The sequence below is a fragment of the Aliarcobacter cryaerophilus ATCC 43158 genome (assembly GCF_003660105.1).
GTDB classification, from domain to species: domain Bacteria; phylum Campylobacterota; class Campylobacteria; order Campylobacterales; family Arcobacteraceae; genus Aliarcobacter; species Aliarcobacter cryaerophilus.
The window spans coordinates 1326444-1441786 of the sequence record NZ_CP032823.1 but is presented as its reverse complement, the minus strand read 5'-3'; the positions used below and the strand labels follow the sequence as shown (position 1 = coordinate 1441786).

At 26.3% G+C, this 115343-nt stretch carries 113 protein-coding genes, 2 tRNA genes, 1 other RNA gene and 1 pseudogene (1 of these 117 only partly in view); 61 read left to right on the top strand and 56 right to left on the bottom strand.

Features of this window, described 5'->3' with window-relative positions; genetic code table 11:
* From ACRYA_RS07200 to ACRYA_RS07185, 5 genes are all read right to left on the bottom strand, one after another.
* Window positions 1-245: the 5' portion of a nitrite reductase gene (locus tag ACRYA_RS07200; RefSeq protein ID WP_105917992.1), read on the bottom strand. The gene continues 1408 nt to the left of window position 1, outside the view; 245 of the gene's 1653 nt are visible here — the first part of the coding sequence; the start codon lies at window positions 243-245; the stop codon falls past the left edge of the window.
* An 81-nt stretch (window positions 246-326) separates the two neighbouring features.
* Window positions 327-488 carry a hypothetical protein gene (locus ACRYA_RS10765; protein ID WP_164071313.1) on the bottom strand — a complete coding sequence of 54 codons (162 nt, stop codon included), beginning with the start codon at window positions 486-488 and terminating at the stop codon, window positions 327-329.
* Between the two features lie 12 nt (window positions 489-500).
* Entirely contained in the window at window positions 501-1916 is a 1416-nt protein-coding gene (locus ACRYA_RS07195) for a cbb3-type cytochrome c oxidase subunit I (protein WP_105917993.1), read from the bottom strand.
* Entirely contained in the window at window positions 1906-2553 is a 648-nt protein-coding gene (locus ACRYA_RS07190; protein ID WP_105917994.1) for a c-type cytochrome, read from the bottom strand. The genes ACRYA_RS07195 and ACRYA_RS07190 overlap by 11 nt, the downstream gene beginning before the upstream one ends.
* 21 nt (window positions 2554-2574) lie before the next feature.
* Window positions 2575-2904 carry a hypothetical protein gene (locus ACRYA_RS07185; RefSeq protein ID WP_105917995.1) on the bottom strand — a complete coding sequence of 110 codons (330 nt, stop codon included), beginning with the start codon at window positions 2902-2904 and terminating at the stop codon, window positions 2575-2577.
* Between the two features lie 132 nt (window positions 2905-3036).
* On the opposite strand from ACRYA_RS07185, the gene amrA reads away from it, so the two are divergent.
* Genes amrA through ACRYA_RS07170 form a run of 3 tightly spaced genes read left to right on the top strand, consistent with a single transcriptional unit; the run spans window position 3037 to window position 5120 of the window.
* A complete protein-coding gene (amrA, locus tag ACRYA_RS07180; protein WP_105917996.1) occupies window positions 3037-3579 on the top strand; it encodes an AmmeMemoRadiSam system protein A in 543 nt (180 codons plus the stop codon).
* Window positions 3576-4361, top strand: a complete 786-nt coding sequence (amrB, locus tag ACRYA_RS07175) for an AmmeMemoRadiSam system protein B (RefSeq protein WP_105917997.1) — start codon at window positions 3576-3578, stop codon at window positions 4359-4361. Before amrA ends, amrB begins: the two co-directional genes overlap by 4 nt.
* Window positions 4362-5120 (top strand): YdcF family protein, encoded by a 759-nt coding sequence (locus ACRYA_RS07170; RefSeq protein ID WP_105917998.1) that lies wholly within the window; start codon window positions 4362-4364, stop codon window positions 5118-5120.
* Window positions 5121-5154: 34 nt separating this feature from the next.
* Here the strand turns inward: ACRYA_RS07170 and ssrA are convergent.
* Window positions 5155-5551, bottom strand: a transfer-messenger RNA (tmRNA) gene (gene ssrA / locus ACRYA_RS07165).
* Between the two features lie 154 nt (window positions 5552-5705).
* Here ssrA and ACRYA_RS07160 point away from each other — a divergent pair.
* From ACRYA_RS07160 to def, 7 genes are all read left to right on the top strand, one after another.
* Window positions 5706-6908, top strand: coding sequence for a saccharopine dehydrogenase family protein (locus ACRYA_RS07160; protein WP_105917999.1), 1203 nt, complete (start codon window positions 5706-5708; stop codon window positions 6906-6908).
* Window positions 6909-6910: 2 nt separating this feature from the next.
* Window positions 6911-8059 (top strand): carboxynorspermidine decarboxylase, encoded by a 1149-nt coding sequence (gene nspC / locus ACRYA_RS07155; protein ID WP_105918000.1) that lies wholly within the window; start codon window positions 6911-6913, stop codon window positions 8057-8059.
* A gap of 23 nt (window positions 8060-8082) precedes the next feature.
* Window positions 8083-9027, top strand: coding sequence for a polyphosphate kinase 2 (gene ppk2, locus ACRYA_RS07150; RefSeq protein WP_105918001.1), 945 nt, complete (start codon window positions 8083-8085; stop codon window positions 9025-9027).
* Window positions 9024-10166, top strand: a complete 1143-nt coding sequence (ppk2, locus tag ACRYA_RS07145) for a polyphosphate kinase 2 (protein WP_105918002.1) — start codon at window positions 9024-9026, stop codon at window positions 10164-10166. The genes ppk2 (ACRYA_RS07150) and ppk2 (ACRYA_RS07145) overlap by 4 nt, the downstream gene beginning before the upstream one ends.
* A gap of 93 nt (window positions 10167-10259) precedes the next feature.
* Window positions 10260-11561, top strand: a complete 1302-nt coding sequence (tig, locus tag ACRYA_RS07140) for a trigger factor (RefSeq protein WP_105918003.1) — start codon at window positions 10260-10262, stop codon at window positions 11559-11561.
* A gap of 14 nt (window positions 11562-11575) precedes the next feature.
* Entirely contained in the window at window positions 11576-12160 is a 585-nt protein-coding gene (clpP, locus tag ACRYA_RS07135) for an ATP-dependent Clp endopeptidase proteolytic subunit ClpP (protein WP_105918004.1), read from the top strand.
* Between the two features lie 8 nt (window positions 12161-12168).
* Window positions 12169-12684, top strand: coding sequence for a peptide deformylase (gene def / locus ACRYA_RS07130; RefSeq protein WP_105918005.1), 516 nt, complete (start codon window positions 12169-12171; stop codon window positions 12682-12684).
* An 8-nt stretch (window positions 12685-12692) separates the two neighbouring features.
* On the opposite strand, the gene ACRYA_RS07125 is transcribed toward def, so the two are convergent.
* The 3 genes from ACRYA_RS07125 to ACRYA_RS07115 form a co-directional block, all read right to left on the bottom strand.
* Window positions 12693-13067 carry a hypothetical protein gene (locus ACRYA_RS07125; RefSeq protein WP_105918006.1) on the bottom strand — a complete coding sequence of 125 codons (375 nt, stop codon included), beginning with the start codon at window positions 13065-13067 and terminating at the stop codon, window positions 12693-12695.
* A 72-nt stretch (window positions 13068-13139) separates the two neighbouring features.
* A complete protein-coding gene (locus ACRYA_RS07120; protein ID WP_105918007.1) occupies window positions 13140-13541 on the bottom strand; it encodes a PAS domain-containing protein in 402 nt (133 codons plus the stop codon).
* 27 nt (window positions 13542-13568) lie between these two features.
* Entirely contained in the window at window positions 13569-15359 is a 1791-nt protein-coding gene (locus ACRYA_RS07115; protein ID WP_105918008.1) for a methyl-accepting chemotaxis protein, read from the bottom strand.
* Window positions 15360-15470: 111 nt separating this feature from the next.
* On the opposite strand from ACRYA_RS07115, the gene ACRYA_RS07110 reads away from it, so the two are divergent.
* From ACRYA_RS07110 to ACRYA_RS07085, 6 genes are all read left to right on the top strand, one after another.
* Window positions 15471-16352 (top strand): magnesium chelatase domain-containing protein, encoded by an 882-nt coding sequence (locus ACRYA_RS07110; protein ID WP_105918009.1) that lies wholly within the window; start codon window positions 15471-15473, stop codon window positions 16350-16352.
* 389 nt (window positions 16353-16741) lie between these two features.
* Window positions 16742-18298 carry a hypothetical protein gene (locus tag ACRYA_RS07105; protein ID WP_105918010.1) on the top strand — a complete coding sequence of 519 codons (1557 nt, stop codon included), beginning with the start codon at window positions 16742-16744 and terminating at the stop codon, window positions 18296-18298.
* Window positions 18299-18500: 202 nt separating this feature from the next.
* Window positions 18501-19439, top strand: coding sequence for a zinc dependent phospholipase C family protein (locus ACRYA_RS07100; protein ID WP_105918011.1), 939 nt, complete (start codon window positions 18501-18503; stop codon window positions 19437-19439).
* An 11-nt stretch (window positions 19440-19450) separates the two neighbouring features.
* Window positions 19451-19840: a hypothetical protein gene (locus ACRYA_RS07095; protein ID WP_105918012.1), complete on the top strand. Its 390-nt coding sequence runs from the start codon at window positions 19451-19453 to the stop codon at window positions 19838-19840.
* 46 nt (window positions 19841-19886) lie between these two features.
* Complete coding sequence (locus ACRYA_RS07090) at window positions 19887-20111, top strand: excalibur calcium-binding domain-containing protein (RefSeq protein WP_176549263.1); 225 nt, start codon at window positions 19887-19889, stop codon at window positions 20109-20111.
* 70 nt (window positions 20112-20181) lie between these two features.
* The gene (locus tag ACRYA_RS07085) at window positions 20182-20307 is read left to right on the top strand and encodes a YHYH domain-containing protein (RefSeq protein ID WP_105918013.1); all 126 of its coding nucleotides are present in this window, start codon (window positions 20182-20184) and stop codon (window positions 20305-20307) included.
* A 52-nt stretch (window positions 20308-20359) separates the two neighbouring features.
* On the opposite strand, the gene ACRYA_RS07080 is transcribed toward ACRYA_RS07085, so the two are convergent.
* The 9 genes from ACRYA_RS07080 to ACRYA_RS07040 all read right to left on the bottom strand — a co-directional run bounded on the left by ACRYA_RS07080 (window position 20360) and on the right by ACRYA_RS07040 (window position 30921).
* Window positions 20360-21016, bottom strand: a complete 657-nt coding sequence (locus ACRYA_RS07080) for an endonuclease (protein WP_105918014.1) — start codon at window positions 21014-21016, stop codon at window positions 20360-20362.
* Window positions 21017-21618: 602 nt separating this feature from the next.
* Entirely contained in the window at window positions 21619-22698 is a 1080-nt protein-coding gene (locus ACRYA_RS07075) for a restriction endonuclease subunit S (RefSeq protein ID WP_105917899.1), read from the bottom strand.
* Window position 22699: 1 nt separating this feature from the next.
* A complete protein-coding gene (locus tag ACRYA_RS07070; RefSeq protein ID WP_105917900.1) occupies window positions 22700-25567 on the bottom strand; it encodes an HsdM family class I SAM-dependent methyltransferase in 2868 nt (955 codons plus the stop codon).
* 60 nt (window positions 25568-25627) lie between these two features.
* The gene (locus tag ACRYA_RS07065) at window positions 25628-26566 is read right to left on the bottom strand and encodes a tyrosine-type recombinase/integrase (protein WP_105918279.1); all 939 of its coding nucleotides are present in this window, start codon (window positions 26564-26566) and stop codon (window positions 25628-25630) included.
* A gap of 66 nt (window positions 26567-26632) precedes the next feature.
* Entirely contained in the window at window positions 26633-27214 is a 582-nt protein-coding gene (locus ACRYA_RS07060) for a TniQ family protein (RefSeq protein ID WP_105918278.1), read from the bottom strand.
* Window positions 27211-28116, bottom strand: coding sequence for a TniB family NTP-binding protein (locus ACRYA_RS07055; protein WP_105918277.1), 906 nt, complete (start codon window positions 28114-28116; stop codon window positions 27211-27213). The genes ACRYA_RS07060 and ACRYA_RS07055 overlap by 4 nt, the downstream gene beginning before the upstream one ends.
* Entirely contained in the window at window positions 28113-29987 is a 1875-nt protein-coding gene (locus ACRYA_RS07050) for a TnsB C-terminal domain-containing protein (RefSeq protein WP_121443301.1), read from the bottom strand. The genes ACRYA_RS07055 and ACRYA_RS07050 overlap by 4 nt, the downstream gene beginning before the upstream one ends.
* Window positions 29988-30626: a TnsA endonuclease N-terminal domain-containing protein gene (locus ACRYA_RS07045; protein ID WP_121443300.1), complete on the bottom strand. Its 639-nt coding sequence runs from the start codon at window positions 30624-30626 to the stop codon at window positions 29988-29990.
* 52 nt (window positions 30627-30678) lie between these two features.
* A complete protein-coding gene (locus ACRYA_RS07040) occupies window positions 30679-30921 on the bottom strand; it encodes a hypothetical protein (protein ID WP_105918294.1) in 243 nt (80 codons plus the stop codon).
* 574 nt (window positions 30922-31495) lie between these two features.
* On the opposite strand from ACRYA_RS07040, the gene ACRYA_RS07035 reads away from it, so the two are divergent.
* The 3 genes from ACRYA_RS07035 (at window position 31496) to ACRYA_RS07025 (ending at window position 33953) form a co-directional block, all read left to right on the top strand.
* The gene (locus tag ACRYA_RS07035; protein ID WP_228199734.1) at window positions 31496-32116 is read left to right on the top strand and encodes an ATP-binding protein; all 621 of its coding nucleotides are present in this window, start codon (window positions 31496-31498) and stop codon (window positions 32114-32116) included.
* 76 nt (window positions 32117-32192) lie between these two features.
* Window positions 32193-33452 (top strand): putative Na+/H+ antiporter, encoded by a 1260-nt coding sequence (locus ACRYA_RS07030; protein WP_105918295.1) that lies wholly within the window; start codon window positions 32193-32195, stop codon window positions 33450-33452.
* 12 nt (window positions 33453-33464) lie between these two features.
* A complete protein-coding gene (locus tag ACRYA_RS07025; protein WP_105918296.1) occupies window positions 33465-33953 on the top strand; it encodes a hypothetical protein in 489 nt (162 codons plus the stop codon).
* Here ACRYA_RS07025 and ACRYA_RS07020 read toward each other — a convergent pair.
* The gene (locus ACRYA_RS07020; RefSeq protein ID WP_105918297.1) at window positions 33950-34207 is read right to left on the bottom strand and encodes a hypothetical protein; all 258 of its coding nucleotides are present in this window, start codon (window positions 34205-34207) and stop codon (window positions 33950-33952) included. The two genes, ACRYA_RS07025 and ACRYA_RS07020, sit on opposite strands and share 4 nt — an antisense overlap.
* Before the next feature lie 84 nt (window positions 34208-34291).
* Between ACRYA_RS07020 and thiI the strand changes: the two genes are divergently transcribed.
* Window positions 34292-35749: a tRNA uracil 4-sulfurtransferase ThiI gene (gene thiI, locus ACRYA_RS07015; protein WP_105918298.1), complete on the top strand. Its 1458-nt coding sequence runs from the start codon at window positions 34292-34294 to the stop codon at window positions 35747-35749.
* A 17-nt stretch (window positions 35750-35766) separates the two neighbouring features.
* On the opposite strand, the gene ACRYA_RS07010 is transcribed toward thiI, so the two are convergent.
* Window positions 35767-36555: an exodeoxyribonuclease III gene (locus ACRYA_RS07010; RefSeq protein ID WP_105918299.1), complete on the bottom strand. Its 789-nt coding sequence runs from the start codon at window positions 36553-36555 to the stop codon at window positions 35767-35769.
* Window positions 36555-36797, bottom strand: coding sequence for a hypothetical protein (locus ACRYA_RS07005; protein WP_105918300.1), 243 nt, complete (start codon window positions 36795-36797; stop codon window positions 36555-36557). Before ACRYA_RS07005 ends, ACRYA_RS07010 begins: the two co-directional genes overlap by 1 nt.
* A gap of 95 nt (window positions 36798-36892) precedes the next feature.
* On the opposite strand from ACRYA_RS07005, the gene ACRYA_RS07000 reads away from it, so the two are divergent.
* From ACRYA_RS07000 to ACRYA_RS06985, 4 genes are all read left to right on the top strand, one after another.
* Entirely contained in the window at window positions 36893-37642 is a 750-nt protein-coding gene (locus ACRYA_RS07000) for a sulfite exporter TauE/SafE family protein (protein ID WP_105918301.1), read from the top strand.
* Window positions 37643-37909: 267 nt separating this feature from the next.
* A complete protein-coding gene (locus ACRYA_RS06995) occupies window positions 37910-39256 on the top strand; it encodes a TolC family protein (protein ID WP_105918302.1) in 1347 nt (448 codons plus the stop codon).
* A gap of 13 nt (window positions 39257-39269) precedes the next feature.
* Window positions 39270-41453 carry a type I secretion system permease/ATPase gene (locus tag ACRYA_RS06990; protein WP_105918303.1) on the top strand — a complete coding sequence of 728 codons (2184 nt, stop codon included), beginning with the start codon at window positions 39270-39272 and terminating at the stop codon, window positions 41451-41453.
* Between the two features lie 100 nt (window positions 41454-41553).
* Window positions 41554-46671 (top strand): midas domain-containing protein, encoded by a 5118-nt coding sequence (locus tag ACRYA_RS06985; RefSeq protein ID WP_121443299.1) that lies wholly within the window; start codon window positions 41554-41556, stop codon window positions 46669-46671.
* A gap of 57 nt (window positions 46672-46728) precedes the next feature.
* On the opposite strand, the gene ACRYA_RS06980 is transcribed toward ACRYA_RS06985, so the two are convergent.
* The 3 genes from ACRYA_RS06980 to ACRYA_RS06970 are packed head-to-tail and all read right to left on the bottom strand — an operon-like array spanning window position 46729 to window position 50219.
* Window positions 46729-47829, bottom strand: coding sequence for a hypothetical protein (locus ACRYA_RS06980; RefSeq protein WP_105918317.1), 1101 nt, complete (start codon window positions 47827-47829; stop codon window positions 46729-46731).
* A 29-nt stretch (window positions 47830-47858) separates the two neighbouring features.
* Window positions 47859-48467, bottom strand: a complete 609-nt coding sequence (locus ACRYA_RS06975; RefSeq protein WP_105918318.1) for a response regulator transcription factor — start codon at window positions 48465-48467, stop codon at window positions 47859-47861.
* A gap of 3 nt (window positions 48468-48470) precedes the next feature.
* Window positions 48471-50219 (bottom strand): HlyD family type I secretion periplasmic adaptor subunit, encoded by a 1749-nt coding sequence (locus tag ACRYA_RS06970; RefSeq protein ID WP_105918319.1) that lies wholly within the window; start codon window positions 50217-50219, stop codon window positions 48471-48473.
* A gap of 674 nt (window positions 50220-50893) precedes the next feature.
* Here ACRYA_RS06970 and ACRYA_RS06960 point away from each other — a divergent pair.
* On the top strand, window positions 50894-52024 hold the full coding sequence (locus ACRYA_RS06960) for a tyrosine-type recombinase/integrase (RefSeq protein WP_105918321.1): 1131 nt from the start codon (window positions 50894-50896) through the stop codon (window positions 52022-52024).
* A 106-nt stretch (window positions 52025-52130) separates the two neighbouring features.
* Here ACRYA_RS06960 and ACRYA_RS06955 read toward each other — a convergent pair whose 3' ends face one another.
* Window positions 52131-53126 (bottom strand): hypothetical protein, encoded by a 996-nt coding sequence (locus ACRYA_RS06955; protein WP_121443298.1) that lies wholly within the window; start codon window positions 53124-53126, stop codon window positions 52131-52133.
* Between the two features lie 205 nt (window positions 53127-53331).
* Here ACRYA_RS06955 and ACRYA_RS06950 point away from each other — a divergent pair, with 205 nt between their 5' ends.
* The 10 genes from ACRYA_RS06950 (at window position 53332) to ACRYA_RS06905 (ending at window position 60599) form a co-directional block, all read left to right on the top strand.
* Window positions 53332-53592, top strand: coding sequence for a hypothetical protein (locus ACRYA_RS06950; RefSeq protein ID WP_105917952.1), 261 nt, complete (start codon window positions 53332-53334; stop codon window positions 53590-53592).
* Window positions 53593-53633: 41 nt separating this feature from the next.
* Window positions 53634-54170, top strand: coding sequence for a phage replisome organizer N-terminal domain-containing protein (locus tag ACRYA_RS06945; protein ID WP_208989767.1), 537 nt, complete (start codon window positions 53634-53636; stop codon window positions 54168-54170).
* A 140-nt stretch (window positions 54171-54310) separates the two neighbouring features.
* Window positions 54311-55105 carry a nucleotide-binding protein gene (locus ACRYA_RS06940; RefSeq protein ID WP_105917953.1) on the top strand — a complete coding sequence of 265 codons (795 nt, stop codon included), beginning with the start codon at window positions 54311-54313 and terminating at the stop codon, window positions 55103-55105.
* Window positions 55106-55113: 8 nt separating this feature from the next.
* A complete protein-coding gene (locus ACRYA_RS06935) occupies window positions 55114-55800 on the top strand; it encodes a hypothetical protein (RefSeq protein ID WP_105917954.1) in 687 nt (228 codons plus the stop codon).
* The gene (locus ACRYA_RS06930) at window positions 55797-56423 is read left to right on the top strand and encodes a hypothetical protein (RefSeq protein ID WP_105917955.1); all 627 of its coding nucleotides are present in this window, start codon (window positions 55797-55799) and stop codon (window positions 56421-56423) included. The genes ACRYA_RS06935 and ACRYA_RS06930 overlap by 4 nt, the downstream gene beginning before the upstream one ends.
* Entirely contained in the window at window positions 56420-58864 is a 2445-nt protein-coding gene (locus tag ACRYA_RS06925) for a glycine zipper family protein (RefSeq protein WP_105917956.1), read from the top strand. The genes ACRYA_RS06930 and ACRYA_RS06925 overlap by 4 nt, the downstream gene beginning before the upstream one ends.
* A 59-nt stretch (window positions 58865-58923) precedes the next feature.
* Entirely contained in the window at window positions 58924-59454 is a 531-nt protein-coding gene (locus tag ACRYA_RS06920) for a hypothetical protein (protein WP_105917957.1), read from the top strand.
* 1 nt (window position 59455) lies between these two features.
* Window positions 59456-59719 (top strand): hypothetical protein, encoded by a 264-nt coding sequence (locus tag ACRYA_RS06915; RefSeq protein ID WP_105917958.1) that lies wholly within the window; start codon window positions 59456-59458, stop codon window positions 59717-59719.
* A gap of 163 nt (window positions 59720-59882) precedes the next feature.
* The gene (locus tag ACRYA_RS06910) at window positions 59883-60362 is read left to right on the top strand and encodes a hypothetical protein (RefSeq protein ID WP_105917959.1); all 480 of its coding nucleotides are present in this window, start codon (window positions 59883-59885) and stop codon (window positions 60360-60362) included.
* 15 nt (window positions 60363-60377) lie between these two features.
* Window positions 60378-60599, top strand: coding sequence for a hypothetical protein (locus ACRYA_RS06905; protein ID WP_105917960.1), 222 nt, complete (start codon window positions 60378-60380; stop codon window positions 60597-60599).
* Window positions 60600-60634: 35 nt separating this feature from the next.
* Here the strand turns inward: ACRYA_RS06905 and ACRYA_RS06900 are convergent, their stop codons facing one another.
* From ACRYA_RS06900 to ACRYA_RS06890, 3 genes are all read right to left on the bottom strand, one after another.
* Complete coding sequence (locus ACRYA_RS06900; RefSeq protein WP_105915894.1) at window positions 60635-60907, bottom strand: type II toxin-antitoxin system YafQ family toxin; 273 nt, start codon at window positions 60905-60907, stop codon at window positions 60635-60637.
* A 3-nt stretch (window positions 60908-60910) separates the two neighbouring features.
* The gene (locus ACRYA_RS06895; RefSeq protein ID WP_207796775.1) at window positions 60911-61144 is read right to left on the bottom strand and encodes a type II toxin-antitoxin system RelB/DinJ family antitoxin; all 234 of its coding nucleotides are present in this window, start codon (window positions 61142-61144) and stop codon (window positions 60911-60913) included.
* A gap of 74 nt (window positions 61145-61218) precedes the next feature.
* Window positions 61219-61551: a hypothetical protein gene (locus tag ACRYA_RS06890; RefSeq protein WP_105917961.1), complete on the bottom strand. Its 333-nt coding sequence runs from the start codon at window positions 61549-61551 to the stop codon at window positions 61219-61221.
* 287 nt (window positions 61552-61838) lie between these two features.
* Here ACRYA_RS06890 and ACRYA_RS06885 point away from each other — a divergent pair, with 287 nt between their 5' ends.
* Together ACRYA_RS06885 and ACRYA_RS06880 are read left to right on the top strand one after the other, a co-directional pair.
* Complete coding sequence (locus tag ACRYA_RS06885; protein ID WP_105917962.1) at window positions 61839-63743, top strand: hypothetical protein; 1905 nt, start codon at window positions 61839-61841, stop codon at window positions 63741-63743.
* A 140-nt stretch (window positions 63744-63883) separates the two neighbouring features.
* Complete coding sequence (locus tag ACRYA_RS06880; RefSeq protein WP_105917963.1) at window positions 63884-64687, top strand: hypothetical protein; 804 nt, start codon at window positions 63884-63886, stop codon at window positions 64685-64687.
* 746 nt (window positions 64688-65433) lie between these two features.
* Here ACRYA_RS06880 and ACRYA_RS06870 read toward each other — a convergent pair.
* From ACRYA_RS06870 to ACRYA_RS06815, 12 genes are all read right to left on the bottom strand, one after another.
* Complete coding sequence (locus ACRYA_RS06870) at window positions 65434-66684, bottom strand: hypothetical protein (protein WP_170144478.1); 1251 nt, start codon at window positions 66682-66684, stop codon at window positions 65434-65436.
* A 5-nt stretch (window positions 66685-66689) separates the two neighbouring features.
* Window positions 66690-67640, bottom strand: a complete 951-nt coding sequence (locus ACRYA_RS06865) for a hypothetical protein (RefSeq protein ID WP_121443296.1) — start codon at window positions 67638-67640, stop codon at window positions 66690-66692.
* 411 nt (window positions 67641-68051) lie between these two features.
* Window positions 68052-69461 (bottom strand): hypothetical protein, encoded by a 1410-nt coding sequence (locus tag ACRYA_RS06860; protein WP_121443295.1) that lies wholly within the window; start codon window positions 69459-69461, stop codon window positions 68052-68054.
* A gap of 243 nt (window positions 69462-69704) precedes the next feature.
* Window positions 69705-69781 (bottom strand) — tRNA-Ile (locus ACRYA_RS06855).
* A 2-nt stretch (window positions 69782-69783) separates the two neighbouring features.
* A tRNA-Ser gene (locus ACRYA_RS06850) sits at window positions 69784-69874 on the bottom strand.
* A gap of 81 nt (window positions 69875-69955) precedes the next feature.
* Entirely contained in the window at window positions 69956-70654 is a 699-nt protein-coding gene (pyrF, locus tag ACRYA_RS06845) for an orotidine-5'-phosphate decarboxylase (protein WP_105917930.1), read from the bottom strand.
* Between the two features lie 12 nt (window positions 70655-70666).
* Entirely contained in the window at window positions 70667-71065 is a 399-nt protein-coding gene (nusB, locus tag ACRYA_RS06840; protein ID WP_105917931.1) for a transcription antitermination factor NusB, read from the bottom strand.
* 1 nt (window position 71066) lies between these two features.
* Window positions 71067-71537, bottom strand: coding sequence for a 6,7-dimethyl-8-ribityllumazine synthase (ribH, locus tag ACRYA_RS06835; RefSeq protein WP_105917932.1), 471 nt, complete (start codon window positions 71535-71537; stop codon window positions 71067-71069).
* 180 nt (window positions 71538-71717) lie between these two features.
* On the bottom strand, window positions 71718-73145 hold the full coding sequence (gene glnA, locus ACRYA_RS06830) for a type I glutamate--ammonia ligase (RefSeq protein ID WP_105917933.1): 1428 nt from the start codon (window positions 73143-73145) through the stop codon (window positions 71718-71720).
* Between the two features lie 37 nt (window positions 73146-73182).
* The gene (gene hisJ / locus ACRYA_RS06825) at window positions 73183-73986 is read right to left on the bottom strand and encodes a histidinol-phosphatase HisJ (RefSeq protein WP_105917934.1); all 804 of its coding nucleotides are present in this window, start codon (window positions 73984-73986) and stop codon (window positions 73183-73185) included.
* Window positions 73983-74432 (bottom strand): molybdopterin synthase catalytic subunit, encoded by a 450-nt coding sequence (locus tag ACRYA_RS06820; protein WP_105917935.1) that lies wholly within the window; start codon window positions 74430-74432, stop codon window positions 73983-73985. Before ACRYA_RS06820 ends, hisJ begins: the two co-directional genes overlap by 4 nt.
* A 1-nt stretch (window position 74433) precedes the next feature.
* Complete coding sequence (locus tag ACRYA_RS06815) at window positions 74434-74655, bottom strand: MoaD/ThiS family protein (protein ID WP_066164942.1); 222 nt, start codon at window positions 74653-74655, stop codon at window positions 74434-74436.
* Window positions 74656-74725: 70 nt separating this feature from the next.
* Here ACRYA_RS06815 and ACRYA_RS06810 point away from each other — a divergent pair, with 70 nt between their 5' ends.
* Together ACRYA_RS06810 and ACRYA_RS06805 are read left to right on the top strand one after the other, a co-directional pair.
* The gene (locus tag ACRYA_RS06810; protein ID WP_105917936.1) at window positions 74726-75391 is read left to right on the top strand and encodes an MqnA/MqnD/SBP family protein; all 666 of its coding nucleotides are present in this window, start codon (window positions 74726-74728) and stop codon (window positions 75389-75391) included.
* Entirely contained in the window at window positions 75388-76155 is a 768-nt protein-coding gene (locus ACRYA_RS06805; RefSeq protein ID WP_105917937.1) for an undecaprenyl-diphosphate phosphatase, read from the top strand. The genes ACRYA_RS06810 and ACRYA_RS06805 overlap by 4 nt, the downstream gene beginning before the upstream one ends.
* On the opposite strand, the gene ACRYA_RS06800 is transcribed toward ACRYA_RS06805, so the two are convergent.
* Both ACRYA_RS06800 and ACRYA_RS06795 read right to left on the bottom strand, forming a co-directional pair.
* The gene (locus ACRYA_RS06800; protein ID WP_105917938.1) at window positions 76152-77177 is read right to left on the bottom strand and encodes a UDP-N-acetylglucosamine--N-acetylmuramyl-(pentapeptide) pyrophosphoryl-undecaprenol N-acetylglucosamine transferase; all 1026 of its coding nucleotides are present in this window, start codon (window positions 77175-77177) and stop codon (window positions 76152-76154) included. The genes ACRYA_RS06805 and ACRYA_RS06800 overlap by 4 nt on opposite strands.
* Window positions 77174-78442, bottom strand: coding sequence for an FtsW/RodA/SpoVE family cell cycle protein (locus ACRYA_RS06795; RefSeq protein ID WP_105917939.1), 1269 nt, complete (start codon window positions 78440-78442; stop codon window positions 77174-77176). The genes ACRYA_RS06800 and ACRYA_RS06795 overlap by 4 nt, the downstream gene beginning before the upstream one ends.
* Window positions 78443-78484: 42 nt before the next feature.
* Between ACRYA_RS06795 and ACRYA_RS06790 the strand changes: the two genes are divergently transcribed.
* Entirely contained in the window at window positions 78485-80338 is a 1854-nt protein-coding gene (locus tag ACRYA_RS06790) for a peptidoglycan D,D-transpeptidase FtsI family protein (protein ID WP_105917940.1), read from the top strand.
* Window positions 80339-80352: 14 nt separating this feature from the next.
* Entirely contained in the window at window positions 80353-80865 is a 513-nt protein-coding gene (locus tag ACRYA_RS06785; protein ID WP_105917941.1) for a peptidylprolyl isomerase, read from the top strand.
* A 44-nt stretch (window positions 80866-80909) separates the two neighbouring features.
* Here the strand turns inward: ACRYA_RS06785 and ACRYA_RS06780 are convergent, their stop codons facing one another.
* The 6 genes from ACRYA_RS06780 to ACRYA_RS06755 all read right to left on the bottom strand — a co-directional run bounded on the left by ACRYA_RS06780 (window position 80910) and on the right by ACRYA_RS06755 (window position 88194).
* The gene (locus ACRYA_RS06780; RefSeq protein ID WP_105917942.1) at window positions 80910-82025 is read right to left on the bottom strand and encodes a cytochrome-c peroxidase; all 1116 of its coding nucleotides are present in this window, start codon (window positions 82023-82025) and stop codon (window positions 80910-80912) included.
* A complete protein-coding gene (locus tag ACRYA_RS06775; RefSeq protein WP_228199733.1) occupies window positions 81970-82926 on the bottom strand; it encodes a sterol desaturase family protein in 957 nt (318 codons plus the stop codon). The genes ACRYA_RS06780 and ACRYA_RS06775 overlap by 56 nt, the downstream gene beginning before the upstream one ends.
* 3 nt (window positions 82927-82929) lie before the next feature.
* Window positions 82930-83871 (bottom strand): imelysin family protein, encoded by a 942-nt coding sequence (locus tag ACRYA_RS06770; RefSeq protein WP_165786104.1) that lies wholly within the window; start codon window positions 83869-83871, stop codon window positions 82930-82932.
* Window positions 83871-85241, bottom strand: a complete 1371-nt coding sequence (locus tag ACRYA_RS06765) for a di-heme oxidoredictase family protein (protein WP_228199732.1) — start codon at window positions 85239-85241, stop codon at window positions 83871-83873. Before ACRYA_RS06765 ends, ACRYA_RS06770 begins: the two co-directional genes overlap by 1 nt.
* Window positions 85242-86591, bottom strand: a complete 1350-nt coding sequence (locus ACRYA_RS06760; RefSeq protein WP_105917945.1) for an imelysin family protein — start codon at window positions 86589-86591, stop codon at window positions 85242-85244.
* Between the two features lie 88 nt (window positions 86592-86679).
* Window positions 86680-88194: a hypothetical protein gene (locus tag ACRYA_RS06755; RefSeq protein ID WP_121443294.1), complete on the bottom strand. Its 1515-nt coding sequence runs from the start codon at window positions 88192-88194 to the stop codon at window positions 86680-86682.
* A gap of 130 nt (window positions 88195-88324) precedes the next feature.
* Between ACRYA_RS06755 and ACRYA_RS06750 the strand changes: the two genes are divergently transcribed.
* Window positions 88325-88639 (top strand): F0F1 ATP synthase subunit C, encoded by a 315-nt coding sequence (locus ACRYA_RS06750; RefSeq protein WP_066156262.1) that lies wholly within the window; start codon window positions 88325-88327, stop codon window positions 88637-88639.
* A 64-nt stretch (window positions 88640-88703) separates the two neighbouring features.
* On the opposite strand, the gene ACRYA_RS06745 is transcribed toward ACRYA_RS06750, so the two are convergent.
* From ACRYA_RS06745 to ACRYA_RS06730, 4 genes are read right to left on the bottom strand one after another with little or no spacing between them, the layout of a single operon-like run.
* On the bottom strand, window positions 88704-89672 hold the full coding sequence (locus ACRYA_RS06745) for an ABC transporter substrate-binding protein (RefSeq protein WP_105918136.1): 969 nt from the start codon (window positions 89670-89672) through the stop codon (window positions 88704-88706).
* A gap of 30 nt (window positions 89673-89702) precedes the next feature.
* Complete coding sequence (locus ACRYA_RS06740; protein WP_105918137.1) at window positions 89703-90914, bottom strand: NnrS family protein; 1212 nt, start codon at window positions 90912-90914, stop codon at window positions 89703-89705.
* Complete coding sequence (locus ACRYA_RS06735) at window positions 90911-91678, bottom strand: ABC transporter ATP-binding protein (RefSeq protein ID WP_105918138.1); 768 nt, start codon at window positions 91676-91678, stop codon at window positions 90911-90913. The genes ACRYA_RS06740 and ACRYA_RS06735 overlap by 4 nt, the downstream gene beginning before the upstream one ends.
* Window positions 91666-92448, bottom strand: coding sequence for an ABC transporter permease (locus ACRYA_RS06730; protein WP_105918139.1), 783 nt, complete (start codon window positions 92446-92448; stop codon window positions 91666-91668). Before ACRYA_RS06730 ends, ACRYA_RS06735 begins: the two co-directional genes overlap by 13 nt.
* A 210-nt stretch (window positions 92449-92658) precedes the next feature.
* Between ACRYA_RS06730 and ACRYA_RS06725 the strand changes: the two genes are divergently transcribed.
* The 3 genes from ACRYA_RS06725 to ACRYA_RS06715 are packed head-to-tail and all read left to right on the top strand — an operon-like array spanning window position 92659 to window position 95496.
* The gene (locus tag ACRYA_RS06725) at window positions 92659-93651 is read left to right on the top strand and encodes a DctP family TRAP transporter solute-binding subunit (RefSeq protein WP_105918140.1); all 993 of its coding nucleotides are present in this window, start codon (window positions 92659-92661) and stop codon (window positions 93649-93651) included.
* A gap of 13 nt (window positions 93652-93664) precedes the next feature.
* Window positions 93665-94213, top strand: coding sequence for a TRAP transporter small permease (locus ACRYA_RS06720; protein ID WP_105918141.1), 549 nt, complete (start codon window positions 93665-93667; stop codon window positions 94211-94213).
* Entirely contained in the window at window positions 94213-95496 is a 1284-nt protein-coding gene (locus ACRYA_RS06715; protein ID WP_105918142.1) for a TRAP transporter large permease, read from the top strand. Before ACRYA_RS06720 ends, ACRYA_RS06715 begins: the two co-directional genes overlap by 1 nt.
* Before the next feature lie 52 nt (window positions 95497-95548).
* Here ACRYA_RS06715 and ACRYA_RS06710 read toward each other — a convergent pair whose 3' ends face one another.
* The gene (locus ACRYA_RS06710) at window positions 95549-97015 is read right to left on the bottom strand and encodes a cache domain-containing protein (RefSeq protein ID WP_105918143.1); all 1467 of its coding nucleotides are present in this window, start codon (window positions 97013-97015) and stop codon (window positions 95549-95551) included.
* A 67-nt stretch (window positions 97016-97082) separates the two neighbouring features.
* On the opposite strand from ACRYA_RS06710, the gene ACRYA_RS06705 reads away from it, so the two are divergent.
* Complete coding sequence (locus ACRYA_RS06705; RefSeq protein ID WP_105918144.1) at window positions 97083-97763, top strand: response regulator transcription factor; 681 nt, start codon at window positions 97083-97085, stop codon at window positions 97761-97763.
* 11 nt (window positions 97764-97774) lie between these two features.
* Here ACRYA_RS06705 and ACRYA_RS06700 read toward each other — a convergent pair whose 3' ends face one another.
* Together ACRYA_RS06700 and ACRYA_RS06695 are read right to left on the bottom strand one after the other, a co-directional pair.
* The gene (locus ACRYA_RS06700) at window positions 97775-98719 is read right to left on the bottom strand and encodes an endonuclease/exonuclease/phosphatase family protein (protein WP_105918145.1); all 945 of its coding nucleotides are present in this window, start codon (window positions 98717-98719) and stop codon (window positions 97775-97777) included.
* Window positions 98720-100477 (bottom strand): sensor domain-containing diguanylate cyclase, encoded by a 1758-nt coding sequence (locus tag ACRYA_RS06695; protein ID WP_121443293.1) that lies wholly within the window; start codon window positions 100475-100477, stop codon window positions 98720-98722.
* Between the two features lie 146 nt (window positions 100478-100623).
* Between ACRYA_RS06695 and ACRYA_RS06690 the strand changes: the two genes are divergently transcribed.
* The 15 genes and pseudogenes from ACRYA_RS06690 (at window position 100624) to ACRYA_RS06625 (ending at window position 114724) form a co-directional block, all read left to right on the top strand.
* Window positions 100624-101073: a Spy/CpxP family protein refolding chaperone gene (locus ACRYA_RS06690; protein ID WP_105918275.1), complete on the top strand. Its 450-nt coding sequence runs from the start codon at window positions 100624-100626 to the stop codon at window positions 101071-101073.
* Window positions 101074-101102: 29 nt separating this feature from the next.
* Window positions 101103-101783 (top strand): response regulator transcription factor, encoded by a 681-nt coding sequence (locus ACRYA_RS06685; protein WP_105918274.1) that lies wholly within the window; start codon window positions 101103-101105, stop codon window positions 101781-101783.
* The gene (locus ACRYA_RS06680; protein ID WP_105918273.1) at window positions 101780-103000 is read left to right on the top strand and encodes an ArsS family sensor histidine kinase; all 1221 of its coding nucleotides are present in this window, start codon (window positions 101780-101782) and stop codon (window positions 102998-103000) included. The genes ACRYA_RS06685 and ACRYA_RS06680 overlap by 4 nt, the downstream gene beginning before the upstream one ends.
* Window positions 103001-103045: 45 nt before the next feature.
* Entirely contained in the window at window positions 103046-104164 is a 1119-nt protein-coding gene (locus tag ACRYA_RS06675; protein ID WP_265936540.1) for a BaiN/RdsA family NAD(P)/FAD-dependent oxidoreductase, read from the top strand.
* A 51-nt stretch (window positions 104165-104215) separates the two neighbouring features.
* Window positions 104216-105154 (top strand): annotated as a pseudogene (locus ACRYA_RS10925) (methyl-accepting chemotaxis protein); the annotation flags it as partial.
* Window positions 105155-105157: 3 nt separating this feature from the next.
* On the top strand, window positions 105158-105619 hold the full coding sequence (locus ACRYA_RS10945) for a CZB domain-containing protein (protein ID WP_265936546.1): 462 nt from the start codon (window positions 105158-105160) through the stop codon (window positions 105617-105619).
* Between the two features lies 1 nt (window position 105620).
* The gene (locus tag ACRYA_RS06665; protein ID WP_105918270.1) at window positions 105621-105998 is read left to right on the top strand and encodes a response regulator; all 378 of its coding nucleotides are present in this window, start codon (window positions 105621-105623) and stop codon (window positions 105996-105998) included.
* 2 nt (window positions 105999-106000) lie between these two features.
* Entirely contained in the window at window positions 106001-107935 is a 1935-nt protein-coding gene (locus ACRYA_RS06660; RefSeq protein WP_121443292.1) for a PAS domain-containing protein, read from the top strand.
* Complete coding sequence (locus ACRYA_RS06655) at window positions 107932-110355, top strand: PAS domain-containing sensor histidine kinase (RefSeq protein ID WP_105918292.1); 2424 nt, start codon at window positions 107932-107934, stop codon at window positions 110353-110355. The genes ACRYA_RS06660 and ACRYA_RS06655 overlap by 4 nt, the downstream gene beginning before the upstream one ends.
* Window positions 110352-111176, top strand: a complete 825-nt coding sequence (locus tag ACRYA_RS06650) for a TIGR00282 family metallophosphoesterase (protein WP_105918291.1) — start codon at window positions 110352-110354, stop codon at window positions 111174-111176. Before ACRYA_RS06655 ends, ACRYA_RS06650 begins: the two co-directional genes overlap by 4 nt.
* 50 nt (window positions 111177-111226) lie before the next feature.
* On the top strand, window positions 111227-112018 hold the full coding sequence (locus tag ACRYA_RS06645) for a P-loop NTPase family protein (protein WP_105918290.1): 792 nt from the start codon (window positions 111227-111229) through the stop codon (window positions 112016-112018).
* On the top strand, window positions 112015-112263 hold the full coding sequence (locus ACRYA_RS06640; RefSeq protein WP_105918289.1) for a hypothetical protein: 249 nt from the start codon (window positions 112015-112017) through the stop codon (window positions 112261-112263). The genes ACRYA_RS06645 and ACRYA_RS06640 overlap by 4 nt, the downstream gene beginning before the upstream one ends.
* A gap of 38 nt (window positions 112264-112301) precedes the next feature.
* Window positions 112302-113012 carry a bifunctional demethylmenaquinone methyltransferase/2-methoxy-6-polyprenyl-1,4-benzoquinol methylase UbiE gene (gene ubiE / locus ACRYA_RS06635; protein ID WP_105918288.1) on the top strand — a complete coding sequence of 237 codons (711 nt, stop codon included), beginning with the start codon at window positions 112302-112304 and terminating at the stop codon, window positions 113010-113012.
* The gene (xseA, locus tag ACRYA_RS06630) at window positions 113013-114206 is read left to right on the top strand and encodes an exodeoxyribonuclease VII large subunit (RefSeq protein WP_105918287.1); all 1194 of its coding nucleotides are present in this window, start codon (window positions 113013-113015) and stop codon (window positions 114204-114206) included.
* Between the two features lie 41 nt (window positions 114207-114247).
* Complete coding sequence (locus tag ACRYA_RS06625) at window positions 114248-114724, top strand: chemotaxis protein CheW (RefSeq protein WP_105918286.1); 477 nt, start codon at window positions 114248-114250, stop codon at window positions 114722-114724.
* 26 nt (window positions 114725-114750) lie between these two features.
* Here the strand turns inward: ACRYA_RS06625 and ACRYA_RS06620 are convergent, their stop codons facing one another.
* Window positions 114751-115299 (bottom strand): peptidylprolyl isomerase, encoded by a 549-nt coding sequence (locus tag ACRYA_RS06620; protein WP_105918285.1) that lies wholly within the window; start codon window positions 115297-115299, stop codon window positions 114751-114753.
* Window positions 115300-115343: the final 44 nt, after the last annotated feature.

The following is a 115343-nucleotide window of genomic DNA, read 5'->3' as shown; positions in this document are numbered from 1 at the left end:
GGAGTTCCTTCATGAATTATTGTTTTTAGATACTCAGTACCTCTAGTTTTCATCTCTTTTGCTTCAAGTGTAGGACCTAAAGCTCCTTTTCTTAGCATTCCATGACAACCAGCACATCTATCAAAATATACTTGATTGGCATCTTTCATCTGCTCTTCAGTTAATTTTATCTCTTCAGCCATAGAAACACTTGTTAAACCCAAGCTAGCAACTGCTACCATACTTAAAACTTTTGTTAATTTCATCTTTTTCTCCCTTTTAATAAAATAGATATACAACCAAACAATAGTTTAGTAAGTTTTATAGTGCTTTACCACTATAAAACTTTACTTGCCTTTATTTTCACTCTCTAGTCTTTTCTTCTCTTGTTTGTATATAAAATACATTGGAAGAACTATTGCACCGTGTAAAAATAGTGTCAAAGTCATAGGACCTTGATTTAACCATCCAAAAAAACTTGGAACAATATCTGTAAATTCTGTAAACATAATTACCTCCTTTTATGATTCTTGATTTATTTTTGCATTTTTTATTGTTAGTAAATCAATTACTAAAAATAAGAAACCTACAAATGTAACAAGACCCATAGCTAATCTCCAACCCATAGCTTGTTTAAACCAAACACTGCTTTGACCAATAAAATATGCTTCCCAAGTCGCACCAAACTGTGCTCTTTCAATCATAACTTGACCATATCCAGCAATAGTTAAAGCTACTGTCATTCCAACAACTCCAATAGTTATTAAAGCAAATCCCCATTTTGTAAGACTTGTCATTTTTAACTCTTTTTTATTCCCTTGAACTCCCATATAAAACATTGCAATCATTGCCATTGCAAATGCTCCAAAGAAAGCTAAGTGACCGTGAGCTGATGTAAATTGTGTACCGTGAGTGTAAATATTCATTTGTGGTAATGTGTGAAAGAATCCCCAAATACCAGCACCTAAAAAGTTACCAAACGCACTTGCACAAAACCATAAAAAAGCTGGTGTATTGTTCATTTGAGCTTTTCCATGTTGAGCTTTTTGTAATCCTTGCTCTTTACCCCAATCGTACATTACGTGTACGAACATTGCAACTAAAGGTACAGGTTCAAGTGCAGAGAAAAGTGCTCCAATTTCCCACCAGTATTCAGGTGTTCCAATCCAGAAATAGTGATGACCGATTCCCAAAATTCCAGAACCAAATAGCATTGATACTTCAATCCATAACCACATTTCAACAATTTGTCTATTTGCACCAATTATTTTAATTAATGCCCAACCAATAACAGATGCAACAAATACTTCCCAAGTAGCTTCAACCCAAAGGTGAATAACCCACCACCACCAGTATTGATCAATTGAAATATTATTTGTATAAAACATTCCAGCTAGATATAATCCAGCAAGAGCAAGTAAATCAGCCATTAAAACTGTAATAATTCCTGTTCTTTCACCTTTTATTGCAGTTAAATAAACATTTGCTAAAAAGATTAAAACAACAACAACTATACCAATATCAGCCCATCTAGGAGCTTCAATATACTCTCTTCCTTCGTGAATTAGCCAAATAGACATCTCATTTGCAGGTCCTACTTGTATTAGAATATATACTAAAACTACAACTGTAACAGCTAAAGTTAATACATAAAATCCTAATTTTCCTAAACCAATTCCAACAGTTTCTATTTTTGTTTCATCAGGAAGTAAATAGTAAACAGAACCAATCATTGCATACAAAAGCCAAACAACTAAAGCATTTATATGTACCATTCTAGCAACATTGAAATCCAATAGTTCAAATAAAAATCCACTATATACAAACTGAGTCCCAGCAATTAGACCAAATAGTATTTGTGCACCAAAAAGTATTGCTGCAACTGTAAAATACATTTTTCCTAATTGTTTAGATTGAGATTTCATATTATCTACCATGAATTCCTCCTTCGATTTTCCCAAAGTTTCTAGGGAAACCATTTGTATCTATTGATGACATATGTTTTAAAAATGCCACTAAACCTTTTGCTTCATCTGCTGTAATACCAAGATTTGGCATCATTCTCTCATTTGATGGATTATCAGATGGATGTTGTAAAAATTCAGCTATAGCCTCTTCTTTTGAAGCTTTACCCATTCTAAGTATATATGAATCCCACATAGGGTCAAGCCAAGCTTTAGTTAAATCAGGAGCATAATATGCACCATTTCCAAGTAAAGTATGACAATTCATACAGTTTTTAGTTTGAGAAGCTAATTTACCCAAGTTTAATAAAGCCATAGCTTCTTCCTCGCTGTAATCATCTCTTCCAAAGAATTTCTCTTTTTCTCCAATTACAGGTACTTCATGACCTCTTTTTTCGCTAAATTCATAAGAAACCTTATAATTTATAACAGTTGGAGATGGAACTCTTTTTGTTATTCCACTACTAAGATCATCTTGTGAACCCATTTTAATTTGACTCATACTGTCAAAAGTTAGCCAAATTAGTAACATGGCAGCTACACCAGTAACCCAAGCAGCTGATCTTTGCCAAAAACGATTATCTGTCCATACAGACACTTTTTTAGACATTGCTACCTTCCCCCTTTTTTATTAATTTTCATACTCTTCTTCTGCTTTGCTGTTCAAATAGTAATAAAGATGAGGTAAAGTAAGATAAGCTATCATAGTGATAAATAAAACTTTCCCAACAAAATCTCCTACTTGAAGCCTTGTAGCCATAAAATACATACAGTAAGCTTGAAGTATCCAAAAAAGATATGCAAGTGGCATATAAAACTTTTTTAAATAACCCATTTTTACTAAAGTATAAATACCTACAAATAAAGCACCAAAAACAAGTACTAAAGACGATGATAAAAATATAGGTAAAAAATCATCCAAGGCAATTTCAGGTCTGTTCCTAACTACTTCACCTAACATTTTCTACTCCTATTACTTCAAATATTTTTATCTAAATGCATTATATACGAGAAAAAATATTGCTATATTGATTATAATCAATCATATTTATACTAAAATTACAAGTGCTTTATAAAAAAATAGGAGATAACAATGGATAAAGATATATTAATAAATATAGCAAAAAAATCAATTGAGAGAAAATTTAATAATAAAGTAAATATTGATAAAAATGAGTTTTTAAAAAATAATAACTTTTTAAATGAAAAGAGGGCAAGCTTTGTAACTCTCACTTTAAATAAAGAGTTAAGAGGTTGTATAGGAAGTTTAGAAGCAAATAGAACTTTGTTTGATGATTTAATAAATAACTCATATATGGCAGCTTTTGAGGATCCAAGATTTTTAGAGTTAAGTCTTGAAGAATTTAAGAAAATAGAGATTGAAATATCTATTTTAACACCTCCTATTCTAGTAGAGTATAAAGATTTTGAAGATTTAAAATCAAAAATAAGACCATATATAGATGGAGTTATTATTGAGCAAGATGGAAAAAGAAGTACTTTTTTGCCACAAGTTTGGGATATGTTACCAAAATTTGATGATTTTTTTGCCCATTTATGTTATAAAGGTGGATTTGAAATAGATGATAATTTTAAACCAAAAGTATATAAATATGAGGTAGAAAAAGTAAAATGAGCATAAGAAAATCTGTTGTAAGTGGTAGCTTTTATCCAGATAATAAAAAAGAGTTATTAGAGTATTTTGAAAAATTTAATAAAATAAAAGATGATAAAAATAGTTTTAAAAGTATAAATGCCATTATTGTTCCTCATGCTGGATATATTTATAGTGGATTTACGGCAAATAAATCTTACAAAATGGCTAGTTTAAATAATTATAAAAGAGTTGTTGTTGTAGGACCTTCACATAAAATTTGGTTTAGAGGAGCTAGTGTTTGTTTTTATAATGAATATGAAACTCCTTTTGGAAATCTAAAAATAGATTTAGAATATTCCAAAGAGTTATTAAATAAATTTGACTTTTTGAGTTTTGAAGATGAGTGTAGCTTTGAACACTCAACAGAAGTTCAAGCTCCTTTTATAAAATACTATTTTGGAAATATTGATTTTGCAGAGATTGTTTATGGGGATATTGATTATTTGAATTTGGAAAAAGTTTTTGATTATATTTTAAAATCTAAAGATACTCTTTTGGTTATAAGCACTGATTTAAGCCATTTTTATTCACAACAAGATGCTATTAAACTAGATTTAATTTGTTTAAATGCAATAATAAATAAAGATTTAAAAGCTTTTGAAGATTGTGAGGCTTGTGGTAAAGTTGGATTAGAAGCTATTATTGAATATTCAATTAAGAATAATCTTCAAACAAAACTTTTGCATTATTGTACAAGTGCTGATATTTCAAATGATAAAACAAGAGTTGTTGGATATACATCAGCAATAATAGGAGAATAGATGTTTGTATTAAAAAAAATTATCGCAGCTTTTTTAATGCCTGTGCCAATAGGACTTTTTTTATTAGTCTTATCTTTGATTTTTTTGCTAAAAAATTCTTATAAAAAAGCAAAAATATTTTTATTTTTAAGTTTTTTGTGGTTTGCATTAATATCAAATCAAACTATATCAAATATTATAATTCAACCTTTGGAAAATGCTCATCAATCTTTAAAACATACACCAAAAGATATAGAGTACATTTTAGTTTTGGGAAATGGTCATAAAACAAATGAAAACTTTGCTATTACATCTGAGTTAAATACTACAGCTATAAATAGATTAATAGAAGGTATAAGACATTACAAAAATCTAAAGAATAATCAAGAAAATACGAAACTTATAGTTAGTGGATATAGTTTTGATGACCCAAACTCTCACGCCCAAATGCAAAAAAGATTGGCTATAGCTTTAGGTGTAAATGAAGCAGATATTATTACACTTGATACTCCAAAAGATACAAAAGAAGAGGCTATAGAGAGTAAAAAAATAGTAGAAAGTGAAAAGCTAATTCTTGTAACAACTGCAAGTCATATGAAAAGAGCATCAATGTTATTTAAAAAAGAGGGTTTAGATATTATAGAAAGTCCAACAAATCATAAATACTTTACAAGCACATATCCATCCTCATATTTTAGTGGAACAAATATAAAAAAAGTCGAGTTAGCATTTCATGAGTATTTAGGTATTTTTTATTCATATTTAAGAGGAGAAATTTAATATTTTAATGTTATGAAATCAAATTTATAATTATTGGTGGAGATGTGCGGGATCGAACCGCAGTCTTAAAACAGATCATATAAGCGTCTACATGCTTAGCAGAGTTGAATAATTTCACTTTACAACAGCTCAACTCCCCAGGCAATCATAAAGCTAAGATTTGGAATTTCTCTTTGAGTTTCAATCAACTCCCCAAAGATAATCTATCTATTGTGAACCAGCATTTACCTACATAGATAGAATCTGTAGTGCCAGTCTCCAAAGACTCAAGCCCGAAGGCGAGTCAGTAAGTTGTTAAACTTACGCAGCTTTTGCGTAAGCTGGAGCGTAATTTGTATTATTTGCGTCTAAAAAAAATGAACCGCGTAACGGCATGTTCAGGCCGACATGCAACTTATACTCACTGCTCTAATCGATACCAAGTCATCCCCATAACTTAAAAAGGAAGTTTACATAAGGAATTATTAAAACTATGTTAATTGTAATCAAATTGTTGCTAAATATAATATTTAATTTATTTCATCAATTCTTTTATTTAAAAATTGTATAATCTAGATATAAAATAATAATATCGGAGTTTTAAAAATGAATAAAAAAGGAATTTTAATAATAGGTGCAGGTGGAGTTAGTCAAGTTGCAACTGTAAAATGTGCAATGAATATTGATACTTTTGAAAAAATTACATTGGCCTCAAGAACTATTAGTAAATGTGATTCTATAGCAGAGTATATTTTAAAAAATCAAGGTGTTAAAATTGATACTGCACAAGTTGATGCTGATAGTGTTGATGAATTAGTAAAATTAATTGAAAAAGTGAATCCAAAGCTAGTGTTAAATGTAGCATTGCCTTATCAAGATTTAACGATTATGGATGCTTGTACAAAATGTAAAGTTGATTATGTAGATACTGCAAATTATGAACATCCTGATGAGGCTAAATTTGAGTATAAACTTCAATGGGAAAGAGATGCTCAATTTAAAGAAGCTGGAATTATGGCACTTTTAGGTTCAGGATTTGACCCAGGTGTTACAGGGGTATTTTGTGCTTATGCTCAACAAAATCTTTTTGATGAGATTAATTATATAGATATTATGGATTGTAATGCAGGTGACCATGGATATAAATTTGCAACAAACTTTAATCCAGAAATAAACTTGCGAGAAGTAAGTGCGAATGGAAGATATTGGGAAAATGGTCAATGGATTGAAACAAAACCTCTTGAAATAAGAGTTGACCATGATTATCCAGAAATTGGAGTAAAGGCTTCATATCTACTTTATCACGAAGAGTTAGAATCTTTAGCTAAAAATATTAATGGATTAAAAAGAATTAGATTTTTTATGACTTTTGGAGACTCTTATATTCAACATATGAATTGTTTACAAAACGTTGGAATGTTAGGAATTGAGCCTGTTAATCACAAAGGCGTTATGATTACTCCAATAGAGTTTTTAACTACACTTTTACCAGATCCTGCATCTTTAGGACCAAGAACAGTTGGGCAAACAAATATTGGTTGTATTATTGAAGGGCTTAAAGATGGAAAACCAAGAAAAGTTTATATCTACAATGTTTGTGACCATCAAGAGTGTTATAAAGAAACTGGAGCACAAGCTGTTAGCTATACAACAGGAGTTCCAGCAATGATTGGTTCAAAATTACTTTATAAAGGTATTTGGAAAAATACAGGAGTATTTAATATAGAAGAGTTTGATGCAAAACCATTTATGGATGAGTTAATGACTCAAGGTCTTCCTTGGAAAATTTTAGAACTTGATGTGAAATAGTTATGAATAAGAATTATGAAATAGTTGAAAGCTTTGAAAGACTTCCAAGTCCAGCATATGTTTGTGAAGAGGAACTTTTAGAAAATAACTTAAAACTTTTAAAAAGAGTTCAAGATGAAACTGGAGTTAAAATTCTTTTAGCTCTAAAAGGTTTTGCTATGTATTCAACTTTTGATTTATGTAAAAAATACCTTAAAGGTTGTTGTGCTTCTGGTCTTCATGAAGCACTTTTAGCAAAAGAGGAGTTTGGGGGAGAAGTTCATACTTATAGTCCAGCATTTAAAGATGAAGAGATTGATGAGATTATATCTATCTCAAATCATCTAGTTTTTAACTCATTTAATCAACTAAAAAGATATAAAGATAAAGCTTTTAAAAAAGTATCTTTGGGAGTTAGATTAAATCCTGAATATTCAAGTGTTGAGGTTGATTTATATAATCCGTGTGCTCCAAATTCAAGACTTGGTATTACAAAAGGAAATTTTGATGAATCACAACTACAATATTTAGAGGGTTTTCATTTTCACGCACTTTGTGAACAAAATGTAGATGCTCTTGAAGGTGCTTTAGCAAATTTTGAAAAAAATTTCTCTCAATATTTTTCTAAATTAAAATGGGTAAATTTTGGTGGTGGACATCATATTACAAGAGCTGATTATGATGTAGAAGGATTGATTAAACTTTTAAAAGATTTTAAAGAAAGATATCCTCATCTTGAAGTTTATATGGAACCTGGTGAAGCTGTTGGTTGGCAAACTGGTTACCTTGTGGCGACTGTACTTGATATCGTTAATAATGGAATGGATTTAGCAATTCTTGATACTAGTGCAGAAGCTCATATGCCTGATACTCTTGCAATGCCGTATCGTGCTATGATAAGAAATAGTGCAGTAGCATTTGAGAAAAAATATACATATAGATTAGGTGGAAATACTTGTTTAGCTGGTGATATTATTGGAGATTACTCTTTTGATGAACCTTTAAAAGTAGGAGATAGAATCATTTTAGAAGATATGATTCATTATACAATGGTAAAAACAACAACTTTTAATGGTATAAAATTACCATCAATTATTATAAAAAATAAGGATAATTCTTTTAAAGTTATAAAAAACTTTTGTTATAATGATTATAAATCAAAATTATCTTGATAAAAATTACATAAGGATAGTATATGGGACATGATAGAAGTTTAGTAAGACACGCTTTTGAAGATGATAATTCAGAGATAGATACACAAGAGGAAATTTCTCATGGTGTTAATAAAAATAGACCTAGAAAAGAGCTAAATGAAAAAGAGGAAGATGGTGAACAAAAAGTTCAAATTTGGGTTAAAAAAGAGACTTTAGAGTATCAAAAAAGACTTACATTACTTCAAATTGAACTTTTGAAACTTCAAAATCATGTAAAAGAGAAGGGTTTGAAAGTTTTGATTATTTTTGAAGGAAGAGATGCAGCTGGTAAAGGTGGAACTATAAAGAGAATTACTGAACATCTAAATCCAAGGGGTGCTAGGATTGTTGCATTGGAAAAACCAAATGAACAAGAAAAAACTCAATGGTACTTTCAAAGATATGTAAGTCATTTTCCTAGTGCAGGTGAGATAGTTATATTTGATAGAAGTTGGTATAATAGGGCTGGAGTTGAGCCTGTTATGGGCTTTTGTACAAAAGAACAACATGAGCAATTTTTAAGAGATGTTCCAGAGTTTGAAAAGATGCTTGTAGAAACTGGTGTTATATTATTTAAATATTATTTTTCTGTATCTAAAAAAGAGCAAGAGAGAAGATTTAAAAAAAGAGAAGATGATCCTTTAAAACAATATAAGTTATCTCCGATAGATAAAGAGGCTCAAAAAGTTTGGGATAAGTATACAAATGCAAAGTTTTCAATGCTTATGGCCTCTCATACTCCAATAGCTCCTTGGACTGTTGTTAAGAGTGATAATAAGAAAAAAGCTAGAATAAATTGTATTAGACATCTTTTAAATGGTATAGATTATGGAAGAAAATCAAAAGATGAGTCAATATTTAAAATTGATAGAAAGATTTTAATTAATGGTGCAGTTGAAATAGAAAATATGCAAGAAGGAAGCGAGAAAATGAGGAGTACAAAATGAATTTAAATGACTTTGACATAACAACTCATAGTGGATTATATATTTCAAAAGATGAGCATCCAATTTTTGGAAAAAAATATATTGCTAGATTTCAGTACGACAAAAAAAGATATGTTAAAGTTTTGGGTTATGAAAAAAGAGATAAAATTACATTAAGTAAGGCAATTAGTTTAATCGAAAAATTTAAATCTTCTATATATAAAAACTCAAATGAGATTGAAATCAAAGATGATAAAAAGATAATTTATAAAGTAACTTCTAAAAGTAGTAATATTGATGTTGATGAGTTAAAAAAACTAAAAGAAGAAAATACTTATTTAAAATCTATTGTTGGTGATTATAAAAAACTTAAACATGAAGATTTAACTGAAGGTATTCAAAAAATATATGATTTGCAATCTTTAAAACCATATCAGATTGAATTAATAAAGCTTCAAAATTGGTTAGAAAAAGAGAATAAAAGAATGATTATTATCTTTGAAGGAAGAGATGCTTCTGGAAAAGGTGGTGCAATAAGAAGAATTACAAGATATATGAATAACAAGCATTATAGAGTTGTAGCTCTTGGTAAACCAACAGAAACACAAAGAAATCAGTGGTTTTTACAAAGATATATTGAGCATTTCCCAACAGGTGGAGAGATAGTTTTGTTTGATAGATCTTGGTATAATCGTGCTATGGTTGAGCCAATTTTTGGATTTTGTACACCTGAAGAGCATGAAATTTTTATGGAAGATATTGTAAATTTTGAGCAAGATTTAGTACGGCAAGGTATGATTTTAATCAAATTATATTTTTCAGTTTCAAAAGAGGAGCAAAAAAGAAGATTTGATAGAAGAATACAAGATCCACTTCGACAGTGGAAGTTTTCTGAAGTTGATATGCAAGCTCAAGATTTGTGGGATGAGTTTAGTGAGAAAAAATATGAGATGTTAAGAAGAACAACTTCTAGAAGTGCACCTTGGCATATAATACGAAGTGATGATAAACAGCTTGCTCGTTTTGAAGCTTTGAAAATAATTTTAAATTCTGTTGATTATGATGGTAGAAACTACTCATTAAATTTTGAAGCAAATGAAGATATAAACATCTCTGTTCAAAGAGAGTTACTTCAAATGAGAAAAACAAAAGATTATTAATCTTTTGTTTTAAAACAAAATACTTACTTAAAGAAAATCCTTATTAAAAATTAGATAAAATATTTGCTAAAATTAAAATTCGGAGTAAATTTGATGGAATTTAAAGCAAATAGAGTTGATGAAGCAAATGTTGAGATTAAAGCAACAATTTCAAAAGAGTTAATAGAAAAAAACTTAGATAAAGTAGCTGCTCAGGCTGCAAAAACTATGAATGTTCAAGGGTTTAGAAAAGGAAAAGTTCCTGTTGCAGTTGTAAAACAAAGATATGCAGATAAACTACTTGAAGATGCACAAGGTGAAGCTATTAGAAAAGTTTTAGATGAAGGTTTAAAGCAACTTGATGTTAAAAATGAAGATTTAATAGGAGAGCCTAGTATCTCTAAATTTGAGAAAAAAGATAATGGAAGTGTTGAGTTAGAGATTTCAGTAGCTTGTAAACCACAAATTAATTTAGGTGACTATAAATCTTTAGTTCCAAAAGTAAAAGCTATTGAAGTTGGAATTGAAAAAATCGATGCTAGACTTACTGAAATTGCAAGTCAATCAGCACCATTAGAAAAAATTACTAGAAAAAGAGCTGCAAAAGATGGTGATTTTGCTGTGATTGATTTTGAAGGTTTTGTTGATGGTGTAGCATTTGAAGGTGGAAAAGCTGAAAAATACCCACTTCAAATAGGTTCAGGTTCATTTATTCCAGGATTTGAAGAGCAAGTTATTGGTATGAAATATGAAGAGCAAAAAGATATTACTGTTCAATTCCCAAAAGATTATCAAGCAAAAGATTTAGCTGGAAAAGATGCTGTATTTAAAGTAACTTTACATGAAATTCAAGAGAGAAAAGCTGGTGAATTAAATGATGAATTTGCAAAACAAATGCTTCCAAATGAAAAAGATGCAACTATTGATACTTTAAGAGAAAAAATAAAAGAACAAATGGTAGCAAATGAAAAAGCAACTTATTATAGAGAAGAACTAAAACCAACATTTTTGGATACATTAGTTGAAAAAATCAATTTTGCTTTACCAAAAACTGTAGTTGAACAAGAGATTAATTTTGCACTAAATGGTAAAATAAGATCTATGAGCGAAGCTGAAATAAATGAATTAAAAGAGAATCCTTCTAAAGTAGAAGAGATTAAAGAAGAGTTAAAAGCAGATGCTACAAACTCTGTAAAAGCTACATTTATTATTGATGCTTTAGCAAAAGCTGAGAGTATTGAAGTTAATGATCAAGAAGTTACTCAACTTTTATATTTTGAAGCACTTCAAATGGGTCAAAATCCGCAAAATGTTATTAAGCAATACCAAGAAGCTGGATATTTACCTGCAATTAAAATGTCAATTATTGAAGAGAAAGTTATCTCTAAACTATTTGATGAGAAATTAGAAAAATAATTTTAGGATAGAAAATGAGTTATATACCATATGTAGTTGAAAAAACAGGTCGAGGAGAGAGAAGTTACGATATTTATTCAAGACTTTTAAAAGATAGAATTATCATGTTAAGTGGTGAAATCAACGATGCAGTTGCTTCAACTGTGGTGGCTCAACTTCTATTTTTAGAAGCTGAAGATCCTGAAAAAGATATCTATTTGTATATAAACTCTCCAGGTGGAGTTGTAACTTCAGGGATGTCAATTTTTGATACTATGAACTATATAAAACCAGATGTTTGTACTATTTGTATTGGTCAAGCTGCATCAATGGGTGCTTTTTTACTTAGTTCAGGTACAAAAGGTAAGAGATATTCTCTTCCAAACTCTAGAATTATGATTCATCAACCTTTAGGCGGTGCTAGAGGTCAAGCAACAGATATTCAAATTCAAGCAAAAGAGATTCAAAGATTAAAAGATACTTTAAATAGTATTTTGGCATCTCAAACTGGACAAGATGCAAAAACTATTGAAAAAGATACTGATAGAGATAACTTTATGAGTGCAGCTGAAGCTTGCAAATATGGTCTTATAGATGAAGTTATTGAAAAACATAAATAAGAAGAACCATGGTTAGAGAGATTATTACATATCCAAACAAATTACTTCGAACAAAATCAAAAGATGTTGAGGAGTTTAATAGCGAACTTCACACTCTTTTGGATGATATGTATGAAACTATGATAGAGGCTTCTGGAGTAGGTCTAGCAGCCATTCAAATAGCAGTGCCACTAAATGTTTTAATTATAAATGCTGTAAATGAAGATGATATTCAAGATAAAAAAGATCTAATAGAAGCAATAAATCCAAAAATTACTCACAAAGATGGAGAACTAGTATATCAAGAAGGATGTCTTAGTTTACCAGGTTTTTATGAAGATATTACAAGAGCAAAACATATTGTTGTAGAGTATTTTAATAGATTCGGAGAAAAACAAACTATGGAATGTGAAGATTTTTTAGCTGTTGCTTGGCAACATGAAATGGAGCATTTAGATGGACATGTTTTTATAGAGAATCTATCTTTTACAAAACGACAAAAGTTTGAAAAAGAGTGGAAAAATAAGAAGAAATCCAAAAAATAGATTTCTTCTTATATACTTTTTGAGATAATATTAAAAATAATTACAGTTAAAAAAATATTTGAAAAAATCCAAATATTCCAAAAAAACAGTCTTTCAAAATTTGTAGCAAAAACAGCCTTGAAATTTATAGGACAAGATTTAATTGCCAAAAAGATTGATAAAAGAATTGCTAAAATAAAACTATAAAAATTAATTTGAGCAAAAACAAGTGTAAAAAATGATAAAAATGGTGAAAACATAGTAAGAGCAAAAAGTCTTCCATACCCTTTTCTTCTTTTCTCTCCATTAAAATAACCAACTGTATAATTACAATTTGGGCAAATTGTACCCATTCTTGATAAAATTTTATTATTACAAGTTGGACAATTAATAAGTTCAGACATAGATATTCCTAAATTTTTGTTGCATTATAGCGTTAATTTTTTAATCAACAAAAGTTTAAGAGAATTAATTTTTTATTTTTTCTCTTCATTTATCCAAACTTCATATAGTTTTGATATTTTTTCAATCTCATCTTTTGATGCTTTTCTTCTACAAGATAAGTATCCATTTGTTCCATCACAAGATGAAAAAGGATAAACAGTTGCAAAAACCCAGTAATATCCACCATTTTTTGTTGCATTTTTTACATATCCCGTCCAAATCTCACCTTTTTTAACAGTTTCCCACAAATCTTTAAAAGCAATTTTTGGCATATCTTTATGTCTTACAACATTATGAGGGTTTCCTATTAATTCTTCCAAGGAGTATTCAGCTATATTACAGAAATCTCTATTTGCAAATCTTATAATACCTTTTTCATCGGTTTCACTAACCAAAAAAGCATAATCATCTAAAATTGTCTCTTTTTCATTCATATATAAATGTCCCTATATTTTTATATTTTAAAACTTTTTATTTTTTGCATCTTCTAAAACTTCTATAGCCATAGATGATACTACATTTGAAATATCATTTATTAAATTCGTCTCTTTTTGATTATCTTTTGAGATTTGATCTAAGCTTACTATTGTTTGGCTTACTTGATTTATTCCAACCATCTGCTCATTTGCTGCATCGCTTACATTTTTGATAATTTGTAAAGTTTGAGTAATATGTGTATGAAGATCTTTGTATCCATTTTGCATCTCATTTGATATATTTTTCCCTTCATGGGCTTTTTGATTTGCTATTTCTACAAGCTTTTTTATATCATTTGCTGCTTCTGCACTTTTGTTTGCAAGGTTTCTAACCTCTCCTGCAACAACAGCAAATCCTTTTCCTGCCTCACCAGCGGTTGCAGCTTCTACAGCTGCATTTAGGCTAAGAATATTTGTCTGAAATGCTATTTGGTCTATTATAGTTATAGCTTCATTTATAGCTATAACTTTTTCATTTATATCATCCATAGATTGAGTTGTTTTGTTTGATAGTTTATAACCATCTTCAACAGCTTGTTTTACTATTTCTGCTAAATTTGACATAGAAGTAGTGTTTTTTGAGTTGTTATTTGTTATTTCAGATATTTTTTCTACAGCCAAAGTTGTCTCTTCAAGACTTTCAATCTGTTTTGTAATTTTTGAAGTAAGATTTTCAATAGAGCTTTTCAAAGTTTTAGAATTAGTCTCCAAAGAACTACCATTTTCCAAACTATTTTTTGCTTGACTTGCCAAAGTATCACCCAAAGAGTTTACACTTTGAATAACTTTTAAAAGTCTTGATGGATTTGCAATTTTATTATTAATATCAATTCTACCTTTATAGTCATTGCTAGTGTAAGATGTAAGAGTTTTTTCTATCTCTCTCATATAATTTTCTAAATCATCTAATGCATCATTTATTGTGTTTTTTAAAGTATTTATCATAGGATTTGAGCTATTTGAGTTTACTCTACATTTGAAAATACCTTTTTTAAGTTTATCAAAAGTTAAAACACTCTCTCCTATTACTCTCATATCATGTTTGAATTTATCATCAAACTCATCAATTGCATTATTTATATCTTTTGTCATTACTGAAAATTCACAATTACCTTCAAGTTTTTTCTTTTCAATTCTATTTTGTTTATATGTAATGAAACTTAAAAATTCACTAAAATGAGAAGAAAACTCTTTTATTCTCTTTGTTATTCCTTTTGTAATTAGGTAAAAAATGATTAGTTGTAAAATAATTATTAATACTCCTAGAAGAACAATTTTGTAGAAGAATTCAACATATATATCTTTTACATAATCTTCTTTATTTATTCCTGGAACAACCCACATTTTCCATTCAGGAATATATTTATAGTATATTATTTTATCTTGATCTGTTACATCGGTGTAGTATTCAATTATTCCACTTTTATCATTGCTTGAGATAATCTTTTGTATAAAATCTAAAGAAGCAAGATTCTTACCCTCTATTGTTGGATGAATTATTATGTTTCCAGATTCATCAACAAAATATATATAACCACTTTTTCCAATTTTAATATCTTTTATTGCATCTTTAAACTCTTTTTCTTCGTATCCCTTAGGATTGCTTTTTGCATAAAAAGAGCTTAAGTTAAATACTGATAAACCTAAGCTTTCTAAATCTTTATTGATTAAAATTTCAATATTTTTTTTAGCAATAAAAAATGATACTAAAATTATAAAGATTAAACTGATAACATTAAAAAACATAGTTAAAAATAATTTTTTGCTTGTAGACATCTATTTCTCCCCCGAATTAAGACATGGTTTAAATTTTATCATAATTATTTTAGTTTTTTGCAATAATATTATAAATTATTGTACTATTTTAAAAAAAGATAAAGAGCGAGTATGAAAGTAATAAAATCTGCCACACTTGATAGTATTGAAGCCACAATTATTGATGTTGAAGCAACATTCACAAAAGGAATGCCAAGTTTTACAATAGTTGGGATGGTTAGTACTAGTATCAATGAATCAAAAGATAGAGTAAAGTCAGCACTACTTTTAAATAATTTTAAATTTCCACCACTAAAAATAACAATAAATCTATCACCTAGTGAATTAAATAAAAAAGGTTCACACTTTGATTTACCAATTGCGCTACAAGTTGCTTTATTTGATGAGAGTAAAATAGGATTTGATGATTTTTTCTTTTTTGGTGAATTGGCTCTTGATGGAACAATAAAAGATACAAGTCATATTTTTGCAATAGTTTTATCTTTGGCAAAAAAAGGAGAGTTAAAAAGAGTTGTAACCTCTTTGGAAAGTGCTAAGAAATTAGGAAATATCCCAAATATTGATATTTATGTTGTAAATACATTAAATAATGCGATAGAGTTTATAAAAAGTAAAGATAAAGATAATTATTTGCATGAAAAAGAGCAAATTAAGTATGAAGTTTTAAATCTAAAAAATGAACAATATTTTTATAATAAAAAGTATGATGAAGATTTTAAGGATGTAATAGGTCAAGATATGGCGAAATATGCAGCACTTATTTGTGCTGCTGGAAATCATAATTTTTTGATGGAAGGAAGTCCAGGTTGTGGAAAATCAATGATAGCAAAAAGATTGCAATATATCTTAGCTCCTATGAATCTTGAAGAGATACTTGAAAAAGCAAAACTTCAAGCACTTGATTTAAAAGATGTTGATTTTAGTCCCACAAGAGCTTTTAGAAACCCACACCATTCAAGTACAAAATCTTCTATATTTGGAGGAGGAATGTAATTTTCAATAAAAGTTGCGAATATTCAGAATATAATGAGAATTTAAAAGTACACTGTTAAAAAATAAGTTCTTAAAATTTAACTAAATGAATTTTTATCTATTTATTTTAAATATATTGATAATATGTTGTTTGTAAAATGTCTTTTAACTTAAGATAATCTTAATAGTATTCGCAATACACTTAAATTAAATAAATATGATTTTTAGGTGGTTATGGCTACCTTTTTAATAAAATTATAGATTTAAACTTAAAGTAAATATCATTTATTATAATTTTAAAATATTATTAATGTGAAGAATATTTTAAATATAATTTAAATATTTAATATCTTTTAATTTAAGAGATTTAAAATTTTTGTATAAAATTATTTTGATATTAAGGAATAGTTATGTCTGATTTAGAATTAGAAGAATTTTCATTAACTTATTTTCCAAAAGATAAAAGAGTTGTGGTTTTTTCATATGGTAATATTTATCAACAAGAAACAAATTTTAAATTAGCTTTAATTCTAAAAGAAATGTTAGAAGAGAATCCTGAATATTTCTTAGTATATATAAATTTAAAAGATATGGCAAATTTTCCAATAGGTTCAATTATTGATAATCAAAAGAAGCTTAATACATTCGCTGGTACAAAAGTTAATTTACTATTAAATTTAGAAAAGGTTGACTCAAAAATGTTATTTGAAATATCAGAATTGAGACAAGAGTTAGTATTACCAAACTTTCCAAAAAAAATTGATAACTTTAATGCTAAATATCATATTCAAGGGCAATATTATTTTATTTTAAAAGATGAAAATACAAATAAGAATGTATATATTCCTCATTATGAAGTTGCTAGATGGTTTTATTTTACAACACCATCAATGACAAAACAAATTTTATCGGCATCATTAAGAGAAGAATCTTCTATATTAAAAGGTTTATATAAAGATATAACACATATAAATTTAAACTCTAAAGAAATTATATTAACTCAAAATGCCAATACAAATGATGCTTCAAATATCTATAGATATGCTACAGATGAATATTCAAATAATTCTTGGCATCAAGTTAGAAGAAATTTAACAGCAAGTGCACAAGAAATAAAATTAATAAAACAAGAAAAAGGTTATTTAAATAATTCAAATGAGATGAAACTCAAAGTTGATTTTCCCATAATAGAGGAGATATCTTTAAATGCAAGAGTTAAAATATTATCTGATGGTTCATTTTTAGTATTAAAATTTATAAATGAAGATAGTACTTATGATTTTGAAACTTTATTCATTAAAATTGAAAGAAAAAATAAGACAAATGAGCCAGTAGGAATAGTTAGAAAAAGAAAAGCTTCTAAAAAGAAATTATCTAAAAAGATTACAAATAATACACCAAAAGAAGATTTTACTCCTATTTCTATCAATAATGAATCTGAAGACTTTGAGGAAAGATTAGATTTGAAATCTAAAGATATTATAAAAATTGTAGAATATATTGATGAGGAAGATATTTCACAGTTAGAAGAAAATTTTAATAGTGATAGAAAAATTGATTTAAGTACAAAAGATTCTGAATCAAATGGTGATGAGAATACTGCTGGTGGCTTGATTGAAAATGAAAATCCTAAGAATGATGATAGAGAATATTTAAATTTAACAGATTTTAAAAATATGTTATTTGAATATTCAAAAGAAAATGAAGAATTTAGTTTTAACATCCAACTTGAAAATTATCTTCCTCAAAAGCCAGAAAATGAAATTAATAAAAAAAGGAAATGGAGAAAAGCTAAATTAGCTGATGATAAAACACAAAGAAAATATTTAGCTGTTTCCATTGAATATAATAATAAAAACTTTATATTAATTGAAATAGAACGAGATGTATTTGTAGATGGATTGAGTACTTTAATTATTTGGGATAATGATTATTCCAAAATTGATACTTCAATTATTTATCAGTAGTAAGAAATTTTGTTTATGAAAATGGAAGATGGCTAAAAAATTATGAAGAGTTTACTTTTAACAAAGATTTTTTAGAGCATCCTAAAGATGAAAATAAAAGTAAAATAAAGGAATGGTATTCTAGATTGATAACAAAAATAACTAAATAGCTTAATATTTAAAGAATAATTTTAATAATCTATATAAAATAAAGGGGAAAATAATGGCAGGAGCGTATGCACATTTAACTGTTGTAAATAAAGCATCTAATGAAAGTGAATTAGAAAAATTAGGTTTTAGTAAAGAGTCACTTATTTCATTGGGAGATTACTTAACTTTTACAGAGTTGGGTTCTGTTAGTCCAGATTATCCATATCTTGCAATGACTAAAAAACATAAAAAATGGGCAGATTTAATGCATTTAGAAATGAAAACGAGATCTTTTATTTTAAAAGGTATTGAAGAAGTTAAAGCAATTAAAGATAAAGAGGATAAAAGAAAAGCTTTTGCTTGGCTCTGTGGTCTTGCTGGGCATATTGTTACAGATGTTGTTATTCATCCTGTAGTTGAGCTAAAAGTAGGTACTTATGAAGGAAATGAATCAGCTCATAGAAATTGTGAAATGCATCAAGATGTTTATATTTATAAAAAAATTACAGGTTATGGAGAAATTTTTGAAACTGAACAATTATCTTTATTTGGTAAAGAGTGTAGTGATAATGGAGATACTGATAAATTAAATAAAACAATTTCTTTAGTTTGGGGTAAAATGTTAGAAGTTCTAAGTGCTAATGAATATACTATTAACAAACCTGAATTTGATACATGGCATATGAGATTTCATTCATTGGTATCAGCAATAGAAGAAACTCAGAATTTTCCTACTATCTCAAGACATGTAATAGGTTTAAATTCTGGAGCAATATATCCTAAGTTTGAAGAAGTAAATAGAAAAGAATTTATTGAAAATTTAAAAGTACCTGGAAATCAGACTATGCACTATGATGATATATTTGATAAAGTGGTATCTCAAGTTCAACAAACTTGGAAAGTTTTAGATGAAGCAGTATTTGGTAATGATGTTACTAATTTAGACTATTTTGCAGATTGGAATCTGGATAATGGCAGAACATCTTCTGGTAAATTAGAATATTGGGCATAAGGATTAGAAGTATGAAAATAATAACATTTAAAAAAAGTTTATTGATCATTTTATTAATTAGTTTAAGCGGTTGTAGTTTAAAAAGTAATGATGATTTAATTGAGTTAAAACCTAATCTAAACAATCTTACTAAAAGAGCGAATAATGCTATAGAAAGAAGAGATATCGCAGTAGATGATGTAATAGAATTTCTTATCAAAAAAGATTCTATACTAATGGAAAATTTTAAAGATTATGATTTAAAAGTAAAGTATGAAAATGAAGTTACTGTGGTTCTTGTATGTAAAGATAATAAAGCGATTTATGAAGATTTATCTTGTGATTTAAAAATTGATAATGACTATATAAATGATAACAAAGAATGTGGTTTTTATATTAAAAATCCAGTTTGTGAAAAATAAATTTTAAAATTTAGTTAAAATTTAGAAAATGTGAAGGAATTAATTTATGAAAAAGATTTTTATAATAATGATAGTTTCAGTTTCTTTATTCTCTGCTGAAAGTAAAAAAACTAAACAAGAAGATAAGAAACAAGGGTTTAAATGCGAAGGAAAAAAATATTGTAAAGAAATGAAAAGTTGTGCTGAAGCAAAGTTTTATTTAACACAATGTGGATTAACAAGATTAGATAGGGATAAAGATGGAATTCCTTGTGAAACAATTTGTAAATAAAATGCAATAATAATTTAATGCATTCTTTAATTTATATGATACAATTAAAAAATTTACACAAGGAGTTAAAATGAAAAAAACATTTTTAGTAATTTTAGGATTAGGTATTTTAGCATCTTTATTTGCTCATTCTGGTAGAACAGATTCTTCTGGATGTCATACTGACCATAAAACTGGTGTTTATCATTGCCATTAAGAAAATATTTTAATAAGGTAAAAATATTATAATTTTACCTTATTGAATAGTATCATTTATACTTTTCAATTCTTTTATTTTTTTCAATTTCCCATTCACTTATTGGGTCTTGTCTATCCCAAGCTTCCATTAATTTTTTTTCTTGGTCTGATAAATTGATATTATATGTTTTACTCATATATAAATATGTTCTTGCTATATCACCTTTTATTTCATCTTTTACATAAGCTCTTTTTGCATCAAAATCTACTTCAAATTTACATTCTCCATACATTCCAACTTTTGGTTTATCAGCTCCATATCTTAAATTACTTCTATCAGCATTTAATTCACCAATTGCTGGAACTAAATTATGCATATCAGCCTCCATTTTATTAAATAAAGGGTCTTTTTTACAAGCTTTTCTTCCACCTTCACGCCAACAAGGTAAATGTCTTCCAAAGTTTTCAGCTGGCATTATATGTTCCCATTCTATTCTATTGGTTCTTTCGTTTATTTTACCTTTTTTAGTTAATTCATTTCTTGGAACATAACCACAACTATCTCTATCAATCATATTATTTTTATTTGATGGGTCATATTTACAACCACAATAAAAAGTTGTTTGATTATCTTTATATATAACATTTAATATCTTTTTTGATTTACTAAATGATTCAGCATATATTGATGATACTATTAATAGTAACAATAAAAATATTTTTTCCAAATATTTTCCTTTTTGTTTGAAGTTTTGAATTATAGTTAATTTTCTTTTCAAATTAATATAAAATAAGTTATTTCTATAATAAATCTAAATTTGACGCTATTATGTAGTACTTACAAAAAATGATTTTTAGTTAAATATGTTGTTAGTTGTTAAATTTTTATAAAATTTTTAAAAGATAAATTATATTATTTCCCTTTTTATCTTTGTTGGTAGCTTTTTATGATATGTGTAACTCTATGTAATATTTATGGTACTCTATAAAAGGACTCATTTGTATAAGTACAAAGGTTTTTATACCTTTATAGTTATTATATTATAGGGTTTGATTTTTTATAAAAGATTTATCTAAATTATTTAAAAATTGAGTCGGTTGGCACAGAATTATATGTACTTGTAAATCTGAACACTTTTTTTTGTCTTGTATTTACTCGTTAATTTTTCAAATTAAACAATTGATTAACTGCTTCTTGTTGCATTTCTTTATTTGCAAAATTTACAATATAAATAGAAATATTTTGTTGATAAAAAGCTTCTATGAAGCAATAAAAATTACAGATTATTTTAAAACTATTTCGATAGAATGAATCATTAATAATAAAGAATTATATAGAGTACTTTTCTAAAATATTTTCTAAATTCTTTTTTATTTGTATCAATTTATGATACTCTGAATATATTTTATTTTGAATTGCTAAATTAATCTCACCATTATCATCAACTGGAATATCAACTTCTATATTAGCAATTTGTTCTTCATACAACATACCTTGAGCATCTTTTGCTATTACCTGATTATAAAGTATTGGTTGTATTTGTTGTCTTACCCATTTCAAATTCAACTCAACCTTTGGAATTAAAACTCCGCAATGGTCATTCGGGTAAAACTCATAATCTCTATGAAATATAGTTCCACATTTAGCCCCATCTTTAGTCCAGGTTAAACATTCCTCACTAACATAAACTTTTTTTGAATTTTTTTCTATGCTTGTAAGCCATTTTCTATCTCCATACCAAGCTATGCCTTCATTCTTTGTTTGAGATGTTACAGCTGGAAAATCACCAGAATTATTGTATATATCATTTTGTGTAATTCTACGACCAGATGTAATATCAAATAGTTCTTTCATTAAAAAGATTTTACTTTTTGAAATAATTTTTTTACTAATTTGATTATTAAGTTTTTTTAGAATACTAATTAATAAATTAAGTTTATTTATTCTTATATCAAATTCTTTAACTAGTTTGTCTTGTAAATTTATATTAATAATATTAACTTCAATATTATCAACTTGTTCTTTCATTAATTTAGAATTTCCACCTTTAGAAGTAACATATTTTTTAGATTCTAAATTAAGATATAAAGCCAACCATTGCGGAGAAATAATTTTTTGATATTTCTTCTTTATTATAATTTTCCCACATACATTAGTAAAAAGAAAAGGTTCATGTCTTAAAATAAAATTACCAGCATTACCATCCGTAGTCCATGTTATTTCACCTGCTTCTCCCTTTGCATTAGAGTCATTGTAAAATGACATATTTACAGTTCCAATCAATCCTTGATTTTTTGTATTTGATGAATACACAGGAATTCCATTTTTATTATAATTATAATAAATATTTTCTTCTGAAATAACCTCTCCTCTAACTGTATAAGCTATTTCACTTAGTAAAGTTTTCATACTATTCTCCAAATAACTTTTTAATCTCTAAAATTAATTCTTTATTTTCTTTCTCAAAATCTTCAAGAATTAAAGATTGTGTTTTAGCTTCTCTAAAATATTTTTCTGGGGTACATACCAATGTTTTTCTAATTATAGGATTTAATTTATCGATAAAACTACTCCTAAAAGAATCATATTCTAAACCATAATTTTCAATTTGTTCAATGTAGGCTTCTTTTATTTCATTTTCTTCTAAATCAATAATATCTTCTATCGAGTTTAATAAATAAATTTTTTGGAAAATTTTTTTAATTTTAGTAGATTGTTGAACTGAAGTTAATGGTTTAAAATCCTCTTCACTTTTTAGCCAGTATTTAGGATTCTTATTGTTAAAGTTATAATTTATTCCAGCAATTTCTAAAATCTGTTCATAACATTTCTTTAAAGTATACCTTCCATCTTTATCTATTGTTAGATCTTTTGAGTGCTTGATTTTTAGATTTTTATTAGGTATATTGCTATTTACAATTTCAACTATATCTTTAACAGTTAAAGCTTTTGGTTCAACAGTTTTCGTATTATCTCTAAAAATTCCTTTTTTGCTATCAAATGTTAGTTCATGATCTTTTTGTAGAATTTCAAATATTTTTTCTTTTACTCTAATTTCTTCATCATTTAAAGTATCAATATTTTCAATAATCTTTTCTATATTAATTTTCTCTTCAACTTCTCTATTCAGTCTTCTTAAAACTTCTTCTACAGATACAGTTTGATAAGTAATAAATTCGTCTTTTAAGATTTCTTTTAATGAAATATAACCATACTTTAATCCTTCAATTTTTTCCTCCCATTCGTTGTAAAATTCTTCACCTTTCAATTGAGTTTTTCTTTTATATCTTTCAATTATTAAAGAATCGTTTGTACTTCCATCGATTCCTCTCCACTGACTAAACTCGTCATGTAAATATTTACCATTTTCATCCATTCTATCAGTTCTAAATCTTTTATCGGAATTTGCGAAACCATCATTATCTACAATATAACTCCAAATATCAGGATCATTTTCTATTTGATTAATATCTTTCAATGGAATCAATCTTTTTTCAAAGAATATTGCATATGTTTTCTCATGTGTGTATGGTGCAAAAGCATGTTTAGGAAGACTCACTATCTTTTCAATTTTACAGTATTTTAATAACCAAACTCTTAATGGTGATAAAGTTGTAGCTTCTAATATCCCATCAGGGATAATAGCCATAGCCCTTCCTTTTGGTAATAACATATCAACTATTTTAACAAGAAAATTAACTTCTAACCTTTGATTATTTATTACAGGCTTTATGACAGTTTCAGTTCCTTCTTGAAAAGAATAATTTACAGTATATGTTCCTTTCCCATAAGGTGGATTTGTAATTATATAATTGAATTTATTATTATTTATATTTTGATCTTGTAAAGTATCGGCTTTTCTAATTTCTGAAAATCCATCTCCCGATAAATACATATTGATCTTTGTTCTCGTAACATTTGCTGTATATATATCGTATCCATAGAAAGAGCTTGAAGCTAATTTTGATAAATCTATAGTTTTATAGTTTTTATGCTTTTGAGCTTCATCTTTAATATATTTAAAAAATTCTGTTAGAAAACCACCTGTACCACAAGCAGGATCGCAAATATTTTTAGGAGATTTTGCCTTAGATACTACTTGTTTATTTTCTACTTCTTCATATAATTCTCCAATAAAATCATAAGCATTTATTTCCATTAGTTCTATTAAAGTTTTAATAATATGTCTTCTTGTAAAAAATTGTCCAAAAGATTTCCTAAAATCTTTTTCTCCTAATGATTCATATACTTCACCAAATAGATCAATTTTTGAGTCGTGCAAATCATGCAATTTAGTTATTTCAGTATAAATTTTTCTTAGACTTAATAAATGATAGTCCGTTTGAAATGTTTCAAGTGTTCTTTTAAAATTGAAAGTTTCTGTATTTTCACTATCTTTTATTATAAATAGATCTGTATAGTCTTCGGAAATATCTTTTGTTAACATTTTTTCAAATATTTTATCAATGGTAGATGTTAAATTATCTCTTAAATCTTCATCATCTTCTGAATTATTATCTTTTGGATTATTTTTGTTATTTAGGCTATTCCAATTTTTAAGACCTCTAATACCCTGGTTTTTATATTTTTCTAGTATTGATTTTAAACCAATAAAAGCAATTGTAAAGTCAATAGTTTTTTGATTATCATTTTGGAGATCAGTAGTTCGATAAATATTTTTTAAACTGTATATTATATCTCTAATATTTATATCTTCTTTAATATTCTCAACTACAAATCCATGAATATCTTTTTGAGAATATATTATATTTAAAATATATTTTCCAGGAAATGCTTTTAACTCTTGACCATTAATATAAAATGGAACCCATCTATTGGATGTATGATCTAATACTCTCAAAAGTATATCTATTCCTGTAAATCCAATAACTATCCTTATGTCTTCTCCTTTTGCATTTAACCCATTTGCATAAATAATTGCTTCACTTAACGCAAGCTCTACTGATTCTTTGGGTTCTTTATCTTCTATAATTATTTTTAACTTATCATTTATAAATATTCCACAATCAATTTCACCTGTTCCGCTTGCTAGTTTAGTCTTACTTTGAATTTTAATTTCACTATTTCTAAGTTTAGTTACCGCAAGCTCTGCTTCTTTCGAAGTATAAGATAATTTATTTTTTAGAATTGAATGAACATGAGAATCAACATTTTTCTCATTTACATTAATATCTTCTATATAACTTACAAAATAATTAGTTAAATAGTTGATTGATTCCTGTTCTGTTATAACTGCTAATTTATTTATTGTTTTCATTTAATTGTATATCCCATAATTCTTTATTATTATGTATTCATTTTAATAGGATATTTTCTGTTAAGAGAGGAACTGAAAGTTTCTTCTCGGATGTTTTGTTGATAAAAGTTTTCTTTGTTGTTTCATATTTATTTGAGTATAAATTTGAGTTGTTGAGATAGATGCATGTCCCAGCATCCCTTGTATATATCTAATATCAACACCTTCTTCAAGAAGCATAGTTGCAAAACTGTGACGAAACATATGTGGAGTTAAATGTTGTTGTATATTTGCTTTTGTTTGATATTTTTTTATCATATTTGCAATAGAATGTTCTGTAAATTTATTACCTAATCTATTAATAAAAAACCACTCTTTTTTAAGTATCTCATCTTTAAATATTGATAAATATTCTTTTAAAACTGTTTTCACTTCCTGATCACAAATTTGTATATTTCTTTCTTTCCCACCTTTACCTAAAACTTTGATATTTCCAGTACTTAAATTAAAATCATTATATTTAATATTACTTACTTCTGACACTCTAAGTCCCGTTGCAAACAATAATTCTAAAATAGCAATATCTCTTGTAAGTGCTTTATATGAATATTGTTCTATGTTATTAGAATCAAATTTAATTTTATAAATATATTTAAATAGTTTTCTAATATTTTGAATTTCAATTGTTTTTGGTAGTAATTTTTGTTCTTTTATTGAAACTCTCATTTTTCTAAATGGACTTATAGTGATAATTTCATCAAATTCTAGGTGTGTAAAAAAAGCTTTTAATGTTGCTAGTTTTCTTTTAATTGATTTTGGTTTTAATTCTAAAGTATATAAATGCTGAATATATTCTTTCAATATATCTTTATTAACTTCATTAATACACATAGATTTAATATTTTTAAATGTTTTAAATTGCTCTATATCCATTGTATAAGCAGCAATTGTTTTTGGATTTAGATTTTTCTCAAATTTACAATGAAATAAAAAATCTTGTAGTAACTTGTCTATTTTCATATTTTCTCCTAAAATTGGTTTAGGTATTATCTTATAATAGTGGTAAGGGAATAATTTATTAAATAATTATAGTTTATTTCCACATTTATAACAAAATGTAAAATCTTTTTCTTGAAAAGATTTGTAAATAGTTAGAGGTGTTAAACAGTTAGTACATCTATCTAATAGTTCAATATTATGTTCCTTGCATATCGTATATTCTTTTAATCTCCATATTTTTCTAAAGTAAGGAATTTTATCTTTTTTTAAACATTGTGAACAAAACATTAATCCACCCTTTGTTTTTATATGACAATAATTCCCTAAAGCTCTTATGTTTGGAGTATTTGATTTCCCCGTAATTTTATCAGCAATTATTCCTTCTAAACTTCTAAGTGTCATATTGAAAATTATTTCTTCAGAATATCCACTTTTAAATGAAATTCTATCAATCAATTTATCTGGACACCAAATATCTAAATCTCTTTGCCATATAATATTATTTTTATATTCTTTAAAATGCATATTTGTAAACGATGTTGTAAGTGTTAAATGAGCTCGTGCAACTCGAACTAACCAAGAACTTAATAGTTCATCTTCTTGAGGTTTTGGTTTTATACGAAATTTTTTATTATTTAAATCAATATATCTTGTAACATTATTAATCATAGATCTAAAATATTATTTATATGTTTTCTAAGAGATGGTTTCGTAAAACCGGAGTTTTTTAGAGATTTTATATCAATTTTTTCAATGTGATTGTCAATTGAATATAAGGAAGCTTGAGTAATTAATTCAATAATTTCACCTATATAACCTTCGCTTGTATCAAAAACATATTCAGCTAATTCTTTATTTGAATAAATATTAGAAGCATTTTTTAATGGTAATGTTTTTTCTAAACTTGCTAACAAAGATAAATAATTTCTATCAAATTGCCATTTTTTAAGAGCAATTGGTTTAAACCTATTATTTATTTGTTCATCTGTATTTGTAGCGTGTAAAGCATCTGGAATACCAACTATTACTATCGGTATTTGAAGTTCAGTACTCAAATTTTTTAAAGAATTCATAAAGGCTTTTTGTTTTGAAACAGCACCAACAAGTATATTATGAATTTCATCGACTATTAGAATTTTTATATCACATATTTTAAAATAGTGATCAATTAATTCTCTTTTCTTATTTATTTTATCACCATTTCTATAAGGAACACAAAGGTTTTGCAATATTTTGCTAAAAAAATCACTTATAGAACCAGTTTCAGGTGCAACAATACATAAAACAGGAGTTATTGTTTCTTCTTCATTTTCATAAGGAGGATGGTTTTTTATAAATTTATTAATAATAGATGTTTTCCCATTGTTTGTTGCTCCCACTATTAACATGCATGGCATTCTACTTTTTTTTGGATGACTATACAAAAATTCTAATTTTTCTAAGATTTCTTTTGCATTAGGATAAGTTATCCATTTTTCTTCTAGAATGAATTCTTTTCTATCTTCATTTGATAAATTTAATTTTTCTCTAACAATTGGAAGTAAATTATCTAAATGTTCATTATTTTTCATATTTCAATCTCATCAAAAGGTTTAATATCTTTAAATAAATCATTAAAAGTAGAAGTCTCATTGTTTGTATTGCTTTCTATTGAAATATTTTTTGTTGATTTTATTTTTATATCATCAAATTCTTTTCTATTTTTTCTAATTTCTTTTGCTTCTTGTTCTCTTCTTACAGTTTTTGTCTTTTTAGCAGCTTCTTTTTGAATTTCTTGTAATTTATAGTAAGTTTTAAATAATACAGTTTCATCATAGTCTTTTTGATGTTTATCATCTAAATATTTTCTGATATTTCTTAAATCCCAAATGGAAATAGGTGGATAAGAAATATTTCTGTAATGAACTTCAAAATAATTCTTAATTGTAGGGTCATAAAACCAAATAACACTTATATCTCTAGGGTCTCTTTTAAACAAAAATTTTTTAGCTTTATTGTCTTTATCTTTTGCTTTAATCCAACGTCTTAAAATATCAGAATAGTAAACAATATTATCAATTTTTACACCAAACTGTTGTATTGTTCTTTCTATTGTAGGAAGTAGAGATATTTTAAAATAATCTTCATTAGAAATTTTCTCAGGTAAACCTCTGCCTGGATTATCATCATCTCCAAATATTCCTAATTCATATTTTTTTTCAGGAGTCATTCTTATTGCTGAATGAATATGTTTGTGATATTGATTGATTATATAATTTGCAAACCACTTTTCTAATTCCTTTAGTGTAAAAATTGATTTTTTTTCAGAATCATATTCTCCTCTTTTTTGTATAGATGAAAATAAAGAACCTGGAAGAGTATGTATTTCATTCATTGCTGTACCGATCATTCTCTCTATATGCCCGCCAAATTGGGGTCTTGCAACAGGTCTCCATGAGATAGTTATTCCATATTCTTCACAAACTCTTTGTAAATCTTTCGAACGAAATTCTTGAGCATTATCTATTCCTAAAGCTCTTGGAATTCCATAAATATACCATTTTCCCTCAATTCCTATTTCTCTTAAGTATTTCTCCTTTGTAAGTATTGATTGGCTTATACATTGGCTAACAGAGAAATAGCTGGGCTCATCTAAACTTATGTAGAAGCCTGTAATCATTCTACTATAGACATCAATTGCTAAAGTTAAATAAGGTCTTCCAATAGACCTTCTATATATTTCATCAACTATATCAATATCCATAGGAGTATGGTCAATTTGAATAAAATCAAGTGGATATTTACCTTCTGGAAACATACCATCTGTGTTTCTATATTTTCTATCAGCAAGCATTGCACTTTCTCTATATTTTATTTTTTTCTTTTCTTCAATTTTAGCTATTCTACTTCTAACAGTATTTTCACTAGGAGGAGTAATTCTTGCATTTTTACATTTTCTTACTATATCAAAATAGACTTTTCTAGCTGAAAACTTTTGTTGAGATAAATATAAGTCATTAATTGATTTTTGAATAATTAATTCTGTTTCTTCATTTGTTCTTAGAATTCCTTTTCCCCCTTTTGATAAATGTTTTGGTAAAAGTGAACTTAAAAGAGGATTTTCTTTATATTGAACAATCCATCTGTAAATTGTACTAATATGTAAATTATTTTTATTTGCAATATCTTCTATTTCATTTTTTGTGGTTTTTCTTGAAAGAAGAGGTGTAATGATTTCTAGTCTATTTTTTGCTTCAATCCAATGTTCTTCTGGTATATCTTCATTTATTATCAATTTAGATGATGGTTTTTCATTTTTAATATGATTTATTGAGATATTTTCTAATTTACTTGTCAATAAATTTAAACCTAAAATAGTTTTTAAATCTATTTGTTTTTTTATTTCATATTCTTGATTATTCACAAAAATTTTTGAACCAATATTTAAACTTATTTTTTCCATCTATTTAGCCTTTATAACAGAACTATTTGTTATCTTAATATACATATCTATAACAATTTTATTTAAAAAAATTAGTTGCCAAATATATGGTAGTATTTCCATTTGTTCAAATTTATTTGATGAAAAATGTTGTAATAAATCATTTACTGATATTTCTTGAAAAAGTTTCATTTTTTCTAAAATATTTTTTGAAATAGTTTTATTATTTAAATCTTTATATCTATAAAGAAACATTGCATTTTCTAAATAAATTTTATCTATATCAAGTTCTGTAAAGATTCTAAAATCTAAGTCATTTATATTTATATATTTTTCAATTTGATTAAACTTTTCTTCAAAAAATACTTTTTTTTCTTTAATTTCATCACTCATTTTGATCTCAAATACACATGGTAATAGATTTAATTCTGAATTGTAGTGAACTAAAACATCTGGAGTATATCTATAAGTAGATTTGGATCTTTGATAATAAATTCTAAAAGGTTGTTCTTCATAAGAAATTACATCATAATTAAATTCTAACAATAAATAAAAATCTCTTTCAAGAAGAGATTCATAAAAGATATTACGTTTATTCTTATAACTTGGGAAAGTACCAGTAACGCTTCTATAATTTTTAGGTATTTTACGTATAGGCATTTTAGACCTTTTTATAAATATACACACTTTAAAAGTGTGTATATTATATTTATTATCGTTCTTTATTTGCTTGAGAAAGCACAGATCCTGCTAACCCTTTTGTTAGGTCATTATACTTATCGCTTGTTAAAACTTTTGATGCTGTTGTTTCCATTTGAGCGCCCGTTTGTTTATTAGAACTATATTGAGAAAGCACAGATCCTGCTAATTCTTTTTGAATTGCAGAAGAATTTTTGTCTCTTAAAACTTGAGATGCAGTAGAAGCCATTTGTTGAGAAGATTGTTTTTTGTTCATATTTCTTATCCTTTATATATGAATTGCTACAATTTGTAATAAATTATTTTCATTTAAAGAATAAAAAAAGATTTAATCAACTATAATTAAAAAATATTTTAATACGTTATTGTAGTCTGTTAATTGCATAGCAAAACCAATAATTACTTTATTAAAGTAAAACCTTTTTTTAAAAGTTTTATTTTTTAACCGCCAAGTCTTTAAAATAAAACATTACAATTAGCACTTAATAGTGTTAATTGCTAATAGGATTCTACACTCTTATATTTATTTTGTCAATATTTTTTAATTTATCTTTATATTAAAGTTATTTTTTGCTCAAATGTTCATTGATTTTATCTTGAGACCAACCTTCAAGAGGATAATCTTGAAATTTACCAGTCATAATATTAATTTCTTGATAATCTTTTTATTTTAAAATCTACTCGCATTTATTTTTGAGTAAATAAATTTAGTAGCAATATTTAGTAATTTATTCGCAACTTTTAATAAATAAGTTAAGATTAAAAGAATACATATCAATAGTTATATTCGCAATTATTGTTGAGAATTACAAGGAAGTTCAAATGCAAAAATGGGAGAAGTTGCTTTGAGTAATCACGGAGTTCTATTTTTTGATGAGTTACCGCATTTCCCTAGCAATATTTTAGAAGCTTTACGAGAACCACTTGAGGATAATAAGATATTAATATCAAGAGTAAATAGTAAGATATTATATGAGACAAAATTCATATTTGTAAGTGCCATGAATCCTTGTCCTTGTGGAAATAAACTTTCAAGTATGAAAGAGTGTAGATGTAGTGATTTTGAAGTACAAAGATATAAAAATCGTCTTAGTGAACCATTTTTAGATAGGATTGATTTATATGTAGTGATGAATGATAGTTTTAGCGATAATAAAAATATCGTAAGCTCAAAAGAACTTCATGAAAGTGTAATAAAAGCTTTTATAAGACAAAAAAATAGAGGACAAAAAGAGTTAAATGGAAAACTAAGTGATAAAGATATAAAAAAGTATTGTATTTTAGATAACGAGAGTTCTGATATACTTGAAAAAGCTAGAGTAAATTACTCTTTATCATTTAGAAGTATAAATAAAGTTTTAAAAGTAGCAAGAACAATTGCTGATATAAATGATAATGAATTTATATCTAAAAGTGATTTACTAAAAAGTTTAAATTTTAGAAAAAGATAAAAAATATATATTTTGTTTAATTACTATTAATAATTTTTTTGTAAAATCGGACAAAATTTGCTTTAAGGATAAAAATATGTCACCATCAACACTGCAAATTATCGCTGTTACTATCTTTGCATTAGCAATTATTCATATTTTTTCAGTTAAATATTTTGAACATTTAGCACACAGAAGCGAAAAACATTCTGGACTTTTCCATCTTCTTGGAGAGATTGAGGTTGTATTTGGTATTTGGGCTATGATTTTAGTTTTATTTATGTTTATATTTTTGGGAAAAGAAGAGACAATGGACTATGTAAATAACAGAAATTATGAAGAGACGATGTTTGTATTCGTAATTATGGTTATTGCAGCAACTAGACCTATTTTAAATACAGTCTTATTTTTAGTAAAAAGAGTATCAAATATTTTGCCACTCAAAGGAGCTACTTCATTTTATTTTGTTGTAATGTGTTTAGTTCCACTTTTGGGTTCATTGATTACAGAACCAGCTGCTATGACTTTAGCAGCATTAATTTTAAGTGATAAACTATTTTCACAAGGTATTTCAAATAAATTAAAATATATAACTTTGGGAGCTTTATTTGTAAATATATCTGTTGGAGGAACTTTGACAAATTTTGCAGCACCTCCTATTTTAATGGTTGCAAAAACTTGGGAGTGGGACACAATTTTTATGTTTACAACTTTTGGTTGGAAGGCAATTATTATTACTTTTATTAATACAATTTTGATTATAGTTCTGTTTTATAAAGAACTTTCAAATATTAATATAAGAACAACAGTTAGTGATAGAGAAAAGATACCTTTTGCTATAATTCTAGTTCACTTTATATTTCTTTTTTTAGTGGTATATTTTGGACATTATCCAGCATTTTTTATGAGTATATTCTTGTTATTCTTGGGAGTTACATATGCTTATCAACAATATCAAGATAGATTGATGCTGAGGGAGGGTCTTTTGGTTGCATTCTTTTTGGGTGGTTTGGTAATATTAGGTGGTCAGCAAGAGTGGTGGCTAAAAGATATTATATCAAATTTGAGTAACCCAGAAGCATTTTTAGGAGCAATAACATTAGGAGCATTTACTGATAATGCTGCTATTACTTATTTAGGTTCTTTAGTTGAAGGATTAAGTGATGAGTTTAAGTATTATTTAGTTGCCGGAGCTGTTACTGGTGGGGGATTGACTATTATAGCAAATGCACCAAATCCAGCAGGTGCTGCAATACTAAAAAGTCATTTTCAAGATAACTCTATTGACCCTAGATTTTTATTTTTAGGAGCATTAATTCCTACAATAATTTCTAGTTTATGTTTTATATTTTTATAAGGATAATAAAAAATGGTTTGTAATTTTGCTAAATTTGCAAGGACAAATAAGAGTTTGATAGTTTTTTCAAACGCATTTGACCATATTGAGGTTTTTAAAAAATTTTATAAAGAGAAAGTAAAACCAAATGAGTTTGGTTTTGTAAAAATAAATAGTGATAGGATTTGTCTTTTACATGAAGATTTGAAATGCGATTTAATACAAGGAAAAACAACAGAAGATTTAAGAGATAAACTTTTAGGTTCTTTTGTGACAGAATCTAGATATATTATTACATCTTCAAAGTTTATTATTTTCCCAAAGAAATTTAGTTTTAAAAGAGTTGCAAATAGAATTTTTACAGATTTTGTGATTCAAGGGGCTGGTGAAATTACACTAGAAAAAGTAGATAATGAAATTTTGGTTAAGTGTTTTGGAGAGTCAAAAGTATTAAATGTAAAATCAAGACAAATAGACGCTATGATTATAAAAGATGAGCTTGAAGCTGAGTTTAACGATTAAAACTCATCTTCCTCGTCGCACTCACCATCAAAGCAGTAAACACACTCTTCATCAAAAAATGAATACTCATCATAGCAATAAAATTTTTCACAACTATCACATTTAAAACAGTCGTATTCTTTTGCCAATTTTTGTTCTAGCTCTTCCGCACTAAAATTTGAGTTTTCTACAAAATCATCAAAGATTTTATATACATTTTTATTGTCTTCATTTTTTAGTTCTTTTGCTAAATCTTCTAAAGTTTCTAAAGCCATATTTCGCCTTTTAAATATTGTAAAAGCTGTATTATCTCAAAAAATGGTATAATCGCAACTTAAAAAAATATAGGTAAGCAAATAATGATAGAAAAAGAGATAAAAACACAAAAATTTATAGTTAAATATTTTACAGAAATTATGATAAAAGGTGATAGAGCAAAAAAACAGATGCTAAATCAACTTCTAATGAATCTACACAAACTTTCAAAAGATATTTCAAATGAGATAGTTTTAAAAAAGTTTTTTGATAAAATTGAACTAGTTACTCCTTTAGAATTTTCTTCAGTTTTAAAAGATAAACTTTTACAAACTCCTGGAATAGATAAAGTTTTAGAAGCTATACAAATAAACGAAATGGATAGCTTAGATAAGATAAAAGTTGAAGTAAACAGATATATGTCAAATGAAATAGTTGATAAAACATTTGTAATACGAGCAAAAAGAGTTGGAACTCAAGATTTTAAATCTATGGATATTGAGCAAACTGTTGGTGGCTATATGCTAGCACACAATAAAACAAAAGGTGTTGATCTTAGAAATGCTGAAGTTACTATAAAACTTGAGTTAGAACATAATAAATTAAATATTATTACACAAAGATATACTGGATTAGGTGGTTTTCCACTTGGTAGTCAAGGTGAGATTTTATCTTTGATGTCAGGTGGATTTGATTCAACTGTTGCTTCATATTTATCTATTAAAAGAGGGCTTAAGACACACTTTATATTTTTTAATTTAGGTGGAATTGCTCATGAAATTGGAGTTAAACAAGTATCTTGGTATTTGTGGAATAAATTTGCTTCAACTCACAGAGTCTCTTTTATTACTATTCCTTTTGAAGATGTTGTAGGACAAATTTTTAAAGATATTAGCCCCTCATATATGGGAGTTATGTTAAAAAGACTTATGATAATGGCTGCTCAACAAGTTGCGAAAGATATGAAAATTGATGCTTTAATAACAGGTGAAAGCGTTGCTCAAGTTTCAAGTCAAACATTAAGAAACTTAAGTTTAATAGATAGTGTAAGTGATATTTTGATTTTAAGACCGCTAGCTATGATGAGTAAGCCTGATATTATTGATATTGCAACAAAAATTGGTACGAAGAAATTTGCAGAAGCAATGCCTGAATATTGTGGAGTTATATCTCAAAATCCTGTAACTGCTGGTAGTTATGATAGAGTTGAAAAAGAGTCAAAAAAGTTTGATTACACTATTTTAGATGAAGCTATTAAAAATGCAAAAATCAAAAATATTGATGAGGTATTAGATGATGTTTGTGAAGTTGGGACTTTGGAAGTTGTAAATGTTGTTGGTGAAAATGAAATAGTAGTTGATATAAGACAAAGTAACGATATATTAGAAGCTTCTTGTGAAGTTTTAAAAATACCATTTTATGATTTAAAAAAAGAGTTTAAAAAATTAGATAACTCAAAGACTTACCTATTATATTGTGATAAAGGTGTTTTAAGTCAACTACACGGACAATATTTAAAAGATGAAGGAAAATATACAAATATAAAGGTTTTTAGACCTTAATATTTGTAAAAAAATTTCTAAATCTCAATTTCAAGTCCAATAGGACAGTGGTCACTTCCAAAAATATCATCTAAAATATAGGCATCTTTTACAAAATCTTTTAAATCTTCACTCACATAAAAGTAGTCAATTCTCCAGCCAACATTATTTTCTCTAGCATTTGCTCTATAGCTCCACCACGAGTATTTGTCTTTTAAGTCACCATGTATTAGTCTAAAAGTATCAATATATCCTTGATTTAAAAACTTTGTTATCCAATCTCTCTCCATTTTTAAAAAACCACTTGTATTTTCATTTGCTTTTGGACGTGCAATATCAATTTCAGTATGAGCTGTGTTTACATCTCCACAAACAATTATTGATTTTCCATCTTTTTTCAAATTTTCACAATGTTTTAAGAATCTATCATAAAACTCCATTTTGTATTTAAGTCTTTCTTCCTTACTTTGACCATTTGGAAAATATACATTAAAAAATGCTATATCTTTGTTTCCTAAATTAAAATGAACTTCATTTATTCGTCCCTCATTTAAAATATCAACACTAGGGCAAGTACAATCAAAAGTAGTATTAATATCTGAAAATAGGGCTGTTCCACTTCTTCCTTTTATTGCTGACTCACTAGCAGTTTTAAAATTAAACTCTTTATTAAAAATTGTTTTTGGAATTTGATTTTTCATTGATTTCGTCTCTTGAACTCCTAAAATATCAATATTGTAATCATCTACCCATTTAAGAGCCTCTTTTTTATCAACTGCTCGGATACCATTTACATTCCAAGAGATGAATTTATATCTTTTTGTCATTATTTTCTAATTTCCTTTATATCTTTTATTAAGTTTGATGGCTCTTTTGGCTGTGTTGGTGTTGTTGGTTTATTTATACCAATATTTTTAAAATCTTTATTTGATAAACTGTTTTTATCATTTAAAAGGTTTTCACTTTTTCCACCGTGCATATCTATTTTACCACTATAATTTTTATTATAGTTTGAATCTGCAAATAATAAATTTGATAAAAATATAGTAATAATAAGCAATAATTTCATATTTTTTCCTTTTTTTTTAATTCAAAGTATAACTATATTTCAATAATAAAGCCTTTATTTGGTATTTTAAGAAATCTTTTTATTGGGAAAAATATATGACAGAATTTATTTCTATTTTAACTTCAACAGAAATTATTTTAGGAGTTATTACTTTCTTAACTTCAGTTATTGCAGCTGTTGTTGGAATAGGAGGAGGAATGATGCTAATAGCAATTTTACCATCATTCTTACCTCTAAATGCACTTATTCCAGTTCATGGACTTACTCAAGTAAGTAGCAATATAAGCCGTGCTTTTTTTGGGTATAAAGATATTCAATATGAAGTAATACCAAAGTTTTTAATAGGTTCAGTTTTAGGAATAGGCTTATTTGCTGGAGTTTTGAGTTTTATTTCGCTTGAATATGTTCCACTTTTTATTGGAGTTTATATTTTGCTTTCACTTTGGAGTACAAAATTTAATGAAAAGATTAAAAGATATGAAAATTACTATTTAGCTGGATTCTTTCAAACAGGGCTTTCTATGGTTGTTGGTGCTACTGGACCACTTACTATGACTCTTTTGTTTAAAGATTATGAAGATAAAGATAAAGTTGTAGCAACTGGAGCTGCTTTGATGAGCATAACTCATTTACTTAAAGTTGTTGTTTTTATCTATTTTGGTTTTGTATTTTTTGATTTTATTTGGATTATTATCACTATGATTTTCGGAGCTGTATTTGGAAGTTTTGTTGGAACAAAAGTAAGGAATTTAATAGATGGTAAAAAATTTACAATTATTCTAAAAACACTACTTACAATTTTAGCTATAAAACTTATTGTAGATATTATAATAAAGTTAATTTAGAATTTTTCTATTATAAAAATGATATATAATTTTAATATTTTTAAAATTTAACTTTCCAGTGTAGTACTTTGTTTGACACCCACATAACATTATCAATGGTATTAATATGTAAACACGCTGATGATTTACTTTATCATGCAAAAAAAAGTGCTAGAAATTAAGTGAAAGTTAATTAGGATTAAAAGCTTATTCATAAAAAAGCAAAAAATATATGTGATTTTAGGTACAATATTTACAATTTTGTTAAAAATATTGCTTAGGATTTATATGTTTAAAATTTTATTTATATTGTTAATCTTTTTATCTGGTTTTTTAAATGCATTTTCTTTGAAAGATGGATTTATTAAAACTTTATCAAATAATCCAGATGTTCTTGTTAGAGAAAACGAATTAAAAAAAATAGCATATGATATTGACATAGCAAATGGATTATTTTACCCAACAATAAATTTTGAAGCAAGTGCTGATAATTCAAGAACTTCAAGGGACTCATATACTCCTAAAAATGGAAGATTAGAATCAAAAGATGAATATTTACTTAGATTAAACCAACCTTTATATGATGGATTTGAATCTTCATATGAAAAAAAGATTCAACAAAATAGATATGAAAGTGCAAAATTTTATTTAAAAGAGCTTCAAAATGAGTTGGCATTAAGATATGTCCAAAACTATATCAATGTTTTAAAAACAAATGAAATGTTAGATTTATCAAATGAATCATATAACATGAGTGAAGATATGTACAATAAAACATCTAGAAAAGTTGAGATGGGGTATGGAACAAAATTAGAGTATGAAAGAGCAAAAGGAAATTTAGAAGAGAGTAGTGTAAATTTATCAATTGATAGATTAAGTTTAGCAGATGCTACACAAAATTTGTATGACAATATTCAAGAAGAATTTATTTCTTCTTCTTTAACACATCCAATATTTTCATATAATCTTCCAAATACACAAAAAGAAGCTTTAGGTTATGCATTTTTGAATCATCCATCGGTTATGGTATCTTTAAAAAATATAGATGTAGCAATTTTTGAACAAAAAAGAGAGTTAAAATCATTTCATCCAAATGTAAATTTAGTTGCAACTTATAGATTAAATGATGCAAGTTATAAAGAGAACTATATGGATACTTCAAATGAATATAAAGTTGGTCTTGAGTTGGTTTATAATTTATATAATGGTGGTAAGGATTTTGCAAATAATAAAAAACTACTTCAAACAATCCAAGAAAAGAAAATTTTATTACAAAAAACAAATCAACAAATATCAAATAAATTAGCTTTATCATGGAATAGTTATCTTTTAAATTCTGAAAAATTAGAAAAATTAGAAAAATTTGTAAAAACTAGAAAAGCGGTTTTGGATGCTACTTATCAAGAATTTACTCTAGGAACTAGAGATTTAGGTAGTGTTGTTGATGCTCATTTAGATTATATATCTACTAAAAGAAATGTAATCACTACAACTTATGATTTACTTTTAGCTCATTATAGAATTTTAGATTCAATTGGGATTTTATCAGATGAGATACTAGATCAAAAAGATAAAGAAATATTTGAAAAAAACGATTCTAAAATAAATGAAATATTAAAAAATAATATAAAATAAGGGATTTAATTTAATGCATTATGATATTTTTAAAGATATTAAAGTTAAAGAGTATATAGAAAATCCTATATTGGATTGTTTAGCAATTTTTTGTAAAATGAGTGGAAGACCTTACTCTAAAGAGTCTTTAATTGCAGGTTTACCAATAGAAGATGGACATAGCTCACCTGTTTTATTTTCGAAATTTAGTTCAAAATCACTTTTTTCAAGAGCTGCGGCAAAGGCTGGATTTAAAACAAGAGTGTTAAAAACAAAACTAGAAGATATAAATCCCCTAGTACTTCCTTGTATTGTTTTATTAAATGGTAAAAATCCCAAAGATGAACTTAGGGCTTGTATTTTATTAGGTTTTGATGATGAAATGGCAAATGCAAGAATAGTTTTACCTGAAGCTGAAGATGTTGAAAATAGTGTTACTATAGAAGAGTTAAAAAAATACTATTTTGGTTTTTCTATTTTATTAAAAAAAGAGCTTAGATTTGATGATAAACAATTAACTGTAGGAGATGTAAAGGAAAGTCACTGGCTTTGGGGTACAATGAAAATTGTAAGAGATACTTATAGAGATGTTATTATAGCTTCACTACTGATTAATATTTTTGTTTTAGCAACACCTCTTTTTACGATGAATGTATATGATAGGGTTATTCCAAATGATGCAAAAGATACATTGTGGATATTATCAATTGGAGTTTTGATAGTTTATGGAATTGATGTTGTATTGAAATTTTTAAGAACTTATTTTTTAGAAACAGCTGGTAAAAAAACAGATATTATTGCATCTTCTTTAATATTTGAAAGAGTTTTAGACTTGAAAATGTCATCTATGCCATCATCTGTTGGTTCTATGGCAAACATTCTAAAAGAGTTTGAAAGTATTAGGTCTTTTATTACATCTTCAACAATATCTTTATTAATAGATTTACCTTTTATAATTATTTTTTTAATTACTATTTATTATATAGGTGGAGTTTTAGTTGTTGTTCCTATTATAATAATAATTTTTATTGTATTTTATACACTTTATGCAAAGGAAAAATTACAAAATAGCATTAAACAATCTTATGAAGCAGCTTCAATGAAAAATGGAGTTTTAATAGAGTCATTATCTTCTATTGAAACTTTAAAATCTTTGGGAGCAACTGGATATTCACAGTGGAAGTGGGAAGAAGCAACCTCTCAAATAGCTGATAAGAGTATCTCTTCAAAAACTATTTCTGCATCTATTACAACAGTAACTTCATTTTTATTACAGTTAAATACTGTTGCTATAATTATTGTAGGAACATATTTAATTGGTGAAAAGATGATTTCTATGGGTGCTTTGATTGCTGTTGTTATTATATCTTCAAGAGCTATTTCACCTATGGGTCAAGTAGCAAGTCTTTTATCAACTTTTCATCATACAAAGGTTTCATATAAAGCTTTAGATGATATTATGAACATGCCAGTTGAACATCCTCAAGGTAAGAAATTTGTAGCAAGACCAGAATATAGAGGAAATATAGAGTTTAAAAATGTAGGGTTTACATATCCAAATTCAGATAAATCAACTTTAAATAATATTAATTTTACTATTAATGAAGGGGAACATATTGCAATTATAGGAAAGATAGGCTCTGGAAAATCAACTATCCATAAACTACTTTTATCTTTGTATGTTCCAAATGAAGGTGCTATTTTGATTGATAATATAGATACAAAACAACTTGACCCTACGGAACTAAGAAAAAATATAGCTTATGTTTCTCAAGATGTACTACTTTTTAATGGAACTGTTAAAGAAAATATTGTTTATAGGCTACCTCATATTGATGATGAAAAAATTATTGAAGCAGCAACTGTAAGTGGAGTTATGGATTTTATTAATAAACATCCAAAAGGTTTTGATATGCCAGTAGGTGAGAGAGGTGCTTTCCTCTCAGGTGGTCAGCGACAAAGTATTGCAATTGCAAGAGCGATTTTACAAGACTACCCAATAGTTTTACTAGATGAGCCAACAAGTGCTATGGATAGTTCAACTGAATCTAAATTTATGAAAAATATAAAAGAGTACCTAAAAGGTAAAACTATGATTTTAGTAACTCATAAAACATCTCTTTTATCTCTAGCAGATAGAATTATTGTTATGGAAGATGGTCAAGTTGTCCTTGATGGTAAAAAAGATTATGTTGTTGATAAACTTCGTACAAAATAGTTTAATTTAATCTATTTTATACAATTTATACCAAAGTATAATTTACAAAACTTCTATTTTTAATTAATATAATTAGATAAATTCGAAATAGGAGTACATTATGGCAAGTATAGCGAGAATAGCTGATATTAGAGGCTTGGTTTCTTTAAATGATGGTGAAGAGATTTTAAAAGAAAAAGATCCTATATCTGAAAATGGTGGAATCTTAACAATAAGTGATTTTGCTAGAATTATTTTTGATGATGGGCGAGAGATAGAAGTTCAAGGACCTGTTCAAATAACTTTAAATGAAAACTTCTTTCAAACAGGTGAATTTGATATTCAAGATGTACAAATTGGAGACGATGATTTAGCTCAAAATGTTATTCAAAATTTAGCTACAAATCTTGAAGGAGCGGGATTACTAGATAATCAAGCTGAAGGTTTTGTAAGAACTGAACAACTAGACCCAGATAATATAAATTTTTCAAATAATGCTATTGATTTTGTTCTTGAAGATGAAGAGCAAATTTTAAATCTATTTGATGATGCACCAGTTGCAGAAGAAAATCCTTTAGTTGCAGATGCTGGAACAGAAAATCCTGAAGAAACAACAGAAAATCCTGAAGAAACAACAGAAAATCCTGAAGAAACAACAGAAAATCCTGAAGTTACACCAGAGAGTACAATAGACGTTCCATTCCCTGAAGTTGATGAACAAACTATCCAAGAAGTTGCTGAAGATACAGTCCCAGAAACTACAGTAGCAGAAGTACCAGAGAGTACAGTAGATGAGAATACAACAGATGCAATACCAGAAAGTACAGTAGATGCAGTAGCAGAAGATACAACAGATGAAGTAGTAAATGTAGAAGCAAAAGCTGAGCAAACAACTGATGCAGTATCAGAGAGTACAACGGATGAGCAAACAGTTGATTCAGTAGAAGAGAGTACAACAGATGAACAAACAATAGATTTAGTACCAGAATCTACAGTAGCAGAAGTACCAGAAAGTACAAATGATGAACAAACAGTAGCAGAAGTACCAGAGAGTACAGTAGATGAGGATACGACAGATTCAATACCAGAAAGTACAGTAGATGCAGTAGCAGAAGATACAACAGATGAAGTAGTAAATGTAGAAGCAAAAGCTGAGCAAACAACTGATGCAGTATCAGAGAGTACAACGGATGAGCAAACAGTTGATTCAATACCAGAAAGTACAAATGATGAACAAACAGTAGCAGAAGTACCAGAGAGTACAGTAGATGAGGATACAACAGATTCAATACCAGAAAGTACAGTAGATGCAGTAGCAGAAGATACAACAGATGAAGTAGTAAATGTAGAAGCAAAAGCTGAGCAAACAACTGATGCAGTATCAGAGAGTACAACGGATGAGCAAACAGTTGATTCAGTAGAAGAGAGTACAACAGATGAACAAACAATAGATTTAGTACCAGAATCTACAGTAGCAGAAGTACCAGAAAGTACAAATGATGAACAAACAGTAGCAGAAGTACCAGAGAGTACAGTAGATGAGGATACAACAGATGCAATACCAGAAAGTACAGTAGATGCAGTAGCAGAAGATACAACAGATGAAGTAGTAAATGTAGAAGCAAAAGCTGAGCAAACAACTGATGCAGTATCAGAGAGTACAACGGATGAGCAAACAGTTGATTCAGTAGAAGAGAGTACAACAGATGAACAAACTACTGATGCAATTGCAGAGCAAACAATTGATTCAATACCAGAATCTACAGTAGCAGAAGTACCAGAAAGTACAAATGATGAACAAACAGTAGCAGAAGTACCAGAGAGTACAGTAGATGAGAATACAACAGATGCAATACCAGAAAGTACAGTAGATGCAGTAGCAGAAGATACAACAGATGAAGTAGTAAATGTAGAAGCAAAAGCTGAGCAAACAACTGATGCAGTATCAGAGAGTACAACGGATGAGCAAACAGTTGATTCAGTAGAAGAGAGTACAACAGATGAACAAACAATAGATTTAGTACCAGAATCTACAGTAGCAGAAGTACCAGAAAGTACAAATGATGAACAAACAGTAGCAGAAGTACCAGAGAGTACAGTAGATGAGGATACAACAGATTCAATACCAGAAAGTACAGTAGATGCAGTAGCAGAAGATACAACAGATGAAGTAGTAAATGTAGAAGCAAAAGCTGAGCAAACAACTGATGCAGTATCAGAGAGTACAACGGATGAGCAAACAGTTGATTCAATTGCAGAGCAAACAGTAGCAGAAGTACCAGAAAGTACAGTAGCAGAAGTACCTGAGAATACGATAGATGAACAAACAGTAGGAGAAGTTCCAGAGGATACAGTAAGTGAGGATACAAAATCAACTTCATTTGAATATAATGGTGATGGTAGAAATGCAAATAATGTTAACGCAAATAACTTGACAGAAGCTTTAGAAATAGCTAATGGAAAAAATCATCAAAATGATGGAGGAGGTTATGGTCATTTAGTTTTTAAAAATATCAATTCTTCATCATTCAATATAAATGGTAATAGCGATGATTTATTCGTAGTAAAACAAAATTCAAATGATGCTAATATTAATTTGGGTGGTGGTAATAATACAGTTATTTTTGAAACAAATCCTGGAAAAAATGTGAATGTAAATGTACAAGGAGGAAATGATATCCTTGTGTTACCAGGAAAAATGTCAGATTATAATTTCAATTCTTTAAATGAAAACAATGGAGTATTTAGTGGTCAAATAAAAGGTCCTGCTAATATGTCATTAACTATCAACAATTTTGATGCTATTAAATTTTCAGATGGCATTTTAGGAGATACTAATTTAGTTGAAGACACTACAGATGAACAAACAACAGATTCAGTAGAAGAGAGTACAACAGATGAACAAACAGTTGACTCAATTGCAGAACAAACGATAGCAGAAGTCCCAGAAACTACAGTAGCAGAAGTACCAGAGAGTACAGTAGATGAGAATACAACAGATGCAATACCAGAAAGTACAGTAGATGCAGTAGCAGAAGATACAACAGATGAAGTAGTAAATGTAGAAGCAAAAGCTGAGCAAACAACTGATGCAGTATCAGAGAGTACAACGGATGAGCAAACAGTTGATTCAGTAGAAGAGAGTACAACAGATGAACAAACAATAGATTTAGTACCAGAATCTACAGTAGCAGAAGTACCAGAAAGTACAAATGATGAACAAACAGTAGCAGAAGTACCAGAGAGTACAGTAGATGAGGATACAACAGATTCAATACCAGAAAGTACAGTAGATGCAGTAGCAGAAGATACAACAGATGAAGTAGTAAATGTAGAAGCAAAAGCTGAGCAAACAACTGATGCAGTATCAGAGAGTACAACGGATGAGCAAACAGTTGATTCAGTAGAAGAGAGTACAACAGATGAACAAACTACTGATGCAATTGCAGAGCAAACAATTGATTCAATACCAGAATCTACAGTAGCAGAAGTACCAGAAAGTACAAATGATGAACAAACAGTAGCAGAAGTACCAGAGAGTACAGTAGATGAGGATACAACAGATGCAATACCAGAAAGTACAGTAGATGCAGTAGCAGAAGATACAACAGATGAAGTAGTAAATGTAGAAGCAAAAGCTGAGCAAACAACTGATGCAGTATCAGAGAGTACAACGGATGAGCAAACAGTTGATTCAGTAGAAGAGAGTACAACAGATGAACAAACAATAGATTTAGTACCAGAATCTACAGTAGCAGAAGTACCAGAAAGTACAAATGATGAACAAACAGTAGCAGAAGTACCAGAGAGTACAGTAGATGAGGATACAACAGATTCAATACCAGAAAGTACAGTAGATGCAGTAGCAGAAGATACAACAGATGAAGTAGTAAATGTAGAAGCAAAAGCTGAGCAAACAACTGATGCAGTATCAGAGAGTACAACGGATGAGCAAACAGTTGATTCAATACCAGAAAGTACAAATGATGAACAAACAGTAGCAGAAGTACCAGAGAGTACAGTAGATGAGAATACAACAGATGCAATACCAGAAAGTACAGTAGATGCAGTAGCAGAAGATACAACAGATGAAGTAGTAAATGTAGAAGCAAAAGCTGAGCAAACAACTGATGCAGTATCAGAGAGTACAACGGATGAGCAAACAGTTGATTCAGTAGAAGAGAGTACAACAGATGAACAAACAATAGATTTAGTACCAGAATCTACAGTAGCAGAAGTACCAGAAAGTACAAATGATGAACAAACAGTAGCAGAAGTACCAGAGAGTACAGTAGATGAGGATACAACAGATTCAATACCAGAAAGTACAATAGATGCAGTAGCAGAAGATACAACAGATGAAGTAGTAAATGTAGAAGCAAAAGCTGAGCAAACAACTGATGCAGTATCAGAGAGTACAACGGATGAGCAAACAGTTGATTCAGTAGAAGAGAGTACTGTTCCAGAAAATGTAATAACTGAGTTTAAGCCTGAAGAAACAACTTCAGTATCTGTTCCACCATCTATTTTATTAACTACTACTTTAGTTACAACAGCTTCAACAGCTGGCGAGGCAATAACTGTATTTGAAGTAAAATCTCCTGAAGGAAATAATATTTTCTCATTTAATTTTGATGAAAAAGGAACAACTTTAATTGTTAAAAATAATTTATCAAGCGAAGAATTGTCATATGATATGAGTAATGAATTACAAAATTCTCCTACAAATGAAATAGGAATAAATATTTCAGAGTTTGGAATGTCGATTGTTGTTAATGGCTCTGATGTAGCATCTATGGAATTTAATCAAGTAATTGATATGCCAACTTCTTTAACTGTAACTGAAGCTCCTAATTTAGAACAAGAAGGAGTTTCTATTAGTGGATTGGATGCTGATATTATTCCAGCTGTTATGAATAGCTCAGAAGATACTTTTGCTTCATTTGAAGATATTGTTTTAGATTTAGAATTAGCTTCAAGTAAAGAGTCAGAAAGTTTATCAAGTGATTTATTGTCTAGTAATAGTGAATTAAATTTAAGCGATATGGTTGCTGATGAAAGTGATAATATAGATCTTTCAAATATAGTAAGTTCTCAACCAAAAGAAGAATCTAGTAGTAGTGAGACAGGTAAAAATGAGCCACAAGGTGAATCACCATTTGATATAATAAATAATAATCAACAACATCAAGAATTAGCTTCTTCTGTAATTATACCTATTGACCATGATACAATGTAAAATATATAAGCTAGGCATCTTTTGCTTAGCTTATATTTTATTAAGTTAAAAATAAGATTATTTAAACATTTCATCAAAAATACTAAAATAGTATTTTGTCATATTTAAAGTATCTTCCCCTTCAAATGGTAGTGGTCCAGCCATTTGATTTACTTCAAAAAATACAATTTTGTTATCATTTGTTTGAGCAAACTCCAAGCAACCAGTATCATAACTCATAAACTCTAACATTTCTTTTGTAATTTCTTCACCAAATTTAAAAATATCGCTATTGTATTTTACTTCATGCCACTTTACTGAAATATTTTTATATATTTGAATATTCTCTTTTTCAAAAACATCTATTTGATCTGAATTTACTCTTTGTTTTATTGAATATACATTTTTACCATTAATATTATTTGTAAAATAACATCTATATTCTCTTTTTATTTCATATGCAGGTGTTATTAATACTTCTTTCCCTTTTATTTTATTAAATTTTAATATCTCTTTAATTTGCTCAAAACTATTAGTTTTGTTTATATCTTTAAATATTACACCTTTACCTTCTTGAATACAATCATATTTTAATACAATTTTTGAACCCATTTTTTCTTTTATAAATTCAAGAAAAACTTCTATCTCATTTTGTTTTATATTATAAGGAAGGATAAAATCTCCTATAAATTCTTCTCTTTTTTTAAATAATTCATTCAAAGCAAAAAATTTATTCATACAACCATTGTTTATCATAGTACTTTTATTTGGTTTTGCTAATTTTCCACTATTTTGTTCTAAAATTTGTTCTAAAATACTGAAAAAAGGATGAGACCAGGCTTCTCTTAAAGATACAAATAATGTATCTTTTAAGTCAATTTTGACAATCTCTTTTGCTCCTTTAATGCTATATAAATCATTATTGTAAATAAACAAAGAGGAGTTATACCAAAAAACAGGTTTAATATTTTTATTTTTTAAATAATCTAGTAATAAAAAAGTTTCTGCAATAGGTGCTTCATTAAACATAGTTTTAGGGTTATAGTTTCCAGCACCTGTTTTTGGATAATAATTCCAAATCTCATCTGCGGGTTTAAATTGTAAATGACTAAATGACATAAATTTGTCATAAACCTCTTTTTGCATAATATCAAGAGATATTATAATATCTTTATACATTTAAATTTCCTTGTTTTTTAATCATAAATCTATTTTAAAATTAAAGCTAGAGATAATCTATCTTTAACATCTAATTTTTGAAACATTGAACCAATATGTTTTTTAACTGTGACTTCAGCAATATCAAGCTCTTTTGAAATTTTAGAGTTAGAATAACCTTTTGAAACAAGTTTTAAAACTTCCATCTCTTTTGGTGTTAAAATATCCAAATTTTTATTATATTTATGTTCTTTAATTGTTTCAACTTGAGAAACTAAAAATTGCATTAATTCAGGGTATAAATATATATTTCCAGTTACTACAGACTCTACTGCACTTTTTAAGATTTGATAGTTTGATAGTGCATGTAAATAACTTTTGTAACCAACTCTTAAAAGTTTACATCCTTCTAAATTTGTAGGTGTATTTGATAAAGCTATTAAATATATATTTTTATACTCTTTTAATAAATTTGAAAATAAATCTATATCATTTTCAAAATCATTTAAATGATGTAAAACTATCAAATAAGAATTAGACTTGATATCTTTTTCTATATTTTCTAAACTTTTTATAACAGTTAATTCTCTAAAAAAAGAGTTCTCTTTCTTTAACTCATCTTTTATAAAATTTGATTTTGAATACAATAATATTTTCATTTCCTACCCCTCTATTTGAAGTGTTTTTAAAACAGGTCTTAAAATATAATCTAAAATTGTTTTTTTGCCAGTAATTATATCAGCATCAAGTGTCATACCTGGTCTTATGGCAAGATTTTGATTGTCACCAACATATTTTTGATTTGATTTTATATGAATAGTGTAATTTTCTTCTTTTGTATTTTCATCAAAAATAGTATCAGCTGAAATATAGCTTACTTCTCCATCTAGGCCACCATATAAACTAAAATCATAAGCATGTAATTTTAGTCTCGCAGGAATTCCAACATATAAAAACCCAATTTTAGATGGAGAAACTTTTGCTTCTGCAATAACATAATCTGTTTCAGGAATAATTTCAAGTAATATTTTTCCAGGAGAGATAGCTTCTCCTCTTGTTTTCACCGTAATTATATTTACTGTACCATTTCTTGGAGATTTTATTATAGAATTATTTATTTTATCATTTAGTAAATTTATCTCTTCTTCTATTGTTTTAAGTTTTGAGTAAGATTCAACAATTTGATTCTTTGCATCATTTTTGTATTTTTCTTTTGCATCTTCAATGTTTTCATATAATTCAGCAATTGAAGATTTTAGTATTGGTATCATCGACTGAGTATTTTTTAATTCTAACTCCGTATCATTGTATCTTCTTTTTAATTGTAGGAAATCTACTTCAGATATTATTTTATCATTAACAAGAACTTTTTTAATATCTATTTCTTTAGTTAGAAGTAAGTGACTATTTCTTAATACAATTAGCTTTCCTTCATTTTCTTTAAGCTCATTTTCTTTTTGTATAATCTGTTCATTAAGTATATTTATAGTTGTATTTAATTTACTTAAATTACTTTCAAATAATACAATTTCATTATTCATCAACTCACTATATTTTTCTAAAATATATTCATCTGGAACTATCTTTTGCATATTTGCTTCTGCAGTTACTCTTACAATTTTAGCAAGAGTGGTAAGCTTTTCAAGTTGTTTTTTTTCAAAATCAGATTTTACATCTTCTGTTGATATTTGTAAAAGAGTATCGCCTTCTTTTACATAAGTTCCTTCTTTTACAAAAATTTCTTCCAGTCTTCCCGAGTATATTGTTGAAATAGTTTGTATATTTGTTGTAGTGATAATTTTACCTGTTGTTTTAACAATATCATCAACTTTTGAAAAATAGGCCCATAATAAAGATATTATTACAGTAAAACAAATAATCCATAAAATCTTATGTAAACTACTTGCATTTTTTAGTAAAACAGCTGCACTAATACTTGGCATAAATTCTAAGATACTTTTATCATATTTCTTTTTTAATAAATTTTCTTCATTTATTTTTTTAAGTCTTTTTTCCTGAGTAATATCATTACTAGCCAATATAAAACCTATTAGTTCATTGTCATCATCAAAAAGCGGAGTAATTATTGTATCTGTCCAAATAATATTATCTTTACTAGAAGAGTGTTTTATTTCACCTTTCCAGATTGATTTATTATCTTTTGCGTCATTAAATTGTATTTCAAAAGTTTTTATAGAATCTTTAGAAATTAAAAATGAGTAAGGTTTGTCTGTAAGTTCAGAATTTTTATATGAAAAAATTTTACATAAATTTGTGCTTACATGATTTATAATACCATTTTTATCAGTTATTGCTAAAATAACATAATTATCTAAAAGCTCTCTGTTTTGGAATCTAAAGCTCTTTGTTAGTTTATCTATTGAACTTATATTACTATCTTTATTACTCAACTTATTCCTTTTAAAATATAAATATTTATTTAAATCTACAAATGGAAAAAAATATGTATATCATAAAAAATCATAATACATACTTAATTATGTTTATTACATAAAAATATACATTTTTTAGAAGTTTTGAATAAGTTGCTAAAATTAACTTTAATTGCTTTGAAAGAACTCCAACCATTTTTTTGTAGTTCAAGCAATTTATCATAAATATATTTAAATGTATTTTATAATTTAAAATTAGAATTTTTAGTTTCAATAGGATTAATTCCATTTTTTAATTTTATACCGTGAATTGTACCGCAAAAAATTTTTACTATAACTGAATTTAATGGAACTAATTGGAATACAATGGAACAAACAAAATACTATAAAAAGGGAGTTTTGAAACGTTTTGGAATGTTTTGAAAAGTAGTGAAATTAATAGCTGGTGGGTCGTGAAGGACTCGAACCTTCGACCACTCGGTTATGAGCCGAATTTTTAAAGATTTTCTAACTTTTTCAAAGATTAACAAACTTCTTCAAAGTATCGATAAAATAGAGCTTAATAAATGATTTTAGATTAAAAAAGATTTATTAACTTTAATAAACTTTTACATATCTTGTATTAAAAATGTATTAAAAATTTTAGAATTGATTTGATACAATTCATATTATTAAATATAAGGTATAAATTTATGGCATTAAAAAAAGCAAGTAGTAAATATCCAGGTATTTTTATAAATGAATATAAAAATGGAAATGTTGCTTATTATATAAATTACAGGAATGAAGAAGGAACTCCCCGTTTAAAAAAAGTGGGGATGAAAACAAAACAGTCAAATTATACAATTATGGATGCATATGATAGATTGATAGAAGTAAAGCATAAAATAGCTACGGGTGAAGAACTTCCAAAAGTAGTACAAAGAAAAGCTAAAGTTCTTTTTGAAGATATATTTGAAGATTATTTAAATTGGGCAAAAGCAAATAAAAAAACTTGGAAACACAATGATTTACTAGTTTATAATAAACATTTATCATATTTAGCAAAGAGTGATCCTCGAACACTTAAACCTAAAGATTTTGAAGAATTAAAACAAAGAAAGCTTACAGAAGTTGATAAAAAAACTGGAAGAATACTTGCTCCAAAAACTGTACAGCATATATTAGCAACTGCAAGGCATATATTTAACCATGCTATTAAAAACGAATTAATAAAAAATCTTACGAATCCAATTGGTTCTGGAAGGGTAAGGATGCCCAAAGTTGAAAATCAGAAAATAGGATTTTTTACAAAAGAGAAAGCAAAAGAATTGCTTGAACTTTTACAACAAAGAGAAAATAAAAGATTATATGAACTAACGGTATTACTTTTATTCACTGGGGCTAGATTTAGTGAAGTTTCTAGGCTTACATGGGCAGATGTTAACTTTAATACAAATTTAATTTTTTTTGCATCATCAAAAGATGGAAATGCAAGATATATTAAAATGAGTAATAGAGTTTTAGAAGTAGTTAATTCCCTTTATAAAAATAAAATAAATACTCTTGTAATACCAACAATACATGGAAATAAATATGAAAAAATGCCTAAAGATTGGCAAATTAAAGTTGATAAGTTAATACCAGGAAATGAGAATGCGAATAAAGATAGGCTTACAACTCATAGTTTGAGGCATACCCATGCGTCTTGGTTGGCTCAAAGTGGAGTAGATATATTACATATAAAAGAGCAATTAGGGCATAAGAAAATAGAAACGACAATGCGATATAGTCACTTAATAGATGACCGACGGCATCAAGCTACAGAAAAATTAAATTTTTAAGTAAAAGTTTTTAGTGGCTTTTATCTTTTTTAGAAATATGTAAAATATTGTAATATAATACATAATATTTAAGTATTATGAGCATATATATAAAGATTTCATTGGATTAAAGTAGTGAATTATAAACATCAATAAAAAACTTTATTCGATTTTCTTTTAAATTCAGATTATATTTTTTCGACCTTGAATAAAGGTGTTTTTTGTGATTTTTGTAAAAATCAATAGGATCAAGATTATTCATAGATACTAAAAAGAATAAAAAAGCATCAAAATACTTTATTTGTTTTGTGTTATCTTCAATTCCTATTATATAGTGAAGTAAGCTATATAGTTGCTGGTTTTTAATTAAATCAATTAATGTGAAAATATTATTATTTTGAAGTTTAAAATTATTTTGAAATATATTATTTTGAATTTGATTTAATTCTCTGGTTGTAAGTAAATCCATTAATCTATCATCTTTACCAAACTTATTTATGATTGTTTGTGCTAATAAAAATCTAACATTATCATTTTCTATTTTGACACATTTTTGAATTTCTGTTACATCATAAAAAGATTGTAATATAAAATACCTATTCATAAGCATTATATATTCTTCTTTAGTTAAATTATCATCAATTTGGATTCTTTTTGCATCTAGTTTATTAAAAATTATATAATTGGTTTTTTCTGAAAATTCATACACTACATTAATTGGTGTAACTAAATAATCTAAAATTATTTCAAAATCTTTAAAATCATTTTGTGTATATAATTGATTATTATCTATAAAATATTGGGCTTCAAACTCGTTTCTAATTGCTTGTTGAACTATAGTTATTGCTTTTGATTTATTTTCATCATTTTTCCAAATATAGAAATTTCTTTCACTTAAATTTAATATTTGCAGTATGAGTTGTTTATATTTTTTTTTATCTACAATTTGTGTAATTGAATTTGAATCAATTGCTAAATAGTTAAATTGAATATAATTATTTAATTCTGATTCATTAGAAAATAGGATATGAAGTAGAGAAATAAGCATAGGATGTTGTTGTTTTTTCCAAATATAGTAATTTCTTTCAGAAATATTTAGAAAATTTGAAATTTCTTTTTTCATTTTTTTAACCCCTTTTGGTATGCTAACTTGTGAATAAAATTATATATTTTATGAAATATAGTACATTAAAAACTAATATTATAATTAATTGAACTATTTTACATAATAATTACTTAAAGATATAAATATAAACTTACATTACAAAAGATATTTAAACATTTATGTTTTTAAATCTTTAAATTTAAAAAAATGAAAGGATAAAAATATGGATAATGAAAATAATGAAAAACTTGAATTTTATTTAAGAAAAATCGAAACAACATTTCCAAAAAAATCAAAGTTAAATCAACGGCAATATTGTCAAATTGAAGGTATGAGTAGTACTACTTTTCATGAAATTATCAAGAATAAAGAATTAGATAAATTACCTAAATTTAAATCTAAAGAAATCATAAGAAAAAATGGTATCCCTTATCGTAGCTATAGTTTTGATATTTTTGATGCTGCACAATTTCTAGCGAAATAGGCACAAATATGTCTAAAAATAAAAAATACTATTGGTTAAAATTGAAAGAAGACTTTTTTGAGCGTGATGAGATAAAAATTATTGAATCACAAAAAAATGGTAAAGATTACATTAATTTCTACTTTAAACTTTTATTAAAAAGCTTAAAGTCAAATGGAACATTAAGATTTAAAGATGCCATCCCATACAATCTTGAAATGTTAAGCACAATAACAAATTGCAATGTAGATACTGTTAATACTGCTATTAATACATTTATATCTCTAGGATTAATGGAAAAATGGGAAGATGGTACTTTTTTTATGCTAGAAGTCCAAAATATGGTAGGTTCTGAAACTTCGTGGGCAGAAAAGAAGAGAGAGTATAGAGATAAAAAGACAATGTCCTCTAATTGTCCTGACAATTTAAATAAAAAACAAGGACATGTCCGACAAGAGATAGAGCTAGATAATAGAGATAGAGAAGAAAAAAATGAGTTCTGGGAAAATTGGAATAAATCTCAAGTAAAAAAATCAATGAAAATATCAAAACTTGAAGATTTAAATATTGCTAATCGCAATAATCAGGTATTAGAATAGCAAATACCCAAAAACTACGGGGATAGTATAGAGTGGGCAAGAGATGTTTCTTACCCGTAGTTGGTTCGATTTTTAACGGGGCTAAAGCCCATAAAAATCAAACTTTTGAAAATAAACAAAATATAAAAGGAAAAATCATAATGAAAAAAGAAAATAAATCAAATGTACACGTAATTGTGCAGACAAAAGGTGGTGTAGGAAAAACTACAGTATCAGGTATAGTTGCTACATTGTTATATCTACAAAATCAAAATAAAAAAATAAATCTTTTTGAAATTGACGACAACAATAACAGTAAGATAAATTCAAATTACATAAATTATCAAAGTTTAAAATTGAAAGATAGTGAAATTGTAATAGATGATATACAATTTAGTAGTTTATCTGATAGTAATGTTACCAATATAGCAGATGTAGGCGGAGGAAATGATACAAAAATAGTATTGAAAAAATTAAAAGAGATAGACCTATCAGGTTTAAACTATTATGTACCAGTCACAGATAATTTAGACGAGGTTAAAAATGTACAAGACACTATTACTTTAATTCGAGATTTTGATAAATCTGCAAATATAAATCTAATTTTAAATAGATGTTTTTCTTTGGAAAAAGATGAAATTCAAAAACAATTTATCAATATATTTGGTAGTGATGATCTTGATATACCTAATCAACTCGATAATTTAAAGGTTGATAATATCTTTTTTTTCTCAAACTCAAATATATTTTCAATTTTAAAAATTTTTTACAAAGTAAGTTTATTAGATAGTTATCTTTCTTCGGTAGATTTAATACAAAATATTGATACTTATCGCCAAGAGTGGATTAAAGAGGGGCAAGATGTATTTAAAGCAAATAATAAAAGATACAGATTTGCAAAAATGGTAGTTGAGTTAATTGAGCAACTTAAACCAATTAGAAAAGCACTGCTATAGGTTTTTCTATGAGTAAAATAATTATGAATCAAAAAGAGCTTGAAGAGATACTTGATAATTATGACTATAAAAAGTCACTATTTATTTCGGAATTAAGAAAATTAAATGAAGGCAATATAAAAAATATTGAAGATTTAAAAGTATTAACGTCAAAATTTACTGATTTTAATTCTAATTTGAAATCTTTAAAAGAAATTGAAACTGAGATAATAAAAATATCTCAGTTTTCAAAAAATATAGATGTTTCAGAGTTTCAATCAAAGCTTAAAAGTATAGTTAATAATTCTGCTCTTAAATTAGAACGAGAGAATACTGAACTACAAATACAAACAAAACATTTAAATAATAATGTCCAAAATTTGAAAGAAGTTATCCCACAAGCAGAGGAACATATCAGAAATCTTCTTGTAAAAGCAAAACAAAAATTGCAAGAAGAAATAAACATCACATCAAAGTTTCTACGGTTTCAAACTCTTTTGGCTACTTTCATAGGAGGTTTTTTTGTAGGAGCATTATTACTATTTCTTTATCATATTTTTTATATGCAAAAAAACAATGAATATATATCTTTCTTTTTGATGGGAAATGATAAAGAGTTTGTGAAAGCACAAATAGATAAAGCACCATCTTTTTTAGCAGGATATAACTCAAATAAAGACTTGATAATAAAAATTTACAACAAGGAAAACAAATGAAAATAGCAATAAAGATAGCCCTTATGTGGCTATCAATCTTTGATAAACATAGATTATTATTTAAAACGTTACAACCATTAAATAATTATTTTAGATGGTTTTTGTATGTATCTACAAATATTGCTTTTTATTTTTTCATAAATTTTATGGAAAAAATTTCTATAAGCTTTATTATCTCATATAGCTTTGATTCAACTGTTGAAAGTATTATTATTTCAATGTTTGGATTTTTTAAAATACTTTCAATGATTTTAATGTTTGGTTTTTTATTTTTGGAGTTTATTATAGACTTTGATGTTGAAAAATACCAAAAAGAAAAAGAAGATAAAGAAAATTATATAAGAGCTAATAAACTTCAATGGTGGCGACTTAGGAACTGTAACTGGTTTTTGAGAATATTAATTTACACAGTTATATTTATATTTTGTTTTTTAATGTTATTAAATTCGTTCTTGTTATCTGGAAATGATAGACCTTTAGATTTCGTAGCATTTGGAACATTTTTAAAACAGTTCTTAGCTGTTTATGTAGTTGTTTTTATGTTTTTTGATTATAGATTTGTTCAAAGAGCTAGAAAAAAAGTATTACAAATATCAAATTTTGAAGTAGGGGAGAAAGTATGAAAAAGCTTACTCTACTTCTATTATTTTTAACTTCTAGTTTATTTGCTTTTACTCAAACAAATTTTGATATAGCTTTAAGAGATTTTGAAAATAATAATATGGCTAAATATAGAGATGATGAACTTATTTTAATGAGTAGTGAAGCTTTATTAAAAAATGGAATTATCTCAAATGGTAATGATCTAATTAGAGATGTAGCAACCACTCCTGATAGTGGTATTAGTATAGGTTCTATTAGACAAAGTTTAAAATGCTCATTTGTTACAGATAAATATACTGCTACAGTTTATAATATTAATCCAAAAGAGGGTATTGTAACTTGTATGGTAGCTATTAAAGGGGATATTTATAATCCAATAGGGCTATTTAATGTATATTATCCAACTATGAAAAAAGCTTATGCTTTAGATTTAGAGAAAGCAGAAAAAGAAAATATAGCTGTTTTAAATGGTTTAGATGCACAATTCAAACCTTTATCAGATAGAGTTAAATCTATATCTAATTCTATTAATGTAAACAACAATAAAGACTTTTTAACTGTTCCTGAGCTTTTAACTGCTGCTGTTTTAACAGATACTGATGTAGTTGATTTTGAAAAAACAGAAGCAACTGGAACGTTTCAATTAAAAGATAATTTTACGTCAATTTATCAAGATGTAAATAGTGGTGAATATATTGATAATCAAAAATATATTTTAGCTGATGCTGAAACTTTCTCAAAAGTATATACAGGTCTTAGTGATATTAGTATGAGTTATTATGTGTTAATAATTTTACTTTTTGGAGTTTCAGGAGTTAGTAGAAAGGCTTTAGGAAATGTATTTGCTAAAATGGAAAAACGACAAAAGCCTGATGGATTAATTCCATATACACTAATGGCTATTATTGGAGTTTTACTTTTTATTCCAACAACATACACTCAAACTCAAGGAAATACTCAATATGAAGTATATAAAACAAAATACCAAGAGTTTGAAAAAGATGGTTATGCTTTATTTAACGATTGGGCAGATGATGCAGCAAAAGTAATTATTGATTCAGAAGTATCTGCATTACTTAAAAAAAGTGGAGTAGGGACTAGAGATCAAGGAATTTCTACTATTGCTGGATATGAACAATATAAAAAATTAAAAACATTTAATCAAGACCTTTGGAGTATTTGTATTAATGATATGTATAACTATTCAGGATTACTTGATTCAAATAATAAACATCACTATTCACAAGATCCAAATCAACCATTTCCATTAAATGAGAAATGGGCATATATCATGAGTAAGATTAAAAATAATGCTTCTGTTATATATTACTCTCCAGCTCCAAAAGGTGAAGTAAAAAGTACATCTTCTTACTCAACTTCTACAAATAATGATTATAAAGATGTTTACCCTGATTTCTCTTTAAGTTCTTGCGGTAAAAACTATTATGACTACGTTAGTAATAAAAGATTATATGAAGATTATAGTAAACAAAAAGATATTTTAATTAATCAAGATAATAGTGGTAAATTAGTTGCAATAGAGAGCTTATTAACAAATCAATATGAACTATATAGAGATTTTGGATTTTTATCAGTATTAGGATTACCAGTTTTAAAACTTCAAACTGAGTATATAGGTGGTTTATATAAAACACAAAGAAGTGAAGTACTAGATAAACTAAATAAACAAATTGCTCAAACTGGAGATGGTGATGGTGGAGATGATGAGTTTTTACATAGTTTTTTTAGTTCAATTCCATATCTGTTTGTTCCAGGTGCTGGAACTGTTTTTCAAGTAATAACTGAAAACTCTGGAAAAATTGGAGCTGTATTTGGTAGTAAAGGTGGTCCAATAGGAACTATTATAGGAGCAACAATTGGAACTATTAGTGGTGGTGCTTTAGGTATGAAATTAGCTTATGAAGTTGCTTATAATCTTTTACAACTTACTCCAATTTTAGGACTTATAGTTATTGGATTATTAAGATATGTAATTATCTTAATAAAAATATTTGTATTTCATTTTATAAGTCTGTTTTTAATGCCTTTGATGTTTGTTCAACAAAACTTAGAAGCATTTTTTAAATTTACTATGAAGATATTTATAACAATGGTAGAAATACCAATATTTGTTTTATCCGTTTGGTTAGCCTTATCTGCTAACTCATTACTTCATACAATAGGTGATATATTTGGTAAGAAGATGATTATTTTTATGTTAGAAAACAACAACAATCTCACAAAAGATGATTTATATGATTTTGGAGCTCTTAAGATATATCTATTTGATGGTTTCTTAGAGATTATAATAGCTGTTTTTTCAACTATTATTATTTATAAAATAATTATAACACTACATGAAACAGTATCTGATATTTTAGAAGTTCAAGGAACAAATAGATTTGATAGTGCAATAGAGAGTATGAAAAGTGATGCCACTGGTTGGGGTCAAAAAATATAAGAGTAATAATTTTACTCTTGTATTTAACATATACAAAAATTTAAAAAAAGGATTAAATTATGACAACAGATTTTAAAATAACAGATGAAATAGTTATATTAAAAAACAATGAGCAAAGAGAAGAGATAATTGCTAAAAATGGAGAATTTATTATAGATACTTATTCTGGTATGAAATTAAAAGATATTCCAAATAGATTTGAGTTTGTAACAAATAAACATGATATTCCTGATGAAGTTTATAATGACATAGATTTTATGTTTGTAAAAATGAATTCAGCTAGTTTTAAATTCTCTGAACCATTTGTATATTTACCAGATAGAAGATTAATAAATGCTATTAATCCTACTACTTGTGGATTATTTGATGGTTTACTATTCATTTGCAATACAATGAAAGATAAAGAGTATCCAACTGGATATTTATTTATAAGATATTATAAAAATAAACTATATCTAATTGAACATTTTAAAGATTTATCAAGAAGTACTGAGCTTTATATTGAATTTAATATATTTAAAACCCGTAATTATAAAAGAGATTTAGCAATCTTAGTTAATGAACTTTACTGTTTACAAAAAGGAGAATAAAATGAGCAATACTATCTACATAAATAAACTTATAAAAAATGAAATTTCAAATATGAAAAATATTAGAAAAGAGATTATTTCAAATCTTGCTAAAAATTTATATGATTCTAAAGATAAAGTTTCAATAATTAAAGCTCTTGATATATTATCAAAAAATATAGAAGTTTTTAAAAGAAACTCTGAACATGAAAAAATTATAAAAATTCTTTCAGGACTACCATTGCTTTATCTTGTTATAAAAACTATCTCTTTTTCAAAAATATAGTTAAAAAGGAAGCTACTTTTAAAGTGGCTTCCTTTCGATTTAAGGAATATAATGAAAAGGTTTTAGAAATATATTTTTTAATCACTTATCTTTACATATAGGAAATAATTTCCTATAATTATAATGAAAATATAAAAAGGAGCTAATCATTACACCTACGCAAATGAATAAATTATTAAAAGTTGAATATCGAACTTTGAATAATTGGAAAAATGGTGCTAGAACCGAATTGTATAACTTATTATCTTCCTTGGATTATGAAAGTGCTAAAAAACTTTTAACATTAGGAGATAAAGAATCTTATGTAAGAGTTTTAGAAAATGAAAAATATTTTGATTCTCAACTTGATTTTGAAAAAGAGTTATATCCATTACTACTTAATAGAGATGTAAATATATGGAAAAAATTATCTAAAGATACAAGCTTATCAAAACAGGCAAGAATAAGAAGTGCATACTTATATGTTTATTTGTCAAAAAATCAATTAAAACTAAGTTTTAAGATAGATAAATATAAAGGTTTATTTTCATTTTTTCATAAGTCTAAAAGTGAAGATGGCGATGGATATGCAAGAATGTTTGGGTTAAAAAATGGTTTGGATAATAGCAGATTTACCCAATATAAAAATACTGGAATATTTTAAAAAAAGGAAACAAAAATGTCAGAAAAAAATGAAAAAAGATTAAAAGCTGTAAAAACTATCTATGGTGAGGAAGCTTATCATAAAGGTGAAAAAATAACTTATGGCACAACTGTATATGTTGCTTGGTGGATACTAGGCTATAACACTATAGAAGAACTGGAAGCAAAATATACTGATGAACAAATACTTGAAATGCATGATGAAAGATTTAAAAGTGCTGGTATTAAAATTTCATAAATCAAGCTAGATTATTAGCTTAGATTAACTCATAATCAGTTATTAAATAACTGGTTATGAGTGCCTATTCTTGTTAGTTTTAAATAACCATCTTCTATGATATATATTAAAAGCATATCTCCACTAATATGGCACTCTCTAAAACCAATATAATTTCCAACAAGTTCATGATCTAAAGCTTCACTTGGAAGTTTTTTATCTTCAAGTAATAAGCTAACAAATTTTATAAATTTTTCATAATGTTTATCTGATAATTTTGTTTTACTATAATCTTTTACAAATTGTTTTGTTCTAAATAATTTATACATATTTTATAAATCTTTTAGAGATATCTCTTCACCTTTAAAATCTTTAGCTTCTTGCATAGCTTTTAAAGTATCTTTATTTGGTATTTTTATCTCAAAAGGAATACCATTATTTAGTTTTACCATATTTAGAAACATTACTATTGCTTGAGAAGTATTAAGTCCTAATTTTTTAAAAATAGCTTCAGCTTCTTGTTTTAAATCACTATCAACTCTAGCTCTTACAGTTGCATCCATCATTTTAAATCCTTTTTTATTTATTGTAGCCTATTTGTGCTACAAAGTCAATATTATAAAAAATTAAAAATATAATTTTAACTTTTTAAATGTTTAAAAATATCAATAGGTTTTATATCTTGTACTTTTCCATCTTCAGCATTAGATTTTACATCTTTTACTTTTATAGGTTCTATACTTGTACTATCTTTACTACTACTTTTAAATCTTCTTTTACAAAATGCATGAAGATTTGAATAAGCAACTTTACAATTACAATCCTCTTCTAAAAAAACTTGAATCTGTTTTAAAGTAAATTTTTCCTCAAAAAGCAGATACTCTATTGCTTTAATATGCTCATCTAATTTAGATCTTTTAGATTTTGTTTTCTCAATTCTTGCTCTTTTTTTTGCTAACTCTAAAGAATTCATCTATTATCTCACTTTTTAGTTATATCGTATAATGTTATCTGTATTTATCTTATATAAATCTTATTATTTACATTATTACCATATAAATATCTATATATTATATATTTAAATCGTATTATATATTAAATTATCGTTTATTTGTATTGTTTCTTATCTTATTAAATCGTATTGCTAATAATTAATATAAATGAGCCATTGCCCTACTTGACAGTAGGGCTTGTTTTTATGTAAAATACTTCTTATTTTAGTGTGCTTCGCACACTTTCAAACAACTAAGGATTAATAAAATGAGTTGGAATTTAGAGGATCATATTTTAGATCATGCTGCACTTGTTAGTAACAATTTACCTTCTTATTTTAATCTAGCAGATGATAAAAATATTCACTTTACTTTTTCAGTAGATAAGAGCCAACTCATTATTAATCATAATTGTAAATCTCAAAAAGATATAGATATTGTTATGAGTAAATTCTTTGAAGATTTAAAAGAGTATGAGTATGTATTTTATGAATCACAAGGATCTAAAAAACCAAAAAGAAAAATGTCTTTAGATTTTTCTAATATGCTATTTGCTTATCATAACACTGATAGTGATTCTATCAATTCAAAAAACTATGAAGTAGAACCACACTTTCATTTATTAATTCCTCAAAAGCTAAAAAACAGATATGAAAAAAGTACAAAAGTAGGGCTAGGATATTTAAATTTAAGAAGAATGATAAATGAAGTAGCTTTAAAACATAACCTTACATTTAATTTTAATGAGAATGTATCAAATGATACAGATTTAATTACTAAAAAACAAGCTACAAAATTTACTTGGTTTAATAAAAGAGTTGATGATCAACACTTCTTAAATGCAGTTCAAAGTGGACAAGTAAATAAATATATACAAGAGTTTATAAAACATTATAAAAGAACTGAAAATATCCAATACTATATAAAAGGTATGACAGATTTTAAACAAAGACTAATCAGACAGAATATTGATTTTATATATGATGGTAAAAATCTTAAAAGTGAAGATTTCCCACTATTTTTTAATGAAGATCAAATTAAAAGCCTTGATATTATAAATAGTGGAAATGTTAAAGATATAAAGGAATTAATTAAAATTAGAGAGAATAAAATAGCTAGAGCTTTTATTGAATATAACTTTGGTTTTAATAATGTAGTTACTAAAGAGTTAGAGCAAAGAGGAAACGTATTTAAAAAAATAGATTTAGATTTTACAGATGTAAATATAGATATAAATAAAAAAATGACCTCAAAAGATTCTAGTAATGAGAAATATAAAAAATCTCTATCTTTTAATGTAAAAGAAGATGTAACAAAGATTTTAAAAGTTGTTAAGAATGATAAACACTTCTTAGAGTTGATGCAAAATCTTGGTTATGAAAATATCAAATTTAAAGCTAAAAATGTAGAGGGTAAAAGAGAGCGAGTAGGGTTCACATTTACAAACAATAATGAAAACTATACAGTTTATTTAAACTCACTAGATTTAAACTATAAAAACCTTACAACAGCATATAAAAACAATGTTGATATAAAAGCTTCTACTATACAAACAGAACTATCAAATTATAAAGCCAAAATCAATGATTACATACCTTTAAAACAAAAAACTTACAACAATAAGATATTTTATACAATCTATAAAATAGAGCCAAATATTAGCTTAGAGAACTACTATATAAATAAATTAGATAATGAAGTAGAGTTTAAGCATAAATATAAAGATTTAACAATCAAAGATAAAGAAAAATCAATAGTAGCAACAAAATCAAGAGATACAATATTTTTAAAAGAAGATGTTACAGAACAAGTAAAACTAATGCTAGAACTATACGAAGCAAGAGGTTTAAAATTAGGAAATATATCTGTAACAGCATCAAAAGAGTTTGAAGATGAAACTATAAAACAAATACTAGTAAAAATAGAAAATATGTCCCTACAAGATAGATATGAATTTTTAACTAAATTAAATTATTCAGAGCAAGAAATACAAGCAATTAATTTATATTATGAAAAATTAAATAAATCAAAATCAATAGATTATATACCAGAAGAATCAAAAGATGAAGATGTGCTTGATTTTAGTAAAGAAAGTCTTGACGAAGCGAGGGATAGTCTTTTAAAAGTTATAGAAGAGGGTGAGCCAAAAGAGATAGTGAAATTAGATTTATAAATTAAGTTGGTATGATTCATAATTAATAGAGATAATTAAATTAAAGACAATGTCTATTTAAAATTAATAATAATATTACTTTTGTTATAAGCCGATACGTTAAAATAATGTAATTTTATAAAAAAGAAAGGATTAATTATATGCCAGATGAAATTTTTTTAAAAATTTACTATTTATTAGAAGAGCTAAAATATTTAAATAATGCATTGAAATTTTTAAATGAATCATTTAGTAATAGAATTGAAAGTATAGAAAATGATTTTTATAATGCTTATAATTCAATTTTTTTAGATGGATTTGAAAATAATTTTTATGAATTTAAAAATAAAAAATTGCCAAATAATATCCTTGTAGAAGAATTAAAGTATCATTATGAAGATTTGGAAAATGAACATGATAGTATATTAAGCCATATAATACAATCAATTTTAGTTAGACATGTGGCTTTAATAGAAAAACTATTTAAAGATTTATATACTCATATAAAAAATGAACATAACACTATTTATTCATCTGAAAGATTATTTGAAAAGATACTCAAAAAGAGTATTAAAAAAATTTTGTGTAAAAAGTTCTGTTCAAATGAGAAGAAGGATTTTTCTGATATAAAAACTATTGTAGATGCTATAAATAAAGAAATAGGAATTAATATTAAATTGATAGACAATTATAATTGGAGACAGCTTAGACTAATGAATGAACTTAGAAATAGATTTGCTCATGGTGTTAATCAATTTACAATTAAAAAAGATATTTATAATGATTTGATAACTACTTTTGGTAAAAAATTTATTTCTATGATAGAATATAAACAAGATCAATATTTGTGCAAGATAGAAAAAGATTTTAATCCACTTATTCAATTTAATGAAAGTATGCAAAATTATCTTCAACAAATAATTAAAGAATTTGATGAATATGTTAATATTAAAAATTCTAATTGAATATAATTAAAGATATAGTGATTATATAAAAACTTTATTTAAAAGGGAAAAATAACATGTTAGTTGATTATCATAATATTATTACTACTAAAAGAAATTTGATGATAAGTCTTATTTTATTATTTATAACTACTGTTGCTGAGCAAAACAATATAAATATGGTAAATTTGTATTTTCTTACTTTAGATTTATCAAAAATACAAATATTAGATTCACTAGATAAAATTTTATTATTTCTAAGTTGTTATTTTTTTATTGTATATTATTCATTTCTTATAAATGATAATAATATTATCAGAGAACTTAATGATTCATTTTCTTTTAAGCTTTTATATAAAATAATAAAATCAACTCATAATGTAACTTTTAAAAAATATATGTTTTTTATCTTTTATCCTTTTATATTTATTTTTGATAGCCTTATATCAAAAAATTTTGCAATATATTTTAGTCCTATGATATTTTTTTACATAACAATTTATATTTATTTTTATAAAATTTTAAAAAATATTAATGAATATATTTCTTTATTTATAATTTTGTTATTGATGATATTTTTTTATGAATTATGGAAATTATTATTAATGAAAAATAATAAAAAATTTCAAAAAATAGATAATAAATTCTTCAATAAGTATTCTGAAAGTAAAAAACTATATTTGAATAGAAAAAAGATTGATATAATGTAGTACTTAAACTAAAAATATCTAAATTTGTTATATTTATTATAATAGGATAATAAGAACTTAAATTCCATTTGTTTCTATTCCTGTTTGAATATCTGAAACTTTAAATAAAATACAATCTTTACTTCCAGAACATTTTGTTTGAGATTCAACATTTAATTGAAAATTTATATCTAAATTATTATTTTCAATTTTTTTAGTTTTACATTTAAAAGTTGATATTACTGTTTTATGATTATCTGTAGTAGCTTTTATTGTACAATTATCTACGTCTTTTATAAAAATAATCTCAATTTTTTTAATTAAGTACTTTTCTTTCAAGTTTACATTTTTGTCATACTGATACATTGGTATAACATCAAAATCATCTGAAACTTTATCATCTGAAACTTTGTGAATATAATAATTTGGATAGAATAATGATAATAATTTATTTTTACCAAAATATAAATTTATTTTTGTATCCTTGTGAATATCAATTAAATTAAATTTAATAAAACCATTTAGATCATTTTCTTCTTTCGCTCTCAGCATAATTAAGTTAATATTAGGAATATTATCTTTATTGTAAACAATTAAATTATTATCAATTCCTAAATATTCATTTATATCTAGTTTTTGTTCAGTATGGTCATTACTAACTGAGAAAATATTATTTATATCTAAATCTTTTGATAATAGGTAATATTTAGAAGTTCTATATTTAGATTCTTCAACGGTATACTCAGTATATAATTTTTTATTGCTGTAATACTCATTAGCGATTTCATCCCATTTTTTTTTAAATGTAATAATTCCATCCTTTGTTTTATAACTATCTATTTCTGTTCTATATAAGTTGAAAGGTGTAATTTTATTATTACTACTATATTTGTGAGTACCATATTTTTCTTTAATTGCAAATTTACCATGTAGAATACCTTTCTTTAGTGACAAATCGTGTGCTTCTATCATATAATCAATGTTATCTATTTTAATTTTATATGCATATTGATTTTCTTCAATTACTATCTTTCCTCTATACTTTCCAAAAGTATAAGAATGTTTTCCTTTTTTTAATTCTTCGCATGAATATTTATTTGAATCAACTTTTTCACAAGGTTCATCATTTATTTTTAGTTCATATTCTGTGTTATCATTTGGATTACTTAGTACCGTTTCAAAATTAAAATGTTGTTTTTTGGTTAAACCACTAGAATTGATATTATATTCTTTTATAATATAAAATAATAATATAATTATTGGTAATAATATAAAGATCTGAACTTTTGAAGGTAACTCTTTAAAAAAATCAAGCAATAATTTAAACAAATCCATTAATTAATTTTAACTCTTTCGATTAAAAGTATTGAATTATTACTACCAACAGAAATTCTTATATTATCATAACGGTATTTATTTTTTTTATTTAAGTTATCATCTAGATATTCAATTTCATAGTATTTTTCATTTGAGATGTAGTCAATAACTTGAAGTTTATATAGATCTTTTTCTCTTGAATATATGATCTTATATTTATGATTATTTTTAAATTTATGATAGTTAATTTCTTTTACTATTTTATTTTTATCTATTTCATTTCTATTAAATGTAATTTTTTTATTATCAAAATTGATATATAATCTTTCACCAAAAGTTAACTGCATATCAATTGTCTTTGTTCTAGGTAAAAAAGTAAAATCAAATTCCAAAGTAATATCTTTATCAAAATTTTTTATATATTCAACAGAAATTAATTTCTTAGCAGAACAATTACCGCCTAATTTTATACCAATATTTAAAATATCAATATTATTACACTTGGGATCAAGAATCCAATTATTATTAAAATTATTAAAATTTTCATTTTTTGAATCAAACAAATAGATTACATTAAAATCTAAACTTTTGGATTTTGTATCTTCTTTATTGTTAATTTTTAGTTTATATTTACCTGGAATAAGTTCATATTTTGATTTTAAATTAGTAGTAACACTATCAATTTTTATAATTTCTAAAATATTTGAATCAAATTCTACAAATTTTAAGTTTTCAATACTTTCATTTATATTTATGTCTAATAAATTAGTTTTATTTAAATAATAATTATAATTTTGTTCGGTATTTTTTTCTAGAACATTTGTTGCACTGTTAATTTTCAATTCTATATTATCAATTTTTTCTTCTTGATCAGAATAATCAGAAGGACTAAATAAATAGTATAGTATAAGAAAAAGACAAGTAAGAAAAAAAACTATATATATAATTGTTTTATTGTTTTTTAACATTTAAATATTTCCCCTAATTATTTTTTTATTGTACTATATATATCAAATAAGTCAAGTTAAATAATAATTAAAATAAATTTTTAATAAAAATTATATGTGCGATTCTCTTGTTCGAAAGTACAAATATATAAGTTTTTAAGCTGGTGGTCGTGGAGTACTCAAACCTTCGAACACTAGTTATAAGTCCAATGCAAGTAACTATTTTTTGCAAAACTATAGGAGTGAATAAATAACAGTATCATTTTTGTGATGAAAACTTTCAATAACCTTAATATTTAGTAGTTTTGATCTATAGTTTTTAATTATTTAAAAAATGCTTTAGAATTATTATTTTAGATTTAATAACTCTTAAATTTACCATTCTAAATACTAAACTAATAACATTTTGTCTTGTCTGAATATACATAAGTTTTATTTTCTAGTATCTTTTCTAATTGAAACAATAAATTGATAAATTAAATAACCCATAATAACTTTAGAAATTGTATTTTCACTTAAACTTATATTTTCATCTTCTTTAAAATTAATAATATTTAAAAATTTAAATATTGAATCAATTTCAAAATCATTTAACGTATACACTACAATTATATAAAATAATGATGCTGGAATCAATGATAAAATATAGTTAGTTAATAGCTTATTTTCAGATTTAATTAAAAAATATGTAGATGATACGATAGAAATCCAGAATAATATACTTAGTAAAAAGTTAAAATTTCCACTATAGAAATAAGTGCTATAATATAATCCTATAAAGAACATCCAAAAAATTGGTAGTATCCAATTTAAACCATGATTTGAAGTTTTTTCATTAAATAAGAAAATTGTTTTATCTAAAATATTTTCTAAATTATTTGGTGCCTTATCTAACTCTTTTTTTTTAGCTTTAAGCTCATAACTATGAAATAAGTTTGATTCAATTTTATTACTATCTTTTTCAAGGATATACTTTATTTTCCTAGCGGTACCTCTAGTTATACTTTCTTTATTTCTTATATTTAATTCTGAAAAATCACAATTACTATTAAAAAATGTAGAATCTAAATCTAATGATAATATTTGTAAATTTTTAAAAGAAACTTCTTTATTAAAAGTTGTATTTTCTGTATTTAAACTAGCATTAAAATTACTATCTTTTAAAATAAATCTACCATTAAATGTTGAATTATTTAAGTATATTAGTACATTTTGATCATTTTCTGGAGTACTAATATTGGATAAAAATATATCTATTTCTGAAGTTATATTTTGAATATTTAAACTTGAAACTTCAGAATTAATTATTTTAATTTTATTTAAATCTTTGTTTAGTAATTGAATATCTATTAATTGAAAGTATTCAATTTTTGAATTATATAAATCAATTTTAATTTGATCAATATTTGTAAAAATACTAATATTTTTAAATATACAATTTCTAAAATTAGAATATGTTATTTCTAATTGTTTTACTGAATTTGCTATATTAATATAAATATTTATAAGTGATTCTAAAAAATAGGAAAAAGCTATTTTAGGTAAATAAAAATTATTTGAAAAAGTTACAGTGCAATTTTTAAAAATAAATTCTACGAAAATATTATTTTCTAATTCTGATAATAATGGATATATTTTATCAATTTCATCACATATATCGTTAAATTTAATATCATTATTAAAATTTGTATTTAGGCAATATATGTTTAATATTTTGTGACTAAGATCTTGATTTGGAAACATATTTGTATTAACTGGAATTAGATTTTGTAAATCAATTTTTAATTCTAAAGTTTTAAATAGATTTGTTTTGTTGATGATATCATTTATTTTATCATACATAGATATTAATATAATTCCTTATTTTTAAAGATTTATACATTATATAAATTTAATTTATATAACATAGTATTAAATTAAGCTAGCATCTGTATTTTAACATAAAAATAATTGAAAACCTTTTTCTTGAATAAAAATTTATAGATAAATAGTTTTTGTATTAAAAATGTATTAAAAATAAATTTTGATGATAAATTAAATTTTTGATTTTTTTGTTTTAAAGTGCCTAGATATAGGCTTTTAAGCTGGTGGGTCGTGAAGGACTCGAACCTTCGACCACTCGGTTATGAGCCGAGTGCTCTAACCAGCTGAGCTAACGACCCAGTGGCGGACAGTGAGGGATTTGAACCCTCGGTACCGTTACCAGTACGTCTCCTTAGCAGGGAGGTGGTTTCAGCCAACTCACCCAACTGTCCGTTTCTAATTTTAAGTTCATAAAATCAGGACGGGAATTATAAGAGAAAATCTCTTAAAAACCCCTTAACTGTTTGCTATTTTTATATATTTTTTAATATTTTCTCTACTATATCTTCTGGATTTTTATTTTTATATATAGGACGACCTACAACTATAAAATCTACTAAGTTTTCTTTTGAAAAGTTTATATCAGCAACTCTTTTTTGATCACCACTATTTTCCCCAAAAGGACGAATACCAGGACATAGTGTTATAAATTCATTATTTGTGTGATTTTTTATATCAATACTTTCAAAAGCTGAACAAACAACACCATCTAGTCCAGCTTCAAATGTATTTTTTGCAAACTCTGTTGCTTTTATATCTATATCTTTTCCATAAATTTCTTTAAAACTACTATTATCAAATGAAGTAAGAGCAGTAACAGCTAAAACTAAAGGTCTATTTGGAATATTTTTTATTCTTTCCATCACTGTTTGCATTGCAAATTTTCCTGCACTTGCATGAACATTAAACATATCAACAAGCCCAAAGTTTGAAATATCTTCTGCCGCATCTGCCATTGTATTTGGAATATCATATAATTTAAGATCCAAAAAGATTTTAAAGTTTGGATTTATGGCTTTTAAATCTTCTAAAAATTTCTTTCCATCTCTTAGATATGTTCTAAATCCAACTTTCAACCAAATATCAAAATCTTTGATTTTTTCAACTAAAGCAAGATTTTCTTCACTACTTTCTAAATCTAAAGATACACAAAGTTTCATATTTGTTTTCATAAATTTGACCTTTTAATTATCTATTTTTATTTGGTCTAAAATAGCATTTATAAACTTTGGAGCACCATCACTTGCTAATTTTTTTGATAGTTCAATTGCTTCATTTATAACTATTGCTTTTGATAAATTCTCAAATGTTATCTCATAAACGGCAAGCCTTAATATTGATTTTTCAACACTTCCAACATCTTGAATTGTACCTTGAGTAAGATGTTTTACTATCTCTTCATCTATTTTTGAAATATTTTTGATAGTTCCATTAAATAGATTTAAAGCAAACTCTTTTTGGCTATTTCTTATTTTTTTTTCTTCTAAAATATCATCAACAAATTTTACAATCTCTTCATTGCCTAAATCATATGCATATAAAAGTCCAATTACAGACTCTCTTGCTTGTGTTCTTGTTGCCAAATTATTTTTCCATTTCGCTATATAAATCTAGCATCTCTATTATTGTAACCATAGCTTCAGCACCTTTATTACCAACTTTTGAACCAGCTCGCTCAATTGCTTGCTCTATTGTATCTGTTGTTAAAACACCATTTGATACAGGTTTTCCATATTTTAAAGCAACTGTTGCTATTCCTTTTGTTGCTTCTGCACTAATATAGTCAAAATGAGGAGTAGCTCCTCTTATAACTGCTCCAACACAACAAACAGCATCATATTTTCCACTTGATAGTGCTTTTTCAAGAGCAAAAGGTATTTCAAAAGCTCCTGGAACTAAAATTAAATCTAAATTTGCTTCATTCCCACCATGTCTTTTGAATGAATCTTTTGCACCTTCTACTAATCTATCAGTTATTATGTGGTTAAATCTTCCATTTATTATGGCTACTTTTTCATTTCCTTTTAGCCTTAAAGAACCTTCTATTACTCTCATTATAAACTCCAAAATCTTTAAAAATAGCTTTTATTATACAAAAAGAGTGCTTAATTTTTAAAAGCAATATTTTATTAACTATTTATAAGAGATTTTTTATTATTTAGTTTGTTTAAAAAAGATATAGGTTTAGTAAAAGTATTAAAAATAAGATAAGAGTTTTACTCTTATCTTACGAAATTAGCAAGAGTACATAGTTTTGAATTCAAATGGCGTAGGTCTTGCTTCATAAGGCCAAACTTGAGTTGAAAACTTGTAGTGTTGATAAGTATCTATCATTTTTTTAGTAAATACAGGTCTTAAAAAGTCATTGTATCTAATTAATGCCTCTAATGAACCTCTTAAAGTATGAGGCATTTGAGGAATATCTCTATCTCTTATCTCATCTAAAGATAACTCAAATAAATCATCATCCATAGGACCAATTGGTTCATATTTATTTTTTATTCCATCAAGTCCAGCCATTAACATAGCTGAAAATGCTAAATATGGACAAGCTGTTGAGTCTGGAAATCTCATTTCAACTCTTGTTGCTTTTTCTCCAGCTCCATAAGGAATTCTACAAGATGCACTTCTATTTTGTGATGAATAAGTTAAAATTGAAGGTGCTTCAAATCCAGGAATTAATCTTTTATAAGAGTTTGTAGATGGATTTGTAAATGCAGCAAGTGCTCGTGCATGTTTAAAAATTCCACCTATATACCATCTTGCTATATCACTTAAATTTCCATATTCACCTTGTTTATAAAATAGGTTTTTACCATCTTTCCATATACTTTGGTGAACATGCATTCCGCTTCCATTATCACCATAAAGTGGTTTTGGCATAAATGTTGCAGATTTTCCATTTAGATGTGCAACCATTTTTATTACGTATTTTAGTTTTTGAACATTATCACTAGCTTCAATTAAATCTCCAAAAACAATACCAATTTCATGTTGTCCTTGGGCAACTTCGTGGTGACCTAATGTTACTTCAAGACCAACTTGCTCCAATACTTGCATCATTTCAGCTCTTATATCAACTCCATTATCAATAGGAGCTACTGGGAAATATCCACCTTTAAGTCTAGCTCTATGCCCGATGTTTCCACCCTCATAGTTTTTCGCATCATTCCACTCTCCATCTTCACAATCAACTCTAAAATAAGATTCATTTACGCTATCTATAATTTTAACATCGTCAAAAATAAAGAATTCATTTTCAGGACCAAAATATGCAACATCACCAATATTAGCTTCTGCTAGGTATTCAACTGCTTTTTTTGCAATCGATCTTGGACATTTTTCATACATGTGGTTTTCATAAATATCATAAACATCACAAATTACAATTATTGTGCTATCAGCTGTAAATGGGTCTAAAAATGCAGTTGGAACATCTGGTTTCAAAATCATATCTGACTTATGAATTGGTTGCCAAGCATCAATAGATGAACCATCAAAAGGCATTCCATTTGCTAGTAAATCTTTATTTACTGCTTTAATATTATAAGTTACATGGTGCCATGTTCCTTTTAAATCAGTAAATCTAAAATCTACAAATTTTACTTCATTTTCACTACAAAACTTAAAAAACTCTTCTATATTATTTACAAATTTTCCCATTTTTTTAACTCCAAAAATTTTTAAGTTACTATTTTATCTAAAACTCAATTAAACTCATCTCTTTTTTATAAAAAGTAGCACATTTTGTGTATCCAACCTCTTTTGCTAAAGAAGTAATTTCATTGTATCCAAAACCAACGTGCTCAATACTATGAGCATCTGAACCAAATGTGATATTTATTCCTAAAGAAAAAGCCTCTTCTAAGAGTTGCTTTGAAGGATAAGGTTCTCCTATTGGTTTTCTTAGTCCAGCTGGATTCAATTCTAAAATCATATTTGATTTTTTTATCTGTTTTAAGGCATTTTTTGCAATTAATCTAACATCTTTTTTTGGTAAAAATTTGAAAACTTTTATCAAATCCAAATGTCCAACTATTTGAAAATAGTTTGTTTTTGCCATAGCTTCAATTGCATCAAAGTAATCTTCCCAAATCTTATCTATATCAACACTTTCATAAACACCTATAAATTCAGGGTTATCAAACCCCCACATTTCATTTTTATTTTGTAAAAAGTGTACAGAACCTATTAAATAATCAACATTTGCATCTAAAATCTCATCAAGCATAAAGCCATTTAGAAAATCAACTTCATAAGCTAAAAGAACTTTTATTTTATCTTTGTATTTTTCTTTTACTTCGTTTACCCAAGATTCGTATAAAGATCTCTCTTCAAGCTTCATTCTATATTTTGGATCAAAATTCATAGGTGCATGACAAGCAAATCCATACTCATCAACTCCTAATTCTATTGCTCTTTTTACGTACTCTTCAACACTTCCAATTGCATGGTTACAAAGTGTTGTGTGATTGTGTAAATCTACTCTTACTTTTTTGTTCATGATAAAATCCCAGCACCATCTATTTTTTGACTTCTATCTTTTGCATAAATTCTTTGATTATCTCTTAAATCATATTTCCAAATTGGTGCATTTTTCTTAAAATCTTCAACAAACTCATCTATTAACTCTAAAGCAACTCTTCTTTTTGGACTACAAACTCCAGCTATGTATGAGCTTTCATGATTTTTTACATCACCAATGCTGTGAGCCATAAAAACTATTGCATTTTTAATTTTTGCTTTTTCTTGCCAAGATGCAAACCATTTTTTCAAAATTGGTTCATAAATATCAAAAGATAGCCCATCAATATCATCTTCATCTCTAATAATTCCAACAAAAGTTATAAATGCACCATAATTTAAATTTTTATACTTTTCATACCAAGAGTTGTGAATATTTTCTATTGGTAAATCACCTTTGTGTATTTGTAAATCTTCCTTAAACATTTTAACCACCACAAACAGGAGGAAGAAGTGAAATTTTATCACCAGATTTTAACTCAAAGTTTTTTGAAAAAACTAAAGTATCATTTACGGCAACTGCACAAGTTTCAAGCCAAGAAGATATTTTTTCATCATTTTTCAAAATATTTGATAGCTCACTTAAATTTTTTATATCTAAATCTATACTCTCTTTATTTATAGGTCCTAAAAACTCTACTTTAACCATTTTAATACCTTCTAATTCTTTTTATACTATTATATCAGCTTTAATTTTAAAGACTAAAGGCAACAAAGCTATGATATTCTCAAAAATTGATTTTATAAACTTATTACCTTTTCACATTTATATCAAAAAAAATATAAAATCAAACCAACTTAAATCAAGTATTGAGTACAAAAAATCATATCCATCGAAAATTACAAATAGTTTTAAAAAAAGAAAAACTCACAGTGCTTTTATCTCTTCAATTGGTTCAAAAAATGAGAAGTTTTTGGATTTTGGAATAATTGCAAGAGATGAAGTTTTATCTGTATTAGTACTTCCAAATAGAGAGAAAAAAGATGATTTTCAATCAAAAACTTCAAATGCTCTTGCAAAAGTTTTAGAACTAGAGGGGGAAGTAATTATTGGAGATAAAGCCTTAAAATTTTATCATGATAATAAAGATGAAGATTTTATAGATTTAGCAAAACAGTGGCAAAATAAATATAACCTTCCTTTTGTATTTGCAGTTTTATGTTACAACAAATATGAAAAAAGGTTAAAAAAACTTACAAAAGATTTTGATAAAAGAAAAATAAAAATTCCTCAATATATCTTAGAACAATACTCAAAAAGAAGTGGTATTTCAAAACAAAATATCTTGAATTATCTTACAAAAATTGATTACGATATTGGATATAAAGAGAAACGTGCTTTAAAACTATTTTTAAAACTTACAAAAAACAAGGGGATAATTTGAGTATATTTGATGCAATTTGGTTAGGAATTATAGAAGGAATTACTGAGTTTATACCAGTATCTTCTACAGGACATTTAATAGTTTTAAGTGATTTTTTGGGAATTGAACAAAACAGTGTAAATAAGGCTTTTGAAATAATAATTCAATTTGCAGCAATCATGGCTTTGGTTTTTATTTATCCATCTAAATTTACATTTAAACATATAAATTTATGGATAAAAATTGCTATTTCGTTTTTACCTATAGGAATTGTTGGATTTATTTTTTCAAGTCAAATAAAAGCTATGTTTAGTATTGAGATTGTAGCTTGGATGTTTATTATTGGTGGAGTAATATTTTTAATTGTTGAGAAGTTTTATGATGAAAATAAAAAACATATCTGCGATGTTGAAGATGTGAGTTACAAACAAGCTTTATTTATTGGTCTTGCTCAAATAGCTGCACTAATTCCAGGAACAAGCCGTGCGGGTGCAAGTATAATTGGAGCTATGCTTGTAGGATTTAATAGAAAAGCAAGTGCTGAGTTCTCGTTTTTACTTGCTGTTCCTGTTATGTGTGCTACCACTTTTTATGATGTTTATAAACACCACGCAGAGATTTTACAAGATGGAAATTTTATAAACTTAGCTGTTGGTTTTGTGACATCTTTTGTTGTTGCTTATTTGGTAATCAAACTGTTTTTGAAGTTTTTAGAGAAATTTACCTTTGTAGCTTTTGGAATTTATAGAATTGTTTTTGGGGTTTTGATACTTTTGTTGTTTTAATTTTTTAAAATATCATCTACAATTTTTTCTATAGCATTTGGTTTAATAAACTCTTTTAAACCTATGCTAATCTTTTCTATATCACTATTTTTTAAAGAATCAAAAAAGTAGTTCTCATCTAATTCATCTTCATTTTGTAAAAAGCATAGGTTTTGCTCACACAAAGCTTTTGCATTATAGTATTGATGATTTTGAGCTGCATACTTAAATGGTATAAAAAAAGTTGGAAGATTGTTTGCACAAAGCTCAAAAAGTGTTGAAGCACCAGCACGGCTTACACAAAAATCAGCTTCATTCATTTTTTGTAAAATATCTTTTGTAAAATCAAAAACATCTGCATCTATATTTAATTTTTTATATTCATTTTTTACTCTTAAAAAATCATTCTTTCCAGCTTGATGAATTATTCTTATTCCCATTTCATTTAGTTTTGGTGCAACTTTTAGTGCAAAATTATTTATGGCAACAGCTCCTTGTGAGCCACCAAAAAATGCAATAGTTTTAATCTTTTTTCTAACTCTTGCATTTTGGAAAAATTTAATATCTACTGGATAATCTTTTATAGATGAAAAGTCATGAAAAGATGAGTATGCTTTTTTTGTATATTTTAAAGTTTTAGCATTTAATGCTCCGATTTTTGAGTTTTGCTCATGTAAAAAAAGATTACAATCTTTTTTTAAAATAGTTGCAATGCTAGTGCTTGCTGCACTAAATCCACCAACAGAAATAACTGTTTTAACTCCATGCTTTTTTAAAATCTTCAAACAAAAAATAGCTTTATAAAATATATTTAAAAGAGAAAAAAGCTTAGCAATTCCACTTTTATTTACAACTCCACTTGTATTTAAAAAAAATTTCTCTTTTAATCTATCATCATTTTCAAACCAAAACTTATCCTGCCCATAGCTTGAACCTATAAAAATAACTTCAAAACCTCTTTTTTTAAACTCATTAATAAAAACATCAGCAATTTTTAGATGACCACCAGTTCCGCCACCAGTTATTACAATAACTTTACTCATCTAATAATTATCCTTTGAGGTTTTTCTTTTATAATACTTTTTTGTGGTTCATACTTTTTCACAGTTCTACTAATTGAAAGTACTAATCCTATTGCAAATGAGCTTGTAATCAAAGATGAACCACCATATGATAAAAATGGAACAGCAATTCCTTTTATAGGAATAATTCCTGAAATTCCAGCACCATTTATTAAAAATGCAACAATAATCATAAGAGCAATTCCTGTTGTAAAAAGATGAAATATTTTGCTATCAACTTTTCTACTAATTGCTAAAATTCTTAATATAATCAACATTAAAATAGTAGTTATAAGAAATGTTCCAATCCAACCTATCTCTTCTGTTATACCAGCAATAACGAAGTCAGTGTGAACTTCACTTAAAAAACCAACTTTTAAATCTCCAAAAGAGATACCTTGCCCAAAAAATCCTCCATTGTGAATTGCATTTAAAGAGTGTGATACTTGATATGGTTCTGGTAAGTTTTTTATTCTTAAGTATTGCTCAAACGTTCCAGGTAGAACTGATAAAATACCATCTTGAACCATAGACCACCAAGAGTGAATTCTATTTATTCTATGAGGTGCTGCTGCTATTAGAACTATCATACCTACAATTGCAATAAGAATTAATGCAAAGATTATTTTTAAGGATCTATTTGCAAATATAATTAATGTAAGCATAATAGAAGTTAGTAATGCAACTTGTCCTAAATCTTTTTGTAAAACGGCAATTAAAAAAACAATAAAAATAAATACTAAAAAGTAAGGTGAAAGTAGTAATAAATCTCCAAAAAGTCCTTTTTTTGGTTGATGTATAACTTTTCTAAAAAATGACCAAGATAAAAAATATATAAAACCTATTTTAAATATCTCAACTGGAGACAAAGATATACCAGGAAGCCTAATCCATCTATTTGCACCACCTGAAGCAGTAACCAAAGAAGCTGGTAAAAAAGGCATTATAACCATTAGAAAAAGTCCAATACCAAAAAGGAACATCCCTGTTTTATGCATTATTTTATTTGGATTTAATCTTGACATCCACCACATTAGGTATATACAAAATATTCCAACTAAACCTTGTCTTAAAATATAGTGAAACTGTCCATAACCTAAAAACTCAACAGTATAAATAGTAAGCGAATATGAAAAAACTATGCTCACAATAATAAGCATAGAAACCAAAATAAACAAAAAGTAATCCGGTTCTCTTAGGTTTTCGCCTGTAGTTAGTAATTTAATCTTATTTTTGATATAATCCATGCTTTATTATATAACATTATGGATAAAGATGTCTTCAAAAAAATGCAAATAGATTATAAACTTTTAGAAATTAAACAAAAAACAAAGAAAATCTTATTTTTGCTTTTACTACTTTTTTTTGGAATTTTTATCGTACTCTTCTCTATATATAGAACTATTCATGAAAAAAGAACACTTCCTACTTTAACTGGTGAAAAGAGTGAATTAGCTGTTCGTGGAAATATTATTAGTGAAGATGGCTTTAATTTAGTTAGTTCTAAAAAAATATATAAAGCATCTGTTGATACAAGATATTTAAACCCAGATAAAAAAGAGCTTTTTATGATACTTTTTTCTATTTATAGTGGAATAGATTATAAAACATTGAGTGAAAAATTTAAAGAAGTAGATAAAAATCCTGGACTTTTAGTACTTTCATATAATATAGATTCAAGAGCTGCAAAAAACTTGCGAGAACTTGATATAAAATTAAATCAATTAAATGTTTTTGTACCAAGAAAAGGTGGAAGTTTAAGTTTAATTAGAAGATTAGAAGTTAGTGAAAGTGGAGAAAAAAGAACATTTTCGTATGATGATACTTTAACTCCTGTTTTAGGATATATTAAAAAAATAGAGTCACAAACAGGTAAAACAAAAGTAGATGGTGTAAAAGGGCTAGAAAGGTCTTACGATCAAAAGCTAAATGAGGCAAAAGATGGTATATTAAAGGGTTATAGAGATGTAATATCTTACATATATTTTGATAAAAATTCAATAATGGAACACAGAATAGATGGTTATAGTCTAAATCTAAATATTCCTTTGAAACTTCAAAAAAACAATGAAACAACACTAGATAATCACAAAATAAGAACAAAAGCTGATGAGATTTTACTTACAATCATGGAAAGCCGTACTGGAAAAATAATTTCAATGGCTAGTTCAAATAGATTTAATCCAGAAAATATAAAACAAAGTGATATTCCATATCTAAATGTAAATGCTATTGAGTATCAATTTGAACCAGGTTCTGTTGTGAAACCTTTGTCAATATCTTTGGCATTGGATAAAGGTGTTGTAAGAAAAAATGAGTATTTTTCAGCTTATAACCAAACACAGGCAAAAGGTGCTTATCCTTTTGGAAAATTTACAATAAAAGATGACCATGCATTTCCAAAAGGAAACCTTTCTATGGACGATATTGTAATATTTTCTTCAAATATAGGAACTCTTCAAATTGCACAAAGATTGACAGGTCCAGAGTTTTATGAAGGTATGAAAAAGTTTGGATTTACAAGAAAAACAGGAATAGATTTACCTTATGAAAAAAGAGGTGTTATGCCAAAGCTTTGGCAATTTTCTGTTGGGGACAAACAAAAAAGACCAAATATTTATAAAGCAACAGTATCTTTTGGTCAAGGTATGACTTCAACTTTTATTCAATTAATAAAAGCATATAGTGTATTTAATAATGATGGAGCTATGGTTACTCCACAAATAGTCTCTTATTTAACTAGAAACAATACTAAATATCAATCTCCATTTTTTCACGAACCAGAGCAGGTTATTTCAAAAGAGACAGCAGCTGAGATGAAAAGAATGCTTATAAAAACTGTTCAAGAGGGAACAGGAAGAAGTGCTAGAATAGAGGGACTTGAAATTGGTGGAAAAACAGGAACAGCTCAAATTGCAGGTGGAACTGGGTATTTGAAAAAATATATATCATCTTTTGTTGGTTTTGTAAATGATGATAAAGGAAATTCATATACTATTGGAGTTACAGTAATAAATCCAAATCCAATAAGACCACACTATTATGCAGCACAATCAGCAGTTCCAGTTTTTAAAGAGATTATTCAAAATCTTATAAAACTGAACTACTTATCCCCAAAAGAGGATATAAATTTAGAAAATTAAAAAAAAGGATATTTATGAGTACAAATAGATTTGGAAAAGAGTTAAAAGAGTATAGTTATACAAAAGAGGAACTTGCAAAATTTAATTATGCAAAAATTACTACAAAAAATGGAGAGATTTTAATAAAACTTTTCAATCAAGAGACACCAAATACAGTTGCAAATTTTGTAACTTTGGCAAATGATGGATTTTATGATGGATTAAATTTCCATAGAGTAATCACTGGTTTTATGGCTCAAGGTGGATGTCCTGAAAAATCTGGTATGGGTGGACCTGATTGGGCTATAAAATGTGAGGTTGATGCTCCTAAACAAAATCATAAAAGAGGAAGCCTTTCAATGGCACATGCAGGAAGAGATACAGGAGGTAGTCAATTCTTTATATGTTTTGTACCTTGCCCTCATTTAGATGGTAATCACACTGTTTTTGGTCAAATTGAAGTTATTCAAAATAGTAGTTTCAAAACTTTAGATGCTATAAAACAAGGTGATGAGATAATCAAAATTGAGATTTTAGAAGCTATATAATATATAAAATTTAAAAAAGATGAGTTTTTAAACTCACCTTTTTTTTAATCTTTTATTAGATGTTCATATTTTTTATCTGTTAAAAGTTTCATAAAAGCTACTAAAGCATCAATTTTTCTATCATTTTGAGCATTTGCTTTTAGCTCTTTTAGTGAAATTGTATCTTTAAACTCAGGTTCATCCCAAGGTTTTTTTGTTTCAGGGTTTAGAGTTCTCTCTTTATTATTATATTTATCATAAAATTCAACAATAGTTCTTAAATCTTTAAATACCCCATTATGCATATATGGCGCAGTAACTGCAACATTTCTTAAAGTCGGAGTTTTGTATTTTCCCAAATTTTCATCTTTGATTTTAATATTTGGATTTGCTGCTAAACCTAAATCTTTTTCCTTTATACCATTTTTTGCTCTTAATTCTTTATTTTCAGGAACTCCAATATTGTGAAATTCATAGTTTGTAAATGTTTCACCAGTTTTTCCTTCTCCTTTTAAAACATGACACGAGGCACATGAGTTGTTGTTATTTGAGAAAAATATCGACATTCCTAAATCTTCAAGAGGAGTTAAATCATACTCTCCTTTTAGGTATCTATCATATTTTGAGTCAAATGGTGAAAATTCATCTGTTCTTTCAAAGCTAGCAATTGCTTTTGTCATTGCAAGATATACATTTTCATCATGATTAAAAATATCTTTTCCAAATAGAGATTTAAAACTTTCTACATAAAAACTATTCTCTTTTAATCTATCAACTACATCTTTTTTACTTTCCATTCCCATTTCAATAGGATTTAGTGGTGGACCACCAGCTTGTCCTTCTAAAGAAGATTCTCTTCCATCCCAGAATTGACCACCTGTATATATTTTTTTATTTTCATTAAAATGAAAATCTGGAGAAAATTTTGCATAAGAAGCGGTTGGAGCTTGACGGTCACCTAAAGATTTTAAATCATCACCCAAAGATGCCATTTTTGAAACACCATTATCTCTATCATCTATAAACCCAGCTTCTGGATTGTGACAAGTTGCACAACTTTGAGTTCTATTTTTTGATAAATTAACATCAAAAAAAAGTGCTTTTCCTAAATCCTCTTTTGAAATACTATTTGATAGTAAGTTTATTCCTAAAAATATTGTTATTAAAACTAATTTTTTCATAAAATCCTCCTTTTTTTAATAAATTTATAAATGGTCTAAAATATAAATCTTTTACACTTATATATTCATGCATCTGATTCTTTCTAAGTCCAAATTTTAGAACTTTTACATCTTTTGAAAGAGTTAGTGTTCCAAAAATTCTATCCCAAATAGCTATATATCCACCATAATTTTTATTAAAATGCTTTTTGTCATGATGAATTTGATGCTGTTTTGGAGATAAAAACCATTTTTCTATAAATGAAAAATATGAAAATGGAACATGAGAGTGTCTTAAATTTGAACCAAAAATTGAAGAGATAAACACCAAAGCATTTACTCCAAAAATCATATATATATTTATTTTTGCACCAAATAAATATATAAAAATACCTGTTACAAAACCAACACTTAGTGCATATCTAAGTCCGAAAAGAAAATTTTCAACAAAATGAACTCTATAAAATGTAATAGGAGTTAAAACTTTTGCACTATGATGAACTTTATGAAACTCCCATAAAAATGGAATTGTATGTAAAAATCTATGTAACCAATATCTCGTAAAATCACTAAAAATAAAAATAGCTATTGTATAAAATATTGTAATTTGTAAATATGAAAAAGAGTTAAACTCTATAAATCCAAGATTTTGATGTAAAAATTTATTTGTAAAAAGTGCTACATTTTTTGCACTTAAAATCAAAGGAACAATTAAAAAAATATTTACTAAATTTGCTAAAAAAAAGTAAATATAATCAAGCTTTGCACTAGGATGTAACCATAATTTTGAAGATAGTATAACTCTTGTATTTTTCTTTGAAAAGTAGTAGTAAACAAAAGCCAAAAAAATTGAAGCCAACAAATAGAGCCAATAGACTCTTTTGTTTGGATTTGTTAAAAAATCAAATGCAAAATAGTCCAAGATTTAATCTCCGTCTGCATCTAATATTTCAGCTTTAAGTCCCAATTTATCAATAATTGTAACATAGTATAAATCATGAATTTGTGAAGCTAAATCAAAAAGTTTTTTTGCATTTGTAAAATCATCTTTAGGAAGAGATTTTAGCTCTTTTTTTGCTTCATCTATTTTTGAAATAACAGCTTCTAACTCATTTGTAGCATTTTTATCTTTTGCTAAATTAAGAAGATTTATATAACCTTCATTTGCAATCATCTCTTTTTGTGCATCTAAAATAGAATCTATAGCTTCAAAAGAGTTTTGACTTAAGAAATACTCTGCTCTACTATTTTTTACATCATTTTTATATTTTGTTGAAAAGCCTGCTGGATTTCCAATTCGCCACTCTTTTAATCTATAAGAAGATGCAACAAGCGTATTTATAAGCTTTGCATTGTCATCTTCTTTTATTATTGGATTTTTTAGATAAGTTTCATAAACAGTTTTTATATCTTCAAGATTTTTTATTATAGAGTTTAAAATTTCTTTTGTTATCTCTTTTTTTCTATCATTTAAATCTTGTGAAGAGTAAATTACATATTCCAAAGCATTTATAGTTTTAAATGAGTTTTTAAATAGTGCTTTTTTTACATCTGAATTTCCATCTATAACTCTTTGCATTTGAGAATTTAAATCCTCTTTTAAGTTGTTAAAAACATCAATATATCGCGGAGTATCCAAATAATCACTATTTATTTCTCCAGCAAGATAGTTTGCTTCAACTCTTTTCCAATCTCTTAAAAACTTTGTAAAGTTTTCATTATTTATCTCTTTTTGTAGTTCTTTTGCACTATTTATAGCACTTTGTGTATCTTTTAGTGCTACATTTTTTATAACACTTTTAAAGATTGTTTCATTTGCTAAAACAACTCCTGTTAAAAATAAGAATATTAAAAATATCTTTTTCACTATAACTCCTCTAAAAATTTAATTAGTTTTTCTCTTTGGTTTTTATCTAAATTCATATATGCTTCGCGACTTTGGTTTGCCTCTCCACCATGCCATAAAATAGCTTCTTCAAAACTCCTAGCTCTACCATCATGAAGAAGCCTAGGTCTATTTTTTGTTATTTTTTCATGTAAAGAAATTCCCCAAAGTGGAGCAGTTCTCCACTCTTTCTCATTTGCTTCAAATTCAACTCTTCCATCAGCTAAATCTTCACCCATATCATGAAGTAAAAAGTCTGAAAATGGAGAAACTTCAAAACCTAATTTTGTCTTAAAGCTACTTATATGACACTTTGAACAGCTAAGAGCTTCAAAAATAGCAAATCCTTCTTTATACTCTTTTGTATTTTTATTTGCACTGTAAGTTTTTAGATTTCTTAAATAATAAGTTATTGCTTCTAATCTTTCATCTGGAAGATCTATAATATCTTTTGCTTTTGGAGCTTCTAAACACTCTTTTTGGAAACTTGTGCATTTTTTGTTTGGTTCAATTGTTGTTGTAATTCCAATATCATTTGAAGCTGCAAATGCAACTTGCTCTTTTAGTTTTGCAACACTAGCTTTGTGAGTATATTTTCCAAGTTCATACTTTTTTGAAATTGGTGAATATACAAAATTTGCTTTTCCGCTTATTCCATCACCATTTTTATCATCAATATCTTGGTTTTTTAAAATCTCTTTTTCATATATTAAATCTATCAAAGCCATACCATTTAAACTTTGAGCTAGCCTATATGAAATTACACTATTTTTTTTGAGTTCTCCATAATTTAGATTTTCTAAACTATATTTTGGTTTTTGTAAAATAACAGTTTCCCCATCTGGGAATTTAACCTGAATATCTTCAAAATCTATTTTAATATTTCCTTCAAAAGGAACTCCAAAATTACCATTAATAGCTAACTGTTCTCCATAAACAGACTCTGGAATAAATCCTTTTTTCTTTAAAATATCTTTGTCTTGAAAGCTATCATCTGATTTTATTGACAATCTTGCAATTAAAGCTCTTGAAGTTAAATTATCTTTAGTAAAAAGTTCCCCACGACCATTTTTTGGGTGGCAAGAGATACAACTATTTGCATTAAAAAGTGGTCCTAATCCATCTCGTGCAGTTGTAACACTAGGTGCTTTTACCCAAGGAATATTAAAAAAGCTTCTTCCTAACATAAAAATATCAGTTTGCTCATTATTTAAACCATCTATTGGTTTTAATAATAGTTTACTATTTTTGTCATTTGATATATAGTTATTTTCAAGATTAAATGCAAAAAGCCCTATGCAAAATATTGCAGTAAGGCTTTTTACAAATATAATCTTTTTTATAAGTTTCATTTACAGTTTTGTCTCTTCAGGGTCTGTAACATCATCTGTTGTTAGTTTAATATTATTTGCTTTTGCAACAGTTATCATCTCATCACCTAGTTTTCTTAGTTCGTTTTTAAGTTTTACTAAAACTTTTGCTTGTGGATGTTCTGGTTTTATTTGGTAGTCAAAGTGAGCTTGAGTTTTAGCAATTTTATCTACACTTTCTATTTTTTCTTCAATATCACTCATAAGTTTTAAAACTCTATCTTTATCATCTTTGTTTAATGAGTCAAGTAAAGATTCTCCATATTTTTTACCATTATATGTAGAAGTTAAAATATTTTTAAACCCTTCATAGTTTTTTACTAAATCTCTATGAGTATTATCCGAGAAACAAGAGTGTTCATCTTCTTCGCTAGGAGTTAAAACAGCAACAGCAACTCTTTCATTTGCAAGCTCAGATTTTATAAATACTCCCATTCCAGCAATAATTTGTTGCATTACCTCTTTTTTATCTAAATTTTTATTTTTTTCTTTACCTTTTAATTTTCCTAAAAGAGCCGCTCTATAAAGTCCAGCATTACCTTTAATCTCTTTTTCCCAAGCACTTGTTACAACACTTAAATCTTCAACTAATTTTTGTGTAACAACACTTAAATACTCCAATCTTCTTTTTGCATCTTTGTCTGTTGTAAAGTCCAAAATTGGTCTTAAACCAGCTACCATTGCACCGTTTGTAATTTTATCTTCTAAGAAGTTATTATAATCTTGGTCTTGTCCCCAAAGCAAAAATTCAATAGCATGGTAACCAGTAGAAACATTTGCTTCTCCACCATTTTCATTAAGTTGTGTTAAAGCTTCAACTGTAATTTTTGTAACATCAACTTCTTTTGATTCTTCACCACCTGGGTTAAACTTTCCAACACTGTCAATAATATTTCCAGATGTTCTTTTCCCATCTGCATCAATAGTATAATCAATCATATTTTCATCAAGTGGCCAAGCATTAATTTGTCCCTCTAACGCACCATAAGTTTCTGCTATCCAACCATCTTCAGCATCAATTGGACCATTTGTAAGTCTAAAAATTTCAGTACTTCCATAAGATTCTCTTGATTGTAACCAAGCTTTTTTTGCACTATCAAGATTTTCTTTAGTTGGATTTGCAACAAATTTATCAATAGAAACTTTTAAATTTTTTGCATCTTTTAGTGCATCTGTATAGTTGTCAAATGCTATATTTGAATAGCTTTCAAGAAATGTTAAGTTTTTTGAAATATTAGAAGTTGTCTCATTTTTTGAAGTAACAGCACCCGAACTTATAGCTAAAGCAGCAGCAATTGATAAAGAAACTAAAAGCTTATTTGTAAATCTCATTTTAAAATCCTCGTAATATTAAATTTTTTTAAAATTAAATCTAAAAAAAACTTTGAGTTTACTTAAAATGATAATAATTATCAAGATATTAAAAAAGAGATTTTATTCCTTTTAAAAGCTCAATTTTTTGTGCATCATCCTCTTTTTTTAAATATTTATCTAATTTCTTTTCTAAAATATTTTTTATTAAATCTTGTACATCTACTGTAATTTTAGGATTATTTAAATCATCTTCAAGTTTTACAGAAAATATATTTTTATTTAGATTTACATCTAGTTTTGTGTCTATTGTATTTTTATTAAAATCTATAAAACTATCTTTTGATTTAATATCACTTTTTTTAGATGTTAAATTAAGATTTGAGTATATTTTTTTGTTATCTAATTTACTAGTTATAGTTCCCACTTCAAATATCTCTTTGCTTAAATCTATTTTTGTAATATCTTCTATTTTTTGTATAAAGTTATTTTTTATAAAGTTACCATTTGTAACTTCAATATTTATATTTCCAATTTTTGAGACAATATTGTAATTTGAATCTAATGATAAATTTGAGTTAAAAAATTCATCTTTATTTAAAAGATATAAAAGTTTTAGAGAGTTTGCATTTTTTAACTTTAAATCCAAATTATCATCTAAAAGTACAAAGTTTGCAACACCACCAGCAATATTTGAATTCCCATCTATTTTTAGAGTTTTTTGATTTTTATTTATGTTACCAACTACTTTTAAATCACCATTTAATGCGATATTTATAAACTCTTCAATTTGTCTTAAATTTAAAATATCTAAAAAATAGTTAGAGTTTATATCTTTTGTAACTAAATCAATAATCAAATTTTTCATATCTAAATTTGCTAAATTCGAATTTAGTTTTATATCACTTAAAACTTTTGTATTTTCTAGTTTATTTAAGCTTTTTAAATTATAAGTTATAGTCTGCTTTATAGGGAAATTAAACTCTTTTTGAATAATTTCATTGTTTATTTTTCCATCGTTTATATCAAATGAAAAATCACCATTAAATAAATCACTACTATTTTTTATTAGTTTTGTTTTTAAATTTAGTTTTCCAAAGCTATAAAGAGGTTCATTTAAAAGTGTCAAAAGTTCATCTATATTTGCATTTTTTATATCCAAATCTAAGCTTTTTATATAAGATTTATTTAAATTTATCTCATATTTTGTTGAGCTGTTTGCTACATTTGAAGTTCCTATTATTGTACTTAGTCCATCTTTTGTAATTAAATCACCACTTGCTTGCAAAGAACCTTTTAACTCTTTTTGTACAAGATTATTAAAAATCGATAAATCTTTTATATCTATTTTATAGACAAATTCTCCTTTTAAATCAAATAAAGAGCTAATTTTTCCATCTATTTTTATTTTAGAATTATCATTTATATTTGCAACTAAATTTATCTCATTTGTATTGATTAAAAAAGTATCAAATTTAAGTTTTAAATCGTTTTGTTTTTCATTAAAACTATTTTCAATATATTGAGAAATAATACCGTTTCCACTTTTTGTAAAAAAAAGCATATAAAATATTCCAAAAATAAATAGAACTAAAACGAGTAGTATTAATAGAAATTTTTTCATAAATCACTTCCAAAAGTTTAAATTCCTTTATCTTACTTTTAGTTTACTTAAAATATAATCTCAGCCATCAAAGTACTTTGTAGGGATACGCAAGCCGAACAGACTTTGAAAATATTTATAAGGATTTAAGATGAAAAAAATCGTTCTTTTAGTACTAGCTTTCGCTGGTTTTGCATTTGCTGCAGATGCTGCAGTTGCAAATGAGACTTTAAAAGCATACTCTGTAGTTGCTGCTGGAATTGGACTTGGATTAGCTGCTCTTGGTGGAGCTATTGGTATGGGTAATACTGCTGCTGCAACTATTGCTGGAACTGCTAGAAACCCAGGTCTTGGTGGAAAATTAATGACTACAATGTTTATTGCACTAGCTATGATTGAAGCACAAGTTATTTATGCGCTTGTTATTGCTATGATCGCACTTTATGCAAATCCATTTTTAGGGTAAGCTTTTAAATCTAACCAGATTTAATAAAAACCAAAAGGCTTGAGATTTTTATCTCAAGCCTTTTTTATTTGTAGTAAAAATTATCATCTGGCAATTTCCCACCTATTATTTTATTATCATTTTGGAGTAAGATATTAAAGAAAAACTCTAAATCTTTTTTACTATTTTGAGCATTTATATTTTCAAATTTAATATAATCAATTGAATCAGCTAAACCATTAATTTCTAACATCGGTAGTGCTTTAACTACAAGTTCACTAGCCTCTTTTTGATTTGTTTTATACCATTTTATAGCTTTTTCATACTCTTCTAAGATTTTAGTAATTAACTCCTCTTTTCCTTTTGTTTCTCCAATAATTGCTAATCCTGCTTGTGGAATTTTTGGTTCAACTTCAAATAATCTTCCCCAATCTTTTTGTAAATCAACACTTCTATGTAGATCAGGGGCTATTAATTTAACAGGAAAAGAGCCTGTTTTTCTCAATGCAATAGAAATTGCAGGTTCTGCTAAAAGTGCATGATCTGCTCTTCTTAAAATTAACATTTGCATAGCATCAATAGGTGTTGCAACATAGGTTAATTTATAATCTTTTTTTATGTCAAGATTTGCTTTTTTTATAAGTGCTTGAAAAATAATATCAGGCATATCAGCTCTAAATGGAATAATAATTTCTTTATTTTTAAACTCTTCTATAGTTTTTAAATTTTTGTCTCTACTTACAAGTCCCAAAATTCCCCAAGTTGAAACATTTAATAACTTCAAATCTATCCCTTTGTTGTATAAATTTGCAGCTACATTTGTAGGAAGAGCTATAAAATCAACCTCTTTTTTAAGTATCAATGCTCTTAGCTCATCAGGATTATTCCAAAGTTTAAACTCTATTTTTTTTCCAATATCTTTTAGAACATTTTGTTCTATCATATACAATATTGGGTGTGATACACTAGCTATTGGTCCTGCTATTACTATTGTATTTTCATCTTTTGCAAATAAATTTAGTAAAAGAGAAAATATTAAAAATGTTTTTTTCATAAATAAATCCTTTTTATTTTTTATTATCTTTTAACCTTTTATTCCATCAGCTCTAGTTTGTAGCAGAAATGGAAAAAATATTTTCATATATATAATAAAAGGAATTGCCCAAATAATTGAAGATAGAATATATAAAGCCATACTATATTCAATATAAAATGGTATAAAAGCTCTCATAAAAGTTGCAATAATTATTAACATTAAACCCAAGGTTAAAGCCCAATTTGTGAAAATTTTTCTTCCTGTATGAATCGTTGATACTATAATCATAATTACATAAAAAACCATTCCAAAACTTCCTGTTGTTAAAAAATGTCTAAAGTGGTTTGTGATATTTAATTCAAAAAGGTAGTTAAAACCTAAAAAGAAAAATCCAATAGCAGTTATAGAAATTGTAGAGATTATATACAAAACGAAAGGTTTAAATAAAATATTATTTTCTTTTAAAACAAAATCGTTTAAAAGAGCAAAAGTTGCTGAACCACAAGCAAAACAAATATAAGCTAAAGTTGAATTATTTGGAAAAAAGAATTCAACAAAACCATATAAAAGTAGACAAAAAATAGCAAGATTGTATCTAAAAGATTTTGCTAAAAATATTTCATTTATATTTTCTTGATTTAATAACTCATTTATTGACTCCATACTAACTCTTCTTAAGGCCAATAGAATTAAAACCAAAAATAAAATCATAGATAAAAGAAGAATTCTATATGAATCTATTTTTAAAACTTCTGCTTCGCTTAAAAAAAAGATAGTTTGAATAATAACTATTGAAACCATAGAATATGCAAGAGAAGTATGCCTTTTATTTCTATCACGAAAAGCTGGAATTGCTGCAAGATATGAGATATAAGCTGTTAAACTAATATTTATAAATCCTGTAAAAAATATTCCAAAATAGTCAATAAACCAAAAGCTAAATCTTCCAAAAACCCACCAAACAACTATAAAAGCTAAATGTCTTCTAACTATTGGAACAACTCCAGAAAAAAGCTCAGGTAAGCCTGTTAGGAAAAATGCCACTATCATAGCAGTTCCAACTCCGAAAATCATCTCATAAATGTGCCAATTTAGAGTATTTTCTATTGGAAGATTTATATATCCTGCAAAAACAAAAGCCCATAAAATAATACTTAATACAATATATGGAGCAAGAAGAAGGAAAATAGGGCGAAATCCATATGCCAAATAGATTGGGAAATCACCTTTTGGATAGTTTAAATAGTGAGAATTGCTCATTTTAACTCCAATTCAAAGCTAGAGATAATATCTTTATCTTTTAAAATCTCTGCGGTTTTACTATATACAAATTCATCATCTCTTTTTTTTCTTGCTTCATTTATAGTAAATATTTTTTTGATATGACCAATTGGCTGTGCTTTTAAAACAATTATTTTATCACTTAGTTTTATAGCTTCCATTAAATCATGAGTAATAAAAAGTACACTTAACTTCTTATTTTCTATATTTTCTATCAATAAATTTTGAAGCTCTTTTTTAAGACCTATATCTAAAGCTGAAAATGGTTCATCTAAAAAAAGCAAACTAGGATTTACAACCAAAGCTCTAGCAAATGATACTCTTTGCTTCATTCCACCACTTAAATCTTTTGGAAATTTAGAAAAATCGCTCTCTTTTAAGCCAAATAAAATTGCAATATTTTTTGCTTTTTGTTCTGCTATTTTTGTTTTTTCACCTTTTGCCTTAAGAACTAAAGCAATATTGTCAATCACATTTTTCCAAAGCAAAAGTCGCGGTTCTTGAAAAGCAAAAGTAGATGACAAAAAACTATTTTTTATCTTTCCCGTATCAAGTTTTAAAAGTTTTGAACAAAGGTGAAGTAGGGTAGTTTTTCCTCCACCACTAGGTCCAACTATAGATACTACTTCTCCTTTTTTTAAAGTAAAATTTATATCTTTTAAAATCTCTTTAAAGCCAAAAGAAAAATCAACATTTTCTACAATAAGTTCTTCTACAACTTTTTTGTTAGCTATTTTCTCCATAGTTCAAGCTCCTTTTTGATTGGTTCTAAAACTATATATTCTATCAAAAGAAGTGTTCCTATCATAATAGCAACAATAGCTAAAGCTGTTGATGTTTCAAGCTGACTTCTTGCTATTGCTAAACTTGAACCTAATCCATCACTTGTTGCTAATAGTTCTGCCATTATTACTATTTTCCAAGACATTCCTAATGCACTTATATATGCTGGAAAAATATATGAAAAAATATGAGGAAAATATATATCAAAAAGTTTCATAGAAAATGGTAAATTAAAGCTATCTGCCATCTGCTTTAAATCACCTTCAATAGTTCTAGTTCCTTGTAAAGCACCTACAAAAACAATAGGGAAAGAGGCAATAAATACCGTGAAAATAACTGTTGTATCACCCATACCAAACCAAATCATAGCAAGTACTATCCAAGCAATTGGTGGCATTCCCAAAAGAATTGTAACTATTGGACGGCTCATAATAGATGCAGTTACAAAAAGTCCTGAAAGAAGTCCCAAAATAGAGCCAACCAAAATAGCTAAACCAAAACCACTTAATGCTCTTTTTAGAGTTATTATAATTTCATTTTGCATTGAGCTATCCTGTAATATAGAACTCATTGCTATAAATGTATCTTTTGGGCTAGGAAGAATTAAATCTCCATAAATTTGATGCCCAAAGTCCCATAAAGCAAAAAAGAGAAATATTGAAGCAATAGATGCCCATCCTCCCCAAAGATAAGATGGGAAATCTTTTAAGATTTTAATAAAAAATTTCATTTTCTTTCCATAATTTAAGATAATTAGAATTGTATTATAAAATGATATTAATTATCATTGAGTTTGGTCAAGAAAATAGTAATTTTCTTTAAAATAGCTTAAGTTTTTTTAAATAGAATAGTAATTTATCAAAAATTTATCTACAGTGACACAACATTTACATAATTTTTGGATAAACTTGAAATCAAACTTTCAATTTTAGGAGTATTTATGAAAAGAAGTATATTTGGAATAGCTGCTGCTGCAATACTTGCAACTTCAAGCTTTGGTGCTGATTATGTTATGAAGATTAGCCATGTTGTAAGTTCTAGTACGCCAAAAGGTATGGCTGCTGATTTCTTAGAAAAAAGAATAGAGGAGCTAACTGCTGGAAAAATTGATGTTCAAGTTTTCCCAAACTCACAATTATATGGTGATGCAGATGAGATGAAAGCTTTGGCTATGAACAATGTTCAATTAATTATGCCAAGCTTATCAAAATTCCCATCTATTGTGCCACAAATTCAACTATTTGATTTACCGTTTCTTTTTAGAGACAAAGAACACTTATATAAAGTTATGGATGGAGAAGTTGGAGCAAAACTTAAATCTTATGTAGATGCAAAAAAACAGATGATAGCATTTGATTATTGGGATGCTGGATTTAAACATTTTTCTAGTAGTAAAAAAGCTATTATAAATCCAGAAGATGCAAAAGGTCAAAAATTTAGAATTCAGTCATCAAAAGTTTTAGAAGCTCAGTTTAAAGCTGTTGGTGGAAATCCACAAATTTTACCATTCTCTGAAGTTTATTCAGCACTTCAACAAGGTGTTGTTGATGCAACTGAAAATCCTTTATCAAATTTTTATACAAAAAAATTTAATGAAGTTCAATCTAGTCTTACTTTAAGTAGCCATGGTTATTTAGGTTATTTAGTTGTAATGAATCAACAATTCTGGGATAAATTACCAAAAGATTTACAAGAAAAAGTTTCTATTGCTATGAAAGAAGCAACAGAGTTTGAAAGAAAAGCAACGGCAGAAGATGATGCAAAAATTATGTCTGATCTAAAAAAATATGCGGCTGAGTCAAAAAGACTTGAGATTTTTGAATTAAATGACACACAAAAAGCAAACTGGAGAAAAGTTATGGAAGGTATTTATCCACAATTCTACGATGTGATTGGTGAAGATTTAATCAAAAAAGCTATTGATACAAAATAAGTAAAGCGGAAAAATGAGTAAATTTTTTAAAATTATTGATTTAATAGTTGGTACAATAAATCAAACAATAGCAGTCTATGGAATGGTATTGGGAGTTTTATTGGCATTTATTAATGTAGTTCTAAGATATGTCTTTGATATGAGTCTTCCGTGGGCTGCTGAACTTACAAACTATTTATTTATATGGTCGGCACTTTTTGGTGCTGCCTATGGCTTTAAGCAAGGTGCTCACATCTCTATTACTTTGGTAATAGAGAAGTTTTCACCTTCTGTTATGAAAATGTTTTTGCTTTTTGCAAATTTCCTTTCTATTATTTATCTTCTTATGATTTCATATTTTGGTTATAAACTGATTTTGATGTTGATGGATTTTGGTGAAATTAATGTAGATTTACAAGTTCCCCTTTGGATACCGCAATTAGTTATTCCGATTGCATTTTTTTTAGCTGCATATAGAGTTGCTGAAAAACTTGTAGAACTTTATAGAACTGATGCACAGAATATCAAACTATTTAGTGAACATGAAGCTATAATAGAAGAGATTAAAGGAGAAAATAAATAATGGTTATTGCAACACTTTTTATTTTACTTTTTGGTTTGATGTTAGTAGGAGTTCCTGTAGCTGTTGCTTTAGGAGCTAGTACATTAGTTTCTGCATTTTTATTTACAAACAACGATTTAATGGGTATTTCATCTTATATCTTTGATGGTTTAAATAAATATACGCTTATGGCAATTCCTATGTTCGTTTTAGCTGGTTCTTTACTTTCAAGGGGAAGTGCAGCAACAAGGATTATAAATTTTGCTAAAAGTTTAGTTGGGCATCTTCCAGGTGGTTTGCCAATTGCTGCTATTTTAGCTTCTATTATTTTTGCTGCTATTAGTGGAAGTTCACCTGCTACAGTTGCTGCTATTGGTTCTGTTATGTATGGAGCTATTAAAAGTGCTGGATATAATGAACAATTCGCTATTGGTACAATTACAACTTCTGGAACATTAGGAATTTTAATTCCACCATCTGTTGTATTTATAGTATATGGTGTTAGCGCTGATCAATCTATTGGAAAACTATTTATGGCTGGAGTAATTCCTGGTCTTATGATAGGTGGTATGATGATGTTAGCAACATATATACTAGCGAAAAGAAGTGGATTTAAAGCCGAAAAAATGGCTAGTTTATCTGAAATAACTAAAGCTTTTAAAGATTCTTTTTGGGCTTTATTAATTATTTTTGTAGTTATTGGAGGAATTTACGGTGGTATCTTTACTCCAACAGAAGCTGGAGCAGTTAGTGTTATGTATGCATTTTTTATCTCTTTCTTTGTTTATAAAGATATAAAATTAAAAGATTTATACAAAATTGCACTAGATTCAGCTCAAACAAGCTCAATGATTTTCTTTATCATTGCAAATGCTATGATTTTTGCACACTTCTTAACAGATGAGCAAATTCCTCAACAAATTACTCAAATGATAATAGATGCAAATGTAAGTCCTTTAATGTTCTTATTAATTGTAAATATTTTACTTTTAGTTATGGGACAATTTATGGAACCTAGTTCTGTTGTAATGATTACAGTTCCTCTGCTTCTTCCTATTGGAATGGCTCTTGGAATTGACCCAATTCACTTGGGAGTTATTATGGTTGTAAATATGGAAATAGGGATGCTTACCCCACCTGTTGGACTTAATTTATTTGTTGCAAGTGGAATAACTGGATTATCCATGGGACAAGTTATAAAAGCTTCTATACCTATGACTTTAGTTTTACTTTTTGGATTGGTTTTAATTACTTATATACCAGCTATATCTCTATGGCTTCCAAATTTAATGTTTGGATACTAAAAAGTTTAAACAATATTAAAATAGAAAACTGAAAATAAATTTTTCAGTTTTCTTATAATTTTATTGTAAACCTAGCTCCATCTTCTAAATTTTCTACAAATAATTTACCTTTCATACTTTTTTCTAAAATCATTTTTGACATATAAAGCCCAATTCCCATCCCTTTACTTTGAGGTTTTGTAGTAAAATATGCCTCAAATATTTTATTTATTGGCTCTGTTTTAATTCCACCTGCATTATCAGTTATATACAAATATATATTTTTTTCATCAAACTTTGCTTCAATTTTTATATATGGATTTTTTATATTGTTTTCAACTAAAGCATCTTTTGCATTTTTCAAAATATTTAAGACTACTTGTTGAAGTTCATTTAAATAGTTGTTTAAAACTAAATTTTTATCAATATCACATACTATTTCTATATTATTATTTTTAAACATATTTGAGCTAATTAATAATATATTTTCTATAAGTTCATATAGATAAAATCTCTCTTTCTCTTTTGTTGGTGAAAAGAATCCTCTAAAATCATCAATTGTATGGGACATATATTCTAAAACTTGTGTTGCATCTTCTATTTTCTTTTCCATAATATTAGTATCTAAGCTTTTTGTATCAAATTTCAGTTTTATAAATATTAAAATAGAAGATAACTCTGTTAATGGTTGTCTCCATTGATGGGCAATATTAGAAATCATCTCTTCAAGAGATTTATTCAAAACTTTTAACTCTTTTTCTTTTTCAACAACTTTTTGTTTGTAGTTTTTTAAAATTTTATAAATCTTATTTGAAATAAGAGCTAGTGTAAAAATTGCAATAATTAAAAAAATTAAAAATAGAATAATATTTTGTAATATCTGCTTTCTTATCTCCTCTTTTAGTTCATCTTTTTTTATTTTTAACTCATTTTCAATATCATCAATATAAACTCCAGCTGCAATTATCCAGTTGAAATTTGGGTAATATTTGAAATATGAGAGCTTATATTGAAGATCTTTGCTATCTGGTTTTTTATATGAATATCTTGTATAAGATTCTCCATATTTTTTTATATTCTCTAAAAACTCTTCTCTAAATTTTTTTCCATTTCCATCCTCTTCATTTGTAGAGATATCTTTGCCAAATAGATCAGGTCTATTTGGATTTACCAACATTTTTGCAAAATCATCTCCGCCTTCAAAATTTAGAACTTCATAAACGAATATATAGTTACTACTATTTTCTTCAAATGTAAGATTATTTAAAAAATTAATTGTATATTCTTTTAGATCATCTTGGCTTAAATTTAAGTTTTTAACGTTGTAGTCTAAAATATCCATTACCATCGTTATTTTCATTTTTAAAGCATCTTCTATTTCAATATAATAATCACTCTTATATTTCAAGAGTTGTTTTTCAAAATTATCTTGTGTATTTTTTACATAAAAAAATGATATTGCTAAAATCATAGATGAACTTATTGCAATAAATATAAATAGTATGGTTTTTAATAGATTTTTTTCTATATTATTATTCAAAATCACCTCATTAATTAAACAGTTTGCTATAATATCATATCTTTACTAATATGGATTTTTATAAAATATGAATAATTTACTAAAAAAACTTCGAGCATTTACAATCTTATATGTTGAAGATGATAGAGGAATAAGAGAAAATTTCGAGGAGATTTTAAAGCACTATTTTAAAGAAGTTTTTGTTGCAAAAAATTCTAAAGAGGCATATGAAAAGTATATTTTAGAAAAACCAGATTTATTAATGACTGATATAAAGATGGAAAATGAATCAGGTATTGATTTAATAAAAAAGATTAGAGAAAATGATAAAGATATAAAAGTAGTAATAACTTCTGCATATACAAATTTGGACTATCTTTTAGTGGCAACTGAACTGAACTTAATAAAATATATAGTAAAACCTATCACAAATGCAAAATTAATTGAGGCATTTGAATCTTTTTTAAAATCAAATAACAATCAAAAAATATATATGCTAAAAGATAATTGGTATTTTAATAGTCAAAAATCTATTATCTCAAATGATAATGAAGAGTTTGTTTTAACAAGAAAAGAGATTTTATTTTTGGAGCTTTTAATATCAAAAAAATCAGTTATTTCATATGAGGAGATTTTTAATCATATATGTGATGACAATATTTTAATGAGCCAAAATGCAATGAGACAATTTATAAAAAATCTTAGAAAAAAATTACCTTTGAATTACTTGAAAAATATTCAAGGAGTTGGATATTATATTGAGATTTAGATTTTAATATTTTAAATCTCAATTTCACAAACAACTTGAGCATGATCACTTTGTTTTAGAGTTCCATTTTTATTTTTTTGTAAATGCTCATCAAAAACTTTATGATTTTTTATACTATTTTCTAAATCTTTTGATACGAAAATAAAATCAAGCGTATTTCCGTGCCCTACAAAATAGCTTGTAGGTATTCTTTTGAAACCTTTAAACTCAGGATGTGGGTTATAAACTTTTTTTGGAGCAATATCATAACTATCAAAAAGTATAAAATCATCTTTTTTTAACTCTTTTATATAAAATCTCTTATTTGTCAAAGCATCAATAGTTATTGAAAACTCTCTATCATTTAAGTCACAAAGTAAAATTGAGGGTAACTTATCTTTTTTTATATCGAAGTGAAGTGCTTTTACTTCATTTAATCTTTGTTTAAGTGATAGTGAATAGTTGTTTTTTAGAGCAATGTCAAGTTTTAATTTTTTTTCTTCAAGTGTTGAATCTTTTGTGAATTTATACTCAAACTCATTTAATCTATTTGATTTTAAGTGAGCTACATATACATTTATCTCTAAATCATTTTTTAAAGATAGTGTTGCTTTTATAGGTTCTCTAGCAAAAGTAAAATTATCACTTTTTGAAACTTTTTTAATCTCTTTTATTGGAAATTTACTTGCTAAGGCTACTGTTGTTGTTTTATAAACATTATTTTTTTCATCTAATTTTGGTTTATTTGATACAACAAACTCTTTAAATCCACACTCAAAAACTAACTCTTTTAACTCTTCTTGTGAAAAAACTTCTTGAAAGCCTACAATATCACAATCTATTTTTAATAATTGCCCTTTTATCCAAATTTTTTTCTCTTCCCAATCTTCTTTTGTAAACTTCTCTTTTTTTGTGTAAAATGAAAACTCAGGTGAACAAAACTGAAAAAGGTTAAAAGTAGCAATTTTTATTATCATTTATTGTATAACCACACAGTTTCTTCCGTTTTTTTTAGCTTCGTAAAGATTATCATCAGCTACTTTAAATAGTTCATCAATATTTTTTAACTCATCAGCTTGTTTAAAATTAACACCTATAGAAGTTGTTACATATTTTGATACTTTATTTCCTGAATGTTCAATTTTAAGATTTTCAATATCATTTTTTATAGCTTCCGCAAATTCAGAAATTCTATTTTTTTCTAAGTTTACAAGTATTGCAAACTCTTCACCACCAATTCTAAAAGCAAAGTCACTAGCTCTGTTTGTTCTATTTTTTAATACTTTTGAAATTTCTTGTAAAACAAAATCACCTTTTTGATGCCCATAAGTGTCATTATATTGTTTAAAAAAATCAATATCTAAAACCATTAAACAAAGATGTTTATTCTCCCTTTTTGCTCTATTTATCTCTTCTTCAATTTTTGAATTAAAAAATCTTCTATTATAAAGTTGAGTTAATTCATCAGTAATTGATAGATTTTGAAGCTCTTTTTCGAGATTGTTTTTATTTTCCAAAGTTTCATTTAAATTATTTGCAAGAATTACAAATTCTGTATAAGTTAATTTTTCTGTATCTATTTTTTTATTATCTAAAGATGCTTTTGAAAAAGCTTTTACTAAATTATTTATATTAATATTTATAAAATCTCCTATTTTTTTTGATATAAAATATATACCAATTAAAATAAGTAGAAATACAATTATCATTGAAGTAATTTGATTTCTGATATTTTGATAAAAAATTTCTTCTTTCTTTTTTAATTCATCATTAATTTCATCCAAATAAACTCCACAACCAATAATCCAATTATACTTTTCATATTTTTTTACAAAAGAAATTTTATCAAACTCTTCATTGCTATTTGGTTTTTTAAACTTATATTCAAAAAAATCACCATTAGGATTTTTTGCAGTTTCAAGTTGTTGATTAAATAGTTCAGGAAATGGATGAGGCTTTGGCTCAACTCTTTTTCCTTCAAAAATTAAAGTATATCCATCTGTAGTATTTAAAAAAGAGTAATTACTGTTTTCATATTTTAGAGTATTTAACCAATCTAGTATCTCTTGTTGATTCTTTTTGATTAGTTCATCTATATACTCGCCTGTTCCAATATGCCAATCAAAAGGTTCAAAAAGTTTTATATATGATATTTTAGAATATTGAAGATTATCATTTGAGTTTGGTTTTGTAAAGCTATTTGTCGTAAATCCCTCTTTTTCCTCTTTTGCTATGTTTGCTTGAATTTGTATGATAGGTTTATTATTTGAATCTTTTAAATCCCAAATATCTACATATTTATCAAGAGTTATTTTATTAGCAAATAATATACCTTGACCTTTGTTACTATTTATAAAAAAATAGTTGTTGTGGTCTTTAAATTTAAAATTATTTAAAGATTGTGCAATTAAATATTTTATTTCATCTTCAGTTTTTGTTTTTTTATTACTTTTATAAATATCCATAGCTAAGGCATAAGCTTGATTTACTCTATCTTTTAATCTATCTTCTACAGTTTTTCTTAATAACTCTTCTTTATATTGTAAAAGTCCATAAATCATTAAAACTTCATTTCTAACTTCTCTTTTTTTCTGTTCAGTAAACTCGAATTTATATTGATTTAGATCATTTTCTAAATTATTAAATTGAAAAAAAATAGATACCAAAAATACTAATAAAATTGAAAAAAAAGCAACTAAAAATATAAGTTGTGTAATAAATTTTGATAAGTTCAATTTTAACCTTTTCGTTTATTAAGTAATTGAATTTTATCATAATATACATTATTATTTGTTTTATATTAAGTTTGCGTTAATTTAAAATTTAAATATTGTTAAACTACTTATGTAATAATTTCATATATCAAAAAAAAGGATAGAAAATGAAAAAAATTGTTTCAAGTTTAGCATTAGCTTCAATATTAGTAAGTGGTTTGTACGCACAACAAGGTGGAGCAAATTCTGATTTTAGAAAAGATGCTCAAAATTGTCCTATGAATCAAAAAGATGGTAAAAAAATGTCAAAACAAAATTATGGTATTTTAGGAATGTTTTATGAGCTAAATTTAACAGCAGATCAAAAATCAAAAATAGATAAAATAATTAGTGAAAGCAACAAAAACCAAGAGCTTCCTTGTGATGCATTTACTAAGGATAGTTTCGATAAAGATAAATTTAGTAAAATAATGAAAGATAAAAGAGAGAAAAATCAAGAGTTACATGCAGATTTAATTGATAAAGCTTATAAAGTTTTAGATTCAAAACAAAAAGAGCAATTAAGAACTTTACTTGATTTAAGAAAAGAAAAGATGAAACAAAGATTTGAAGACTAAAAATTAAAAAAAGAAAAGAAGGATTACCTTTGATAAAAATTGCAATGATAGAAGATGATTTAGAATTAGCAGAGGTTTTATCTTTGTATTTAAAGCAGTTTAATATTGAAGTAGTAAATTTTGAAGAGCCATTTTTGGCTCTTTCTAGTTTAAAACTACAAAAGTTTGATTTACTAATTTTAGATTTGACTCTTCCTGGAATGGATGGATTAGATGTTTGTAAAAGAGTTGTAGACGAGTTTCATATTCCAATAATAATTTCAAGTGCAAGAAGTGATATAAGTGATAAAGTAACGGCTTTAAAACTTGGTGCTGATGATTATTTACCAAAGCCTTATGACCCAAGAGAGTTAGAAGTAAGAATAAGAACAATTTTACGAAGATTTAATAAATCAATAGAAAAAGAGGAGTTAAATATTAAAAAAACTTTTGTGTTAGATGAAGAAAAAAAAGATATTAGTAAAGATGGATTTTCTATAAAATTAACGGCTGCAGAGTTTGAGATTTTAAGTTTATTTATAAAAAGAGAAGGATTTATTGTTAGTAGAGATGATATTTTTGAAAACTCTGATATTTTAAATAGTGATTATGAAAGTAGTGGTTCACTTGCAGTTATAATAAATAGAATAAGACATAAAATAGAAGATAATCAAAAAGAGCCAAAATATCTTCAAACAATTAGAGGAATGGGATATAAATTTGTACAATGAATAAAAATTCAATAATATTTTCCACAACACTAAACTTTCTTATAACATCTGTTTTATTGATAATCTCTTTTATATTTTTATTAAGCCATGAAAACTTCAAAAAAAATGAACAAATCTTTGAAAAATATAAGCCAATAATAAAAATGGTAAGTGGTAAGAAATTTTATTTTGATAAAGATTTACATAAAAACTTATTAGACATTAATTATCAAATATTTGATTATAAAGAAGAAATAAAAAATATTCTAAGTAATAATAAAAAAATGATTTTTGCAAGATCAAATAAACATAATGAAACTTTAAAAATATTTGAAATAGATGGAAAAATTTATCTTTTTTTTGAAAAATTAGATAATCAAATTTTAATAAAAGATTTAGAAAGCAAGAATTTTACAAATAGTTTTTATACTATTTTTGTATTTGTTTCTCTTTTAATTGTAATTACAATTTTGTATATAAATACTCTAAAAAAATTACTTCCACTAAAAGAGTTAAAAGATAAAGTTATAAATTTAGGTGATGAAAAGTTTGATTTTGACTTATTAAATAGTAGAAGCAAAGATGAAGTTACACTTTTAGCAAATGAGTTTAAAAAGAGTGCAATAAAACTTAAAAATATAAAAGAGTCAAGAAATATTTTTATAAGAAATATTATGCATGAACTTAAAACTCCAATTACAAAAGGAAAATTTCTTTTACAACTTGAACAAAATGATGAAAATATTCAAAAACTAAAGATGGTTTTTAATCGTTTAGAAAGCTTAATAAATGAATTTGCAACAATCGAAGAACTTATTTCACAAAATAGAGTTTTAGAAAAAAAGAGTTATTTCTTAGAAGATTTATTGGATGAAGCAAAAGATATTTTGATGATAGATGATAATTGTGTTCAAAATTCTTACGAAAATATAAAATTAAATGTAAATTTTAAACTATTTTCAATAGCTATAAAAAACTTAATTGATAATGCAATAAAATATTCAAATGATAAAAAAGTTGAAATTTTAACACAAAATGAAGATATATTATTTGTAAATAGTGGAAAAAAACTAGAAGGAGATTTTGAAAAATATCTTGAACCTTTTTATAGTAAATCCTCAAATGAGTCTTTTGGTTTAGGTCTTTATATTGTTTTTAATATTTTAAAGGCAAATGGATATAATTTGCTTTATAAATATGAAGATAGTAAAAATATTTTTACTATCAAAAAAGGATAAATAATTTTTGATATAGCTATTATTGGAGCAGGTGCAAGTGGTTTGATGTTTGCTTCAAATTTGGATAAAAAAAAGTTTAAAAATATTTGCCTAATAGAATCAAATAACAAAATAGGTCAAAAGATAAAGGTTTCAGGCGGAGCTAAATGCAATATTACAAATGAGTTTGTAAGTGATAATAACTATTTAGGAGATAGAACTTTTGCAAAAGAGATTTTAGAAAATTTTTCAAAAGATGATTTATTAGCGTTTTTAAATAAAAATCAAGTTTTTCCAAAAATTAACCCTAAAATTGTTAAAGGAACATATTTTTGTAACTCTAGTCAAGATGTTATTGATATGTTCGCTTTAAAAACTTCTCATATTAAAAAATATTTTGAAACAAAAGTTTTGGATTTAGATTTTAATGATTTTTTTACGATTCACACATCAAATGGAAAAATAGAGTCAAAAAAAGTTGTAGTTGCAAGTGGTGGATTATCTTATAGCTCTTTAGGAGCTTCGAGTTTTGCTTTTGATATAGCAAAAAAATTTAACCATACAATTAACAAATTAAATCCAGCTCTCGTAGGTTTTACTGTTCAAAAAGAACAGTTTTGGTTTAAAGAGCTATCAGGATTATCAATATTTGTAAATATTTTTGTAGATGGCAAAGATGGAAAAAAGAAAATTGAAGGAAATCTTCTTTTTGCTCATAAAGGATTTAGTGGACCAGCTGTTTTAACATCTTCTTTATATTGGGAAAAAGGAAAAATTCAAATAGATTTTTTACCAAATATGAAATTAGAAAGTTTTTTAATTGGAAATAAAAATATTTCAACTGCACTTCCTTTACCAAAAAGATTTATTCAAGAGTTTTTATCTTCAGTAGATTTAGAAGATAAAAGTTGTTCAAAATTAACACAACAAGATTTAGATAAATTAAAACTTCTAAAAAGTTATGAATTAAGTCCTGCTGGAAATTTTGGTTTTACTAAAGCTGAGGTTACAAAAGGTGGTATTGATACAAATGAGATAAATCATAACTCTTTTGAGAGTTTAAAACAAAAAGATTTATATTTTATAGGAGAGTGTTTGGATTTAACAGGAGAACTAGGGGGCTTTAATTTCCAAATAGTATTTTCTCAAGCTTTTATTTGTGCAAATGACCTAAATAAGAATTAAGTTATTTTTAGATACTTTTCAAACAATAATAATACAAAAGGGGATTGTTTTATGTTCTTTGGAAACAAAAAAAATGATATTTTGATAGAGAGTTTAAATAAAGAGATTTTAGAGCTTAAAAATAGACTTGAAGATAAAGATAATGAATTGAAAAATTTGACTAATTCAAACTCTTTAAAACTAGAAAATATTATTAAAAATAAAGATGAAGAGATTGAACTTTACAAAGCTATCTCAGCTTTTTCACAAGAAGAAGGTGTTGTAGTTTTAGATAAAGATGGTAAAGTTTTTTTTGTAAATGATTTATCAAAATCAAATATAAAAGATTTCTCACAACTAGTAAATGCTGTTAAATCAAATGAAGATAAAGTAATTCTTGAAGAGTGCGAAGCAAAAATTTCTGTAAAAAATTATAATAACTACAATATTGTATCTTTGGTAAAAACATCTATTCATGATAACAAAGAAGGTGGACTTTTAGAGCGACATAATAAAAATATGACAAGATCTTTAAGTGATACTCAAACTACATATTTGGAACTTTTAAAAGAGCTTCAAGATATGCAAAAAGAGTCAAAAGAGACTGCTGTTGGTTCAACTCAAGGTTTAACACTTACAAAAGAAGTTGTAATTGATACAGATAATTTATACAAAGAGATTGCAAGTGAAAATGAAGTTGTAGAGTCTTTGGTTTCAAAAAGTAAAGATATTGCTCAAGTTATAAATATTATTCAAGAAATAGCATTTCAAACAAATATTTTAAGTCTAAATGCAGCAGTTGAAGCTGCAACTGCAGGAGAAGCAGGAAAAGGTTTTGCCGTAGTTGCACAAGAGGTTAGAAATCTAGCTAGTAGAAGTGCAGATGCTGCAAAACAGATAAAAGATGTAGTTACAACTATTCAAAAAGAGACTGAAAAGATAAAAGAGAGTTCAGATACTGTTACTGCTGTTGTAAATGAGACAAAAGGAAGAATTGAGTCTTTGAGTAAATTAATGAATACATTCCAAAAAAATTCAAATAGAGCTGTTTTTGAAGTTGAAAGTATCTCAAATAAAATTTTTATAAATCTTGCAAAACTTGATCATGTTATTTATAAAAATAATTTATATCAACTAATCTTTGGTAATTCTCATAACTTCAAACCAGTTGATCATACGCAGTGTAGATTAGGGCAGTGGTATAATACAGGACTTGGTAAACAAGAGTTTAGTTTCACACACTCTTATAAAGGATTGGATAATCCACACTCAATTGTTCATAAAGAGGCAAATATTCTTGCAAATGAGTGTTCTGGAAATGATATATCTTGCTCAAAAGAGTTAATTGAAGATAAAATTGATCTTGTTGAAAAAGCAAGTGAACAAGTGTTTATATTTTTAGATAGAATTCTTGAAGAGAAAAATGAGCAAGTTATGAAAGAAGCTGCAAACAAATTATTCAACGAGGAGAAGTAATATGAGTAAAAAATATTCTATCGCAGTAATAGATGATGAAGTAGAAATTTTGGATATGCTAAGTAGATTTCTAAATAGAAATCCAGATTTTAGTGTTCAAACATTTTCAAATCCTGTTTCTGCTTTGAGTTCAATAAATAATAGCACAAAATATGATTTAGTTTTACTCGATATTATGATGCCACAGATGAATGGTCTTGATGTTTTGGAAAAATTAAAAGAGATAAATAGTAATCAAAAAGTTATTATGATGACTGCTTATTCAACTTTGGATAAAGTTTTAAAATCTCATAAAATAGGTGCAACAAACTATGTTATGAAACCTTTTAGTTCTCTTGATTCATTGGAAAAGAAGGTAATTGAAGTTCTAGAAGCTTAAATATGAAAAATAAAAACCTAATTTTTAGGTATTTTTTATATTTTATTTTATCTTTTTCAATATCTGTTTTTGTAATAAATTGGTTTAAAAATAGTAGTTTTGAATATATTATAGATGATTATAAGCACGAGACTTTAACTAAATATAATAGATATTATGAAGAGTTGATTAAAACAAGTGATTTTATATATTTTAATGGATTTATAAAAAACAAAAAACTAATATCTATCTTACAAAAAAATGATGAGGATAAGATAAAAGATGAGCTCTATTTTGAGTTTGAGCCAGAGTTTTCATATTACAAAACTTTAGGAATACATGATATTAGTTTTTACTCTATATACAATAAACCAATACTAAACTTTCAAGATATAAATTTTGATGATAATTTTAATATACAAATTACTCAAAAAGTAGTAGCTTTAAAAAAAGAGGTTGTTGCTATAAAATATAGTGAAAAAAATAGCATGATTTTATTTTCAAAACCAATTATTGATGAAAAATTAAATTTACTAGCAGTTGTAAATTTTGAGTTTAATTTTAATCAAATTTTAAATAAGTTAAATTCAAATTCAGAATTAATATTTGAAAAATTTGTTTCAAACTCTTCTGATATTGAAGAAAACAAACTTTTTGTTTTAATTCCAATTTTTGAATTAGAAGATAAAAAAACTCTTTATATAAAATCAAACTTATTAGAAAAAAATGTAAAAATAGAAAAATTAAATAATTTTTATACTTTTTTGACTATATTTTTTGGCTTTAGTTTTGCAGTTATTATTTTTTTACTCTATAAATCAAAAGTTCAAGAGTTTAGAAATAAGCTTTTAAAAATTAGTTATGATGATTTATTATCTCAAGTAGATAGATATGTTTTGAAACTTGATACTGATTTGGATGGAAAAATTACTTTTGTAACAAAATGTTTTTGTGAAATATCAGGATATTCTAAAGATGAGATTATTGGTAAAAATGTAAATATTTTAAGACATCCAGATATGTCACAAAACTTTTATAAAAACCTTTGGAAAGAATTAAGAGCAAAAAAAATATGGCAAGGTGAAGTAAAAAATATAGATAAATTTGGAAATACATATTGGGTTAAAACGTCGTTGTTTCCAAAATATAATGAGAAAAAACAACATATTGGATATTCTTCTATTAGAACAGATATAACTTCAACAAAACAACTTGAAAAAACAAATAGATTGTTAAAAGATGACCTATCAAATAGATTAAATGATTTGAAAATTCAAGATGAAAAAGCTTTGAATTCTTTAAAAGTTGCACTTATGTCAAAAATTTTGGATAGCTTTTCACACCAATGGAAAGCTCCAATATCAAAAATATATTTCGAGTTATTAAAACTAAATAATCTTGAAAAAGATTTTGACATCTCAAAAATAGAAGAGGTAAAAAATAGTATTGAAACTGAATTAAGAGATTTATCTGATATGTTAAATGAGACAAAAACTCTGTTTTCTTCAAGACAAAATATGAGTTCAAATCTTTTTGATATTGTAAAAAGTATATCAAAAAAAATTGATAATTCATTGATTGAAATAAGATATGATTTTGATGAAAATATTAAGCTAAATATTGCGCATAATGATTTAAAAAATATTATTTTTAATATTGTTTCTACTATTTTAGATTTTGTAAAAAATTACTCTTTGGAAAAAAGTATTGTAAATATTTCACTACAAATAGAAGAAAATTCAGATGAAATAGTTTTAAAAATTGAAGATAATATAAAAGACATAAGAAAAAAAGATTTTCTGGAACAGCTTTTAAACTTTAAAGATGAGCATAAATTTGATTCAAAAATATATTTAGCGAATCTTTTAGCAGATAAAAATCAAGCTATATTTTTATGCAATATTTTAGAAAGTAGCACAAGTTACTATATAAAATTTAAAAAGGCAAAAATATTTTGAAAACTTCATTTTATATAAAACTTTTTGGTGCATTTACTATTTTTATTGTGATACTTTTACTTCTTATAAATATTGCTTTTAACAACTTTTACTCAATGTATAGCAATAAAATAGAGGTAAAAAAAGTTGAATATATTTTAGATACTCAAGCTAAAAAATTTGAAGATTATATAAAAACTTATACTGAAAAACTTTTGTTTATAGAGCCCATTTTATCAAAAATAAAAAATGAAAGTGAGCTAAAAACTATTGTAAATGATAGTTTGTTTCAAGATTTAAATATTGCAACTTTTAGAGTTGTTGATTTTGATTCAAAAGAGAGTTTAAAACTAATAAATAAAAATAAAAAAGATAACTACTTTTCGCAAAGATTAAAATCTATATTTATGGAGCCATATTTTAAAGAGTTACAATCTTTAAATAAGTTTGATATTTTTAATTATTGTGAAGATGACGAGAATAATTTTTTAAATTTCTCAATTAGAGGTGAAAATAAATTCTATATCTTAAAAGTTGATTTAAAAGCTATTTTAGATGAAATTTCAAGCTCTTACAATAAGAAAATACTAATCAAAGATACAAATGGCAATTTTTTAGATAAAGATATGATTCAAATTCCAATTGATGAATATATTTATAAAAAAGTTTTTATAAAAAATGATAAGTTTTATACTTTTTTGATGGATAAAAGTATTGATGAAAAAAATAGTTTTATAAAAGATTATTATAAAGTTGTTGTCTTTGTAATTTTTGTTTTAGCTTTAGTTTTGGCATCTGTTTTTACATATATTATAAATAAAGAGAATAAGAAAATAGAAGATGAAAACAAAAAATTAAATTTTGATATAGTAGAAAATTCTCTTGTGTTAAATGAAAATCAAAAAATCATGAATGAGCATATTATGTTTATTCAAATTGATAAAGATGGGATAATAAATGAAGTAAGTATTGCTTTTAGCGATTTCTTAGGATATTCAAGAAGCGAACTTTTAGGACACAGCTATAAACTTTTTGTATTTAAAGATATGAAGCAAGTTTTTAAAAAAGCTGTAAAAAATGAGTTAAATAAATCAACTTTTGAACTAAGAAATGTTCAAGGAAAAAGAAAAAATTTAGAGAGTTTTTGGGTAGATATTTTCGTTGAAGAGCAAATTGAAGATAATAAAACAATTGCTTACAATATAATATGTCAAGATGTAACTGATAAAAAAAGAATTTATAAGTTATATAAAGATTTGAATCTTAAAATTGAAGAGTATGATGCTATTTTTGAAAATGTTCATAGCGGTATTGCATTATTGAATTTAGAAAATAAATTTGTTAAAGTTAACAGTAAAATATCAGAACTTCTTGGATATTCGCAAGAGGAGATACTTAAATTATCACCAGTTGATATAATTAGTAATAGTTCAAAAGAGTTATTAGAAAATATGTTAAGAGATATTGCTGATTTTACAAAAATATTAAAAATTGAAAAGATATTTATAAAAAAAGACAATACTCCTATACATCTTGAGCTATCTTTAATTTTACTTGCAAAAAAGGCTAGAATTATTTTTATAATAAACTCACTAGAAGACAAAAGAAAGCTTCAGGAATTAAATCTAAATCTTGAAAAAAGAATCAAAAAAGAGTTAGAAAAAAGTAAAACAAAAGATAAAATCCATTATCAAGAACAGTTAAAAAGCGCAAAATTGAGCTATATTGGAGTTTTATCTGCTGGAATTACACATGAAATAAATACACCTTTAACATATGTAAAAGGAAATTTAGAGCTTATGCACTACGATATTGAAGCTCTTGAAAATTCAGATATAAAAAATAGAATGTTGCAAGATAGTAAAAAAATAAAAGAGGGTTTAAACAGAATTGCAAATATAGTCGAAAGTATGAGAGAAATTTCTCATTCAAATGAAAGTGAAAAAACAGATTTTAATATATATGCGACTATACTTACGGCTTTGACTATGGCACATAATAGAGCAAAACATATTAGTAAAATATATTTAAATGGTGAAATTTTTGATATAAATAATATTGACAACAATAGATTTATTTTTATGAGTAATATTCAAAAACAAAGAATTGAGCAGATTTGGATTATTATTATAAATAACGCTCTTGATGAATTAGTAAAGATAGAAAACTATGAAAATAGAGAGCTTAAAATTGATATTTTAGAAGAGAAAAACAGTATTCTTGTAAGATTTAAAGATAATGCTGGTGGATTAAATAAAGAGATACTAAAAAAACTTTTTGAACCATTTACAAGTTCTAAAAGTCAAGGTGGAATGGGAATTGGTCTATCTATTGCAAAAAAAATAATAGAAGAGCATAATGGTAGTATAAAAGCTTACAATGAAGATAATGGAGCACTTTTTGAAATAAGGCTCAAAAAAATAAAAGAGGATAAGGTTTGAGAATAGGGTTTATAGGTGATATAGTAGGTCGCCCTGGAAGAAAGATTATAAAAGATAGTTTAAAAACTATTAAAGAAGAGCATAAAATAGATTTTATTATAGCAAATGGTGAAAATGCAAGTCATGGTTTTGGACTTACTATTGATAGTTCAAAAGAGTTGTTTTCTAGTGGAATTGATTTAATTACAGGTGGAAATCATAGCTTTGATAAGAAAAAAGATGTTCAATATTTACATGAAAGTGGAAATGTTTTAAGACCAGATAATTATCCAGATGGTGTAGTTGGAAGTGGTTTGAAAATATGTGATATAAAAGTTGAAGAAAGAGATGAAAAACTAGCAGTTATAAATCTTATGGGACAATTTGCAATGCCTTTGGTTGAAAATCCATTTAACTGGGCTACAAAATTAATAAAAAATTTAGAGGAACAAAATATTAAAAATATTTTTGTAGATTTTCACGGTGAGGCAACAAGTGAAAAAAGAGTTATGCTTATGATGTTTAAAAATAAAGTTAGTGCAATTTGTGGAACACATACTCATGTAGGAACAGATGATTTACAAATTTTTCAAAATACTGCATATTTAACAGATATTGGATTAACTGGATGTTATGACAATGTTATAGGAATGGATGAAAAAGCACCAATTAAAAGAGCAACAACTGGAATTGGTAGCCACTTTGAGGTTCCAAATTCTTGTAAAGCAATACTTCAAATGATGGTAGTAGATATAGAAGATGGAAAAGCTATCAACTCTTTTAAGATAAAAAAATATTGTAATAGTAGCAAATTGCATATTAGTGACGCAATAATTATTTAATGATAGTTTAGATAAAATCAAAGAATATTCGTTTAAAAAAGGCTTATAAAATGATAATAATTCCTCAAACAAAGGGTGGGGTAGGTAAATCTACTGTTGCTATGCAAGTTATTGCTCCATATTTGTATAAAAAACATGGTAAAAAAATCACTTATATAGAAATTGATGATGAAAATAATGATTCACAATCTTTTACAAGAACTGAAATAGTAAACAAAAGAATGCTAGGAACAAATAAAATCACAGAACTAGATGAACTTATATTGATGGATGATAAGCATGAAGTTATTGTTGATGTTGGTGGAAATAAAACTTCAAGTTTAGTACTTGATGAGATAAAAAAAGTTGGAAGTTTTGGAAATGTTAAGTGGATCATTCCTTTAGGAGATGGTGAGCTTGATGGGAAAAATGCAATTGCAACTATGAAAAAGATTAAAAAAATAGAGAAAAATCCAGAAGATAATATTATTTTTGCTCTAACACGATCTATCTCTATGGAAGAAGATTATTATAATGAGCAATTCATAAACTTTTTTGGACACAAATATCTTGATTCAAACTCTGTTATTTGTGATTTTGTAAAAGATCCAAAATATTTTCCAGTTAAAAATGATAAGATTATCACAATGAGCAGATACTTAGGAAGTACAGTTTGGGAAATGGCTTACAATAACACAGATTTTGCTAAAAAAGCTATTGAAGCAAAAGAGTTAGGAGATGTTGAAGCCGCTAGAAAATATCTATTTTTTAGAAGAATACAAACTGAAGCAAAAGATTATGTTTTAAATACTTTAAATAAAATATTTTGTGATTTAGATAAATGGATAGAGATTAAAAAATGAGTGAAATGAGCTTTAAGCAAGCAAAAGAACTTGTTGAAAGAATGGAATTTAGCGAAATTGCAATTAGAACATCAATTGATAATTTGGAAAAAGCATCTTCTAGTTTTCAAGAGAGTTTAAAACTCCAAGAAGATGTTGTAAATAGGCTCCCTTATTCTGATAAAAAATTATCAATTATGAAAGTGGCAGTTGCTTTAAATATTGGTTTAATTATTGGTATTTTTATAGGAAAATATCTTTTATAATAAAGTGTAAAAATATATACAAAATAGGAAAAGTTTAGATGGAAAAACAAGAAAAAATAGTATCAATGTTTAATAATATAGCCCCAACTTATGATAAAGCAAATAGAGTTTTATCAATGGGAATAGATAAAAGTTGGAGAGATAAAGCTTGTAATAAGACATTTGAATTATATGGTCAAAAAGAGATAGAAAAAATAGTTGATGTTGCTTGTGGAACAGGTGATATGATAATTTTTTGGAAGCAAAATGCAGGTAAAAAAAATATTACTTTAAAAAATATTGTAGGAATAGACCCAAGTGTTGGAATGATGGAAGTTGGAAAGAAAAAACTTCCAGAAGTTGAATTTATAGAAGCTTTTGCAACATCTATGCCACTTGAAAATGAAAGTGCTGATATAGTATCAATCTCTTATGGAATTAGAAATGTAGTACAAAGACAAGAGGCTTTTGTAGAGTTTGCAAGAGTTCTTAAAAAAGGTGGTTTAGTTGTGATTAGTGAATTTACAAAGAATCAAAAAGAGACACCTATTGATTATTTAACAGCTTTTTATATGGATAAAATTTTACCAGTTGTTGGTGGAATAATATCAAAAAACAAAGAGGCTTATAGATATTTACCAGACTCTATTGATGAGTTTTTAACAACATCAAATTTACAAAAAGAGCTAAGAAATGCTGGATTAGAACCAATATACACAAAAGCATTTTCTATGAAAATTTCTACACTAATAATTGCAAAAAAAATCTAAATGAATCCAATTAGTGTAACTACTTTAAATACACAAATAAAATCTCTTTTAGAGACAACTTTTATGCAAGTTTTTGTTTCTGGAGAGATTTCAAATCTAGTTATTCACAGCTCTGGGCATATATATTTTTCAATCAAAGATGAGAGTTCAACAATCTCTTGTGTGATGTTTAAAGGTAATACAAAATACTTAAAATTTGAGTTAGAAAATGGACAAAAAGTACAAATAACTGCAAATATTACTGTTTTTGTTCCAAGAGGAAATTATCAACTTCTTTGCACTAAAATTGAGCCAGATGGAATAGGAAGTTTGGCTTTGGCGTATGAGCAACTTAAAGTAAAACTTCAAGCAAAAGGTTATTTTGAACAAAGTATAAAAAAAACTCTTCCAAAATATCCAAGAAAGATTGCGATTGTAACAAGTCCAACAGGAGCTGCTATTGAAGATATGAAAAAAGTTGCAAGTGCCAGATGGAATTTAGTTGAGTTAATACTTATTCCAACTCTTGTTCAAGGAGCTGGAAGTATTGAAGATATTGCAAAAAATATAAAAATCGCAGATAGTTTAAACTGTGATATTATAATTGTAGGACGAGGAGGGGGAAGTATTGAAGATTTATGGTCTTTTAACAGTGAACTTGTGGCAGATGCAATTTTTAGCTCAATTACGCCAATAATTTCTGCAGTTGGACACGAAATAGATTATTTAATAAGTGATTTTGTAGCAGATATAAGAGCTGCAACTCCATCAAATGCTATTGAGATTGCACTTCCTAGCCAAAATGAACATCTTTTATATATAGATAGTTTAATTGAAAATTTTCAAAAGGTATTAAAGACAACTTTTGAGAAAAAAGAGCAAGAACTTAAGAATTTAAAATTAAGTTTTGAACAAAATTCAATAAACTCTAAATTATTTTTTGTAGAGTCACAAATAAAACTTTTAAAAGAGCAGTTTTTTCAAAGTTTAAATCAAAAACTACAAATTGCTTCTAATATTTTGGATAATTTAAAATCAAATTATTTTTTAAATAATCCAGTAAATAGACAAAAAAATGGTTTAGTTGAGTTGAGTAAAAATAAAAAGCTTATAAATTTGGATTTAGTAAAAGTAGATGATATTGTAGAGTTACAATCTATTGATATAATTGCAGAGTGTAAAATAATTAGTTTAAGTAAACAAAAGGTAAAATAACGGCAATTTGCTTGCTAAAATATTGAAATAAGGGGATTAAAATGGAACATAATCATGAAAAAAGTGTTACTCCAAATATAACTGAGTTTATGACATTTGAATTAGGAAAAATGAAATATGCTATTGAGTTACCAAAAATAAAAGAGATATTGACTTATCCAGATAATATTACTATTTTACCAAATACTTCTGATTGGGTAAAAGGTTTGATTAATTCAAGAGGAGAAGTTGTTCCTATTTTGGATATTAGAGTTAAGTTTAACACAGGTCCAGCTGTTTACGATGTAAATACTTCTATTATTATAGTAATTACTGAAGATAAAAGAATGGTTGGAATTGTAGTTGATTTAGTTGATGATACACAAAAAATAGATACTTCTATGCTAGCTTCAGTTTCTGAAATGGGTTCTGGAATTCCTGCTAGATACCTAAAAGGTTATGTAAGAGTAGAAGATAATAAAATGCTAGTTATTATGGATATTGAAAAGGTTGTTTGTAAAGAAGAGTTAGAGGATTAATTTTATAATCCTCCTCTTTTAATTTTCTAATCTTCTATTGTAATTTTGTTTATTTTAACATCTTCCAAAGGTTTATCACCAGCACTTCTTCCATTTGTTTTTACATTTTCAATATCTTTTACAACATCTTTTCCACTAATTACATATCCAAAAATTGTGTGCATCCCATTTAACCAGTATGTTGGAGCTGTTGTTATAAAAAATTGACTTCCATTTGTATTTTTACCTCTGTTTGCCATAGCTAAAATAAATGGTTTATCAAAAACTGCATTTGGTGCAAACTCATCTTCAAAAGTTTTATTCCAAATAGATTCTCCTCCAGCTCCTGTTCCAGTAGGATCACCACCTTGAATCATAAATCCTTTTATAACTCTGTGAAAAATTTGCCCATCATAGTAGCCTTTTTTTGCTAAACCAATGAAATTTTCAACAGCCTTTGGAGCTAGTTTAGGTTTTAATTCTACTTTTACAATACCTTTTGATGTATCAAAAATAGCAATAGGATCTTTTTTTGTATCTTCATTTGCAAATAAAAAAAGTGCAAAAGATAAAAACGCAAATATAATCTTTTTCATAGTTCTTTCCTTTAATTTAGTTTTATAATAAATTAGTATAGTAT

What these genes read in the sequence shown, in the direction of transcription:
- ACRYA_RS10765 (WP_164071313.1), bottom strand. Translation starts at nt 488, where the DNA reads ATGTTTACAGAATTTACAGATATTGTTCCAAGTTTTTTTGGATGGTTA.
- ACRYA_RS07195 (WP_105917993.1), bottom strand. Translation starts at nt 1,916, where the DNA reads ATGGTAGATAATATGAAATCTCAATCTAAACAATTAGGAAAAATGTAT.
- ACRYA_RS07190 (WP_105917994.1), bottom strand. Translation starts at nt 2,553, where the DNA reads ATGTCTAAAAAAGTGTCTGTATGGACAGATAATCGTTTTTGGCAAAGA.
- ACRYA_RS07185 (WP_105917995.1), bottom strand. Translation starts at nt 2,904, where the DNA reads ATGTTAGGTGAAGTAGTTAGGAACAGACCTGAAATTGCCTTGGATGAT.
- amrA (WP_105917996.1), top strand. Translation starts at nt 3,037, where the DNA reads ATGGATAAAGATATATTAATAAATATAGCAAAAAAATCAATTGAGAGA.
- amrB (WP_105917997.1), top strand. Translation starts at nt 3,576, where the DNA reads ATGAGCATAAGAAAATCTGTTGTAAGTGGTAGCTTTTATCCAGATAAT.
- ACRYA_RS07170 (WP_105917998.1), top strand. Translation starts at nt 4,362, where the DNA reads ATGTTTGTATTAAAAAAAATTATCGCAGCTTTTTTAATGCCTGTGCCA.
- ACRYA_RS07160 (WP_105917999.1), top strand. Translation starts at nt 5,706, where the DNA reads ATGAATAAAAAAGGAATTTTAATAATAGGTGCAGGTGGAGTTAGTCAA.
- nspC (WP_105918000.1), top strand. Translation starts at nt 6,911, where the DNA reads ATGAATAAGAATTATGAAATAGTTGAAAGCTTTGAAAGACTTCCAAGT.
- ppk2 (WP_105918001.1), top strand. Translation starts at nt 8,083, where the DNA reads ATGGGACATGATAGAAGTTTAGTAAGACACGCTTTTGAAGATGATAAT.
- ppk2 (WP_105918002.1), top strand. Translation starts at nt 9,024, where the DNA reads ATGAATTTAAATGACTTTGACATAACAACTCATAGTGGATTATATATT.
- tig (WP_105918003.1), top strand. Translation starts at nt 10,260, where the DNA reads ATGGAATTTAAAGCAAATAGAGTTGATGAAGCAAATGTTGAGATTAAA.
- clpP (WP_105918004.1), top strand. Translation starts at nt 11,576, where the DNA reads ATGAGTTATATACCATATGTAGTTGAAAAAACAGGTCGAGGAGAGAGA.
- def (WP_105918005.1), top strand. Translation starts at nt 12,169, where the DNA reads ATGGTTAGAGAGATTATTACATATCCAAACAAATTACTTCGAACAAAA.
- ACRYA_RS07125 (WP_105918006.1), bottom strand. Translation starts at nt 13,067, where the DNA reads ATGTCTGAACTTATTAATTGTCCAACTTGTAATAATAAAATTTTATCA.
- ACRYA_RS07120 (WP_105918007.1), bottom strand. Translation starts at nt 13,541, where the DNA reads ATGAATGAAAAAGAGACAATTTTAGATGATTATGCTTTTTTGGTTAGT.
- ACRYA_RS07115 (WP_105918008.1), bottom strand. Translation starts at nt 15,359, where the DNA reads ATGTCTACAAGCAAAAAATTATTTTTAACTATGTTTTTTAATGTTATC.
- ACRYA_RS07110 (WP_105918009.1), top strand. Translation starts at nt 15,471, where the DNA reads ATGAAAGTAATAAAATCTGCCACACTTGATAGTATTGAAGCCACAATT.
- ACRYA_RS07105 (WP_105918010.1), top strand. Translation starts at nt 16,742, where the DNA reads ATGTCTGATTTAGAATTAGAAGAATTTTCATTAACTTATTTTCCAAAA.
- ACRYA_RS07100 (WP_105918011.1), top strand. Translation starts at nt 18,501, where the DNA reads ATGGCAGGAGCGTATGCACATTTAACTGTTGTAAATAAAGCATCTAAT.
- ACRYA_RS07095 (WP_105918012.1), top strand. Translation starts at nt 19,451, where the DNA reads ATGAAAATAATAACATTTAAAAAAAGTTTATTGATCATTTTATTAATT.
- ACRYA_RS07090 (WP_176549263.1), top strand. Translation starts at nt 19,887, where the DNA reads ATGAAAAAGATTTTTATAATAATGATAGTTTCAGTTTCTTTATTCTCT.
- ACRYA_RS07085 (WP_105918013.1), top strand. Translation starts at nt 20,182, where the DNA reads ATGAAAAAAACATTTTTAGTAATTTTAGGATTAGGTATTTTAGCATCT.
- ACRYA_RS07075 (WP_105917899.1), bottom strand. Translation starts at nt 22,698, where the DNA reads ATGAAAACTTTACTAAGTGAAATAGCTTATACAGTTAGAGGAGAGGTT.
- ACRYA_RS07070 (WP_105917900.1), bottom strand. Translation starts at nt 25,567, where the DNA reads ATGAAAACAATAAATAAATTAGCAGTTATAACAGAACAGGAATCAATC.
- ACRYA_RS07065 (WP_105918279.1), bottom strand. Translation starts at nt 26,566, where the DNA reads ATGAAAATAGACAAGTTACTACAAGATTTTTTATTTCATTGTAAATTT.
- ACRYA_RS07060 (WP_105918278.1), bottom strand. Translation starts at nt 27,214, where the DNA reads ATGATTAATAATGTTACAAGATATATTGATTTAAATAATAAAAAATTT.
- ACRYA_RS07055 (WP_105918277.1), bottom strand. Translation starts at nt 28,116, where the DNA reads ATGAAAAATAATGAACATTTAGATAATTTACTTCCAATTGTTAGAGAA.
- ACRYA_RS07050 (WP_121443301.1), bottom strand. Translation starts at nt 29,987, where the DNA reads ATGGAAAAAATAAGTTTAAATATTGGTTCAAAAATTTTTGTGAATAAT.
- ACRYA_RS07045 (WP_121443300.1), bottom strand. Translation starts at nt 30,626, where the DNA reads ATGCCTATACGTAAAATACCTAAAAATTATAGAAGCGTTACTGGTACT.
- ACRYA_RS07040 (WP_105918294.1), bottom strand. Translation starts at nt 30,921, where the DNA reads ATGAACAAAAAACAATCTTCTCAACAAATGGCTTCTACTGCATCTCAA.
- ACRYA_RS07035 (WP_228199734.1), top strand. Translation starts at nt 31,496, where the DNA reads ATGGGAGAAGTTGCTTTGAGTAATCACGGAGTTCTATTTTTTGATGAG.
- ACRYA_RS07030 (WP_105918295.1), top strand. Translation starts at nt 32,193, where the DNA reads ATGTCACCATCAACACTGCAAATTATCGCTGTTACTATCTTTGCATTA.
- ACRYA_RS07025 (WP_105918296.1), top strand. Translation starts at nt 33,465, where the DNA reads ATGGTTTGTAATTTTGCTAAATTTGCAAGGACAAATAAGAGTTTGATA.
- ACRYA_RS07020 (WP_105918297.1), bottom strand. Translation starts at nt 34,207, where the DNA reads ATGGCTTTAGAAACTTTAGAAGATTTAGCAAAAGAACTAAAAAATGAA.
- thiI (WP_105918298.1), top strand. Translation starts at nt 34,292, where the DNA reads ATGATAGAAAAAGAGATAAAAACACAAAAATTTATAGTTAAATATTTT.
- ACRYA_RS07010 (WP_105918299.1), bottom strand. Translation starts at nt 36,555, where the DNA reads ATGACAAAAAGATATAAATTCATCTCTTGGAATGTAAATGGTATCCGA.
- ACRYA_RS07005 (WP_105918300.1), bottom strand. Translation starts at nt 36,797, where the DNA reads ATGAAATTATTGCTTATTATTACTATATTTTTATCAAATTTATTATTT.
- ACRYA_RS07000 (WP_105918301.1), top strand. Translation starts at nt 36,893, where the DNA reads ATGACAGAATTTATTTCTATTTTAACTTCAACAGAAATTATTTTAGGA.
- ACRYA_RS06995 (WP_105918302.1), top strand. Translation starts at nt 37,910, where the DNA reads ATGTTTAAAATTTTATTTATATTGTTAATCTTTTTATCTGGTTTTTTA.
- ACRYA_RS06990 (WP_105918303.1), top strand. Translation starts at nt 39,270, where the DNA reads ATGCATTATGATATTTTTAAAGATATTAAAGTTAAAGAGTATATAGAA.
- ACRYA_RS06985 (WP_121443299.1), top strand. Translation starts at nt 41,554, where the DNA reads ATGGCAAGTATAGCGAGAATAGCTGATATTAGAGGCTTGGTTTCTTTA.
- ACRYA_RS06980 (WP_105918317.1), bottom strand. Translation starts at nt 47,829, where the DNA reads ATGTATAAAGATATTATAATATCTCTTGATATTATGCAAAAAGAGGTT.
- ACRYA_RS06975 (WP_105918318.1), bottom strand. Translation starts at nt 48,467, where the DNA reads ATGAAAATATTATTGTATTCAAAATCAAATTTTATAAAAGATGAGTTA.
- ACRYA_RS06960 (WP_105918321.1), top strand. Translation starts at nt 50,894, where the DNA reads ATGGCATTAAAAAAAGCAAGTAGTAAATATCCAGGTATTTTTATAAAT.
- ACRYA_RS06955 (WP_121443298.1), bottom strand. Translation starts at nt 53,126, where the DNA reads ATGAAAAAAGAAATTTCAAATTTTCTAAATATTTCTGAAAGAAATTAC.
- ACRYA_RS06950 (WP_105917952.1), top strand. Translation starts at nt 53,332, where the DNA reads ATGGATAATGAAAATAATGAAAAACTTGAATTTTATTTAAGAAAAATC.
- ACRYA_RS06940 (WP_105917953.1), top strand. Translation starts at nt 54,311, where the DNA reads ATGAAAAAAGAAAATAAATCAAATGTACACGTAATTGTGCAGACAAAA.
- ACRYA_RS06935 (WP_105917954.1), top strand. Translation starts at nt 55,114, where the DNA reads ATGAGTAAAATAATTATGAATCAAAAAGAGCTTGAAGAGATACTTGAT.
- ACRYA_RS06930 (WP_105917955.1), top strand. Translation starts at nt 55,797, where the DNA reads ATGAAAATAGCAATAAAGATAGCCCTTATGTGGCTATCAATCTTTGAT.
- ACRYA_RS06925 (WP_105917956.1), top strand. Translation starts at nt 56,420, where the DNA reads ATGAAAAAGCTTACTCTACTTCTATTATTTTTAACTTCTAGTTTATTT.
- ACRYA_RS06920 (WP_105917957.1), top strand. Translation starts at nt 58,924, where the DNA reads ATGACAACAGATTTTAAAATAACAGATGAAATAGTTATATTAAAAAAC.
- ACRYA_RS06915 (WP_105917958.1), top strand. Translation starts at nt 59,456, where the DNA reads ATGAGCAATACTATCTACATAAATAAACTTATAAAAAATGAAATTTCA.
- ACRYA_RS06910 (WP_105917959.1), top strand. Translation starts at nt 59,883, where the DNA reads ATGAATAAATTATTAAAAGTTGAATATCGAACTTTGAATAATTGGAAA.
- ACRYA_RS06905 (WP_105917960.1), top strand. Translation starts at nt 60,378, where the DNA reads ATGTCAGAAAAAAATGAAAAAAGATTAAAAGCTGTAAAAACTATCTAT.
- ACRYA_RS06900 (WP_105915894.1), bottom strand. Translation starts at nt 60,907, where the DNA reads ATGTATAAATTATTTAGAACAAAACAATTTGTAAAAGATTATAGTAAA.
- ACRYA_RS06895 (WP_207796775.1), bottom strand. Translation starts at nt 61,144, where the DNA reads ATGATGGATGCAACTGTAAGAGCTAGAGTTGATAGTGATTTAAAACAA.
- ACRYA_RS06890 (WP_105917961.1), bottom strand. Translation starts at nt 61,551, where the DNA reads ATGAATTCTTTAGAGTTAGCAAAAAAAAGAGCAAGAATTGAGAAAACA.
- ACRYA_RS06885 (WP_105917962.1), top strand. Translation starts at nt 61,839, where the DNA reads ATGAGTTGGAATTTAGAGGATCATATTTTAGATCATGCTGCACTTGTT.
- ACRYA_RS06880 (WP_105917963.1), top strand. Translation starts at nt 63,884, where the DNA reads ATGCCAGATGAAATTTTTTTAAAAATTTACTATTTATTAGAAGAGCTA.
- ACRYA_RS06865 (WP_121443296.1), bottom strand. Translation starts at nt 67,640, where the DNA reads ATGTTAAAAAACAATAAAACAATTATATATATAGTTTTTTTTCTTACT.
- ACRYA_RS06860 (WP_121443295.1), bottom strand. Translation starts at nt 69,461, where the DNA reads ATGTATGATAAAATAAATGATATCATCAACAAAACAAATCTATTTAAA.
- pyrF (WP_105917930.1), bottom strand. Translation starts at nt 70,654, where the DNA reads ATGAAAACAAATATGAAACTTTGTGTATCTTTAGATTTAGAAAGTAGT.
- ribH (WP_105917932.1), bottom strand. Translation starts at nt 71,537, where the DNA reads ATGAGAGTAATAGAAGGTTCTTTAAGGCTAAAAGGAAATGAAAAAGTA.
- glnA (WP_105917933.1), bottom strand. Translation starts at nt 73,145, where the DNA reads ATGGGAAAATTTGTAAATAATATAGAAGAGTTTTTTAAGTTTTGTAGT.
- hisJ (WP_105917934.1), bottom strand. Translation starts at nt 73,986, where the DNA reads ATGAACAAAAAAGTAAGAGTAGATTTACACAATCACACAACACTTTGT.
- ACRYA_RS06820 (WP_105917935.1), bottom strand. Translation starts at nt 74,432, where the DNA reads ATGTTTAAGGAAGATTTACAAATACACAAAGGTGATTTACCAATAGAA.
- ACRYA_RS06815 (WP_066164942.1), bottom strand. Translation starts at nt 74,655, where the DNA reads ATGGTTAAAGTAGAGTTTTTAGGACCTATAAATAAAGAGAGTATAGAT.
- ACRYA_RS06810 (WP_105917936.1), top strand. Translation starts at nt 74,726, where the DNA reads ATGATATTCTCAAAAATTGATTTTATAAACTTATTACCTTTTCACATT.
- ACRYA_RS06800 (WP_105917938.1), bottom strand. Translation starts at nt 77,177, where the DNA reads ATGAGTAAAGTTATTGTAATAACTGGTGGCGGAACTGGTGGTCATCTA.
- ACRYA_RS06795 (WP_105917939.1), bottom strand. Translation starts at nt 78,442, where the DNA reads ATGGATTATATCAAAAATAAGATTAAATTACTAACTACAGGCGAAAAC.
- ACRYA_RS06790 (WP_105917940.1), top strand. Translation starts at nt 78,485, where the DNA reads ATGCAAATAGATTATAAACTTTTAGAAATTAAACAAAAAACAAAGAAA.
- ACRYA_RS06785 (WP_105917941.1), top strand. Translation starts at nt 80,353, where the DNA reads ATGAGTACAAATAGATTTGGAAAAGAGTTAAAAGAGTATAGTTATACA.
- ACRYA_RS06780 (WP_105917942.1), bottom strand. Translation starts at nt 82,025, where the DNA reads ATGAAAAAATTAGTTTTAATAACAATATTTTTAGGAATAAACTTACTA.
- ACRYA_RS06765 (WP_228199732.1), bottom strand. Translation starts at nt 85,241, where the DNA reads ATGAAACTTATAAAAAAGATTATATTTGTAAAAAGCCTTACTGCAATA.
- ACRYA_RS06760 (WP_105917945.1), bottom strand. Translation starts at nt 86,591, where the DNA reads ATGAGATTTACAAATAAGCTTTTAGTTTCTTTATCAATTGCTGCTGCT.
- ACRYA_RS06755 (WP_121443294.1), bottom strand. Translation starts at nt 88,194, where the DNA reads ATGAAAAAATTTCTATTAATACTACTCGTTTTAGTTCTATTTATTTTT.
- ACRYA_RS06750 (WP_066156262.1), top strand. Translation starts at nt 88,325, where the DNA reads ATGAAAAAAATCGTTCTTTTAGTACTAGCTTTCGCTGGTTTTGCATTT.
- ACRYA_RS06745 (WP_105918136.1), bottom strand. Translation starts at nt 89,672, where the DNA reads ATGAAAAAAACATTTTTAATATTTTCTCTTTTACTAAATTTATTTGCA.
- ACRYA_RS06740 (WP_105918137.1), bottom strand. Translation starts at nt 90,914, where the DNA reads ATGAGCAATTCTCACTATTTAAACTATCCAAAAGGTGATTTCCCAATC.
- ACRYA_RS06735 (WP_105918138.1), bottom strand. Translation starts at nt 91,678, where the DNA reads ATGGAGAAAATAGCTAACAAAAAAGTTGTAGAAGAACTTATTGTAGAA.
- ACRYA_RS06730 (WP_105918139.1), bottom strand. Translation starts at nt 92,448, where the DNA reads ATGAAATTTTTTATTAAAATCTTAAAAGATTTCCCATCTTATCTTTGG.
- ACRYA_RS06725 (WP_105918140.1), top strand. Translation starts at nt 92,659, where the DNA reads ATGAAAAGAAGTATATTTGGAATAGCTGCTGCTGCAATACTTGCAACT.
- ACRYA_RS06720 (WP_105918141.1), top strand. Translation starts at nt 93,665, where the DNA reads ATGAGTAAATTTTTTAAAATTATTGATTTAATAGTTGGTACAATAAAT.
- ACRYA_RS06715 (WP_105918142.1), top strand. Translation starts at nt 94,213, where the DNA reads ATGGTTATTGCAACACTTTTTATTTTACTTTTTGGTTTGATGTTAGTA.
- ACRYA_RS06705 (WP_105918144.1), top strand. Translation starts at nt 97,083, where the DNA reads ATGAATAATTTACTAAAAAAACTTCGAGCATTTACAATCTTATATGTT.
- ACRYA_RS06700 (WP_105918145.1), bottom strand. Translation starts at nt 98,719, where the DNA reads ATGATAATAAAAATTGCTACTTTTAACCTTTTTCAGTTTTGTTCACCT.
- ACRYA_RS06690 (WP_105918275.1), top strand. Translation starts at nt 100,624, where the DNA reads ATGAAAAAAATTGTTTCAAGTTTAGCATTAGCTTCAATATTAGTAAGT.
- ACRYA_RS06680 (WP_105918273.1), top strand. Translation starts at nt 101,780, where the DNA reads ATGAATAAAAATTCAATAATATTTTCCACAACACTAAACTTTCTTATA.
- ACRYA_RS06675 (WP_265936540.1), top strand. Translation starts at nt 103,046, where the DNA reads ATGTTTGCTTCAAATTTGGATAAAAAAAAGTTTAAAAATATTTGCCTA.
- ACRYA_RS10945 (WP_265936546.1), top strand. Translation starts at nt 105,158, where the DNA reads ATGAATACATTCCAAAAAAATTCAAATAGAGCTGTTTTTGAAGTTGAA.
- ACRYA_RS06665 (WP_105918270.1), top strand. Translation starts at nt 105,621, where the DNA reads ATGAGTAAAAAATATTCTATCGCAGTAATAGATGATGAAGTAGAAATT.
- ACRYA_RS06660 (WP_121443292.1), top strand. Translation starts at nt 106,001, where the DNA reads ATGAAAAATAAAAACCTAATTTTTAGGTATTTTTTATATTTTATTTTA.
- ACRYA_RS06645 (WP_105918290.1), top strand. Translation starts at nt 111,227, where the DNA reads ATGATAATAATTCCTCAAACAAAGGGTGGGGTAGGTAAATCTACTGTT.
- ACRYA_RS06640 (WP_105918289.1), top strand. Translation starts at nt 112,015, where the DNA reads ATGAGTGAAATGAGCTTTAAGCAAGCAAAAGAACTTGTTGAAAGAATG.
- ubiE (WP_105918288.1), top strand. Translation starts at nt 112,302, where the DNA reads ATGGAAAAACAAGAAAAAATAGTATCAATGTTTAATAATATAGCCCCA.
- xseA (WP_105918287.1), top strand. Translation starts at nt 113,013, where the DNA reads ATGAATCCAATTAGTGTAACTACTTTAAATACACAAATAAAATCTCTT.
- ACRYA_RS06625 (WP_105918286.1), top strand. Translation starts at nt 114,248, where the DNA reads ATGGAACATAATCATGAAAAAAGTGTTACTCCAAATATAACTGAGTTT.
- ACRYA_RS06620 (WP_105918285.1), bottom strand. Translation starts at nt 115,299, where the DNA reads ATGAAAAAGATTATATTTGCGTTTTTATCTTTTGCACTTTTTTTATTT.